The organism is Algoriphagus aurantiacus, assembly GCF_035156405.1.
Taxonomy (GTDB): domain Bacteria; phylum Bacteroidota; class Bacteroidia; order Cytophagales; family Cyclobacteriaceae; genus Algoriphagus; species Algoriphagus aurantiacus.
This window is the reverse complement of the sequence record NZ_JAXRUT010000017.1, coordinates 1-115,343: the sequence shown is the minus strand read 5'-3', so window position 1 is coordinate 115,343 and position 115,343 is coordinate 1. Positions and strand designations below refer to the sequence as shown.

Sequence of the window (115,343 nt, the reverse complement as noted above, 5' to 3'; positions counted from 1 at the left end):
ACAATATTGAAATCCCTTTCCCAAAAAGAGATCTCTATTTGAAATCTGTTCCCTCAAGCTGGCAAGAAAATGTATCAAAGCCTGGAGAAGATATTAGTCCTGCAAAGCAGGATGCAGAATCAGAGGATAATTCAACGGATGAAAACAAAAAATCCTCTGAAGATTAAAACTTCAGAGGATTGGTTCTCGCTAACAAAAAAGATCTCTCTTAAGCTCTTTTTACATTGACAGCATTTGGCCCTTTATTGCCTTCTTTGATGTCATAAGTCACTTTGTCATTCTGTGCGATTTGATCCACCAAACCGGTTGCGTGTACGAATACTTCGCTTTGAGACTCATCGTCGACGATAAATCCAAACCCTTTGGCTTCATTGTAAAATTTTACTGTTCCGGTAGACATAATAATTTGTGATAAATTGGAATTGAAAGAGTATTAAAAGTAAATATTCAATTAAAAAAAACAAAATAATAGTTCTTATTTTCAGGAAATGAAGAAAATAATTTTGGTGAGGCACGGAAAATCAGCTTGGAACAATCCCAATCTGACTGATCACGATAGACCTTTGGCTGATCGTGGCTTAAATGATGTACCCGAAATGGGTTTTAGATTAAAGGAAAAAGGTATTATTCCCGACCTCATTATAAGCTCAACTGCTACTCGTGCATCGCAAACAGCCGAAATACTCGCTGAGGTGCTTCATGTTCCCAATTCTAAAATTGCATACACAAAAAATTTATATCATGCTTCCTCCGCAATGATTTTGAAATGTATCCAGAAACAAGATGATTCAAATCAACTGATCTTTCTCGTCGGCCACAATCCAGGAATGAATGACTTTATCGACTTTTTTGGTGGAAACATAGAGAACCTGCCTACTTCAGGGCAATATGGATTCTTGGTTGATTCAGATCATTGGGTACAGGTACGTCCTGAAAACGTCAGGACTTGGTTTGTAGACTACCCAAAGAAATAAATCTAAGGCAAATCAAAGTTCCGTACATCCTGAACTACTTCTAGGAATTTATATTCATTATCCAACATGTAACTAATCTTAGCTGCCACTGACTCCGGTGTGGAAAGATCACCATTATCTTTGTAGTTTTTGAATCGCTCAACTTGAGGAAAATCCAATCCATCAGCCTGTCTGATCTCATCCTGCATGTGAGTATCTATTATTCCAGGAGCTACACTAAAAAACCTAAATTGAGCATCTGTATTTTCCTTTGCGGCAACCTGGGTGAACATTGCTATTGCTGCCTTGGTGCTGCAATATTCTCCCCAGCCCTCTACCGGCTTGGATGCAGCTCCCGAGCTTATATTACAAATTATCTTTCTCGCTTTCGAATCCTTATACGCTGACACAAAAGCGTTCGTCATATACATAGGAGACAATAAATTGATATTGACTTGTGTTCTCATCTCCTTCACCTGAAGACTACCCACAGGTTTGATCTCACCAATCCATCCAGCATTATTGATAAGTAGAATTTGCTTATAATCACCAGTAGGAAACAAGTTTATAAGCTCATTTTCCAGTACATCCAAATCACCAAAATCAATACTTACCTCGGTTAATTTGGGGTTGCCCAATTCAAGTTTTGTTCTGGAAATTGCTATAATTTCAAACTCTTCCTTTTCCAAGTAAGTGTCCAAAATAGCTCTTCCAAGACCTTTGCTATGGCCTGTAAGTACGAGAAGTGATTTTTGCATGACAAGTTTATTTATACATCTTTGAATTTAAAGAATATACTGAGACAAGTCTCTATTTTGAACAAGGGAACTTAATCTCTCCTGCACCATTTCTTTGGTCACCATTATCTTGGAATTTGCAGTGATCGTATCAGGTACTTCAAACAAGAAATCATTTAGCAAATGACTCATTACAGTATGAAGCCTTCTTGCTCCAATATTTTCCACTTCTTGATTGATCAGAAATGCCAATCTAGCAATCTCCTCGATGGATTCATCATTAAACTCCAGATAAACTTCCTCTGATTCAAATAGTGCTTGATACTGTTTGGTAAGTGCATTCTTTGGCTCACGCAAAATTCTTGAAAAATCTTCCTGCGTCAAACTTTGAAGTTCTACCCGGATCGGGAATCGACCTTGCAGTTCAGGGATTAAATCAGATGGTTTGGCCACGTGAAAGGCACCTGCTGCTATAAATAGCACGTGATCGGTGTTAATGACTCCATATTTTGTGTTCACCGCAGATCCTTCTACAATCGGAAGCAAATCACGCTGTACACCTTCACGACTTACATCTGGTCCTCCCCCATTTTTTCCTGATTTGGAAGCTATCTTATCTATCTCATCAATGAAAATGATCCCGTTATTTTCGGCTAGCTTGATCGCTTCTTCCTTCACTTCTTCAAAGTCAACCAACTTGGACATTTCCTCTTCAAGCAAAATCTTCCTTGCCTCAGAAATACTCACTTTACGTTTTTTGACTTTTTTAGGCATCATGTTGGAAATCATGTCCTGAAGACCTGCCATACTGGCGTCATCCATCATTCCGTTTCCAATCATACCTACGCCCATTGGCGAGCCCGCCTTCACGCTGATCTCAATTTTGCGATCATCCAATTCTCCATCACGAAGCTTCTCTCTGAATCGCTCACGTGTTCTTTCATTCAATTCGGCATCATTACTTGGCTCAGAATTCTCATTGGAATCAACAGGAATAGCACGCGTAAAACCAGCGCTTTTCACCGGAGGAATTAATACATCCAAGATTATCTCCTCTACCGATTCGGCAGCTTTTACCTTTACAGCTTCATTTTTTTGCTCTCTTACCAAAGCAACTGACTGCTCCACTAAATCTCTTACCATACTCTCCACATCGCGTCCTACATAGCCCACTTCCGTGAACTTAGAAGCTTCCACTTTGGTAAATGGTGCATTGGCTACTTTTGCCAGTCTTCTGGCGATCTCAGTCTTACCTACACCGGTAGACCCGATCATCAAAATGTTATTAGGAACAATATCCTTTTGAATATCTGTCTTCACCATCAGGCGACGAATTCTGTTTCTCAACGCAATAGCGACGTTTCGCTTGGCATCATTTTGCCCAATTATATATTTATCCAACTCAGCGACAATCTGTCTCGGAGTAAGTGAAAGTATTTTTTCCATGATGTTAGGTTAAAATGCGCTCAGATCGTAGTGGTTAATGTTTCGATCTGAGCTAGTGTTGATATAATATTTAAAGGAAAATACCTCCTGATAAGGAGCATTGGTATTCCTTCTAGTTGTCTTTTCCGTTTTCCGACTGCAAGTTGAAATGAAGCGGGTAGTCCACCTTGGTTTTAAGCAAAGCAATAGCCAATACTTCCTCCACTCTGTTCACAAAGTGAAACTCAACTCCTTTTACGTATTGCTCATCGATTTCCTCGATATCACGTTTGTTCTTACTACAAAGGATAATTTCCTTGATTCCAGCTCTTTTGGCAGCAAGGATTTTCTCTTTGATTCCACCCACAGGCATCACTTTCCCAATTAAGCTGATCTCACCTGTCATGGCTACTTTTGCCTTCACTTTTCTCTGAGTAAATACGGAAGCCATTGCCGTAAGCATGGTAATACCCGCAGAAGGCCCATCTTTTGGAACAGCACCGGCAGGTACGTGAATATGAAGATCGTATTGATCAAATACTCTATGGTCTATTCCCAATGTTTCAGCTTTAGATTTAAGGTATGATAACGCCGTCATTGCTGATTCTTTCATCACATCTCCAAGCTGTCCCGAAAGCGTAAGCTTTCCTTTTCCTCTACTAAGGCTAGTTTCTATGAATAAAATCTCACCTCCCACACTTGTCCAAGCCAGGCCAGTGACTACCCCGGCGGTGCTGTTGTCAGTGTAAGATTCCTTGTCGAAAATCTCAGAACCCAAGATTTTTCTTACTGTCGCTGATGTGATCTTGGGATTATATTCCTCTTCCATTGCAATAGATTTGGCGATGTTTCTCACCACTTTACCTATTACTCTTTCCAAGCTTCTTACACCGGATTCTCTGGTATAATCTTCAATTAATTTAACCAATGCAGCCTTATCAAAGGTAATCTGCTTTGCTTTTAATCCATGCTCCTTTCTCTGCTTAGGAACTAAATGTCGCTTGGCTATTTCTACTTTCTCCTCTTGAGTGTAACCTGTCACCTCAATAATTTCCATTCTATCCCGCAATGCAGGCTGAATTGTATCAAGTGAGTTAGCTGTTGCAATGAAAAGCACTTTGCTTAAGTCATATTCTACTTCTAGGTAGTTATCCAAGAAGGCATTGTTCTGCTCTGGGTCAAGCACTTCCAAAAATGCTGAAGAAGGATCACCTCGGAAGTCAGAAGAAAGTTTATCAATCTCATCCAGAACATAGACTGGATTTGAGATTTTCACCTTTTTCATGTTTTGGATGATCTTGCCTGGCATTGCACCTACGTAGGTCTTTCTGTGACCTCTTATCTCCGCTTCGTCATGCATGCCTCCAAGAGACATTCTAATATATTTTCTACCAAGCGCCGCTGCAATGGATTTCCCAAGGGAAGTTTTACCAACACCTGGAGGGCCATAAAGACAAAGAATCGGACCTTTCAGATCATTTTTCAACTTCAAAACAGCAAGGTATTCTATGATTCTTTCTTTGACTTTTTCTAGCCCAAAGTGATCACCATCCAATACTTTCTTGGCATGATTCAGATCAAAATTATCCTGAGTATACTCATTCCACGGCAGTTCCACCATGGTTTCAGCATAATTCAGCGCAATTGGATATTCAGCTGCTGAAGGATTGATTCTAAGGATTTTATCCAGTTCTTTCTCAAAATGTTTTTTCACTTCTGCTGGCCAATTTTTCTTAGCGCCCCGCAGGCGTAATTCTTCTACTTCCTTTTCTGGTCCTTCATCACCAAGTTCAGTCTGTAGCACTTTCATCTGCTGGCGTAGAAAATAATCACGCTGCTGTTGATCAATATCAGTATGAACTTTCTTTTGGATTTCAGATTTCAGTTCCAGCATCTGGATATCCTTCATCATAAACTCAAGCAAAAGCGTCGCGCGCTCAACACCATCATTGATCTCGAGCAATCGTTGCTTGGCTTCCACCGGAGCATTGATATTAGAAGAAAGAAAATGAGTAAGAAAAGGTGTGTTATCAATGTTATCCAAAGCAACCTGCGCTTCGCGAGGAATCTCAGGGTTCAAGTGAAGAATCCGTGTAGCAGATTCCTTTAAAGACTCTTCAAGGGCTTGAATCTTTTTGGAGCTTTTCGGAAAATTCTCCTCCAGATACTCCGCTTTAGCGATGAAATATGGATCATCAGTGATTTGCTCACTGACCTGAAAACGCTTTTTACCCTGAATAATGATGGTGGTATTCCCGTCAGGAAGCACTATCATTTTGATGATTTTAGCGAGTGTACCTACTTGGTAGATATCTTCCCATCCTGGATCATCTATGTTAGGGTTAATCTGAGCACAAACTCCTATCAATTTATTTCCCTTTTGCGCTTTCTTCACCAGACGTATAGAGCGTTGCCTTCCCACTGTTATTGGGATGACCACACCTGGAAAAAGGACTGTATTTCTCACTGAAAGGATCGGAATCTCTTCTTCAAGAATTTCCTTTCCTGGTGCATCATCCTCTTCGTCAGTAATCAACTGGATCAGATCTCCCTCACCGGCAAATTCACCGACCATTAAGTTTTGAAACACAGAATTTTCGAATTGGCTCATATAGACATATTGACAGCCGGGCTGTCTGTTTTTTGCTAAAATAAAAGAAGAACCCTCAAAATACGAAGGTTCTTCCTAAAAGGTCAAGGTGCATGCCAAAGGCTGAAGTGGTCAGATTGGCAGTTATTGATCAAAGTATTCTGGATCAAATTCATAAAGTGACCTATCTGAGTAAGCATAAATCTTATTATCTGACTGGAATGAGTAATTCCAACTGAAGTAAGAGACATTGATTCCATGCTGCCAAATCTTGGTTGATTTAGTTGCCATATTGAAGGCAGAGACCTCCTCAGGGTAAAAACTGTATACCCAGTCCCCTATCACAAATATTTGATTGGCAACAGTTATCCCTCCATAATGACCTAACTCTGTAAAAGATTCCCAGTCTTCAGTAGTTTGATTAAAACGCCTGATTTCTGGATAAATAGATCCGGTATTATCCATAATAGTATAAATCTGCCCATCATATCTGAACGTTCTAAACAACTTTGTATACTGATCATTGACAAATTCCCGTGACAATTTTTCCCAGTTATTCATGGCAAAAGAGTATTTATATACTCCAGGATCCCACACATAGCCGCCTGATGTGTACTTGTAACCACCTTCAAAATATAAGTGAGTAGAACTAGAATAAACCAGCTTTGGTTTATTTGCCGCGGAAGGGTTATTAGCAAGTTGTTTCAATTGATTTGTTTTTGGGTCAAATTCCCAAAAAGAATTCTGAGAGGCAGAGTTGCTGATCGCCCCAAGGTATATTTTGCCATTAATGGAATAAAAGGAAAACCCGCCGGCAAGATTATAAACACCTTCAGGTGCTGTGGCTACGATTTCTATTTCGCGTGAAGCGGGATTAATCCTATATACGCTTCTTTCTAAAAAGAAATACCCAACACCTTCTACTGAAACGCCAGTCTCTTGGATATTTCTGTAGTCAACAAACCTCTCTGGCATGTCCATAAAACGCAAATTCGGGTCGGTAAATTGAAACTCAGCATAATTCGCCGACTTTTGTCCGAAATTGTCTGCATAGACCTTTATGGTCCTTTTAGTGATAGCCCTTCCAAAACTAACAACTACCACATCATTAGACGCATGCTCCGTATATACACCTACCCCCGGTATATCAGTTACAAATTCATTAGCCCCATACTCTTCAATAAAATGTTCGCCTTTAATCTCAAAATAATCATAGGAAGAACCACGGAACTGTTGATTGGGTAACAGCTCAGATCCTTTTATCCGAAATACATCCATGAGAGGATATTCTTTGCCTCGAACTTCTACAGACAAGCTTCCATTAGCAAGAATATAGTTATTCATTCTTGCTAAGAAGGTTATTTCCTTTTCTCCGTAATTAGTGACTGGCAAAGGCCAGCCTCCACCACTTTCAGTTTTCATCCTAACATGAACTTGATCAGAAGTAAGAAAATCCCCTTTTATCACCACTTCCTGTTGATAGTACACGTCCTGTAAAGGACTGGAAGAGAATTGAGGCTCTACGAAGTTGACATTTTCATTGATCTGCAGGTTTTTCCCAGCTATAGTAATATTGATATTTAACCTGATAAATTGATCATCTACTCTATCAATTGCAATCCAGTTCGGGATCACGATCTTAAAACTCTCCTTAGAAAAGCCTGTAACGAAGGCTGGAGATTCATTTACCCTCACTTCATAATTTTGATGATTAGCACTAAGATTTTTTCCGTACACAACTATGGTATCTCCATAATAAACCGGCTGACTCAGCTCTAATCTTTCAAATATAAAACCATCGCTGCCCTGGCTCAAAAACTCTGTAGGCTCGGAGTACACTATTCCAATGGTAGTTCTCAGAAAGGCAGCAACATAGTATGTTTTTCCTTCAATCAATCCATAAGTAGCTGACAGTGTAAAGTACTCTTCAGGTGTACCGGAATTGCTTACATAATCAGCAAATCCAAATTTAGGATTCTTTGATTCCGAATAAACAAAGCCATATTCTGTAATATCATCACTTCCAAAATCCTGCATTTTGGCTCTAAATTCTGCACCGCCCTCAGAAATATCCTGAACCAAAGTCACGGAAAACCTAGGATTAGTTCTTGGTACTACTTCATTCTCTTCACAGGACGTTAGGAAAGTGACCAAAATGGCAGCTATTATCAACCTTAATTTCATGTGTTTATAATTGTTTTCTAATGGTCACATAGCCTGTCCCGAACTCGATTCGGGAGAATCTCGAACGAGGAATAATCATCCCTCTGCGTGTCGCTTGCGTCATGCTCGATTTCATATGATTATAAATTGTCTTTTAAAGGGCATCCCGATAGTTATCGGGAGGAATCTCGCGGGTCTTATAATCATACCTCTATGTGTCTCTTGCGTCATGCTTGATTTCATGGCATTCAAAATTCAATTCCCATATTTAATGAAACATACAATGCATTGTAACCCACATTTGTCGAATTGGGCAAGTATGTCAAATAAGTGTTGCTCGTATAGTCTGCTTGGATCTCAGTATAAAATGTTCTCTTTTTCGCAAATGACCAATTGCTCCCTATTTTTAATCCCTGAACAAAAAGAGTCTTTTCTACATCCAAAATAGGCATATGACTGAGGAACGTTTCTCTATTATGTATGAAAGTAAAATCAACTGTTCCTTCCTCTGTTTTGAGGGAATTAAACATCAACCCAGCTTTCAGTCCCAGATAAACATCCATCTCATTCTTTTTCAAAATACTGTAATTGAAACTGAGAGGTATGGACACTACATTCTGTTTAAATTGCTGTGAAGCTGTAACCAATATGGCAGAATTGGTTTCGCTTATCTCCCAAATTCCCGATACGGAATTATAACCGATTCTTACATCAATACTAATTTTAGGAGATTTCCGAAAATCATGAAATCTAATCCCTGCCTGAGCTTGAAAAAAGTAGGGTTTATCAATTCTACTCGCTCTTCCTTGTTCGTTATTATATGAGCGAGTTAGTAAGGTGCCAATTCCAACACCGACTGTTGGAGAAATTTTCACAAAAGGAATTTTCTCTACATGCAACTTATACGGCAAATCTTCGCATTCGTGATACTGGGTGAGAATCCGAATAAAATCCTGCTCATCTATCCTTGATCTTTCTATTAGATCAGTCAACTCCATACCACAAGTACCGGCAGTATTGATCTTCAGTGTAGAAATATACAGTTTAATATGGCGTCTTCTAGAAGATCCGGGACCTTGAGTATCTTGATAGAATGATCGCAATTGCTGGATCTCAATACCATTATCCAAATAATAGTTACCTTTTTTATAATCCAATTGTAATCTGCCAGAAAGTAAAACCTGTACAAATTCCAGCTCAGACGACTCAGAAAGTTTTTTGCTCATAAAAAACCTACCATTAACCAGTCCAAAGGCTTTGAGATCTGCAGGTAAATAGGTATTTATTCCACCGTTAAATTCAAAATCCACTTTTTCATATTCGGTGTAATCATAGTTTCTGATTATTTCGCCAAATAGCTTAGTTCCATCTGATAAAATAATGAAGTCTGACACAAGACCTGAGGCCGGATTTATATTAGACCAGACAGCTTCCTCTATATACCCCCCTTGTGCTTGGGCATAAAAAAAAGGCATGCACATCAATAAGAAGACTGCCGCCCATCGTAAAATTTTAACCATATATGTCTAATTATCGCGCTAGATAAATAGATTAAAATTAAACAACAATAAATTAGTTAAAAATAGTTTTAGTAGAATCTGCGACTAGTTCAAAACAAAAAAAGCCGGGATTTCTCCCAGCTTTACGTTTTATCCTTCTCCGGTAAATAGCTTCAACACATCGTTCCCGATAGCAAAAACCATCAAGGCTAGTAATATAACCATTCCTACTTTCTGCGCATTTTCCAAAAATCTGTCAGAAGGAGCACGTCCGGAAATCATCTCATAAAGCAAGAAAATCACATGTCCCCCATCCAAAGCAGGAATAGGCAATAAATTCATAAATGCCAGTATCATTGAAATCAACCCTGTAATAGTCCAGAATTTAGTCCAGTTCCAGGTATCTCCGTATATTTTTGCCATGCCAATAGGACCACTTACATTTTTGGTAGACACCTCACCGGTAAACATTTTGCCCATTGCCTTCGCATTCACAATAACTACAGTAAAAGCCTTGGTGGTGCCTTTTTTAAGTGATTCAACAAATCCATATTTACGCTGAACCATGTCTATCATAGGAGTCACAACAATATCAATCGTTCCACGATCAGTGACTGCCACCATGGTATGGATGGTGTCATTTGCACTAGTCAATAACTCTATATCTGCTTCTTGGCTTTTAACATTTGCAAGCGCTGATTCAAGCTCATCAAAGTAAGAAATCTGCTGACCATTTACTGAAAGAATTTTATCCTCAGGAGTAATCCCAGCTTTATCTGCTGCCCCCCCTTTATCTATTACCCTTAATTCAAATGGAAATCGGATTTCGACAAAGCTATTCATAGCTTCCTGGCTATTAAATGAATTGATGAAGCCTCTCGGGATATCTACCTTTATGGTATCTCCTCCACGATCTACCGTGTAGTAGCCATTTTCACTTAGCAAAGCAGAGCCTGCTGTCAATTCATTAATCGATTGATAAGGCTCCCCACTGATATCCAAAATCTTATCCCCGGTTTTCAAACCGATGGATTCACCGATTTCCAATGCAACAATGCCGTTTTCGACGACTTGGTCTCTTGAATAATAAGTCTCCCCATTATTATAAACCAAAATCACGAAGATGATAATCCCGGTAACGACATTGACAATGATCCCACCCAACATAACTATGAGGCGCTGCCAAGCTGGTTTAGAGCGGAATTCCCAAGGTTGTGGTTCTCCGGCCATCTGGTCGGCATCCATGGACTCGTCCACCATTCCGGAGATTTTCACAAATCCTCCCAATGGTATCGCTCCTATGGAATACTCGGTTTCTCCATACTGGAAACCTGCGATTTTCGGAGGAAATCCAATTGAAAACTTCTCTACTCTCATGCCAAACATCTTGGCGGTAAGCAAGTGGCCCAACTCGTGTAAACCCACCAAGATTGACAATCCCAGGAGTAATTGGCCCACCATAATTAAGGTATCCATTATACTTTATTCGTTATTAGTTCTTTAGTAATTTCTCTTGCCCGCATATCTGTCTCCACATAGTCCTCCAAATTTGGATGTGCAATAAACTCAGCTTTTTCGAGAGTTTCGCCAATCAAATCAGACATTTCTAGAAAACCCACTTCTTTATTCAAGAAAGCAGCTACCGCTATTTCATTGGCAGCATTCAGCACACAAGGGGCATTGCCGCCCTTTGCAAGCGCATCATAAGCTAATTGAAGGTTTTGGAATGTCTTTAAATCCGGTTGCTCGAAGGTCAGTTGCGGGTAATTCATAAAGTCAAATCTTTCGAAATCACTTTTTAACCGATCTGGAAAGCTCAGAGCAAACTGAATTGGGATACGCATATCAGGCAATCCGAGTTGTGCTTTGATCGATCCATCTTCAAATTGCACCATCGAATGAATGATACTCTGCGGATGTATGACTACTTCTATCTGTTCGGTTTTCAGTCCAAAAAGCCATTTCGCCTCGATCACTTCCAAGCCCTTATTCATCAAAGAAGCCGAGTCAATTGTGATCTTTGCTCCCATTTCCCAATTGGGATGCTTGAGCGCTTGTTCACGGGTGACAGTTTCTAAAAATTTTCTATCCTTTCCTCTAAATGGTCCACCTGAGGCCGTAAGAATGATTTTCTCAATCGGATTATGAAACTCACCAATAAGACATTGAAAAATGGCTGAATGCTCCGAATCCACCGGGTAGATGTTGACACGATTTTCTTTGGCCAAGGCAGTAATTATTTCACCTGCTACGACTAGTGTCTCCTTATTTGCAAGTGCTATCTGCTTGCCCGCTTTGATAGCATTAACCGTAGGAATCAAGCCGGAATAACCAACCAATGCTGTCAATACCACATCGATAGTTTCCATCTCGACTACTTGAGCAATCGCCTTGAGGCTGGCATAAACCTTAATATCTTTAGGTTGCAAGACATCACGAACTTGCGCGTAGAGATTCTCATTACCAATGACTACGGCATTTGGAGTGAACTCCAAGGCTTGGGCTATCAGTAACTCCGCATTATTTTGTGCGGTAAGCACCTCAACAATGAAATCTTCAGGATGCTGACGAATCACCTCTAAGGTTTGAGTACCAATGCTTCCGGTACTTCCCAGGATGGCTACGCGTTTGGGTTCTGTCATTCAGTTTTTTAGGATTGTTGAGTAATTAAAACCTTCATTATATGGAGGGCTTTCTCAATTGCTGACAAAATTACAAGATGCGCCCACTTTTCCTCGTACAAATCGTCAGTTTTTGCCAAATGGCATAATATTAAAGGTCAAAAGACTGAGAAACCACTATTACCGAACATAAAAAATGTGAATTTATTCAACGGAATGTTTTCACATACGTCAAATTGATAAAATGATTCGCCTATGAACAGTCTATTCAAAACAACCGGAGTTTCCTTTCTGGCAGGCTTGGCCGGAGCTGCAGTTTGGACCACAATCGATATTAATGAACCAGAGCAATTCTCTGATTTCCCAAAGGGTAATCAAACGGAAGTAAGTTTTGCTTCTCAGTACCAGCCCGCAACTAATCACTCACCGTCCGAAGTACCTATTTCTTTTGTAGAGGCTTCTGAAAACAGCACAGAGTCAGTTGTATTTATCAAAAACTTTTCCGGAACGGATCCAAGAAGGTATAGCATGTTTGACTATTTCTTCGGAGGAGGCGGTGCGCCTTCTCAGCAAGTGAGTACTGGATCTGGAGTAATCATTTCAAAAGACGGCTACATCGTGACCAATAACCACGTGATTGACAGAGCAGAGACGATTGAGGTCGTGCATATGAAAAGGACTTACAAAGCAACATTAGTTGGCACTGATAAAAACACGGATATCGCAGTATTGAAAATTGAGGAGACTGATCTCCCAGCGATCAAACGCGGAAGCAGTCGGGATTTAAAAATCGGCGAGTGGGTTCTGGCAGTTGGAAACCCATTTAACCTTACTTCCACTGTCACGGCTGGGATAGTTTCTGCCAAAGAGCGACAAATCAATATCCTAGGTGGAGATTTCCCTTTGGAAAGTTTCATTCAAACAGATGCTCCCATTAATCCTGGCAATTCAGGAGGAGCTCTTGTGAATATCAATGGAGAGTTGGTTGGAATAAATACTGCCATTTTATCCAGAACAGGTTCCTATACGGGATACGGTTTTGCAGTACCTGTAGATATAGCGATGAAAGTATCCAATGATTTAATTCAATATGGAGAAGTCCAAAAAGCTATCCCTGGAATAGATGCTGTGGAAATCACCCCTGAACTAGCTGAAGAAATGAACATCAATACACTTGACGGGGTGATTGTGACTCATGTAATAAAAAATGGTGCGGCAGAAAGAGCTGGTTTGCAGCGTAACGATGTGATCACCAAGCTTGGTTCTCAGGCGATTACTGGTAAAGGAAGCTTTGAAGAAGCAATTTCCTACTATTATCCAGGAGAGCAACTTTCTGTAAGCTATCTCAGAAATGGGGATGCGAAAACTGCAAATTTATTGCTCCAAAACTTAGAAGGTGGCAATGGTGTCATCAAACGGGAATTTTACAGCTCAGGTATCTTGGGAGCAAGATTGGAAGCTGTCAATACTATCGAGAAAGACAAGTTTGGTGTGGATTATGGAATCAAAATCACTGGTTTGACAAGAGGCTATTTGAGAGAACTTGGATTAAGAGAAGGGTTCGTAATCACCCAGATCAACAGTGAACCTGCTAAGGATCCAACCAAAGTAGGAGCCTATCTGGAGAAATTTAGTGGCAGACTTCTTCTAGAGGGGGTAGCTTCCAATGGACAGCCATTTATGCAAAGTTATACGATCCGTTGATGGTCATTGAGCAAATTGTGTGGGGACAGGTTGAGACCATTGGATAGAAGCCCCATCATTCCGTATGAAATCTATCCACATCACATAGTTGGCTAGCACATCAGAGGCTTTCCAATCAAAAGTTAGAGTTTGATCCGGCTGAATAAACTGACTTGAGCCCCAAAGTAAAACAGGTCTCAGATCTGGATCAGTAGGATCAAACTCTTCTTTTACTTGTACCAGTTCGTTGACTCCATGGTAATAAGGATAGGCTTCCTTCTTTGCAATAAGAGGGTTATCAAATTCTTCTTTCATCTCAATACTCACTACCCCAAACCTCCCTAAAATACCAAACCTTTTTAGAGATTGAATAGAATTAAAAACAGAGATAGACTCAATGAGATGAAATGGAGTTTCAATTAATTCCCCCAACTCAAAAATCGGTGATCCATTAAATAGAATAAGCGGCCCATTTTCGAAGCGGAATCCAGCATTTGCGGGAGATAGTACAAGTTGATAGCCATCTTTACTTCGCTTCACAGATGCCTTAGACACTATGCCTGAAAATGCTTCTCTTAGTGTAGCAATACTTTCATAATCCTTGCTAAAATAGACTTGGTCCGCTTTCACAATTTCAGTTTCTTCCCAAATTGATTCGAAATTGTCAATATCCGTTCCGTATATCTGATCTATGTATTTCCGTTTTCTCTTGTGATCAAGGATATTCACCACACGATCATTGAACGGCACAATATTTTCAAATGAACTGAATTGGTTGCTATCCCACTCTTCAACCTCTACAAACACCTCTCCTATATTTTGGCCGAGATTATCAAACTGATAGGCCCAAATAGAAGAAGATCCTCGGTGCCTGATCAGCTTACTTTCCATCTCCAAACTATCTCTCATATTGAATTCTTCGACAATTCCCTGTTCCAGAAAAAATACAGAGATTCTTGAATTGGGATCATTTGAAAGGGGTGTCAATTCAAATTTTCCTGAATTATTAACATCAATTTCTGAGTTTTTAACTGTTCCTAAAACTGGAGCAGTTTCCAGAAACGAATCAAAAATTTTCATTGTCAAAAATCCTGATTCTGAAGACTTAGAATTTACAGTTAAGATAGCTTGCTGAACTTCCAGCTCAAGATCGGAAATCTCCTTCATCGGAGTGGGTGACGGTAGCCCTAAATCAGGGTTGGCATTTGCTGGTAGTGCAGTAGATGAAAATATAGTAGGACTATAAACATGGATTATGGCTTCAGTTTGGAATTTTGATCCGGGAATATGACCGACCAATTTATAATTTCCCGTTGAAAGTTCACTGGGTAATAAAAACGCACTTCCAGAATCATTTTGCGAGGAATCAAAACGCTTTATTTCAGCCGTTTGACCATTATGTGTCACGAGGTATAAATTGATTAAGGCACCATCGGAAATAGGTTTTCCCTCCTCATCTAAAGTCAGCAACTTCAACTTCACCAGATCACCGCTGACAAAAATACTGGAGGAAACCACCATCCTGACCTGAACTGCTGGATTTTGAGCCCATGAGATGGATGTTCCAAGCATTACCACGCAAAAGGTTAAGGATATAATTTTTAGAATTCGTTCCACCATGATGGTTTTTGATTGGTAATGTCAGTATGTGAACCTCTATACTCGAGGCAATTGTTACAGCCCGCTGGAGGAATAAAAGGTACACCAGGCATAGGCTCACAAGGATCAAGAAAAGTCAGCTGATAAGGCAAATCCTCTGGTGATAACATCCAGCGATAAGAGGACTCATGTGCTACAAAGAAATACCCTGAAACATGCTCCTCTTCATTTGCCACATTATGTATGTTAGTCACTAAAGCGAATGGCGGAGGATCAAAAATCCCTCCACCACTCTGCTGCTGAGTGGCAAGTTGATCCCAAAATTTATATCCTGAGGGAGATAGGCTGTACTGAGTGATAAAGGCTGAATACCCATATTTTAGCTGCTCATTATCATCGGTTTCTAAAAAGAACAAATCACGGTTGTACCCGCCTGTTTGATCTTCCCACACTTTAATCGCTTGATATTCATATAGATTTGTGGCATAGCACCTTTTGTTAGGATTTCCATCTTGTAACAGGGATGTTTCAAAGATCCAGCTTGGCACTATTTTCCAGCGATAGCGAAAAGGCTCAGAATTAGTATGGGATGCAAGTGGAACAGAAACTTGCAAACCACGCTGTTCGACGATTTCAGTTTGATTTCCTACAGTAATGCTTTTCAGGATCGTTTGATAATCTAACTTGATATTTTCTATGGATGGAGCTGGATAAAGTTTATCCGTATCGGATTCATAAATTTCACCTTCAGAAGTCTCGATATGTACTTTGTATGCGATATTCTCTTCTGCATGAAAGTTCTCGTCTTCTATCAAATACCGCTGCTCCAGGTCATCCCAAAAGTATTCATAACTCACTCCATCTGATGTTATTAATTTAACCTCAGCATCGGATATCACCTCATCCCGAACATTGTCAACATCACTGGTCCAGCGTAACGCCACATAAAATCTGAGCGGAGGCGCTGGTTTTTGAGATTGTTCTGCAAAGGAAATATTGGAAATATATCCATCCACTACCAATCGACGAGGTTCACTACCCGTATCAAAAGTGATGGGATCGATACAGGCCGTCAATAGCAACACTAGTGCAATTGCAAAACTCTGTCGCATCATTATAATTTAAAATTGTAAGTGATAGAAGGAAATGCACTTCCCAGCACAGATAGCTGAAACGCATTTCCCCGTTGTGTAAAATACACTGAAAATGGATTCTTCCTTCCGTAAACATTATAGATGGAAAATACCCACTCGCCGTCAATTCTTTTCTCCTTTTTCAAACCACTTTTGAGAGTGAAGGCTAAGTCCAGTCTATGATAGTCTGGCACGCGATACTGATTACGATCAGAGAAATTCAACACAGAAAGAATGTCTTCATATTCAAACTTGGAAACAGGAACCGTAATAGGTCTTCCCGTAGAATAGGCGAAATTCAAATTCATTGCAAAACGTCTACTCATCTGATAATTCATTACAACAGATAAATCGTGTGGCTTGTCGTAATTGGCTGGGTAAAAGCTCCCTCCATTTATTTTCTCCTCTAAAAAAGGGGACTCGTTGAATTTCAGGAGACTTCTCGAATAGGTGTACCCTACCCATCCTGTCAACTTACCTCGATTTTTCCTCAACAAAAATTCCACGCCATAAGCTTTTCCCACACCCTGGACTAAATCAGCATCCAGTGTTTCATTTAGCAAAATCGTCGCAGCATTCTTATAATCGACGACATTTTGGATGTTTTTGTAATATCCTTCTACAGATATTTCGAAGAGATTATCCTTCCAGTTTTTGAAAAATCCAAGGGTGTATTGATCTGCAACTGAAGGAGAAAGATTGTACCCCGAAGACTTCCAATAATTCACTGGTGAAATCGCCGCTGTGTTGGATATCAAATGGATATACTGCTTAGTCCTGTAATAGCTGAGTTTAAGAGAACTAGATGGAGTAAACAACAAGCGGAAAGATGCTCTTGGTTCAATCCCTATATATGACTTGGCAACTTCATTATTACTGAAACTCAAGGTATCCGTGATTGAACCCGCAGTCCGGGGTTGATTGGAATCAAACTCAAAATAGCTACCACCCACAGCCAGATAATTTGACACTCTGACACCATATACGAGAGAAGCACGAGGGGAAATGACGAATTCATCGTTGAGATAAATTGCACTTTCCAAGGCATTTTCTTTAGGAATATGAATTTGTTCAGAGGTAGTATTTTCGATACCAGGATTGAAATCCCCATTATTGAATTCATAATAAAGGGAACTGAACCCAAAATCTAATTTATGTGCAGTTCCTAATTCATAAGAAAAATCAACTTTCCCCTGATAGTTTAGGATACCAGAACTATAATCGAAATCGTAGTTTTCTTGGGTGTTTTGAATATTACTTTGAAAATCACTTACCACCACTTGCGACTGCATCAGAAACCTATTGCTGAACCTATGTGCCCATTTTAGAATTCCAAGTTTTGTTTTCCAGACATAGGCAGTATCCGATGCAAATTCGAAATTATCATCACTCATGTAACCTGAGAAAGTGAGGACGTTATTATCGTCGATGTTATGATTTACTTTAAAATTCACATCGTAGAAACCCGCTGCACTTTGGTACAAATCGGGATCTTTCATTTGCTTCAGCATCCAATTTGGATAGGCTGATCTTCCCGAAAGCAAGAAAGTTGTTTTATTCTTGATCAAAGGGCCTTCTACTAATAGTCTGGAAGATATTAAGCCTATCCCTCCTTGCACTTCTACACCTTGAGAATTCCCATTTCTTAGATTCACATTGAGAACAGAGGACACCCTACCACCATAATTTGCAGGGCCACCGCCTTTATATAATTCTACATCTCTGATCAAATCCGAATTAAATGCTCCAAAAAACCCAAATAAATGTGAGCTATTATAAACAATTGCCCCGTCCATCATCACTAAATTTTGACCTGGATCACCGCCACGTACATTAAATCCAGAACTACCTTCTCCTACGGAGCTGACTCCTGGTAGGGAAATTAAGCTTTTGACAGGATCCACCTCGCCCATAAAAGTTGGCAGGCTTTTGATTACGGCTATATCAAGTATTTCTCTACCTGCTATTTTCTCAGAAACTGACATCTCTTGGCTTCTAGCAGAAATGGTAACTTCCTCCAGCTTTAGCGTTTCGTTGAAAAGTTCTACGTCTAATTCTCCAGTATTAATGACTTGAACCTGAATCGACTGCGGTTCATAGCCAGCATACTGAATCAGTAATTTATATTTACCGGGAATAAGAGGCAATTCGTAATTACCGTCTACATCTGTCACCACACCTTCAGCACTATCCACTACTTGGATACTTGCACCTATCAGAACCCCGCCTTCACCTGCATCTTTAATTTGGCCTGATAGTGTAACAGGCAAATTGGAATTTTCAGGTTGCCCCATTCCTATGATCAGATATTCGCTGAGATTAGCATCTTCTTCCTCCCATCGCTCATAGCGATAAGCTTCCAAACCTTCTTGATTGACTATGACAAAAAGTTCTCTGTAAAGAATTACATCATAGCCGTAATTCCCCAACAATTTCTTAATATTTTCTAAGGCACCATCGCCCTTACTGGCATTGACAAGAAAGGCTTCAATTCCCCATTCTTTTTTGTAGAAACATCGGGTTCCAGTCCTAGTCTCAATATTATACAGTACTTCAGGAAGGGGGGTCTCTGAATAATCCTGATCAAAAATTATTGTTCTTTCAACTGATTGACTAAAGAGGTGACTGATTTGAAGGAATAGTAATAATAAAAATAGTGGTAGTATTCTTTTCATATAGAGCATGAAGCATAAAAATGCCATCCACAAATTGCAGATGGCATTTTATCTTTTTCAGTTTTTATTATTTATCCCACCAAACTGGCGTGTCCAAGTTATCTGCTCCTTGACGGGCAACTACTGCATTATAGTTCTCCGAGTTAAGGTTCAGTTCAAACAAAGGATAACCTTGACGAACTGGGATTTGCTTGCTGTCGTTAAGCGCATCTTCAGCCGGCATTAGAGTTGGATAACCTGTTCTTCTCCATTCAGCCCAAGATTCATAACCATTTAGGAAGTTAGCGATCCACTTCTGTGTAACTATTTGCTCCATAGCTTTGGAAGCGTCATACTTCACCCAAGAATTAGTGATGTACTGTGCATATCCACTGGCTACACCGTATTGGTCCAAAGAAGCTTCGATACCTTGATAGTAAAGTGCTTCTGCATCGCCAGAAATCCAACCTCTTTGCGCAGCTTCAGCCATGGATAGCAATACCTGAGCAGAAGTGAAGATATAGTTTGGAGCATCCTGAGATCTTAATTCAGCATTCAAGAAGGATACATCAGAGTTAGAGATAGCACCTGCTCTAGCCTCAGAAAGGCCATAAGGCATGCCTACATATTTCCCTCCTATGTCTGCTGGATCTGCATATTCAGGAAGACGAGGATCCATAGCTACATTCAGCACACCACCATTGGCAGATGTCTGCATTCTGTCTACCAAAGTATTGGCAACAGTATAGTCACGTCGAGTAAGGAATCTTGCAAACCAAGCATTCTGGAAAGCTGCCTCTGGAAGGTTTGCGTAGAAAACGTTTTCGCTGTTATCCAATGCAATCACTCCATCATTGATAGCAGAAGCAAATTCCGCTGCACCAGTGGTAGGGTCTACCTCAGATAGTCTCAATGCCATTTTCATTCTAAGTGTATTGGCAAACTTCTTCCACATATCCATATCGCCATCGAAAAGGATGTCACCTTGTACAGGCGCGGTTGGAGAAAGATTAGCCTGAGCTGTTTTTAGCGTTGCCAAAACCCCAGTATAAACTTCTGATTGAGGATCAAATGCAGGCTGGCGTATTCCTTCAGAAATTTTCAATGACTGAGAATAAGGAATATCTCCCCACCTATCTGTCATAAAGTTGTAGAAATAAGACTGAAGGATTTGTGCAACAGCTATCTGATTTTCGTTAGAGCCATATCTAGACGCTTCCACCCTAGTCTCCTCATCAGAGTTTATGAGAATGATTTGCTCCAAATCCATCAATACTCCACTGTAGAACCCACCATAATTAAATATGATCGTCTGGTAATTGTCAGCACTGGTGTACTGAGAGTTTGCCAGATATTGGGAATAAAGCGACCCCTGTGGATCGTCTATTGTACCCTTCAAGCTGTTGATTGAGTTGGTCAAAAGAGAAGAAGGAATTGCCTGAGTCGTCTGGTTAGGGTTGACGTTAGTATCCCCAAAATCTCCTAGATCACAAGATGTCACCCCTACGGCAATCATCCCTATTAGTATATATTTTGAAATTGATTTTTTCATGTTTCTTTTTTTTAGAATCCTAGACGAATGTCAAAACCTATAGAACGGGTAGCTGGCAACTGTCCAGAATCTACCCATGCACCATTGTTTCTTGAATTCCTTGTATCTCCACTGACTTGAGATGGATCCAGTCCTGGAACATTAGTCTTAATCAACCAAGGGTTATTTGCTACTACTGCTACAGCAGCAGTTCTGATGAAGTTGGTACGCTCAAGAAGTGACTGTGGAAGATTATAACCGAATCTAACTTCACGTAGCTTCACATAGCTCGCATCATAAACCCAAGCCTCATGAAGAGCAAATTGACTCTTCCAATATTCAGAAGTTTCTAAATAGATATCATTTTCACTACCATCAGCAAATACTCCGTCGAATCTCAATCCACCACCATCAGCAACTGGGTCACGCATAGGAACACCCCTATCGTTGTTTCCAACAGTCATTGTACCTAAGCCTGAGTACGCATTGAACATATTGGTGATAGAGTTTATTTTACCTCCCATTTGCCAATCTATTGTAAAACTCAACTCGAAGTTTTTGTAGGTTAGTCTGTTAAATATACCACCTGTGTAATCAGGAAGTACTGTTCCCAGAACTTGGTTTTGCTCAGTCATTGGGTAACCTGCTTCATCGATTAAGATATTTCCAGCTTCATCTCTTTGAAATTTCTCACCAATGATAGTACCCCATTCTTCACCTACTTTAGCTCTTGCAGAGATAGATCCCCAGCCTCCCGCTACACGGTCACCTAGAAAACCATTTACAAGTTGAATAGCATCAATTCCAGGATAGATCTCTTCAATTACATTTCTGCTTCGGGCGAAGTTAAAGTTTACATCCCAGTTAAAGTTGGCAGTTTGAATAGGTGTACCACCGATAGTAGCATCCCATCCTTTAGTAAAAGTCTTACCCGCATTAATGGTATAAGAAGAAATACCAGTTGTGCTAGGAACCTCAGTGCTTAGGATCTCATTAGTATTGTCATAGTAGTAATATGAGAAATCAGTTCTGATTCTGCCTTGAAGGAAAGTCAATTCTACACCAGCTTCCAACGCAGCAGTAGTAGATGCACGGAGATTAGGATCAATTAGCGAGTTTGGATACGTCATAGTAGGGTTACCATTATAAGGAGTACCCAAGGAATATGCAGGATCCAATTGATACGGGTCCAACTCTCCACCTACTTCAGCATAACCAGCTCTTAACTTACCAAATGATAAAATGTTAGTATTTGCTAACAATTCAGAGAATATAAAGGATGCGGAAACCGCAGGATAAGTAAAGGCATTACTTGAAGTAGGCAATACCGAGTCATAATCACGACGAATAGATCCATCAACGAACACAATTTCTTTCCAACCAAAGCTTGCTTGGGCGAAGATAGAATTAACTTGTCTTTTTTCAATTTTGTTTGTCGTATTTGGTCGATCTATAGATGCGCTTATGTTATATAGATCAGGTACTGACAAGCCTCCTGCTGTTGAAATAGTATTCTCGTTAAAATTATTATGTCTAATGTTACCACCAATCAACGCAGATACAGAGAAATTCTCAGTAACCTTGCTATACTGAGCTAAGAATTCATAGTTGTCTTCTGAACTCTGATATTTTCTTTGAGCATAAGAATCAAGGTTTAACGTACCTGAAGCAGTTCGCCCATCAGCAAAATAAGAAGTAAAATAGCGACTTAGGTTAGCTGATACAGAAAGACCATCGATCAACTCATAAGTCAACCCAAATTTACCACTATAGGTATCCTTTGTATTTTCAGAGAAGTTTGCATACTGCTCAGTGTAAGGGTTATTCCAGTACAATGGCCTTGAATTTCTTGCAGAGTTAATGTTCCAGCTGGTATATCTGCCATCAGGCATCCTGTAATACTTCTTCAACAAGTCCATATCTGCTTGCCTCTGGAACCACTGGTTGAAGTTCTGACTGATACTACCTTGGTAACCTTCAGTCAAACTACCAAATACATTTGTTCTGTTATAGTTAGCTAAAGTAGTCAAAGTCAAGCCCTTTGCAAGATCCACTGTTGCGTTTAAGTTCAAGAAAGTCTTTTCTTGACTAGTGTTTGGAAGTACGCCAGTACGATTTACATTAGTCATTGTAGCAGTAATATTGTACCCATCACCAGCCTTACTAATAGACAAACTATTTTGAAGAGACACACCTGTGTTGAAGAAGTTTTTTACATTGTCTTCATTAGGTGACCATGGTCTTGTCTGACCATAGGTATCAGTGCCTGGTGTGAAAGCATCCCACTGAGCTACTTGACGACCATCCATACGTGGACCCCAGCTCTCATCTGCATAGAATTCAGGAATAAGTGCTCCATTCAAGCCAGCCAAAGCAGGATCATCAGTAGCAGGGTTAAAAGTGAATGTTTGGAATTCCTGAGAATAACCTCCACCATACTCATTCTGATACTTAGGCATTACAGATACATTCTCAAATGTGGTAGTGTTATTGAAGTCAATGTTCATTCTACCAGCCTTTGCTCTCTTCATGGTGATCAAGATTACACCATCACGAGCACGAGAACCATATAGTGCAGAGGCATTCGCACCTTTCAATACGTTGATAGACTGCACGTTATCCATATTGATAGTAGCTGGATCAGCGGTAGGAATACCATCTACTACATAAAGTGGGGAGTTGGACCCGAATCCTCGTACACCACGGATACGAACAGCTGCTTCACCGAACTTAGCTCCTGAACCAGAAATTACTTGTACACCAGACACTTTACCTGCAAGTGCCTCGTTCAGGTTAGTCTCTCTTGCTACTCGAAGATTGTCAGCGACAACTTCCTGAGTAGCATAACCCAAGGTCTTTTTCTCACGCTCTACGTTCAAGGCTGTTACTACCACTTCGTTGAGTTGAGTAACATCTTCAGAAAGCTGCGTATCAATAACTGATTGGCTTCCTATAGTTACTTCTGCTGAGTTCATTCCCACGAAGGAGAAAACTAGAACCCCACCTGTGCCTGGCACATTCAACTGATACTTACCGTCAATATCGGTAATCGTTCCATTTTGTGTTCCTTTCAAGATGACACTTACGCCAGGTAAGGAGGTTCCGTCTTCTGAGGCTGTAACCGTACCGGTAATGGTTCGGTCTTGAGCCCAAACTAACCCTGTAATGACCATCAGGAAAGAAAATAGTAAAATTTTCTTCATACTAGATTTGGTTTGATTGATGTGAAAGATGATTTTATAATGTTAAATTTTCATAATTGAACATAACAAATATATATAAATTTCGAAATCGTACAAATTTCAAAATCAATTCATGACACCCTATCTATGCTATTTTGATAGAAATTTCTTTTAAAAACTTAAACTTTAAAACCATCGGCATACGATTGTTTAACAAAAAGTAAAATTCTCATTATTAAAACACCCTATTTTTTAAGAATTCAAATTATTCATCTCCATAAATCAGCGAACGTTTTTTTTTAGTAAAATCTAATTTATTTTTCGTGCCAAAAAATCCGTAAAACATTAAAAATTTTTATAATTGATAACTTTCTAATAACAATAAGACTTATTCATCATATTTTGTTATTTTAGTTTTCATAGATCATATGTTAATTCCATGAAAGCTGTCATCAAATCCTGCGAGAAATGTCTAGAAGAATTCAGTGATTCACTTGCTGATCTCACAGACTATGCAAGTCGTGCTAGAAATGGCAAATTGAGCGAATCTCAAGCAAGGGATCTCATGAAGCATTTTGAGGAAACTCATGAGTTAGCACTGAATGTAATTACGCTTTATTTTAAACAAATTGGGAAAGGACCATTTTCAGGTTCAAGGGATTTGACAGTTGAAGCATTTCACGCCGAATTAATCGATGATGGAAAAGCCTGGCTAGACATCGTGATAGATCGTATTCAGTACAATCCCGTTTATGAGATTGATACTCAGGAAAAATTTCTGGAAAATATCCAAAAACGATACATCAGACTTCTGCAACGATTTGAAGATACTATGGGCAAAAAGCTAAATGAGTAGAAATCAACTTTGTGAAAAGTAACTTTGGTAAGTGGTAAGTAGTAAAAAACCGGTGCAACAACAGATAAAAACCACCTTTTTACCGAGTGAGAAATTCGATCATTCTTAAAAAAGCTTATCTCTCAAATTTATTCCACTCCTGTCTTTGGTCTCCCGTCTTCTAACCATTCCCTATGAGAATAAAGCTACAGGGATAGTTACGGGTCACCGCGATTATCAATAAGATCTCATTTTGAATTTCTTTTTCAATTCCAATACGGAATTTCTGAATGAACTATCCGTTTCCATGATGTCATTCACCGTCTGCACAGCATGAATCACGGTAGAGTGATCTCTTCCTCCAAAGTGGTAACCAATTGACTTCAAAGAATGATTTGTAAATTCCTTGCAAAAATACATCGCAACTTGACGAGCTGTTACTATTTCTTTTTTACGGGTTTTTGCTTTGAGATCATCAAGCGCAATTCCATAATATTCCGAAACAGTCTTCTGGATAAAATCAACTCCAACTTCCGTTTCAATATCCTTGATGATGTTTTTCATCACCGTCTTGCCAAGCTCAAGGCTGATCTCTACACGATTCAAGGATGCATGTGCAATCAGCGAAATTAGAATCCCCTCCAGCTCACGCACGTTGGTATCCACCGTGTAAGCAAGGTACTCTACTACATCATCCGGAATAATAATTCCTTCTGACTGCATTTTTCTACGGATAATCGCTACTCTCGTCTCAAAATCAGGCATTTGCAAATCTGCAGTCAGGCCCCATTTGAATCGGGAAAGTAATCGCTCCTCCAGGCCCTTCAGATCCCTCGGTGGACAATCTGAAGTCATGATAATTTGCTTCTTGCTTTGATGAAGGTGATTGAAAATATGAAAGAACATCTCTTGCGTTCTGTCTTTTCCTGCTAGAAACTGTATATCATCAATAATCAATACATCTACCTGCATGTAAAAATTGGTAAAGCTTTTCACATTCCCATCCTTAATGGAATCCATGAACTGATTTACAAATTTCTCTGAAGAGACATAGAGAACAAACTTATTTTCTGGACCATTTTTGATCTCGTTTCCTATAGCTTGAACCAAGTGTGTTTTCCCAAGTCCAACTCCACCATAGACCATCAATGGATTAAAGGATGTTATACCTGGCTTGGTCGCTACAGCAAAACCTGCAGATCGCGCCAGTCTATTACAATCTCCCTCTATATAAGTAGTAAACGTATAGGTCGGATTTAGATTACTATTCGTCAATGCTTCAGCATTGAGGGATTTCATCTCAAAGGGAGTCTTATCTGGTTCTATTGGTGCTTGAGGTTTTTTAGTTCCTGCATTTCCCTGAGGAAATGAAACCACATAAGGCTGATTCGAAGAGTTTCCTCTATCTACCACGACGGCGTACTCCAATCTTCCGCTTTGCCCCAAAGTAGTTTTAATGGCAAGCTTTAGTTCCTGTACATAATTATCCTCCAGCCATTCGTAGAAGAATTGACTTGGAACCTGAATGGTAAGTGAAGTACCTTCCAGTTTGACGGGATTAATAGGCTTAAACCAAGTTGAAAAGCTCTGCTCATTGACGTGTTGTTCGATAACACGTAAACATTCATTCCAAACGGCGCTAGCTTCTGAACTCATTAGAGAAGATTTCTGAAAAACAAAGATCTTGCGGTAGGTGCAAGGGTGTCAAATTTGGAGAAAATTAACTTAAATAAAAAATTGATTTCTTCTTGAAAATTTAAGTTTTTAGACAACTCTCATTTTCTGACCAAATAAAATTTGGCCACCAAATCCTTTTCAGTTTTACCGAATCATGATAGCGTGAATAAGTGCTTTTTTTGATTAATAATAGCAAGTATTCTAGTTTTCAATAGCTAACCAGAATGATAAAACAAATCGGAATATTAAACTGATTCATGAAGAATCTTGATTTCCCCCTCATTTCCCTAATTTTGATAAAGGCCATTTTGCTACGCAACTACTAATCAAGAAATAGTTTTTCATCGCAGAAATTCGGATTCAGTAAAATTATAAACCCAGCTAATGACAAATCAAGACTTTTATACATTTCCTCCTTCCAGCAAAGAAGACTGGATAGATCAGGTAAAAAGAGAACTAAAAGGGAAAGATTTTGAAGACACACTTACTTCCAAGCTTTGGGAGAAAATCACAATTCAGCCTTTCTATACATCAGAAGATCTAAATGCCCCCACTTCCGGATATAAATTCCACCAAGACTCTAAAATCCCTGGAATGTCTCCTCGAATCTGGAATAACCTAGTCTCTATTTTTCCAGAAAATGAAAAGGTAACAAACGAGGAAATCCTATTTACACTTCAAAACGGTGCAGACGGGCTAATCCTGCATTTGGAAGGAACAGAAAATTTAAATCAGCTTCTGAAAGCTGTTCACACAGAATTTTTATCAACCTGCTTTTTACCTACTGGAGAAACTGTCCAATTTTTTCGTTTGATCCAAGAATGGATTGAATCTTCTAGCCTGAAACCAAGTATGTTGAGCGGAGCTATCTTGTGGAATCCATGCGATGAGTTATTTCACAATGGAAAAAATTTCGACTTGGGAATTGACCAAGCAGCTCAGGCTATAAATGAGTTCAAGGAGTTCAGAGATTTTTATCCTATGACTATCGACTTATCGCGTTACGCAAACTCTGGCGCTACTGGAATCCAAGAACTGACTTACGGATTAGGTGAAGTGATTGAGTTGATCGACAAGCTTTCAAAAAAAGCAATTTCGCCTACTCAGGTATTTGAAAATTTAGCTTTTCATACAGCAATAGGAGATTCTCACTTTGCGGAAATAGCAAAAACAAAAGCTTTGCGTAAGCTGATCCTCGAGCTAGCATCTAATTACGGGGTGCAAATCAAAATGGAGGACATATATATTATTACCTCCACCAGCACTTGGAGCAAATCACTTTTAGATAAAAACACCAACCTCATCCGCCAGACTTATGAGGCAATGGCAGGAATCCTTGGCGGAGCAAATTCACTTTGGGCAAATCCTGCCGAAGGGAAAAATGCTTCAGCTTTGGAAAAGAGAATAGCGAGAAATATTTCATCTATTTTAAAGGAAGAAAGTTACTTGGATAAGGTGATGGATCCGGCAGCAGGGTCATTTTACTTGGAAAAACTTCAACAGGAAATTGAAATTTCCGTGATCTCAAGCCTTCAGAAATTGGAAGAAAAAGGAGGCTGGCTGTATAGCTTTGAAGAACGCACGCTGCATGCAGAAATTCGAAATTCACGAGAAACTGCCCAGAAGAAAGTATTGTCAGAATCCAATATAAAAGTTGGCGCAAATAAATACCTCACAAATGGCGAGCTGGAAAACCATCAGCCTTTTGAACCATTAAACGAAAAAGAGTACGAGTTGCTTCCAAGCCGGTCGACATACTTTGTAGAACAAAATAAACTGAGCAACGCATGAGACCAGACTTGAAAAATTGGAAATCCTCGGAAATTCAGCCTGCGCAATCTGGGAACCAAACCAACTGGGAGGCTCCAGAACAGATTTCTATACCATCAACTTTCGATCCTAAGCAGATCGGAATGCTCTCTCATGTAAATTACGCGGCGGGGATCCCTCCCTATTTACGCGGCCCATACAGCACCATGTATCGCATGCGTCCTTGGACTATCCGTCAGTATGCAGGATTTTCTACAGCTGAAGAGTCTAATGCTTTTTATAGAAAAAATCTTGCAGGAGGGCAAAAAGGTCTTTCGGTGGCTTTTGATCTAGCTACTCATCGAGGGTATGATTCTGATCACCCTCGAGTAGTCGGTGATGTGGGGAAAGCCGGAGTGGCAATAGATTCTGTCGAAGATATGAAGTTGCTTTTTGACCAGATTCCTTTGGATCAAATGTCTGTATCCATGACAATGAACGGCGCCGTTATTCCAATTTTAGCTTTTTACATAGTCGCTGCCGAAGAGCAAGGTGTGAATCCGGAACAACTCAGCGGAACAATACAGAATGATATCCTGAAGGAATTCATGGTACGCAACACCTATATCTATCCGCCGCAGCCATCAATGAGAATTATCGCAGATATATTCAAATTCACTTCTGAGCGCATGCCACAGTTTAACTCCATTTCTATTTCTGGCTATCACATGCAAGAAGCCGGAGCCACAGCAGATATTGAATTGGCTTATACACTTGCTGATGGATTAGAATACTTGAAAACAGGGGTAAAAGCTGGCTTGGATATAGATAATTTCGCGCCGAGGCTATCATTCTTCTGGGGTATAGGGATGAATTACTTTATGGAAATCGCCAAAATGCGGGCCGCCCGCTTGCTGTGGGCAAAAATCGTCAAACAGTTCAATCCAAAATCTGATAAATCACTTGCACTTCGTACCCACTGCCAGACTTCTGGCTGGTCATTGACCGAGCAAGATCCATATAACAATGTGACTAGAACTGCCGTCGAAGCCTTTGCAGCAGCAATGGGCCATACCCAATCACTTCACACCAATTCCTTAGATGAAGCGATAGCTTTACCTACAGACTTTTCTGCAAGAATTGCCAGAAACACCCAATTGGTTATGCAGGAAGAAACAGGTATTACAGCGGTGGTTGACCCATGGGGAGGTTCACATTACCTGGAGTTTTTGACAGATCAGTTAGTACAGCGCGCTTGGGCATTGATAGAGGAAGTGGAAAAACTTGGCGGAATGGCAAAAGCGATAGAAGCAGGCTTGCCTAAACTCAGAATTGAAGAAGCAGCCGCCAAGAAGCAAGCTCGAATTGACAGTGGCCGGGACATTATCGTAGGTGTAAATCGCTATGAGGTGGATGAAGAATCTGAAATTGAAGTTCGGGACGTGGATAATCAAGCCGTCCGGGAATCACAAATTGTGAGACTGAAAAAAGTGAAAGAGTCCAGAAATCGGAATGAATTGGATACCAGTCTGGAAACTCTGACGAAAGCAGCGAAATCAGGTGAAGGAAATCTACTTGAACTAGCGATTGATGCAGCTAGAAAAAGAGCTACTTTGGGAGAAATCTCAGATGCTATGGAGGAGGCCTTTGGTCGCCATCAAGCACAAACCAAATCTATTACTGGAGTATATGCAGCAGAAGTGAAAAATCAAGACTCATTTAAAAAAGCAATTGCGCTTTCCGACGAGTTTGCCGAATTGGAAGGTCGCCGTCCGAGAATCATGGTAGCCAAAATGGGACAAGATGGTCACGACCGAGGCGCAAAAATCATCGCTACTGGCTTTGCCGATATGGGTTTTGATGTGGACATCGGCCCGCTTTTCCAGACACCGGAAGAAGTGGCTCAGCAAGCCATAGAGAATGATGTACATATTGTCGGCGCTTCCTCTTTGGCCGCAGGACACAAGACATTGGTTCCACAATTGATCTATGCATTGAAAGAATTGGGGAGACCGGATATCATGGTGGTAGCCGGTGGAGTAATTCCTTCTAAAGATTATCAGTTTCTTAAGGATACCGGGGTATTTGCGGTTTTCGGTCCAGGCACTGTTCTTTCAGAAGCAGCAATTGAAATCTTGGAAAAGTTGATTGAGGAATGATCTCCAAAGTTTTATTTCACAAACAGGCGGACATCAAATTCAAATGGATTAATTGAAGTGATTGCTACCTCTTTAAATCGTGGGTGAGCTGGGTTGATCAAAAAGTTGAACTCTCCCTGAACTACCACGGAAGGTACTTTGAATACCAAGAACTTATTCTCAGAGAGAAACTTATCTCCAATCTCTTGACTGGCATGTGAATGAGGAATTGATTTCCAATCATTAGGCAATTCGGTAATTTCAATTTCCTTCAAAGAAATAATTTCGTCCGGAATAGTAATCTCCACAATTTCATAATCTCTCGGAATATTACCCAAAGGTGTGTGGACTGCGATTTCAGCTGTACAAAGTGCTCTTGATTGGCTGGTGTACAGCACAGCCTTTCCTTTACTGTTCCATCTTCCGCCTGCTAATTCTGCTCCTTTGCCTGATAAATCTTGGGAGAACTTACTTTTACTAAGACGAAAAACTTTCATGCCAAGACTCCATATTCAATTCTAGTCAGCTCATCTTTCAAAAGAGTAATCCCAAAACTGCTGTCCAAATAGGATTTTGGCTCTAAGTCTCCCAAAGCCAAGCATGGTGTTTCAAGCCAATTCTGAAATTTTGACTTGTTACCGAATACTTCCACTCCTCTCTTTTGAAGTAATGCTATTTCGATTATCTTTTCTGATTGTAAAGAATCAAATGACTTTTTTTCTTTATGGTAGCGTTGCATAGTACGCTCAGAGATGTGTAAAAATTCTGACCATTCTGAAGAAGAAAATGCACTCTTTGAAGCAAATTTGTCAAATTCTTCAAATGAAACACCTTGCCTCACCAGTGAAATTATGTTGTTGATAAACAAGTCATCAGTAGTAATATAGGCTACTTCTGGATCGAAAATGGCATATTGAGTCATCGCGCATCAGTTAAATTAATACAACTGTCATAAATATAACGACAAATGTCCAATATAGTTCAATGTAATCCAATTTTTTTCAAAAAAATAAATTCTCAATGTCAATAAGATTCTCTTATATTTTATTGTTGCCGCTATTCTTTGGGTGTGCACCTTCAGAAAAAAAAGATAAAGCAATTCTAGCCGACCAGATGGAAAAGCATCTCAAAACTGAAGTATTGGGCAAATGGTATCCTAATTCAATGGATACCACAGATGGCGGCTTTCTGAGCAATTTCTCTTACGATTTCCAACCTGGAGAGAAGCAAGAAAAGATGATTGTAACTCAATCACGCCACGTATGGACGAATGCAAAAGCTTCACTAAAGTATCCTGAAATTGATTATTACAAAGAAGGAGCAAAACATGGTTATGCCTTTTTAAGGGATAAAATGTGGGATTCAGAGAATGGTGGTTTTTATTGGTTGGTGGACAAACAAGGAAATCAGATCGGAAATCCTATGAAAACAGCCTATGGGAATGCCTTTGGGATCTTTGCGCTAGCCGCATGTTATGATGCTTCACAAAACGAACCAGCCTTAGACCTAGCCAAAAAAGCATTTAACTGGCTCGATACCCATGCTCATGACTCCATAAATGGAGGATATTATCAGCACTTAAATCCTGATGGTTCCCCAATTTTCAGGACTGCCTCTACCCCATCCACCTCCGACTTGGGCTATAAAGATCAGAACAGTTCCATTCATTTGCTGGAAGCTTTCACAGAACTCTATCTGGTCTGGCCAGATCCTCTAGTTAAGGAGCGCTTGGAAGAAATGCTGCTACTCATCAGAGATCAAATCGTGACTGAAAAAGGCTACTTAACCCTATTTCTTCACCCGGATTGGACACCTGTGAGTTTCGTGGATTCGACTGAGGAAGTTATTCTAAATCATCATCAATTGGATCATGTGTCATTTGGTCATGATGTAGAAACCGGCTTTTTGATGATAGAAGCATCTGAGACTTTAGGTTTGGAAAATGACAGTATCACTCATACTATCGCCAAAAAAATGATCGATCATGCTTTGGAAAATGGCTGGGATCAAAGCGTTGGTGGTTTTTATGATGAGGGTTATTATTTCAAAGATGGTTTTCGGATTACCCACGATACTAAAAACTGGTGGGCGCAAGCTGAAGGAATGAATGCACTTCTACTAATGGCTGAGCTATATCCAAATGATCCACAGGATTATTATAAGAAGTTTCTAAAACTATGGGAGTATTGCAATGCTTATTTAATCGATCATGAAAATGGAGATTGGTACTCTGGAGGACTGGATAAACAACCAGAATTAAAAACTGTGGGTAAAGGAAATATCTGGAAAGGAATCTACCACCATTATAGATCTTTAGATCACTGCATAAAACGATTGAGAGAAATGAGCGCGCATACTGAATGAAACTCATAGCAGTTTTGAAAACCTAAAATGAAGAAAATCACTTTTGTCTATGATCCAGAAACGAAGCAGGAAAAGCTCGAGGAGCTGATCGAAAGGTTGGATCCCAAACCTGATAACCATATTTCATATTCTGAACTTAACATAAATGACTTTTCATCAAAAGATTGGCTCGCATGTTCCTTGCCGGATATTCTGCTAAAAGAACTTTTTGAACAACTAAAAGATAGCGAAGTCAACCTAGGGCTTCTCCCCCATCCGAAAATGGATCAGGGGAAGAAAGGCTTTGGTATAAATACCATTTTCGAGAAAGCATGGGAAGAAATTCAGGTGGCGAAAGAAGCCCCAAAAATTGACCTGATGCTAGTTAATGAGCAATTGGCTTTCAATTCCTTGGTCATTGGAACATCTCTAAGTATACTTTACTCCAACTCCGTAAGCAATTTTTTTGAGGGTGTAAAAGCGAGATTCAGCCAGCTAACCAAGCTTTTCCGTAAGGTAAAACTCAAGCCTTACACTATCACCTATAAAAATGGCAGCAACGAAGAAAAAAAATTAGAAACTGCTGCTATGGGAATTATAGCAGTTCCCCATTGTGAAAGCAACCTTATTTTCCGCAGGGTAATCCAGGAATCAGGGCTCGATGATGGACGAATTCACGTATTGATACTAGCGCCAAAAAGCCTGTTTTCTCTCATTCAGTTTGGACTTCAGAATTTATTTTTCCCGATAAAGGGCGGTACACTTCCAAGTTTCGTCGGGTATATATCTACCAGTGAAGTGTTTATTACCTCATCAGAAACTATCCAGTTTGCATTAGACGGGGAGGAAAATGAGGAAAAAGATTTAACCATCAATCTAGTAGAAGAAAGGATCAAACTGCTCCCAGGAGCCTCTTTAATAGATGCCGGAGAAAAAGGTGGTCCAACTGAAATAAATGCCAGTTTATTACCAACCGGAAGACTTAAGGAAGAACTTCTTCATTCCTATCTGCCTTGGGTACGTCATGCCACTTCAGACGAGTTCAAAGAGCTATTTTCCTTATTGAGAAAAAATTCGCAGACAACTTCCACTTATTTAGTCTTGATGGCCTTGTCCACCATGATAGCGACCTTTGGCCTCTTTGGGGATTCAGCTCCAGTGGTGATTGGTGCGATGATTTTGGCCCCTTTGATGGGCCCTATTATTTCTTTGGCTATGGGCGCACTTCGCCAGGATGCCTTATTAATAAAAAATAGCATGATCACGATTTTCTGGGGGATTATCTTAGGTCTGATTTTTTCAATCCTCATTACTTTGATCACGCCGTTAGAAATATTGAACAACCAGATAACCGCAAGAATACGCCCTAATTTGCTTGATCTGGGGATAGCCATAGCGTCCGGAATAGCAGGAGCTTATGCCTACTCCAAAGAAGAGATCTCCAAAACACTTGCTGGAGTTGCTATTTCAGTTGCGTTGGTACCACCATTGGCAGTAGCCGGTATCGGAATAGGATGGGTTGATTGGAATGTCTTTTGGGGAGCTATGCTTTTGCTGGGGACAAACCTGGCAGGAATCGTAATGGCTGCTTCGTTAACTTTCCTCCTACTTGGATTCACTCCATTCAGACTTGCCAAAAGAGGCTTGCTGATTAGCTTGGGGATTTCAATCATTATAGCATTGCCTCTAGGATTGAGTTTCAACGAAATGGTAAAAGAAAATAACATTATCCAAAACCTCAGCGGTAAAGAAATACCCCATGGCCTACTTCGGGAAGTTAAAGTAATTCAAATGCAACCTTTAAAATTATCCGTAACTATTCTCTCTGAAAAGGCTCTGGATGAGCAGGATTTCTTAGAAATCAGAAAAGAAATCGAAGCAGAAATTGATCAGGAAATTGCACTTGAATTAACCTTGGGTGTGAGAATGGGAGATATTGAAAAGTAATTTTCTACAAAGGAATTAAATCACAGTACCAAAATCCATAGTGCGTTGGATCTTCTTTTTCCTTAGAAAAACACTGATCAGCATCATCTTCAGTTTTGGGTGCTTCATACTTTCTGAGAACAACCTCACCCTTTTCAAAATTTATAGGTTTACTGAAAATTGGTCCATCATACACAAACGTATGGAACTCTCCATTTTCTCCACAGGGATCAACATTGGCAGGAAGATCTTTCAGAAAATCTTCGTCAATTACCCGTCCTACAAAACTTTTGTCCAAGTATTTCTCATTCACGCAGGTAGTGATGGTTTTAAATCCCAAGTCCAAAAACTCTTGGATCAGTAGATCTGTAGGTTGCTTCCAAAGAGGAAATACACCTGTTAAATCTAGCTCAGCCAATTTATTCTCGCGATAGGTTCTCAGGTCTTCCAGAAAAATGTCCCCAAAAACAGAGGCTGTTATTCCTTCTTTTTTCAATTCAGAAAGCATATTTCGCATAGTTTCTTCATAGACTGTCATTGACGGCATATCAGGAACCTCCATTTTCACTAAGGGAATCCCGATTTGTTCAGTCTGAGCTTCCAATAAATCTACCCGTACTCCATGCATAGAAATCCGCTGATATTTCTGACTGATACTAGTAAGCAGACAGGCAATTTCAACTTCTTGCGACTGCTGTAATTTGTATAAAGTAAGCGCAGAATCTTTGCCACCACTCCAATTGAAAAGTGCTTTTGGTTTTTTATTTGTCATTTAAAAATTCGAATACCAAGCCAAAAGTAGATAGAACTGACTAAGCCACCAATTCAAACTTACAAGCTTATACAAAGTCTTAGTTAAAACACCCTAATTTGGCATTTTAAATGCCAAATTAGGGTGAACAAGGGAAGAAAGCTCTTACTCTTTTACTCGGGTAAGTTTCATTTCTCCTCGCTGGGATTTTACTGTAATTTCATCCTTAGAAATAAGTTCACCCGTATGGGAAACAGTCATATCCTGAATGGCGAAGTCATAACTGAATTTATTCCCTTCTATCTTACCATTTTCTATTGGAATCTCGCCCATCTGGCTCGCAACTGTTCCGGTTAAAACTTCCTTATCAGCTTTATAGTTAAACGTTAGTTCCATTTCACCTTGTGGGCCGGATAAAGTAGCTTTCCACTTTCCTGTGATGTCGCTTTGTGCATAAGCAGTCATACTGGCCATCATTAGGACAAAGCAAAACATTGATAATTTCTTGAAATTCATGATTTTAAGGTTTAGGTTAGTGTTAATTAGTTATGAAATTAAATCAGCAAAATTTAAACGTAAATTCTCTGATTTAATTAATTGATTGAATAAAAAGGACACGGAATTCACCATGTCCCTTTTATTGAGTTTGTGAGTATTTACTCTACTTTTCTTAATTCCTTTCTAGGAAGCATTTCTTCTCTTTGTGCAGTATTATATACAAAGGAAGCGATGACAACTGCCATCTGTTTCAAGTCATCTAGTTCCAAACGCTCAAATGTATCCATGTTGGTATGGTGGGTACGCGTGCGGTATTCAATGGGATCTTGGATAAACTGGAATCCAGGGATACTCAAGGCATCAAAACTCTGATGATCCGTACCACCTGTGTTGCTGATTGTAATGGTGCGATCTTCTACGATATCATCCAGCGGTGCAAACCATTCATTAAAAATAGGTTGAACAGCGGCATTCCCCTGCAAGTAAATCCCACGAACTTTTCCTGTTCCATTGTCAATATTGTAATATGCGGAAATCTTTTCGTGTTCAGGCTTTAATTCCATCGTTTCTCTATCACCAAAATGGTTCTTTACATAGCCTCTAGAACCATGTAAGCCCTGCTCCTCTCCACCCCAAAGCGCAATACGAACTGTTCTCTTTGGCTGTAAACCAGTTGCTTTTAGAATCCTTACAGCTTCCATCATCACAATACAACCAGCCGCATTATCGGTCGCACCAGTTGCTCCATGCCAGGAATCCAGGTGTCCGCCCAGCATTACAACTTCAGATTTAAGCGTAGGGTCAGAGCCGGGAATCTCTGCAATCACATTGTAGCCTTGCAGATCTTCATTTCTATACCGAGTCTCAACTTCTGCTTCTACCTCCACTTCAACTCCATTTTCACTCAATCTTGCCATAAGGTTCACGTTTTCCGGAGCAGTTTCCAATTCTGGAATACCTTCTGGAGTATCTTTTAGATATCCCCTAGGACTGCTGGTAAAAAGAGTTCCATGACGACCATTTACTCCTTTGATGATCAGCGCAACCCCTTCCTCTGCCATGAATTCATTTACTTTCTGCCCTAAAGCTCTTGCTGCTCTGAACTGCTCAAGCATTTCCGGAGTATAGCTAGAATTCCCACCTCCTCGTGGTGCCGGATGCTCCATCCCATGCAATTGCTCAACGGTATATCTCACTGCGTCCTGCTCAAAAGTTGGTTCTTGGGTGCCTGTAGGCTTGATCGCAACAATAGCTCCTTTGAGTTTGCCTTCGTATTTGGCGAAGTCTTCTTCAGTTTTGATGTCTAAAAAAACAACTTTACCGCTTACCTCACCCTTGGTACTTTCTGTCCAAGCCTTTGGAATGGCAATGAATGGCATATAGTAAGGCTTTGTCATTGCTATGTAGCTTTTTTCCATTTCCCAGCCACGTCCAAACTCACCCCAAGGTTCTGCAGCAGCATTTTCCAAACCCCATTCTGACAACTGCTTGATAGCATATTCAGTAGCCCGTTCATAGCCTTCTGAATTGCTAAGTCTCGGGCCTGCTTTATCCACCAGTTGAAATGCAATTTCTTCTACTTTGGAATTTTCTAAGCCTTCTTTTTTGATTTTCTCAATTGCCTCAAGATCTACTTCTTGGGCAAAAGCCATCCCGGCTAAAAGCAACGCCGGCAGGATAAATAATTTTCTCTTCATAATATTGGGATTCTGTATCGCTCAAAATGAGATAAAAGTGTGTTTAAAATTAATCTTTCGGATGAATTTAAGCCAAAAAACAAAATCATTTTTGCTATTCATGTAAAAATACGTTTACTCGACACTCCACATTTTAAAAGACATTGAGGTTTTCTAAACAAATCAGGACAAACCGCCTAATTACTGTTAATTGCGCCGGTCAACCAGCCCAATTAACGTTTTCGTCATAAGTAGTTATATCTTTTGTTCTTAATTCCCCGCTGGCAGCATATTGCGAATGGCTGAAATTCTCCATTCCTCAGACTCAGCCACCACCACAAAAGTGCTCCACATTTTACGGACTGTCCCGCTCGTATTTTTGATTTCATATCGAGCATCCACAATAGCCGCATCGGGATTGATAAACCGAATTGACTCAACTTTAAGTGTTCTTTCGCCAGGATTTGAGTTAGAACTCTCCATCATCCCCTTAACTGCTGATGCAATTCCCTTGCGCCATTCCCCAGAAGAAACGAGCTGATCGATATCTTCAGTTAAGATCTTCTTCAGTAATACAGTATCTTTAGTATCCCGAGTTTTCGAATACGAATTGATCAGATTAATGATTTCTTGGGATTCCTCTTTTGTATCCAGAGGGTTCTGTCCAAAGGCTGTAGAACTGATTAGGAGAAAGAAAAGGAAGAGAAAGGTTTTCATAAAGTTTAGTCTTGGCGATCAGATCCTTTTAATTTGAAGTAATTTACACTTTTTCCCTAAAAACAATTACTGAGCTAGTCTCGCTTTCCAAGTAAATCGAACTAAGTCCAGCTTCTAGAGAAACAAGACAACTTCGACCTTCGCGGACTCCTTTGCGGTTAAAAACATCATGTACAAAAAAGCCACCCATTGCTGAGTGGCTTTAAGAATATTTAAGGTGGTAATTCCTTACTGATCTTCTCCTCGTAACTTAAGCACTGCACCCTCCAATACATCACCAATTCGGATTTGACATGCCAATCTGGAAGTTGGGAAGTATTCAGGCATGGTTTCCAGCTGATCCAATTCAGGATCGGTGGCTTCACCAAGTTCATCCTTGCCTTCCAGCACTTCTATGTGACAAGTGCCACAAAGTGCCATACCGCCACAGGTAGCCAAAATTGGATATTCGTACGCCTTGAGGATTTCCATCAGGTTAAAGCCCATATCATCCGGGGCTTCACATTCTTGACGATTTCCTTCTTGATCTTCTACAGTGAAATTAACCATGCCGCAAAAATAGAATTAAAATGAATTTACACCATTAACAGTCGTGTATTTGAAGCTTAATTTTTGATCAGGGTACACATATTTAAAGGCAGAGTGCATCATTATCGCAGCTTCATGGAATCCACAAAGAATCAGTTTCAATTTGCCCGGATAAGTATTGATATCTCCAATCGCATAGATCCGGTCAACTCCGGTTGAGTAATCGCGGGTATCTACTTCAATCGCATTTTTATCAATGCTTAATCCCCAATCCGCAATTGGACCTAATTTAGGGCTCAGCCCAAATAAAGGAATCAGATAATCTGCCTCTAGTTTTATTTCAATTTTGGATTTATCCACAAAAGTCACTGAATCGAGTTTCCCATTGCCTCCAAGTTCTTTCAGGTTAGCAGAAAGGATCAAGTCAATTTTTCCATTATTGGCCAGATCAAACACTTTGGCAGCTGAATCAGGGGCTCCACGGAATGTTTCATTTCGGTGAACCAATGTTACTCTTTTAGCCACTTTCGAAAGGAAAATAGTCCAATCCAGTGCAGAATCTCCTCCACCCGCAAGAATCACATTCTTATCACGGAAGGTTTCAGGATTCTTCACCATGTAGGTCACTCCCTTGCCTTCAAAAAGCTCCAGATTCTCCACGACAGGCTTTCTAGGTTCGAAACAACCCAAGCCCCCGGCAATAACAATCACCTTCGCGTGTACATGGGTTTTGTCGCTTGTAGTCACGATAAAGGATCCATCTTCTTGCTTGTCCAGGTGATCTACACGCTCACCCAATGTGAACGTAGGAGAAAACGGCTTGGCCTGCTCCATAAGATTGTCCACCAAATCCTGCGCATTTACTTCCGGGTAACCTGGAATATCATAAATGGGCTTCTGGGGATAAATCTCCGAAAGCTGACCACCCACCTGAGGCAGGGCATCGATGAGGTGACAGCGCATTTTCAGCAAACCAGCTTCGAACACTGCAAATAGGCCTACTGGGCCGGCTCCGATAATACAAAGGTCTGTATGGATCATGGTGTATGAAAATTTGGGGTGCTTCCCCGGTTAAAAATCTTCTTTTATTTTAAACTATTTATGATCAAGTGATTCTCCATCAAGATTTTGGTAAATCGTATTGAGAATCCGCTTAAATTCTTCGAAATCATGGGGACTCAAATTCTCCCATGCTTTCTCTCTGATATGATGTATTTCTGGTCTCAAAGAAGTGACTTTTGATACACCCGTCTCTGTCAAATGCAATTGGAAACTTCTCCTATCCTGAGGATGCGGTACCCGCTCCACGTATCCTTTTTTGCAGAGCAAATCAATGATACGGGTAAGCGTAGGATGGTCTTTAAAGACCAAGTTTGCCAATTCCGTCTGACTTAGTACATCGTTTTCTGACAGATTCTTCAGTACCAACCACTGATCCACAGTCACATCAAAATCACCTGATTTGAACTGTTGCTGAGCATATTGCTTCACTTTTCGGGCTGTGCGGTCCAATAGAAATGAATACTTAGAATATTGCTCTTGTGTCATACCAATAGTTAGTGTGACAAATATATAAAAAATCTAACTGGAGAAAACAATTCTCTATTATTTTTATGGGGTTTGTAGGTTTATGAGATCAATGTTAAATAAACCAGAGAGTTGAGAATTCTAAAAACTTCAACATTCATCATTTCGCCTTCATCATTCTCTATTCACCAATTTGAAAATTGACAATTGAAAAATTAGGCATTTGACAGCCTACCCTTTAATACCCGTACTTCCCTTGCCACTTAGAACTTAAATATTTTCTCAACTCATTTTCCCTTGCGTTTTCTCCAGGGTCGTACAGCTTCATTTCTTTGATTTCATCAGGCAAAAACTCCTGATTCACAAAATTACCCGGAAAATCATGGGAATATTTATAGGCTTTGCCATAGTTCAAATCCTTCATCAGTTTCGTCGGAGCATTGCGTAGATGAAGCGGAACGGACAAATCGCCCTTTTCCCGAACTAGGGCCTGAGCCTGATTAATTGCCATGTAGGCTGCATTACTTTTCGGTGAACTCGCCAAATAAGTCACGCACTGCGAAAGAATAATCCTGGATTCTGGATATCCTATGATTTTGACCGCCTCGAAGCAATTCGTAGCCAAAAGCAAAGCGTTGGGATTGGCATTCCCAATATCCTCAGAAGCCAAAATCACCAAGCGTCTCGCTATAAACTTCACATCCTCTCCCCCTTCGATCATCCGTGCGAGCCAGTACACTGCGGCATTCGGATCCGAACCACGGATGGATTTGATAAAAGCTGAAATGATATCGTAGTGCTGCTCTCCTGACTTGTCGTAGAGGGCCACTTTCTGCTGCGCGATCTGCATCACTTTTTCGTCGGTGATCACACAGGGATTTTCGTTGATCCCATCAATCACAATTTCCAGCAAATTCAGCAGCTTTCGTCCATCACCTCCAGAAATCCTCAAAAGCGCATCAGTCTCCTTAAGCTCTACTTTGACTTTTTTCAACTCAACATCCTTCTCCAAAGCCTGATGAACCATAGCCTCAAGCTCAGCTTTGCCCAGTGAATTCAACGTAAAGACCTGACATCTCGAAAGTAATGCAGCATTGACTTCAAAAGACGGATTCTCTGTAGTGGCTCCTATCAGTCGTATAACACCCTTTTCCACAGCACCCAGAAGTGCATCCTGTTGAGATTTGTTGAAGCGGTGAATCTCATCGATAAAAAGCACCACACCCTGCTGAAACTTAGCTTTCTCAATCACCTCCCTGATATCTTTTACTCCAGAACTGATCGCACTCAGGGTATAAAAGGGTGCTTTAATTTCATTTGCTATGATATTGGCAATGGTCGTTTTTCCCACTCCAGGAGGTCCCCAAAGAATAAGTGAAGGCACATTGCCGGATTTTATTGCTTTGAAAAGAAATGAGTTGGGTGAAGACAAATGTTCTTGTCCAATCAGATCTTCCAATCGCATTGGGCGCATTCGTTCAGCAAGAGGGGTATTGTTCATTCTTCGGAGTATAAATTCATCGAGCAAGATACAGAGAAAAGAAAAAAGGCCTCAATAGGCCTTTCATTAATGACAAAAAATGTCTGGAAACTATAGCTCTGAAATTCCCCTGCCAAACTCCTCCAATTGATCATCATCAAAGTCTAAATGAGTCACAAATCGGACAAGCTCCTCTCCAAATTTGACAGCTTTGATATCATTTTCCGCCAATTTTTTCAAAAATTCTTCTGGTAAAACACCCTCCAATCTAGCAATTACAATATTCGTGGCAACCGGAAAAACTTCAGAAACATACGGCAGTTTCAAGAGCATTTCTCTCAAAGCCTTAGCCCTAGCGTGATCTTCGGTCAGTCGCTGCACATGATTATCCAATGCATAAATCCCGGCTGCAGCCAAAAACCCAACCTGTCTCATTCCCCCGCCCCATACTTTTCTGACTTTCTTGGCTCGCTTGATATCCGATTTTGAACCTAAAAGCAAGGAACCCGCAGGACAGCCCAAGCCCTTACTCAAACAGATAGAAATTGTATCGAACTGGGCGCCCCAGTCCGACGGGCTTTCTCTTGTCTCCACCAACGCGTTGAAAAGTCTAGCTCCATCTAAGTGTAATTTCAAACCATTTGCGTTGCAAACTTCTCTTATCGGCTCGATTTCCTCCAGCCTGTAAATACTTCCTCCGCCTTTATTCATCGTATTTTCAAGAGAAACCAAGGTCGTTTCCGGAGCATGAATATCATCCGGATTGATTGCAGCTTTTACCTGATCAGCAGTGATTTTACCAGAATCCCCATCAAGGAGCTTCACAGATGCGAGGGAATTTGACATGATTCCACCACCTTCATAGAGGTAGATATGGGAATATTTATGGCAAATAACTTCCGTCTGAATCCGTGTATGAAGACGGATTGCAATCTGATTGGTCATGGTGCCTGAAGGACAAAAAATCGCTGCTTCCATACCAAAGAGGTTTGCAGCTTTCTCCTCTAGTGCATTCACTGTAGGATCTTCACCAAAAACATCATCTCCCACTGCGGCAGCAAACATTGCTTCCTTCATCCCCACAGTTGGTCGGGTGACAGTATCACTTCTTAGGTCAATAATCATTTTTAAAATACTTGGATTTAGAACTTTGTGATGGTACCAAAGTCTTGATAGCAGCAGCTGCTTCTATCGGTCTATCTGTTGCCAAAATGTCAGCTCCTTTCTGCACAAAACTCGCATACAATTGATCTCCGCGGGCAATGGCACTTTTGTCTAAGTTACCAAGTGTACCCAAAATGGCAAACACACCCTTTTTGTGTAAGGCTAGATTGAAATCCTGTGGACGCTCCGCTACTCCCGTAAAAGCAATCACACGGGTCCATGGAATCCCCGTTTCCTCCAAGCGCTGGATTTCTTCCATATTGCGAATAGTGACTGATAGCATCAGTTCAGGAGCCATGTTATGCAGCTTTTTGGCTGCGGGGAAAGAATAGGTAATCAACGCTGTATGTGCTTCGGATTCAGTTTCCCTAACTGCCTCTATGATTTTCTCATAAGGAACTGATTTCTTGATATCGACCGTCAAAAGCGCTTTCCCCTTTGACCAAATCAAAGCTTCTTCCAAAGTTGGGACTTTGAAATCTGTGAGCCCCCCTTCTTCATCCTTCAGAAATAGTCGTTGAATTTCTTCATAAGTCATTTCACTTACAAGGCCTTTTCCGGTAGTTGTTCGGTCAAGTTTATCATCATGCATCAGCACCAAAACACTGTCTTTGGTCATCGCAACATCCAGTTCGATGATCGTTGGAGTGTACTTTACTACATTGGCAAAAGTCTCGATAGCATTCTCAGGAAACCCGGGATAGGGACCTCCACGATGTGCCGACACCATTGGTATACGATCCGAACTCCAGGTATAAAAATCCCGCGCTTCTTCTACACTTTCAAGTTGGATATGATTTTCAGTCGCTTCAACCGTAGATTCAAAAGCAAGAACTTCCTGTTGTTCTACTGGTTTCTGACTACATGCACCAACTACTAAGAGCAGAAACGGAAACCACAAAATCTTACTCATCATCTTTCTTTGGGTCTTTTTTGAAAATGAAATCAAGGCCACTGCTTCGCTTTCTGAATATTTCCTCCATGTCAGCCAATTCCAGATTCAATGCCTTGGTAGATATCTGGATTTCTACCAATGACAAACCAAGTGAGATGAGCAGGGACAACATACTCCCCACAAACACCCAATTGGCTGCCTCAGTAATCCCACGAAACAGCAAATACATACAAATCACACATAATAAAAAACTAAAAACTCCAAACAGCTGCATGTTTTTGATAAGTGTGAGCCGTCTCCTGAGATTATGGATTTGCTCTACGATAATACCTTCATCCGGCGTTTCAATAAACTTCTTGTGTAGACCACGAATCAGATTGGCAATAGCCAAAAAGCGGTTTGTATAGGCTAACATCAATAAAGTGATCGCCGAAAAAAGCAAGGCTGGGGTTGAAAGTTGGAGTTCCATAGGTGAACATTGGTAGCTTAAAGATGCTTCTATTTCCTGGAAATGAAAAAGCCTGCTCCTTTCAGAACAGGCAATTTTAAATTATACAATTTACAATTTTAAATTTCTAAGCCACTTCTCCCAGGACAACCAACTTTTCCATTGTAGGTGCTTTGGATCCACCTTTGGGCTCGATGGTGATAGCAAAAGCTCCTGCCTGTGCCACGGCTTCCATTTGCTGCAAAGTCAGTTTCTCGGCTGAATTTACCAGACCGATTCCCACTGGCCCATCATCTCCAATCGCCCAAAGCTGGTAATCAAACTCCTCACTCAGGTCATTCAGATTATTCACAGCCACAAATACTTCCTGTGCATTTTGATCCCAGAAGACATCTACTTTAGCATCCTTCTGCATATCAAAACCCTCGCCTCTCATTTCTACACGCTTTAAGTTACCAGCAATGATCTTTTCAAGTTGAGAATCCTTCTGATCGTATTCTTGCTTCACCTGATTCAGATTATCAGCCATTACGCTTTGATCTTGAAGAAAGGCAGTGAATTGATCGTTTCTTTCCTGATATTTATCAGCATAATAGAATGCTGCTCCTGAAGCTACAATTGCGGTAATGGATGCTGCGATTGCAAAAGGTTTCCATGGGCTACTAATCGGTACCACTTTAGTATCAGCTGGTACTCCAGTTGATTTTGGTGCCTCATTAAGAATAAAATCATTTTCAAGGGTAGAGAAAATCTTATCCTTCACATCCTGAGGCGGAGATGCTCCAGTCATGTGATCAAAGGCGAACATAGTCTCCTCTAGTTCATCCAATTCTTGTTGGATCTCGGGATGCGTTTTAGCCAGGCTCAATACCTCCTCACGCTCTCGCTCCGTAAGCTCTCCCAAAAGGAAAAGCTCCAATTTACCTGACGATATGTAAGATTGAATATTCACTAGATTCTTGCTACATTTTTTTTCAACACTTGTATTGCCGCTCTCACCCTAGACTTGACAGTTCCGAGAGGTATTTCGAACTCCTCAGAAACCTCCGAATGCGTATATCCTTTAAAATAAATATACTCTACTATAAACTTTTGGTCATCATTTAGCTGAACCAAAAGCTCCTTCACTCCAATTCCATCAATTTCTTCCTGGGTGCCTGACTGGCTTTCCATACCATATACGAAGTCATCAATTGTATTGGTCTTGGTGGATTGTGATATTTCTTTGGAGCGTAGTTTATCTATAGCGGAATTACGACAAATATTAGCCATCCAGGTATATAAACGCCCTTTTGATTCATCGTAACTCTCGATTTTTCTAGTGATTTTGACAAAAGCATCATGAAAAACTTCCTCAGCAATGTCCTTGTCAAAGACTATTCGGGAGATCACTGCAAACAGTGCCTTCGAGTATTTGTCGTACAAATACTCTGTGGTCTTTCTGTCTTTTGCCCTAAGTCCGGCGATGAGTTGTTCTTCCTGCAAAAATCGGTGGTTTGAAAAATTCTTCCTTAAAAGTAAAACACAAGACCAATTGTTTTAGGTCTTGTGTGTTTTAATTTCAAAATTTTTATATCAAAGGTGAATTACCTCGTCATAAGCAGCGGCCGCGGCCTCCATAATTGCTTCTGACATAGTTGGGTGAGGATGCACCGTTTTGATCAGTTCGTGACCAGTGGTTTCCAGTTTACGGATAGCCACGATCTCAGCGATCATCTCAGTCACATTATTTCCTATCATGTGTGCACCGAGCAATTCACCGTATTTTTTATCAAATACAAGTTTGACAAACCCATCTTTTGCGCCAGATGCAGCGGCTTTTCCTGAAGCAGAGAAAGGGAATTTACCGATTCTCAACTCATATCCTGCTTCCTTGGCCTTCGCTTCAGTCATTCCTACAGAGGCTATCTCAGGAGAGCAATACGTACAGCCTGGAATATTTCCGTAATCCAAAGGATCTGGATTTTGTCCGGCAATTTTCTCTACACAGATAATTCCCTCAGCAGACGCTACGTGTGCCAAAGCCGGTCCAGGGATCACATCGCCGATGGCATAATAGCCTGGCATATTTGTCTTATAGTATTCGTCAACTTTGATTTTGCCTTTATCTACCAAAATTCCTACATCTTCCAACCCAACATTTTCGAGGTTTGAAACAACCCCTGCGGCAGAAAGTACAATATCACACTCTAAAGTCTCTTCGCCTTTGGCAGTTTTCACAGTCACTTTGCAGCCTTCTCCTTTGGTGTCTACAGCAGTAACTTCTGATGAAGTCATGATAGTCATGCCTGCTTTCTTGTATAGCTTTTCCAATGTCTTAGAAACTTCATCATCTTCCACCGGTACGATTCTATCTAAAAATTCAACGATAGTCACCTCTACTCCCATGGTAGCGTAAAAATAAGCGAACTCAATCCCGATAGCTCCGGAACCAACTACAACCATTTTCTTAGGCATCTTATCCAAAGTCATCGCTTCACGATATCCGATAATCTTTTTCTTATCGATCTTCATAGAAGGAAGCTCACGGGATCTAGCACCAGTTGCGATAATGATATTATCCGCAGAATAGATGGTTTTCTTATCCTCACTATCAGTGACCTCAACTTTTTTACCGGGCTGGATTTTTCCCCAACCTTTAACTACTTCGATCTTATTCTTCTTCATAAGGAAGGTAACTCCCTTACTCATTCCGTCTGCTACGCCACGGCTTCTTTTGACAATGCCTGTAAAATCTGCACTGGCATCCTTTACGGTGATGCCATAGTCGGCAGCATGATTGATGTATTCAAATACTTGAGCGCTTTTCAATAATGCTTTAGTGGGAATACAGCCCCAGTTGAGACAAATACCTCCCAATTCCGCAGCTTCTACTACGGCGGTTTTTAGGCCGAGTTGGGAAGCGCGGATTGCGGCTACATAGCCACCAGGCCCACTGCCCACTACGATCAAGTCAAATTTGGTCGAAGACATATCTAAATCTTGGTTTATTACGAATTGAAACTACGCAAAAATAGGCCTTTTGGCTTCAGAAAAAAATTTGGTTTCCATCCGTTTTTGAGGTTGAAAAACTGTTTTAGCTATTCAAACAAGCTTATTTGAAATATATATTCTGTCATTTTATCCAATCATCAAATTATATATCTAATAAACCGTATTTCTCAAATGAATACCTAATAAATCAAGCAAAAGACAAGGGTAATCGACTTTAGAATCGGAAGTTTTAGCTTTTTTTATAATTTTGGCCAAACAAAATTTTAGAACCTCATGGGATTACTATCAGGAAAAACGGCATTGATCACCGGCGCATCTAAAGGTATCGGAAGGGCTATTGCCATTAAATTTGCTCAAGAGGGCGCAAGAGTGGCCTTCACTTATCTCTCAAGTGTAGAAAAAGCCGATTCATTAGAACATGAATTGTTGGCATATAACAATGTAGAAAAAGGATTCGGGCATGGAACTGTCCCGAAAAATGCCATAGGATTTAAATCTGATGCTTCCGATTTTAATTCCGCTGAAGAACTTATCAATAAGGTAGTGGCCGAATTTGGTTCCTTGGATATTCTGGTAAATAACGCAGGTATAACCCGTGATAATCTGTTGATGAGGATGTCAGAAGAGAATTGGGATGAGGTCATCAATACCAATTTAAAATCCTGTTTCAACACCGTAAAAGCCGTTACCCGCACGATGATGAAACAAAAATCTGGTTCTATCATCAATATCACTTCTGTGGTAGGTGTGAAAGGAAATGCTGGTCAAGCAAACTACGCTGCATCAAAAGCCGGTATCATCGGGTTCACTAAGTCAGTGGCCTTGGAACTGGGATCTAGAAATATCAGATGCAATGCTGTAGCTCCTGGATTTATCGAGACTGAAATGACTGAAGTGCTGGACGAAAAAACGGTTCAAGGCTGGAGAGATGGAATTCCGATGAAACGAGGCGGCAAACCAGAAGAAGTGGCTGATGCATGTGTATTCTTAGGGTCTGACATGAGCAGCTATATCTCTGGACAAGTGCTTCAGGTGAATGGCGCGATGCATACTTAAAAATTTGAAATTTTTTATTTGAAATTTGAGATTGAACGGCTGGAGAAATTCAGCCGTTTTTTTTGTCCAAGGTGTCATTTCGAAGGAAGTATGACTGAGAAATCTCAATCTACAAACCCACTCAAATCAATCTTATAAAACTCATATGCATCTTCTGATTCTTGCTCGGGCTTATTGATAAAAAGACCTTCAGATGTCAAAAACCAGTTTTCAACATCTAGCTCTGTTTCAAAGTCAAAAAAGTATTCTCCCTTGGGCTTCCAATCGCCTGAATAGATACTCAAAACATAATGCTTGGTACGCTGAAATTTGGTTTCGCCCGTGCCTGATTCTTTGATCTTTGAGCAGCGGATGTTCAGATCTCGGTAAGAATCATACATAATAAAAATATGCTTTGAAGCATCTTTCGGCTGAACCATCGCTGTCGCGGGATAATCTCCTTGCACAGCTAATGGCTCACTAGGTAAGAAATTAAATTCCAAACTAGTTTTAGGAATGACTTTTTGTTCGAGACTTAATCCTTTCAACTCATATACTTCATTAGAATATGGCCAACCTAGCAGATAACGATCTCTTTTAGAATCATAATCTCCAAACAGAAAAGTGGATGTCATATCTCCCTGAAAAATCTCATAGCCAGTAGGGATTAAGAAATCGCTTGTTTCAATTTCACCGTTTGTTACATTGGTATGTGTCAACCAATTTCGAAAATCTAGAGGAAATTCATATCTAATTTCACCAGCACCCGGCTTATCTCTTCCGTTTACCATGTGAGATGGATTCTGACCAAATTGCAAGCTAGGGTAGTCGAAATTAGCCAATCCCCATCTATACTCAATCAAAATCCAATTGTCAATTGTAAGAGGGATATCTAGTTCAGAGTCCACATAAGACGTTTGGTTTCCCAGAGAATCATAAGTGGCAATATCCCCTTCACCACTAACTAAAAAAATTGTGTTTTTATCATGAACAAAAAATCCTGCAACACCTCCTTTCATAGAATTGGGACCTTCGAACGGAATTTCTACCACATGTTCTTCTTTCCCAGTTTGAGCATTCAAAAAAACAAATCCATATCCTTTAAATTTCCTAGCACTGCGGGAATAAATAAGATAATCTTTTCCTCCTTCGTGAATCACATTAAGATTACCAAATCCTCTCGTGAGAGAATCCTTCTCCAAGCTAAAATCATCCAAAAGCAATTCTTCTATCTTCCCTTGGTAGATTTCATCCTCACCTTTTTGAGAACAGGAAAAAATCAACCCAAACAATAACAATCGGAAATATAACTTTCTCATCAGTCTGCAAATTGTGACAAATCAATCTTATGAAACTCATATGCATCTTCTGATTCTTGCTCGGGTTTGTTGATGAAAAGTCCTTCTGAGGTGGAAAAAATATTTTCAAAACGTGTCCCCTGAGGATAAATCATTTCCAGTTCAGCCCTAAGATTCCACTCAGAATCATAGATTAAAAGTAGATAGGTATTTTCATCCAAATACAATCTTTGACGAGGATCGTTGGTATCTGGGTCAGGCTTCAGCTGCTTCACTAAAGTCATCCTTACATACATTCCTGAGGAAGAATCGTGAATCAGGTGAAGGTTAAGTGCGCCGCCTTGCGGTCTTTCCCAAGAACCTCCGCTCTTGTCACCTATCAATTGGTCAGGAAAATAAGTAACAGGAGTCAAAGAGGTCAGTTTAATTCTCTCAACCACCTGGCAATCCTTTATCCGATAAAGTGAATCTGAATAGGAAAACATCGCCCATGAGTTTCCACTTTCTACCATTCTTACCATTTCAGCGGCTTGGGAGGAATTGGCATAGGACTCATCATAAGGTGCTCTGAAATCAGTTTTGCAAATCCACTTTCCTAGCTCATCAAACTTCACAATCCAAGCAGAAAAATCTAAATCAATCGTATTTTCATCGTTATATAGAGCCACAAAATCAAATGGATTGAATGTAACTTCGTATTCATTATCAGCAACTTGATGCAATGCATTTCCACTCATAGGAAATGAAAAAGAAGTATTCGATTCCAAATCGCTCATGTCCAACTGAAAACTGCTAAAAACCGTGTCACCTTTATAAACATTCGTAAAACCAGTGTGATTAGTAGCTACTATAGTTAATTCATCAAAAGATTTTGAAATGTGAGTTCCTCCTTTCAGTGACATTGGCCCTTCAGTCGGTATCTCAAATGAACCTAATTTTCTGCCAGTTTTAGGATCATAATACATAAAGATCCCATTCCATTGGGTATATACTGCCTCCTTGGATTTATAATTCACCGTGCCTCGAAATCCCATAAACCCAGTCTCAGAATCTCGCTCGAAACTCATCTCTCCTGAGACGAAATCTTCCAGATTTCCCTGAATAGGCTCCTTTTCTTTGGAACATGCAAAAAATACAGGGATCAGGAAAAGCAAATACTGTTTTTTCATTTACGAGATTTTAGAAGGATAACTAAAAATAAAGAAATTTATGGATTCAGAAACAAATTCCTTCAAAGCACTTTATTAACGCTTAATAAAGAAATTATCCAGCTTTGATCAATAAATCGCTGATATGGAAAATAATAGGTGACTATAGCCTGACAATGTATTTGTTAGTATGAAGGTGTGGACACAATAGATTTGCGAAGCTGTAATAAAGAATTTAAAAAAAAACCACAAAATGGTACTATTCTGAGAATCATACTTAGGAGGGAAAATCATCTCTTAAAGAATTTTTTATTATCAAAATTGTGTTTTTAACGTTTTTATTGGTTTAAAATACATATTATTGTTCATGAGATCTGAAATCACCCGATTCTTAACTTATAAATTCTTAAAAAAAATATGTTTTTACCCACAACCAATCTGAAAAAAATATGAAAAAATCAATGTGGTCAACACTGAGCATGATGACTCTAGCTGGATCAGTTTTAATGGCTTCTTGCTCACCCTTTGCGGAGGAGCCGATACAAATTCAGCAAGTTACTGATTCAGAAGCACTTGTCGCACCGGAATCTTTTACAAATCAAAATGCTAGAAAAACTGTAGAAAAAAATTATTTCGAAAGGTTTACCAATCAGCTAACACAAGTAGATGAAAATGGAATTTACACTCCAAATATTCCAGCTTATTTCCCTGGTACTGGTGCAGGGAATGCAAGCCATATGGGCAAAGCTGTTACTTTCCTGAATCAGTATGCTTCGTTTGGGGTTAACGGTTTAGGATCTGTAGGTGCTCCGGTGACGCAGTTTTATTCATCAGAATTAGAAAAATTAGGCATAGTGGTAGATAATCCCGATGTTAGTTCAGTTACAACAGATGGAAAAGGAAATTCAGTTTGGTTTAAAAACAAACAGAATACTATAACTACATCATCTGAAGAAAGAAGTGATTTTGAAGCAGAAGTAGAAATCGTAGGCGGAACAGGAAAATTTGAAAACGCTTCTGGAACTGCAATTGTCACTGGATATTTCAATCCTAAAAATGGTTCAGGAAGCAGTACTATGCAAGGTACTATAGTGTTCTAATGCCTTTTTTATAAAGTTAAAGAACAGTGAAAATTAATGTGCCCCTTAAAAGTTTGATACTTATTAGGGGCATTTCTATGAATTGGAAAAGCAAGTATGATTTTTAAGCTCAAGAGTAAAATAGTTCAGTAGATGAAAGAGCCCGGTACAAAACCGAGCTCTTTTTCTAAATTTTAACTATTCCTAAACTTTCCTAATTCTGGAGCGATCCCCATAAGCTAGCTTTTATGATCATGGTGAACGGGAACTCAAGAATTTAGATCCTTTAGAAGATGTTTAAAAATCTATAGGAATTCATTAATTATCATTCTCCAAAAACGGATACCTGTAATCCACCGGAGAAACGAATGTTTCCTTTAGCGTACGGGGAGAAACCCAACGCAACAAGTTGATCATAGAACCGGCTTTGTCGTTCGTTCCTGAAGCTCTCGCTCCGCCAAACGGCTGCTGTCCTACCACTGCTCCTGTAGGCTTGTCATTGATGTAGAAGTTACCGGCCGCATTTCTAAGTTTGGTAGTTGCCAATTCAACTGCATAGCGATCCTGGGAGAATATAGCGCCCGTCAAGGCATATGGGGAAGTCTGATCGACTAATTCCAACGCTTCCTCAAATCGCTCTGAATCATACACATAGATAGTCAGCACTGGGCCAAAGATCTCTTCACACATCGTGGTGTACATAGGATCTTGAGTCACGATCACTGTTGGTTCGATGAAGTAACCTTTGGACTTGTCATAGCTGCCCCCAGCGATGATTTCCACCGCAGGATTTGCTTTTGCATTATCAATGTATTTCGCAATTTTATCAAAAGACTTCTCGTCAATCACTGCATTGATGAAGTTCGAAAAATCTTCCGTTCCGCCCATTTTCATATCAGACAGATCAGCGATTAGACTTTCTTTCACTTCATCCCAAATATTGGAAGGAATATAAGCACGTGAAGCAGCAGAGCATTTTTGACCTTGGTATTCAAAAGCACCACGGGCTAGGCCTACTGCCACAGCTTTTGGAATCGCAGATTTATGAGCGATCACAAAGTCCTTTCCTCCAGTCTCACCTACAATTCTTGGGTAAGATTTATATTGATGAATGTTGGTTCCTATAGTTTTCCAAATATGCTGGAATACGCCAGTAGAACCTGTAAAGTGAATTCCTGCGAAATCAGGATGCTTGAAAATAACATCGCCCGCAACTGGCCCATCTACATAGATTAAGTTGATTACACCAGCGGGAACACCGGCTTCTTTGAACACCTGCATCAACACGTTTGCCGAATAAACCTGCGTGTAAGCTGGTTTCCAAACGATGGTATTACCCATCATCGCAGCAGAAGCTGGAAGGTTACCTGCAATTGCGGTAAAGTTGAACGGAGTCAAAGCAAACACAAATCCTTCGAGTGGACGCTGCTCCAATCTATTCCAAACACCGTCTCCGGAAACCGGAGGCTGTTGTGCATAGATTTCAGTCATGTATTGCACATTGAAACGCAAGAAGTCGATAAACTCACAAGCTGCATCGATCTCTGCCTGCATAGCATTCTTGGACTGACCTAGCATGGTAGCAGCATTGATTTTTGCACGATATGGACCAGCCAAAAGATCCGCGGCTTTTAAGAAGATGGCTGCTCTTTGTTCCCAAGCTAAGTTCTCCCAAGCTTCTTTGGCACCGAGTGCAGCATCAATTGCTTGCTCTACGTGTGAGGCATCCCCTTCGTGGAAATGACCCAACACGTGCTGATGATCGTGGGGAGGAGACATTTTATGTGTATTGCCAGTTCTGACCTCATCCGAACCAATATACATTGGCACATCAACTTGCTGTGATCTAGCTTCTTTCAGGGCTGCTTGCAATTCTTTTCTCTCGGGACTTCCGGGAGCGTAAGCTTTTACCGGCTCATTCACCGGAATAGGCACATTAAAAAAACCTTTGAGCATGATATCTGGGGTTATGATTTTCTGTTTGGCCAAAGATAACCAGAAGGTTCTATTGGCTGATGCATTTGGAGTAAAAGAACCCTAAAGTAGGTCTTCTAGTTCTCTCAAATGTGAAATAGTATACGTCGGTGTCAAATCAATAGTCTTTCCAAGCGGATTGAAAAACACCTGATCAATACCCGCACTATGAGCTCCTTTGATATCTGAAATTGGATTGTCACCTATCATTAAGCTGTTGCCTTTGTGGGCACCAGCTTGCTCCATAGCATACTGAAAAATCCTTGGATCAGGTTTTTTATGACCCGTAGTCTCAGAAGTCACGACTAACTCAAAGTAATCATTCAGACCGGATGAATTCATTTTCTTAGCCTGACTTTCGTCAAAACCATTTGTGATCACATAAAGCTTGTACTTCGGTTTGAGGTAATCTAGGATCTCAATGGTATGGGGGAAAAGATGGGGCTTACTAGAAGTACGATGCATAAAGTCACCTTCAAATTCTTCAGGAATTACTGCATCTATTATGCCGGCATGAGCAAATATCCTTGGAAATCGTGTGGTTCGCAGCTCATCTTTATGCATTTCACCTTTATCATAGGCGGACCAAAGTTTGAAATTCACTGCATAAAATGAATCTACAAGAACCTTCGGAGATGATATTCCTAGATCTTCTAATTTATAGTGATGGAATAGTTCGGCGAGTGATTCTTGGACATTTCGATCATAGTCCCATAGTGTATGGTCTAAATCGAAGAAGAGGTGTTGGTAAGTTTTCAAGGGGAATTAACGTCGGTACTGATTATTTTGAATTTTATTGATAGCAAGCTCACGGTTGGATTTCAGAATATTAAAGGTTTCCTGATCCTTGATGAGACTTGGGTCTTTCTGTATAAACTTAAAAATCTGATTAATGATTTCGAGATATTCTTCGAGAATGTAATAAAACACCCATTGATCCACTCGCCTGCTCCCTAGAAGCCCTGCATTTTTTAGATATATAAGATGCCTGCTTGTTTTAGTTTGAGTAAAATCAAGAATTAACTCAAAGTCAGAAATCGAAAGTTCTTTATTCAGCATTAGGAGGTGAAAAATCCTGACGCGTGGCTCTTCAGAAAGTGCTTTAAATATTCTAAGCCCGTAGTTTAAACTGATGTTTTTTAGCCGCATTTGTAAGATTTAACGGAGTTTATGAGGGTAAAATAAAAATTCACCCGAAATTAGGGTAATATCGCATCAGAAATAACAGTATTTGCCGTTACATAAAGTCCTCTAATTTGTGAATAATTCATTACTCCTTAGCGCCACCTTTGTTTTCCTAATGGGAATATTTTCAATATCGCTTGATGTGAAAGCTCAAGATGTGCAAGAAAAAAAAGTAATCCAACTTTCTGGTATTATCCTTAATGCTGATAGTACAGATGCAGTGGCAGGTGTGAATATTTACGTACCAACGAAAGGTAGAGGTACTAGTTCGGGCCGCTTTGGTTACTTTTCAATGCCTGTATTAGAAGGTGACTCTGTAGTATTTAGTTTTATAGGATTAAAAAAACAAACCTTCAAAGTACCCGAAACAGTAGAAAGTGACAGAATCAGTTTGATCCTTACGATGCAAGTGGATGAAATAGCCCTGGCCGAAATCGAAGTGATGCCCTATCCTACGGAGGAGGAATTCAAACAAGCAGTGATTGCACTGAATGTAGTAGATCCTATGTCCATCTCTCGGGCAAATATGAGTCCTGAGATGTTACTTCGCTGGGCAGAATCCATGCCTGCCTCGGGCAACGAAAACTTCCGATATTTCCAACAAGGTCAAGCAATTCAAAATCAGGATCTCTACGGTCCAAGAACTCTTAGACTTCTCGATCCCTTCGCATGGGGGCAGTTTATACGATCTATCAAGCGGGGTGATCTAAAGAGAAAGGATTAGGCACTTTAAATCTCTCGCAACGGCGCGACGGCGCAACGACTTGTTTATTATAATCTGTTGACTACTCTCTTTATTCCATCTTTTAAAAGCTCTTCATTGAAATTCAGGAGTAAGCCAAGATTAAATTTTGTAAGCTTGAGATAGGTTAGTAATTGCTTGGGATGTACAGCAACAATCCTTTCTACAGATTTGACTTCAATAATTACCTTCCTTTCTATAATAATATCCGCCCGAAACCCATGGTCGAAAGTTATTTGATCCCATTTAAATGGAATATTGACTTGCGTCTGGACAGTAAGCCCCCTTTTTCTTAATTCATGAGCCAATACTGTTTCATAGACAGATTCAAGTAATCCAGGCCCCAACTCTCTGTGAATATGGAAAGATGCATCCAAAGTAAGTTTAGCTATTTCATCTTCATATAACATTTCAATAATTTCTTTGCGCCGTAGCGCCGTGGCGAGAATTTTCAACTCACATATTAATCGATCTCCGGCAGCACCCACTCCTCCAATACACTAGGAAGTCGCATCATCTCCTCTATCGCTGCGATTGTTCTTGGCGCATCACCTGAGAGATTTACATTGCCATCAGAAGTGATCAAAATATCATCTTCAATTCGTACCGCTATTCCCCACCACTTTGGGTCACAATCTGATCCTTCTGGAATATAGATCCCTGGCTCAATTGTAAAAACGACTCCTTCTTTAAGCGCATCCCTGGTCCCTCGATCATGTACATCCAATCCGATATGGTGACTTGTGCCATGAGGGAAATACATATGGCTTTCTCCCTTTTTAATAATCCCAAGTTTAGCTAGCCCATCATTGATAATTTCACGACCAGCCGCATCGATCTCCTGAAAGGTTGATCCGGGTTTAGAAAGTGCTATTCCAGCTTCTTGCGCTTGATAAACTAGCTCATAAATAGCTTTTTCTTCTTCATTGAATTTACCACTGATAGGAATTGTACGAGTCACATCAGCAGTGTAGCCTCTCCATTCTGCACCCAGGTCCATTAGTAATAATCTATCATTCAAGTCACGCTTATCATTCTCGATGTAATGAAGAATGCAACCGTTATTGCCTCCACCTACAATAGAAGGATAGCCCAATTCTTCCGCTCCATAGCGTTTGTAGATAAACTCATGAACACCTTGTATTTCTCGCTCTGTCATTCCGATTTTCGCAGCTTTCATTACTTCCACTTGTCCTATCGCAGAGATCTTCACTGCTTTCCTCAGCAACGCAATTTCCTCAGAAGTCTTGACCTCACGCAGTGCTCCCATCATATTCCCTAATGAAGTAATGTCTAGCTTTTGCTCAGGGATTTCTTCTTTCACTACCATTCGTTTTTCAGGAGACTCAGCGTTCATGAAAGAGCTAATCAATGGATCCTCCAGCATGCCGGGATATTGGCGTTCATATCGCTTCAGCATTTGAACTACTCGATCAGATGTCTCCAGATCGGAGTCTTTTATCAATTTATAAACCTGCGCACTAACTTCATTAAGCTTTTCGGGATAGGCTGTAGCTTTCTTAAATTCGTCCACCATCTGAATTAAAGGCTGATTGGTACTACTTTCTTCTATTCCTTCCGAAAGGCTAAAGGTTAAAATCTTATCAAAATCTTGAAGATTGATGCCAGATTTTGCGGCAAACTCTGAATTGAGCAATGCTTCTTCAAAGCCCAATTCATTCATCATTCCCTCTACCCCCAATCGCTTGCCATTCCACATTTCAGCCCGTGGATCTCTGTTTTGGACAAAAATCATTTCATCAGCTAGTCCGCCATTAACTTCCCGCTTTTCGCTAAAAATCACGAGCACAGCATTCGGCTCACGAAAACCTGTGAGGTAGAAAAAATCGGTATTAGGGTGATAGATATAATCGACATCATTGGTTCTATTCTTAACAGGATTATTGAAAAACACCGCCACAGAATTGGCTGGCATTAATTTCCTCAATTCGTTTCTTCTTCCCTGATGCCATTCCGAGGTAAGTCCATCTTCAAAATAGGATTGGGAGAAAGCAGTAACTGAGAATACAAGCAAGAACAAGGTCCAAATTGTCTTTTTCATAGTAGTCATATTAGATTAAGAATTCTAATGTCTGCGCTTTTGACCATTTAACAAAGTCTTAATCTACAGATTGAGTCATATCCTTATCTTTGAGCACTAAAAAAATCAAAACATGAGAAAATCCGGGATAGTATTTTTGCTTTTTATTCTGTGCGTAGGTCCTTTGCAAGCTCAGTCGCAAACGGAAAAACCTAAACTTGTCGTCGGCATTATCGTCGATCAGATGCGACAAGAATATTTGTATCGCTTTGCTGACAGGTATTCAGAAGGTGGATTTAAGCGATTGATGAAAGATGGCTTTATGATGAAAAATGGCCATTACAACTATATCCCGACTTATACAGGACCAGGCCATGCATCAGTTTACACAGGCACCACTCCTGCCACCAATGGGATCATCAGTAATAATTGGTACGCGAAGAGCATAGATAAAATGATCTATTGTGCAGAAGACACTACAGTTACTAACATTGGTGGTTCTGCCGAAAATGGCTTTATCAGCCCAAGAAACCTGCTGACTACTACCATTACCGACGAACTTAGAATGTCAACTCAGAAACGATCCAAAGTAGTAGGAATAGCGATCAAAGACCGCGGAGCTAGTCTCCCTGCTGGTCATTTAGGCGATGCTTATTGGTTTGATTCCAACACAGGTGAATTCATGACTTCTTCTTACTACCATGAGAAACTGCCTAACTGGGTTGATAAATTTAATGATAAGAAATTAGTAGACTCCTACCTTTCCCAGACTTGGAACACACTCTATCCAATCGACACGTATAAGGCAAGCATGGTGGATGATAACCCATTCGAGGGTGCATTCAACGGAAAAGAAACGCCAACATTCCCATATGACCTTAAAGAGCTAAGAAAGACTAATGATGAATTTGGCTTGATTTCCTCTACTCCTTTTGGCAATACAATAACGCTAGACTTTGCTCTGGCAGCACTAGAAGGCGAAAAGATGGGAATGGGAGAAGAAACAGATTTCTTGGCCTTGAGCTTTTCCTCTCCTGATTATATAGGCCACCGATTTGGCCCACAATCCAAAGAAATCGAGGACATGTACCTTCGTCTGGATCAGGATATCGAAAGATTGCTGAACTATCTAGACAATACGTACGGCAAAGACCAATATGTAATTTTTCTATCTGCAGATCATGGCGTGGCTGAAATAGCTACACATATGATAAGTGAGAATATCCCTGGTGGAAATATTCGCACAGGTGCTGCAATGACCGAGTTATTAAACTACATCTCTTCAAAGTATGGTGAAGGAAAATGGATTAACAACAGCTCTAATGGCCAGCTTTTCCTTAACCATGAATTGATTCAGGAGAAAGAATTAAACCAGGGAGATTTCGAAAATGAAATTGCTAAGTTCTTATTGAAATTTGATGGCATTAAAGAAGTATATACAGGAACTGCCATGCGAACCAGAGAATTCACCGCAGGTCGTCCAATGCTACTTCAAATGGGATATAACCACAAAGCTTCTGGTGATATTCTTATGATTCTAGAACCGGGATGGCTTGCAGGTGGTGCTACTGGCACTACTCATGGCACAGGTTATTCTTATGATACGAATGTCCCAATCCTTTTCTACGGCTGGAATGTACCTTCCGGAGAAAGCTCTCGCTATGCTACGATCACAGACATTGCGCCTACACTGTCTATGATGCTTGACATTAAGCTTCCCAACGGAACTACCGGACAGCCTATTCTAGAAATCACCGACAAAAAATAAAATCCACACTCCTAAAACAGAAAGCCTCGATTTGCTAAGATCGAGGCTTTCTGCTTTTGAAACTTCTTCACGAGATAAATACTTATTCCGTCCAGCTCATAGGGTAGTCTTCATCTACGAACTCCAGCGCATCTGTCGTAATCTGAAGTGATTTGAAGGTATCAAGCATCACGGCATATTCGTCCGTAGCTTTTGCCCCTATGGATTTTTCTACCGTGCCTGGATGCGGCCCATGCGGTAAACCTCCCATATGAAGTGTAAATGAACCTCTGTCAATTCCTTTCCTACTCATAAACTCACCCTCAGCATAATATAATACCTCATCCGAATCAATATTAGAATGATTGTAAGGAGCAGGAATAGATAGCGGATGGTAATCAAAAAGCCTTGGCACAAATGAGCAAATCACAAATCCCCAAGCTTGGAAAGTCTGATGAACTGGAGGTGGCTGATGAATTCTTCCCGTGATTGGTTCGAAATCATAAATTGAAAGTGCGTAAGGATACAAATACCCATCCCAACCTACGATATCTAATGGGCTGTACGCATAGGAATATTGATGAAGCATTCCTTGCTTTTTGATCTGTACGAGGTAATCTTCCTTTTCCTTTTCCAAATAAAGCTCATGAGGTGGACGAATGTCCCGCTCACAATACGGAGAGTGCTCCAAAAGTTGGCCCACTTCATTCCTATAGCGCTTTACCGTCTCTATAGCTCCTACAGCTTCTATAATTAGTAGTCTGAGTGGTCCTTTTTCCTCAAATTCAAATCTGTAGATTGTTGTACGAGGAATTACAATATAATCTCCCTTATGAACTTCAAGCTTCCCAAACTGAGAATACAACACACCTTCTCCATCATGGACATAGATCAATTCATCGCCGTCAGCATTTTTGAAGTAATAATCCATTTTCCGCTCGCGAGGAGAGCAAATCCCCATCATGACATCAGAGTTCATCATGAGATTTCTACGGGAAGATAAATAATCATCCCCGGTGAACTCCACATCGGAAGTTTTCAAATGGGTCTGATTCAATCCATGCTCTGTAGCTGGTGTCCAAGAATAAGGTTCTGGTTTACCAATGGACTTTACTTGGTTTGGATTATGGATATGGTAAATCGTAGAGTAAATTCCTGAAAAGCCTTTAGAGCTCACCACTTCTTCTTTGTATAGACTGCCGTCGGGCTGTCGGAATTGTGTGTGTCTTTTGGGCGGGATGGTCCCCAGTCTGTGATAGTATGCCATTATTTTTGGGTTTATTTCTTTGGTTAAATTTAAACAATCTATTAAAAGGACTCCGCCTATCAGTTAAAAATGATTCTGTAGGAGTCTTAGAAAAATGAGACATAAAAAAACGGCTTGCGCCACTTTCCTATATTCTGGTATTAGGATTTAATTTTCTTCAAAGAATTCTTTCTTGATCTTGTCTTCAGCTTCACCAGTTCGTTTTTGGATCCTACCTAGTAACTGATCTTCTTTACCTTCTACGTAAGTCAAATCATCGTCGGTTAATTCACCGTACTTTTCTTTTAGCTCTCCCTTTAACGTATTCCAATTTCCTTTTAATTTTAAGTTGGTTGACATAATAAAAGTGGTTTATATTAAACTTTGATTAACTAGTAAGTTGCAAAGGATATACCAAGGCAAGCCCAAAATGAAGACAACCTTTATCCTCCTATTCCTTTTCTATTTATTAAATTCCTGTTTATATGCCCAAAAAGCGCGATTAGTCTGGTCTGATGAGTTTTCTAATAAGGGTTTACCCAATCCTGAAAAATGGACCTACGATGTAGGGGATCATGGCTGGGGCAATGAAGAACTGGAATATTATTCACAAAGTGACCTAAAAAATGTCCGAATTGAAAAAGGGCTATTAACCATCGAAGCACATGCTGACACCTCGCATCCCAAGGGCTACACTTCTGCGCGATTACTCACAAGAGGAAAAGCCGCCTGGCAATATGCCTATATAGAAGTCAAAGCAAAATTACCGCAAGGTCGTGGCACTTGGCCTGCAATCTGGATGCTACCAGAGAAAAATCTTCATGGAGGCTGGCCCAAAAATGGGGAGATCGATATTATGGAGCACGTAGGATATGATCCAGGAAATGTACACGGCACTGTACATACCGAAGCTTTCAATCATACGATTGGTACTCAAAAAGGAGAATCACGACTGGTACCTGATTTCAATACGGAATTCCACACCTACGCCATTGACTGGACAGCGGAAAAAATAGATTTCCTAATTGATGGAGATATTTATTTTACATTTCAAAATACTGGGAATGATTACAAAGAGTGGCCATTTGACCAACCTTTTCATTTGATTTTAAATATAGCTGTTGGCGGTGGCTGGGGCGGTCAGCAAGGCATCGCAACCGACATTTGGCCTCAGCGAATGGAAATAGATTACGTGCGTGTTTACAACAAAAAACCTGAATTAAATTAAAAACAGATAACATTTCCACGGCAGAATTGCATTTGGCAATGAACTTTCCTCTTTAGTTTTAATATCCTTTGGGAAGTAGGTAAGTTATTGTTAACATGACAAAAATAGATAGACCCTAACTATAACTCTATGAAAGAAAATAATGGTAAGCGAAAGAAAATAACTGCACTTGCGATCATCGGTCTATTGATGCTATTGTTTTATGGCAAAAATTTAACGGAACGTCAAGCCTTCAAAAACATAAGCAACACTTTCGCAGAAGTCTATAATGACCGCCTTGTGGTAGAAGGTTATATCTTTAGAATTTCAGAGAATTTATTCAGGATTCAAAAGCTAGTTGATCACTGTAATATCAACTATGACTATTCCAAAGTAGTGGATGAAATTGCTACTCATGAAAAAAACATACTGGTTATAGTTACGGCTTTTGAGAAAACGAATCTTACGGTGAATGAAGAACAATATTTGGCTGATTTCAGAGGCATTATAGAAAATGACCTACAGATAAAAAACTATAGTATGCTTTATTCTGACTCATCAGGAGTGAATATGGATCAGGTGAAGCTATATGATCAAAAAATCAGTAAAGCTCAGCAAGATCTCGACAACTTAAGCAAAATACAGATGGAAGAAGGAGAAAAATTGATCAACAAAGCCAACATCATTATCAATCGTTCCCAGATTTGGTCTCAATTTGAAGTGGCCCTGTTGGTCATTTTAGCACTTGCCTTGTACTTTCTCCTCTTTAGGAAGAAAACATTTTAATAAATCAGATCTTCAATTTAGCTAGATAGGCTGCATTTTTCTCTGCAGCCTCAATAGGATTAGTTTCTACGAATCTCTCTTGTTCTATTATGAAATATTCCATACCGTATTTCTTGGATTTCTTGATGATCTCTCCATAAGGCATTTCACCTAACCCCAATAATACACCACGATCATGTGAATTTCCTCCTTCTGCTTCAGCGTCTTTGACATGGCATAGCTTAAATCTGCCCGGGAATTTGGCTATGTATTCCAATGGATCGTATCCTGCCACAAATGCCCAATACATATCTAACTCGAAATCCACTAAGTCTGGATCTGTATTTTCCATCAAAATATCTTGTGGCAATTGTCCATCAAGCATTTTGAATGTATAATCGTGATTATGGTAAGCAAATTTTAATCCGTGAGAATTAAGAGTTTCTCCGACATCATTGAATCTATCAGCAACTTTTTTCCATTCGTCAAGAGACTTTTGAGCTCCAATGTAAGGGCAGATCAGATATTTCATGCCTACTTCTGCCGCCTGCTCAGCCTGTGCATCCAGATCCTTGAATACATTGGCATGAGAAGAAATAAAATCCACTCCGATGTCACTTAACAAACTCTTGCATTCCGATGGCTGCATACCCCAAAGGATTCCCTTTCCTCCATCGAAACCTTCAAACTGCTTATATCCAAATCCAGCCAGTTTGCGCATTGTACCAGCGGCATCCTTTGCCATTTCCTCTTTCACAGAGTACAATTGAATTCCGAATTTAGAAAGTTTTGCTTTTGCTGGATCTAAAACTCCATTCTTTGCGGATGCAAATTCAAAAGGGAAAAGCACTGCTCCTGCTCCGAGCATTGCCCCCATCTGGAGAAATTTTCTTCTAGGTTTATTCATAAATAGGATGGCCTGCTCTTAATGGGAGCAGGCCTTTTATATAAGGATAGATTAACCAAGAGCGTAAGCTTTATCTCCTTGATTATATGGAATACATGGATCAAATCTTCCAGGAGTTTCCACAAAATTCAACGCTTGCGAAGAACCGATTTCGGAAGTGAAATAACCAAGCACAGTTAAGTCACGAAGCATATTGATTACCTGTGGACTTCTATCTTGTCCACTGGCTTTAAACTCGTCATACATTCCATTCAAATAAGCCAATCTTTCTTCTGCAGGCGCACCTACAAAATCTTTTCCATTAGCAGATTTGAAGTCTTTCCCCAATTTATTAACGCCATCGACAAATGCCTTTTGGCTATCCCCGTCATAGGTGTCCTTCACCATCATTACCATAAATGATCCTATCCCTACTGCTTTGGCTCCCGGTGTATCTGTCTCAGGAATAATGGTATCTCCTATCTCGTCCAAGAAAGCAACATCATCTGGATCAAACTCTAATCCCTCAATTTGGTTATCGGGAGTACAACCTGTCATGACAGCAGTAGCGCCAATCATCGTCCCTCCCATCATTACCATGACGCTTTTCAAAGCGTCTCTTCTATTCATAGTCATAGTCTTTTCGTTTACGATTAGAGATTTTGCTTTTTCAATTCATCTACTGCGAAAGCTGCCGCCCTTGCAGTCAATGCCATGTAAGTAAGTGAAGGGTTCACTGCAGCAGCTGATGTCATGCAAGCTCCATCCGTCACAAATACGTTTTTCGCTTCCCAAACTTGGTTATTCCCATTCAAAACAGAGGTTTTTGGATCACGACCCATTCTTGCTGTTCCCATTTCATGAATACCTTGTCCGAAGGTATATCCACCATCATACTCATTGATGTTTTTGAATCCTGCTACTTCTAGCATCTCAGCCGCATCAGCCATCATATCCTTACGCATTTTGATTTCATTGTCTTTGATCTCAGCATTCATCACCAATGCTTCCATTCCCCACTTATCCTTAACAGTATCGCTGAGCTTGATGGTATTTTCATGATAAGGAAGTATCTCTCCAAAGGCAGTAATCCCCATAGACCATGGTCCTGGCTGTGTGAGGGCTTCCTTCATAGGTGCACCGAAATTCAATTCGGCCACATCACGAGACCATCCACTACGGCTAGCTCCTCCCTGATAACCAAAACCTCGGAGGTAATCTCTTTTATCTCCGTTCACATTTTGGAATCTGGGAATATAAAGTCCTGTTGGTCTTCGTCCAAAATAATATTTATCCTCATAGCCATCCATCGTACCGCTAGCGCCCAATCGGAAATGGTGATCCATCACATTATTACCTAGTTCATCTGAGCTACTTCCCAATCCACCTGGCCAAATATCTGTAGCCGTACGCATAAGGATAGCTGTTGAATTGAAAGCAGAAGCACATAGAAATACAATTTTAGCATCGTATTCTATCGTTTGATTCGTCTCCGCATCCAGTACCTCTACACCTGTAGCTTTCTTGGTGTCTTTATCATAAATCAATTTTCTTACAATAGACCATGGCCTCAAAGTCAGATTTCCAGTCGCTTGAGCAGCAGGCAAAGTAGACGCCTGCGTGCTGAAATATCCGCCGAAAGGACATCCAAGGGAACACTTACTTCGGTATTGACAACCAGGTCTTCCTGGGAGCGGTTCGGTGATATTAGCAGGACGGCCTATTGTCCAAGTTCTAGCATCTTTATAATGTTCTTTGATTTTTGCAGCCGCATCACTCTCTACGCAGTTCATCGGCATTGGGGGCATAAACTCTCCATCCGGAAGAACATCTAATCCGTCCTTGGAACCAGATACCCCAATAAATTTCTCTACATAAGAATACCAAGGAGCAATTTCTTTGTAGCGTATAGGCCAATCTACAGCTACACCTTCCTTTGCATTTGCTTCAAAATCCAAATCAGACCATCGATAAGATTGTCTTCCCCAAAGAAGGGAACGCCCTCCTACCTGATAACCCCGAAACCATGTAAATGGCTTTTCTTCTACGTAAGGAGAGTCATCTTCGTGTGCCCACCAGTCAAGATTCAACTCATTGAGTACATAATCTCTTCTTAGATTTGGATGGTTTTCCAACTGCTCTTGAGTTCTTCTACCACGATGTGGTACTTCCCATGGTGGGAGTGTCGCCGTTTTATAATCTTTGACGTGCTCTACATTAGGCCCTCTTTCGAGAAGCAAAACTTTCAGCCCTTTTTCTGTTAATTCTTTGGCAGCCCAACCGCCGCTTATTCCAGACCCAACTACAATTGCGTCGTATGCTTCATTTGCCATAAATATGGTTTTTAGGTTATCGTTTTATTTAGACATCACAGATCTGAACTCCCTGAGCCAATGCTGCCATCTTATCTTCAGATTTAGGCAAGAATTCATGAGAAACATACCCTTTGAATCCAGTTGCCAGTATTGCCTTCATCACCGCAGGGTAATAAATTTCTTGTGTATCGTCCAATTCATTTCTGCCTGGATTTCCTGCTGTATGGTAATGCCCAAAATATTGGTGATTATCCTGAATGCTTCTGATAAGATCCCCTTCATCGATCTGCATGTGATAAATATCGTAAAGCAATTTGAAATTCTCACTTCCTAATCGCTTACATAACTCAACCCCAAAAGCAGATTTGTTACACAAGTAATCTTTGTGGTTCACTCTACTATTGAGAAGTTCCATCTGAAGAATTACTCCATGCTCTTCAGCCAAAGGGATGATTTTTTCTAGACCGATCTGACAGTTTTTTAAGCCAGTTTCATCGTCCATTCCTCTCCTATTTCCAGAGAAACAAATCAGGTTTTTATATCCTGCTTCTGCTACTTGAGGGATCACCTCTGTATAGTTTTTGATCAATTGCTCATGATACTGTGTTTCACCCCAACCTTCGGAAAGTCCAATTTCAGCTCCGTTACACATAGACGAATCCAGCCCATGCTTCTTCAGGATATGCCAATTACTTGGACCAATTAAGTCTATACCTTTAATACCGATTTTCTTCGCTTCTACACAAAAATCATCAAGGCTATAATCCCGAAAACACCAATGACAGACGCCATGGTTGATATTCCCCTTCAGTTCATAGGGTTTTTCTTCTTTCATTTCGAAAGATGAGAGGGTGCTAAATGCAGCACCGCCAAGCAAAACTTTTTTGAAAGATTCTCTTCTTCCATTGTCAACAGGTTTGGTCATAAGGGTTTTATTGATGTGAATTTATTTGTTCTTTTTTGAAAAGTGCCATGAAAAGTAGCAAAACCAATACAGAAATGCCAGCAGGAATCAACCAAATTGATTCCCAAAGATGTGTTCCTGCTTCATTTGTATAAAATTCTGAGATTAATCCGGCGGCCCAAAAGCCTACCAGCATCCCTACACCGTAGGTAGCCAAAGTGATCAACCCCTGTGCAGAAGACTTGTATTTAGCTCCTGCATGCGAATCGGTATAGATCTGACCACTTACAAAGAAGAAGTCATAACAAATACCATGAAGTGCTATGCCTACCAATAGCATCCAAACGCCTTCATTTGCGTCTCCATATGCAAATAAAGTATAGCGCACCGCCCATGCTAGCATGGCTACTAATAAGGTCTTTTTGATTCCAAATCTGGAAAAAAAGATAGGAAGAGCAAGCATAAACACTACTTCTGAAACCTGACCCATTGCCATTTTTCCAGTGGAATTTTCCAAGCCTATTTCCGTGAGAAAAGGGCTGGTATTTTGATAGTAAAATGCGAGAGGAATGCAGATCAGAATAGAAGAAATAAAGAAAATCGCATAATTCTTATGCTTTAGTAATCGCAATGCATCCAATCCAAGCACTTCGGAAAATTTGAAACTCCCCTCATTTCTTGCTTGAGGCGGAGTATGGGGAAGCATAAAACTAAACAGTCCCAAGGCCAAAGAGCTAATGGCCGCCATCAACCACGTATTTCTCAATAATCCCTCCTTCAATCCTTCTTGACTATCCCAAGACATATAACTAATCAATAAACCAGCGGCGATCCAGCCGATCGTTCCCCAAACACGAATACCGGAGAATTCTTTTGCAGGATCTTTCATCTGGTTAAAAGAGATAGAATTCACCAACGCAAGAGTTGGCATAAATAAGATCATGTAGATCAGCAGTATGGGGAAAAATCCTGAGAAGTCGGTGGAAGTATAGAGCAGATACATCAGCCCCGCTCCTATAGTATGGATCACTCCTAGTATTCTCTGTGCATGAAAATACCGGTCAGCAATCAACCCCACCACAAACGGAGCGATAATGGCTCCGAAGGATTGTGTAGAAAAGGCAAGTGAAATATCCTGATCTTTTGCCAAAAGATTTGACCCCAAAAAAGTCCCCATCGTCACAAACCAAGAGCTCCAGATAAAAAACTCCAAAAACATCATTACGGATAGTCGGAGCTTGGTGTTGATATTCATAGATTTAGAATCAGATTATAGTTGCGATAACTTTTAAGGGTCAGCCAAAGTTTAACTTTAGCCAATTTGAAGTATTTTAGGCATTTCAAACGACTTCCCGATATAAGGACTTCTAACTAACTGGCAAAGCCACTCATACTATGATGGAGCTATTGATCAATTATTCTATCAATTCACTTGAAGACCGACGGTTTTTCCATCCAGAATCAATTATTTCAAGCATTTAATNAAAGCCACTCATACTATGATGGAGCTATTGATCAATTATTCTATCAATTCACTTGAAGACCGACGGTTTTTCCATCCAGAATCAATTATTTCAAGCATTTAATCCTGAATATAAAGTCTTTTCCCATATGTCATCCTCACAAAAATTAAAAATCGGACTAATAGGCGGCGGTCCGGGATCATTTATTGGAGCCATTCATTTAAATGGAGCTTTGATGGACGGGATGTTCGAGTTAGTTGCTGGGGCATTCAGCTCTAATCCAGAAAAGTCAAAACAACGGGGTGAAGAGCTCCTGCTAGATCCATCAAGAGTCTATGCCAATTACGATGAAATGTTTGCCAGAGAGCTGGAACTTCCAGAATCAGATCGAATGGATGTAGTTGTGATCGTCACTCCAAACAATTTGCATTTTGACCCTACGGTAAAAGCACTTAAACGAGGATTCCACGTAGCGTTGGATAAACCCCTTACTCTAAATTATGCTGAGGCGAAAGAATTGCATCATGTCGTCAAGGCTTCGAACAAACGGTTTTTATTGACACACACCTATTCTGGCTATCCGATGATCAAGCAAGCCAAGCAAATGATCACCGAGGGGCAAATCGGAAAAGTGAGAAAAGTCTATGTGGAATACCCTCAGGGTTGGCTTTGGAAATTGTTGGAATCTGAAAACAATAAGCAAGCAAAATGGCGGACTGATCCGAAAAGAAACGGTTTGGCAGGATGTATGGGGGACATTGGCACACATGCATTCCACCTTGCCGAGTATGTGTCTGGAGAAAAAGTATCCCATATTTGTGCTGACCTCTATATTAAGATAGAGGGAAGACCGATTGATGACGATGGTGTGGTGTTGATGAGATTTGAAAATGGTGCTTCTGGAGTATTGACTGCTTCGCAAACAAATACTGGAGTAGAAAGCAATCTGAGAATTCGGGTGTATGGAGAGAAAGGCGGACTTGAATGGGAACAGGAATTAAACAACACCCTTATCGTACGCTGGCCTGACGCACCAGATCAGATTTTTAGAGCTGGTACTGGTTATTTGGGATCACTTGCCAATGAAAACACAAGGACTCCTGCTGGACATCCTGAAGGTTTTATAGAAGCATTTGCCAACTTGTATAGAAACTTTGCCAGATGCATTTATGCAGAGCGAGCAGGAGAAACCCCAAAGCCAGAATGGGAAGACTACCCAGGCATAGAAGACGGAATCCGTGGAATGGCTTTCATTGATCATGTATTGAAAAGTAATGAGTCCGACATCAAGTGGACTCCTTTTGAAGTAGAAAAATAAATTTTTGAACCTAATAATTAAACCTTAGTAAAATGAAGACAATTAAAGGACCCGCGATCTTTCTCGCACAATTTATTGACGACACAGCACCCTTCAATAACCTAAAGAACATTTGCAATTACATGGCCGACCTTGGCTATGCAGGTGTTCAGATCCCCTCTTGGGATCCTCGTATGATTGATTTGCAAAAGGCTGCAGAAAGCAAAACCTATGCAGACGAAATCATCGGCACAGTAAAGGAGGCAGGTTTGGAGATCACCGAACTTTCCACACACCTTCAAGGCCAATTAGTGGCAGTACATCCAGCTTACAATGAATTGTTTGACGGATTTGCGCCAGCTAATTTGAAAGGAAATCTACAAGGTAAAACCGATTGGGCAGTGCAGCAATTGAAATATGCGGCAAAAGCTTCCCAAAACATGGGACTTACAGCACATGCGACCTTCTCAGGAGCATTGATGTGGCACACTGTCTATCCTTGGCCTCAAAGACCAGCTGGACTGGTGGAAACCGGTTTCACGGAATTGGCAAAAAGATGGACTCCTATTCTAGACGAATTCGACAAATATGGCGTGGATGTTTGTTATGAACTTCACCCTGGAGAAGATTTGCACGATGGAGTGACATTTGAAATGTTTCTAGATAAAGTCAATAATCATAAGCGAGCAAACATTCTATATGACCCAAGTCATTTCGTATTGCAGTGCTTGGATTACTTGCAATTCATTGATTTCTACCATGAAAGAATCAAAATGTTCCATGTAAAAGATGCTGAGTTTAATCCTACTGGCAAGCAAGGTGTCTATGGTGGATATCAAGGCTGGGTAGAGCGTGCAGGTCGTTTCAGATCTTTGGGCGATGGACAGGTTGATTTTAGCGGAATTTTTAGCAAACTTTCGCAGTACGATTATGATGGCTGGGCTGTTTTAGAGTGGGAATGTGCCATCAAGCATCCAGAGCAAGGAGCTGCAGAAGGCGCCCCATTTATTGCCTCACACATCATTAACGTCACCGAAAAAGCATTTGATGACTTCGCTGGCAGAGGTGCAGACGAGGAATTCAACAAAAAAATCTTAGGAATTTAAATACTTAAATAATTTATAAAACCAATGAAAATCACAAAACCAATAAACCTTGTCTTAGTAGCTCTGGCAGGATTTACTTTCGCATGTGGCGGTGGAGAAAAAACTGCTGAAACTACAGAAACAGTGGTTGCTCCAGCAGCTCCAGAAAAAGAAATGAGTCTAGAAGAAAAATACCAAGATGATCCGATTTACATCACAGGATTAGCTAAGCTCAAGACTTCAGACTGTACCTCTTGTCATATGGTGGAAAGAAAGATTGTAGGACCTTCCTATGCAGATGTAGCTGCTAAGTATGAAAATACTGAGGAAAATGTCGACTTGCTAGCCAAAAAGGTAATCGAAGGCGGTGTAGGAGTATGGGGTGAAATTCCAATGCCTCCACATCCTGCAGTTACCATAGAAGATGCAAAAGACATGGTACGCTACGTACTCCTATTGAAAAAATAAGATGAGAAAACACTATATCATCGTCGCGGCATTGGCAAGTATTCTTGCTTCATGTTCTGGCGAAAAAACAGTCGAAACAGAAACAGAAGTAACTGTGGAAGAAGCTCCGGAAGAAGAATGGGTAGATCTATTTGCCGACAACGATTTCTCTAACTGGCACAAATACGGCGGAGGAGAAGTAGGCAATGCCTGGAAAGTCGAGAATGGTGAAGTTTATCTTGATGCGAAAAACAAAGACGGCTGGCAAGCTGGTGATGGTGGCGACATCATTACGAATGAAGAATACGAAAATTTCCATTTGAAATACGAGTGGAAAATCTCACAAAATGGCAACAGCGGAGTAATATTCTATGTTCACGAAGCACCAGAATATCAGAACACATATAATACTGGCTTAGAAATGCAGGTACTGGACAATGACGGCCATCCTGACGCCAAAATCATCAGTCACAGAGCTGGAGATCTTTATGATTTGATAGTAAGTAGTGAAGAGACTGTGAAGCCTTATGATGAATGGAACTCAGCGGAGATTATCGCCAACAACGGTAAGCTCGACCTAATTCTCAATGGAACCACTGTGGTTAGTACTACCCTTTGGACTCCTGAGTGGGAGGCGTTGATTGCAGACAGCAAGTTCAAGGACATGCCTAATTTCGGTACGTTCAAAAAAGGAAGAATTGCCCTTCAAGATCATAGCGATCTCGTTTATTTCAAAAATGTGATGATTAAGAAGCTTTAATCTACTCGCCTCACAACCAAAAAAAGAGTCCTGCACTGATGCAGGACTCTTTTTTTGGTTAAACCGAACCTAAAATTAAGAATCCTTCTGTGGTATTGGGTTTTAGAACCTTAAAAGCAAATGGAACACTATTTTTTTGCCTCATTATCTAGGGTCTGCTTAGAAAATAAAAAAGGGGTGATTAGATACAAGTAAGGGCAAAAATTCAGAATTTAAGGGAAGCCAAGTGCAAGGAACTATGCAAAAGACTCCCAAAAGGCGTGCACCACGCAGCGAATACACGAGCCAAAATCAGCTGTCATTCACTGGATTTGAAACTCCCTTTTATAATGGTCTGGATCCCTCCAACCGCTGGGTTGTGCTCAGTTCACAGATCCCCTGGGACGTGCTGGTAAACCTGTTTAACAAACGCAACCCGCCCAAATCCACAGGAAGGCCTGCGCTGAACCCCAGGGTATTGATCGGGGCGGTGATCATCAAGCATATGCTCAACCTGGACGACCGGGAGACGGTCGCCCAAATCACCGAAAATATGTATCTGCAATACTTTCTTGGCTACAGTTCCTATATCAAACGACCTCCTTTCGATGCCTCGCTGTTTGTGGATATCAGAAAACGGCTCGGAGAAGAGCTGATCTCGGAGATGAACGATAAGATCCATGAATTTTCTAAGTCCGGCCCCGTAAAAAAAAAGATAAAGCCCCTTCCGATGGGGATGTGGTAGCCTGCCTTAACAAAGGTGAAGTAATCTATGATGCCACTGCCTGTCCCCAGGACATCGCCTATCCCACCGATATCGGATTGCTGAACAGGTCCCGGGAGATCACAGAATCCATCATCGATGAACTGCACGCGAAAAGCCCACAGGGAAAGAAGCCCCGGACTTACCGCAAAGTAGCCCGGAAACGCTATCTGAAGGTAGCCCAAAACAAGAACCCATCGAGGAAAACCATCCGTAAAGGCATCAAGTCCCAGCTTCAATACCTGAGAAGAAACTTCAGGACGATTGAAAAACAGCTTGATGGCTTTGCTGTTTTCCCTCTCGCTCATCGGTTGCAGCACAAGTATTGGATCATCCAGACGGTGTATGACCAGCAGCTGAAGATGTTTAAGGCCCGGAAGCCATCAGGTGGAAGATCGGATAGTCAGGATCGATCAGCCCCACATCCGTCCTATTGTCCGAGGGAAAGCCAGGGCAAAGACCGAGTTCGGGGCCAAGATCCACCTGAGTCTGGTGGACGGGTTTTCGTTTCTGAACACCATCTCCTGGGATGCCTTCAACGAGGGGAGCCACCTGCAAGACTACGTAGAAAACTACAGAAAGCGCTTCGGCTTTTATCCTGAAAAAGTACTGGCAGACCAGATCTACTGTACCAGAGCAAACAGGAAATGGCTGAAGGACAACAAGATCAAACTGGCGGCCAAACCTTTAGGCCGCCCATCGGCAAAGGCAGTGGCAAACCACGTAAGACCCGGAGAGAGGAACCCGGTTGAGGGGAAGTTTGGTCAGGCAAAAAACGGATACGGGATGAACCGGATCAGGGCAAGACTGAAAAACACCAGCCAGTCGTGGATCGCCTCCATCATCCTAGTGCTTAACCTGGTCAAACTGGCCGGGATAGCACTGGTATGCCTGGGTTTTTCAGCATGGATCTGGCTAAATTACAACCTAAATACCGGCAAAAGAACAATCCCTGTCTCTCTGAAATCAAAAACCCAGTCCAACTGCGATTCTGGACTGGGTTTTATGGCTTGGGCTGCTTGAGTTTTTCAGCAGGCCCTATCTATATGCTGGAAAAACTTTCGCCTAAGCACATTTTATATTTCAGTCCTATCTTTTAACTCGGTCTTTTGAGTTATGATCCTGATCTGATCATCTAATTCGTTGGCTGAGGTCAATAAATAGTCCAGCAGTTCGCTTTGTGGCAATTCTTCGACAGGTGTATTTTTGATCAGATCGATAAGTCCCATGATCCGAGCTAGTGGTGCCCGGATTATGTGCGACTGTAACCATGCGATTTCCCGAAATTGCTGGTTTTGTTCTTCGATAGCCAAAATCCTACTGACTTTCTCAGTATTATCCAGACAAGCACCAATCATTCCAAGTATTTCTCCGTTCGGATCAGATTTGCGCTTGGCCCAAGACCTTAAATAACGTACTTCACCATCTGGACGGACAATTCTTTCTTCGAAATCTGTATCCTCTCCGGTACTCAACACATTTTCAATTACCTCTTTTACCCTAGTCCGATCATCTGGGTGCAGCAATTCAAGATATCCTTCAAAGGTCGCTTTGAATTCATTTGGATTCAATCCGTAGATTGCATATAAGGCAGGCGACCAAGTGACAATATTATGCTCGATATCCCAGTTCCAGTTACCAAAATGTGCGAGTTCCTGACTCTGTAGCATCAGCAAATTCTTCTCGCTGATGATCTCTGTGTTTTGTCTGTTTTCTAGGATGACTTGTAGCAATGCTGCCGCACGTTCCATCACTCTTAGTTCGTCTTCAGTTGGTGATTTGGGTTGACGGTAATACATTGCCAGCGTAGCTATCACCTCTCCATCAGTACCGATTACAGGATTTGACCAGCATGCCATCAATCCATGCATAAGAGCAAGCTCGCGGTAACCTATCCACTTAAGATCAGTGGAAATATCAGTAACAATGATCTGTCGTTTTAAAGCTGCAGCAGTGCCACAGGATCCCACATTCTCACCGATCTGTACGTTCTCAAGGGAAGCCATATAGACACCAGGCAAGGAGGGAGATATACCATCATGCAAGCGACCATTTTTGATTTTCAGAATTGAACATTGCATCATAGGAAACAATTCTTCGAGTCCTGCGAGATAGTATAAAAGCAATTCATTAAGGGAATTATTCATATTCAGCCGAAACACATTTTCTTCCAGCTGCTCCAGAGCGATTAGCCTTCTAAAGGCTGTGGTTTCAGTCATAATTCCACAAAGAAAAGGTTGAACATCCCTTTCAGTGATGAAAGAAACTGTGTCCTTAACCCATTTGATATTGTCATCCGCACTAATCATCCTATATTCGAAAGAATGGATTTTCCCAGAGCTGTCATTCAAATTTCGGTATTCCGACACCACCCCAATATCATCTGGATGAATGCGACTCTCCCAAAAACCAGGTGTGTCTGTCCACGTTTCCTGCGGAAAACCTAAAATATGCTGACTAGGATCTCCGATGAAATTAAATAGTCGCATCATTGAATCAGCTTCCCATACAATTCCTCCCATAGATTTCAGAAAAGAAAGCAATTGTTCGGAGTTATTTTTCATGATGATTAGAATACGTGTCGTTAATAGCTAGGGAGTAAGATACTAAAATGAATTAATTTACAACCAGACCTTTAATTTGTCTTAATCTTTATTGAAAGAGATCTTGATGACCAAGCCGGAAGCAAGGATTAGGACTCAAATTGAGCTTTATCTAGACTAGTAAAAGTGGGCTTGTTTATGAAAAAAACCGACAATCCTCTTGGAAAAACCTGACGGATTGATGAGTTATTTATGCTGTGTACAAAGCAGTTGAGATCATTGGTGAGATTGCAAAAAAAGGTTAACCATTGAAAGGCATATTAATACTTCTATTTCCGGATTTCATCTTCTTGATTTACGCTTGGCTGATTGTAAATCCTCGAACGTCTCTTTATAAATTAGCTTCCAGGGAATTCCCGCTGAAGTAAATTTTAACTGCCCGATGTTATGCTCATACATACTCCTTTCTAGATTGGAACATGCGCCTACATAGAACTTGTTCAGCTCTTCAGAAAAGAGAATGTAAAGAGTTGCTATGTTAAGTACCAGTTGGCTAAAAATAAGAAAAGCAGCCCGTTTTGGACTGCTTTTTTGTGATCCCGCTGGGGCTTCCCGATATCGACTTGCTTCGCTTCGTCTCATCGGGACAGGCTTCTCGCCCTTTCCCTTTTGTAATCAATCTGTGATCCCGCTGGGGCTCGAACCCAGGACCCTCCCGATCAAAATCGGGATGCTCTACCGAGCTGAATTGATCATAGACTCAATATATTTTTTGCTTTTCATCTTTTTAATCTGAAGTTCTCTACGTTTGGCTGTAAGCAGACCATCAAAATCCTCGCGGTAAACCAGTTCCCAGGGAATTCCTGTGGAGGTGAATTTTGAGTGGCTAATGTTATGTTCATATAATCTGCGGTCAAGATTACTGCATGCGCCTACATAATACTTGGCAAGTTTTTCAGAATACAAAATATACATTGTCGCCATCTGAGTAAGGATTGGCATAAAAATAAGAAAAGCAGCCCATTTGGACTGCTTTCTTGTGATCCCGCTGGGGCTCGAACCCAGGACCCATACATTAAAAGTGTATTGCTCTACCAGCTGAGCTACGGAATCATATTGTTTCAAGTGAATCTTTTTCCACTTAGGTATTTCTATTTCTTGGCTCGAACCCAGGACCCATACATTAAAAGTGTATTGCTCTACCAGCTGAGCTACGGAATCATATTGTTTCAAGTGAATCTTTTTCCACTTAGGTATTTCTATTTCTTGGCTCGAACCCAGGACCCTCCCGATCAAAATCGGGATGCTCTACCAGCTGAGCTAAGGAATCAAGTTTGTTATATATATATCAATCTTATATTGATTTTTGCTCTACCTCCCGATAGCTATAGGGATGAGCTAAGGAATCGGTAAACGATAATAAAATAAAAAGCGGAACGTAATTCCGCTTTTAATAAGTGATCCTGTCAGGACTCGAACCTGAAACCTACTGCTTAGAAGGCAGTTGCTCTATCCGGTTGAGCTACAGGACCGGATAAGTAATGTCAATAAATCTTTAGACAAATGACAAAACAGAAATAAATAAAGTCGGGGTGGCAGGATTCGAACCTACGACCTCCACATCCCAAATGTGGCGCGATACCGGGCTACGCTACACCCCGAAACTTTCTTTTTAACTCCTTGTAAGTTAATTCTAATATGATCCCGCTGGGGCTTCTCGCCCTTTCCCTTTTGTAATCATTTTGTGATCCCGCTGGGGCTCGAACCCAGGACCCATACATTAAAAGTGTATTGCTCTACCAGCTGAGCTACGGAATCATATTGTTTCAAGTGAATCTTTTTCCACTTAGGTATTTCTATTTCTTGACTCGAACACTGAACCCTCCCGATAAAAATCGGGGTGAGCTACGAAATCATAATACTCTGAAAATTTTCAGAAAATTTAACCACTTAATTGCGGCTTAAACCCTTTCAAATTGACTCCCTAGCCTTGCTTTTTGCCAGATCATTGCCGTAATTGGACTGCAAAAATAAGGGGACAAATTTTAAATGCCAAACGTGAAATCAATCTTTCTCACAAAACTTTTGATATTCTTATCGATATCATTACAAAGTATTCATTGTCAAGCAGATGTAATTGATCTAAAAAAAGCAGATTCTTTGTTTAATGTTAGAAGCTACAAGGAAGCAATGGAAATCTATGATTCTAGCTATCAATCCGGGATATATTCCCCGGCAATGTTGCTCAAAATGGCCTTCATCACTGAAGGTATTGGAGACAAAGAACTGGCTACACTTTATCTGAGTAAATACTACGACCTAGAACCCAATCAACAGGCTATAACCAAGATCAAAAGTCTTACTGGCCAAAGTTCGTTAATAGGATATGAAGTGAGTGATACGCAGCGATTTCTAATATTTTTGACTGAATACCAGGAATACATTGTGGCGGCATTGGCTCTTTTCCTTGTAGTTTCTATTATACTAAGTTGGATCACCAGCAGGAAATCTGAAAAGACCCAAACTTTCTGGCCAACCATTCTACTTATGCTTTTAATCTTTTTAGCCAACAATTTTCTGACCGGCCCTCGGACCGGTCTTATAACAAGCAGTCCTACTTTTGTTGTAAGCAAACCATCTGCTGGTGGTGAGCTGATAGACAGGGTAGGACCTGGACACCGAGTGCATATCAAGTCCAGCAAGGATATCTGGTATGAAGTAGACTGGAAGGACAAAAGTGCCTACATAAAAAAATCAGATGTTACACGAATGTAAGTCCATTTGAAAAACACTAAAGGAAATCTCTTTACAATTCCTTCAAAATATAATGATTGTTGGAGCATGAAAAACCTACTCCAGCTTGCAGGGCTGATCCTCATATTCACTTCCTGCAAAACTCCTGTTTCCGACGAGCATTTCTATAACTCTGGTATATCTATTGAATTAGCGAAATTTAGAAAAAGTCAGGTAGCAGATATTCACTATCGTTTATCTTTTGATATCCCTGCGAAGAAGTCAGACCCAATTCCTGCACACCTGACTCTAGAAGCAAAAATCAGTGACTTATCCCATCCCCTGATTTTGGATTTCCATGAGGAATCATCCCATCTAGTATCCCTGAGCGTGAATGGACAAAGCACTGAAATCAACCACCGAGACCAGCACTTGATCATTCCTACGAAAGCACTAAAAAAAGGCTCAAATTCCATTGAGATCGATTTCTTGGCAGGAGAGCTTTCGCTCAATCGTAATGATGACTTTCTTTATACCCTACTGGTTCCTGATCGGGCAAATACACTTTTCCCCTGCTTTGATCAGCCTAATTTGAAAGCTAACTATACACTGACCATCACTCCCCAAAAGACTGGAAAGTCTTGGCAGGGGCAGTAGAACTAGCTTCTGAGGAAAATGGAGAATTCACCACTCACAGATTTGCCAAGTCAGATTTGATGAGTACCTATTTGTTTTCTTTTGTAGCTGGCAAGTTTGAAGAAGCGAAATCCGAAACGGACTTTGCACAAACAATGCTCTACAGAGAAACCAATCCTGAGAAAATAGCAGCAAGCATCCCGGAAATTTTTACGCTACACCAAAAAGCAACAAAATTCCTTGAAACCTACACCAAATATCCCTTCCCATTTCAGAAGCTTGATTTCGCTACTATTCCCATCTTCCAATATGGCGGAATGGAGCATGTCGGAGTTATCCAATACCGCGAATCTTCGCTTTTCTTGGACGAAAATGCTACCGACTCAGAATTACTAAGCCGTGCTAAGCTTATCGGTCACGAGACGGCTCATATGTGGTTTGGAGATTTGGTGACTATGGATTGGTTTGAGGATGTGTGGATGAAGGAGGTTTTTGCAAATTTCATGGCTGGCAAACTTGTCAACCAACCTATCCCGACATCAATCACGAGCTGTTATTTCTAACCAATCATTATCCGTCGGCATATGGGGAAGATAGAACGCAAGGAACAAACCCCATCCGTCAAAAGCTTTCTAATTTAAAAGATGCTGGCTCACTCTATGGGAGCATAATCCATGATAAAGCACCGATCATGATGCGGCAGTTGGAAACAGTGATGGGAGAAGCAGCATTTCAAAAAGGTATTCAGACATACATAAAAACTTATGCAAATGATAATGCAACTTGGAATGAACTGGTCGAGATACTAGATGAAAATACAGCAATAGATCTCAAAAATTGGAGTGAAATATGGGTAAATCAATCAGGAAGACCAATTCTTACCGACAAAATTGAACTGGCAAAAGACGGAACCATCAGCTCCTTCGAAATATTCCAAAAAGCAGAAGATGGTTCTGATAAAATCTGGCCACAGCTATTCGATATTACTCTATTTTATCCTGACACTAGCAAGACCTTTTCAGTTTCCATAACTGAAAAATCCTTTGATTTGAAAGAAGCTATCGGGGAGCAACAACCCACCGCAATTCTCTACAATAGCAATGGCCTAGGATATGGGGTTTTTCCAATTGATAAAGAATCATTGACAACTATCTCAACACTTTCGGATGAGGTAATGAGAGGACAATCATACATCAACTTATTTGAAAATACCCTTTCTGGGAATATAGAACCAATCCTGGCTTTTGAAACTTTTCAAAGTGGTATCTCGACGGAGAAAAACGAGATTTTATCGCGCTTGATTTCATCCGAACTCAGCACTATTTTCTGGAAATACCTTACTGAAGATCAACGGGAAAAAGTCCTTCCTGACTTAGAATCCAAGCTATGGAGTCAATTGCAAAATAATCTTCCCACCAATCTTAAGAAAACTATCTTTTCTCTTTACAGCGGGATTGCTTATTCCAAAACTGGCTTAAGTCGACTTTACCAAGTATGGAAAAAGGATATTGAGATCAAAGACCTGAAACTCAATCCTGACAACTTCACCAATCTGGCAATGACTTTGGCTGTGTATGCACATCCTAAATCAGACGAGATATTAATTGAAGAACGAACCAGAATAAGTAACCCGGACAAACTTGATCGCTTTGACTTTCTTCAACCAGCTTTATCCCAAAATAAGACAATGCGAGATGCCCTTTTTGAAACTTTCAGAAAAGCTTCTAACCGTGAAAAGGAATCATGGGTTTTAGCAGCTTGTGGTTACATACATCACCCATTGCGACAGCAATCAGCTATTAAGCATCTCCCACTAGCATTGGGGCTACTAGAGGATATTCAGAAGACTGGAGACATCTTCTTTCCCAAAAGATGGGCGTCGGTTACAGCGGGACAACACAATTCTCCTGAGGCGACTAAAATCGTTTCCGGCTTTCTAGATGCAAATCCAGATTACAATCCAATTTTGAAAAATAAAATCCTACAAGCCACTGATGATTTGATGCGGGTGCAAGGAATCCATGAGGTCAATTAGAAATCTAATGGATCAAGATGCTTAAATTGTCCATTTTGTTTGATTTTTTCTTTGGCATGCTCCCCTGCTTTAAGTGCAGGAATGATTCGCTTGAGGTGATTGAGTAGAAATTCAGTTCGCTTCGCCTCAGAAGGAATTTTGATTAGCTCTAATTCCTCCTCCAGTTTGAGCCCAATTTTATGAGAAAAAGAAAATGAATCAATTTCAGCAGAATCGAAATCCGTTTCATATCCTATTAAATGAAGTATTTCTCTGAGATAAAGAAGGTACTCATGATGCAAAAAATCAGCAACTCTGAGGTCATCCTCTAACCACTCGACAGCACCTGCAGCATATGATTTTCCAGCTGCCGGATTTTCAAAGCTTTCTATTTTGAAAACTCTCTTACCTGTGGTCTTAATGTCCATTCGGCCATCCTCATACCTAGTATATATAGTATCCAACTTTACTTCAGTGCCATATCCCGAAAGCTGATCCAAATAAGTACAAACTCCAAAAGTCAAATCCCCTTGCTCTACATCTTTGAGCAACTCTTTGTACCGAGGTTCAAATATGTGAAGGTTGAGTTCTTCTCCTGGAAAAACCACTAATTTCAAAGGAAAAAAAGGAAGATTCATAGACTTGTTTTTTTTAGTATAACGTACTAAAACCTAATTTTTGTTTTCAGCAGAAACAAAAAAAGCCGATCCAAGGACCGGCTAATTTTTAGTAAATGAAATTTACTTCTTATTATTTGCTAGCGATAAAGCTAACCAAGTCGATCACTTTATTAGAGTAGCCCCACTCGTTATCATACCAAGAAACTACTTTCAAGAAAGTGTCAGAAAGCTGGATACCAGCACCTGCATCGAATATAGAAGTTCTAGGATCTCCAAGGAAATCAGTAGAAACCACGTCATCTTCAGTATAACCAAGAACACCTTTCATGGTAGTCTCAGAAACTTCTTTCATTTTAGCACAAACTTCAGCGTAAGTAGCTGGCTTTTTCAATCTAACTGTCAAATCGACAACAGAAACATCTGGAGTAGGCACTCTAAATGCCATACCAGTCAATTTACCGTTAAGCTCAGGAATTACTTTACCTACAGCCTTAGCGGCTCCAGTTGATGAAGGAATGATGTTCTGAGCAGCACCACGTCCACCTCTCCAGTCCTTCGCAGACGGTCCGTCCACAGTTTTCTGAGTTGCAGTAGTCGCATGAACTGTAGTCATCAAGCCTTCCTCGATTCCCCAGTTGTCATTCAACACTTTGGCGATTGGAGCCAGACAGTTTGTAGTACAAGAAGCGTTAGAAACGAAAACCATGTCAGAAGTATATGAATCTTCATTCACACCCATTACGAACATCGGCGTATCATCCTTAGATGGTGCAGACATTACAACTTTCTTTGCACCTGCATCAATATGACCTTGTGCAGTTTCTTTAGTCAAGAAAATACCGGTTGACTCGATTACATAGTCAGCTCCTACTTCACCCCATTTAAGGTTTGATGGGCTTTTCTCAGAAGTAACACGGATACTGTTTCCGTTCACTACTAATGCACCGTCCTTTACTTCTACAGTACCTTTGAAGTTACCGTGAGTAGAGTCATACTTCAGCATATATGCCATGTAGTCTACGTCGATCAAGTCATTGATCGCTACTACCTGGATATCTTCTCTTTCTTGTGCGACTCTGAACGCCAAACGTCCGATTCTACCGAATCCGTTGATTCCAACTTTAATTTTGCTCATTATTATTTTGATTTTACGTATAGGTTTGATTCCTAAAACTCCCCTTGGAGGTATGCCACTTTTGACCAAAAATCCCTGTGGGATGGCTAAGTTATTACATTTATTTGGCTAGCACAAACTATCTCTTAGGCCACTTCCATTCTTACCCCGCTCAACCGATTCCGAAGAAAAATAATTTCATTAAATATCTGAAAAACAATTTTGCAGCTTAGTTTTTCTTTGTGGAAAAAAAATATATGCGAAACCCTATTCAAAAGCAATAGTGGTACACTCTTCCCAAAAAAAAGCCAGACCTTCGCCTGGCTTTTATTTGTGGAATTGACAGTTACACCAAATGTGTAAGTATTTCATTAAGCGTAGCACTTGGCCTCATAGCCTGAGAAGCCAATGCTGCATCCGGTCTGAAATAGCCACCGATATTTACCGGCACACCTTGCGAACCATTCAATTCATTTACTATTGTCATTTCTTGAGCTTCTAATGCCGCAGCAAGCGGAGTGAATTTAGCTTTCAATTCAGCATCTTTATTCTGCGCAGCAAGTGCCTCTGCCCAATAAAGTGCAATGTAGAAATGGCTACCTCTGTTATCAAGCTTACCGACCACGCGAGCCGGAGACTTATCATTTTCTAGCCATTTGCCAGTCGCCTGATCAAGTGTCTCTGCCAATAGCAAAGCTTTGTCATTATGGAAAGTCTGTCCCAAATGCTCCAAAGAGACTGCAAGTGCAAGGAATTCACCCAATGAATCCCAACGTAGGTGTCCTTCGGTAACGAATTGCTCCACATGCTTAGGTGCAGATCCACCAGCCCCAGTTTCAAACAAACCTCCACCATTCATTAGAGGAACGATAGAGAGCATTTTGGCCGAAGTGCCCAATTCCAAAATCGGAAACAAATCTGTCAAGTAATCTCTCAATACGTTTCCTGTAACAGAGATCGTATCCATACCTTCTTTGATTCGAGCCAAAGAAAGGTTTGTCGCCTCCACAGGTGAAAGAATAGAAATCTCCAATCCAGTTTGGTCATGATCCAATAAATATTTATTTACTTTTTTGATCAACTCTGCATCATGTGCTCGCTGAGGATCTAACCAGAAGATAGCCGGTGTATTCGAAAGTCTTGCTCTCGTTACAGCCAACTTTACCCAATCCTGAATAGCAGCATCCTTTGTTTGACACATTCTCCAGATATCTCCGGCTTCTACATCGTGCGAGAAGATTTCATGTCCGTTTTGATCCAGCACTTTTACTTTGCCTGCAAAAGGAATCTCAAAAGTTTTATCGTGAGAACCATATTCTTCAGCTTTCTGAGCCATCAGCCCCACGTTAGGCACAGAACCCATCGTGGACGGATCGAAAGCACCATGACTTCGACAAAAATCAATAGTTGCCTGATAAACGCCGGCATAAGATCTATCAGGAATGATTGCTTTGGTATCCTGAAGTTTACCAGCCTTGTTCCACATCTGACCGGAAGTTCTGATCATCGCAGGCATAGACGCATCAATAATCACATCACTTGGCACATGCAGATTGGTGATTCCCTTATCCGAGTTTACCATCGCCAATTCTGGGCTATCTGCAAGACAAGCTGCAATATCTGCCTCTACTTCAGTTCTTTTCGGGATAGAAAGTTTATCTAGATTGGAGATCAAATCTCCAAATCCATTATTCACATCGATTCCCACCTCGTGGAAAGAGGCAATGTGCTTGGCAAAAACAGGTTCAAAAAACACTTTCACTGCATGACCGAAGATGATAGGGTCAGATACCTTCATCATTGTAGCTTTCATGTGAAGGGAGAAAAGAACGCCTTGGGACTTTGCTTCGGCTTTTGCTTTTCTTAGAAATGCTGTCAAAGCAGCAATGCTCATAGTGGAAGCATCGATCACTTCACCAGCCTGAATTTTCAAACCAGATTTAAGAATTTCTTTTTGGCCGTCCGCGCCCTGCAATTCAATGGAAATAACGGCCTCATTAGCCATCACATGGGATTTCTCACTACCGTAAAAATCACCTTCTGTCATACTGTCCACATGAGTCTTGGAGTCTGCCGACCATTTGCCCATGGAATGCGGATGCTTCCGTGCGTAAGCTTTCACCGCCTGTGGCGCTCTCCGGTCAGAATTCCCTTCCCGAAGCACAGGGTTCACTGCCGAACCTTTGATTTTGTCGTATTTGCTTTTAATGTTCTTTTCCTCGTCAGTTTTTGGCTCCTCCGGATAATCGGGAAGTGCATATCCCTGCGACTGAAGTTCCCTGATAGCAGCTTTAAGCTGTGGGACAGATGCAGAGATGTTTGGAAGCTTTACGATGTTGGCTTCGGGAGTTTTTGCGATATCACCCAACTCTGCCAAGGTGTCCGGCAGCTGTTGCTCAGGAGTCAGAAACGCTGAGAAATTAGCGATAATTCTAGCTGATAGCGAAATATCACGAGTCTCTACCGATACACCAGCAGATTTAGTGAATGCTTCTACAATAGGTAAAAGGGAATACGTGGCCAAAGCCGGAGCTTCGTCAGTCAGCGTATAAAGGATTTTTGGAGTTTGGTTACTCATGGTTTTAAGAGTTCTAAAAAGACATGTTATACCCTGAGGCTTCAATTGACCCAATTAGGTCAGATCCATTTCAAACTGTAGTTGGTTGGAAAAAAGAGGAAACAGGGTCTTAAAATATTGGGGCTAAAATACGCAAAATATCCTTGTTTCAAATTCCACTTACATAAAGTAAGAATCCTTAACAGGTTAGCTCAAAGAATAGAAAAATTATCAGAATCCATCCAAGCAGGAAACTTCTCACGATAGGAATCCAAAGCCAGTTTATCCAGCGTTACTATGCAGAATTTTTCCTCCTCGCCCAAAAATCCCAGGGAATTACCTTTGTAGTCATATGCAGCAGAATGTCCATTATACTTTATTCCATTCCCATCTTCAGCCACTCTATTCACTCCAATGGAATAAGCCAGATTCTCTATGGCCCTAGCGGGCAAAAGTGCATCCCAAGCCGAAACTCTCGCTGCCGGCCATGACGCGATATAAAAAATCAGATCGTAAGCTAACTGCCCATCGATCATTCTATTTCTACACCAAATTGGAAATCTCAGGTCATAACAAACTTGTGGACAGATCTTCCAGCCCTTCAGCTCAAAAATTGGCAATCTGTCTCCTGCGGAAAAAGAATGATCTTCATCCGCCATCCGAAATAGATGCCGCTTATCGTAATGCTGGATCATGCCATCAGGACTCACCCAAAGCAAGCGATTGAAATAGTTACCATCAACTTGAATAATTGCGCTACCAGTGATAGTCGCATTTTTTTGCTCCGCCATCTGCTGCATCCACTTGCAGATAGTAAGATTCATGGGCTCTGCCAATTCAGCTGCATCCATGCTAAATCCCGTCGGAAACATCTCTGGCAAGATGATCAAGTCCACTTCTTTTTCTATCTCCCAAAGTTTCTCTTCCAGCATCGCCAGATTGGCAACCTTATCTTTCCAATAAAGTTGAGTTTGTATAAGTGCTATGGAGAGTTGGGGAGCTTTAATCATTTCAGAGGGTAGATCATTCTGTAATCAGTAGATATTTTGCCTTTACTTACATCGATCAGTTTGGATTTTACCAATCTCTTTTTGAGACCTTTTAAGTAATCCACAAATAGAATACCTTCCAAGTGATCATACTCGTGCTGAATTACGCGAGCTGTCATTCCAGAGAATTCCTCCTCTTTTAGATTCCAGTTTTCATCGTAATACTCGATAGTAAGGGTGTCAGGACGGGTTATATCTGCTCTTACTTCAGGTATACTAAGGCATCCCTCTTCGAAGCTGTAGTCATCGCCATATTCATCCAAAATAATGGGATTGATGAATGCCCGTCTAATACCGACTTCTTTATCTTCCTCATCGAGCATCAAGCTACTATCAATCACAAAAAGGCTAATACCTTGATTGATTTGGGGTGCAGCAAGACCTACGCCGCTGGCGTTGTCCATGGTGGCAAACATATTTTTTATCAGCTCGTCGAGCTCGGTTCCTTCGGTAATTTCCTCCGCTTCTCTTTTCAGGATTGGGCTACCGTAAGCAACTATTGGGTAAATCATTGTTTTTCTAAATAGGATTGTAGAATAATTGCCGCACTCACCTTGTCTAGGTTTCCGGCTTTTTCTTTTCGGTCTTTCTTTTTACTTCCCATGGAAATCATGCTTTGCATGGCCATCTTAGAAGTGAACCGTTCATCGACGAGTTCAATTTTTTTATCAGGAAAAGCTTTGGAAAGCCTATCCTTCATGGTGATCACTTTTGGAGTCATCTCATTGTCCTGCCCGTTCAGTCTAGTAGGATATCCAAGAACTAAGGTATCGACCTCTTCCCGCCCGCAATAACTTTTCAGATATTCAATAAGTGTGGAAGTCTCGATGGTCTCCAATGGATTCGCCAACATTTTCAATGGGTCGGTAACAGCCAGTCCGGTTCTTTTGGTTCCCAGGTCAATCGCAAGTATTCTGGGCATCAGTTTTTTCTGGTTTTTTTCCGGATTTGCCGCAAAGCTTCTCTTTCTAGCTCTACTGCTTTTGGAAATAAAAGTTCATCTTCGATTTTCGCATGAATTCTTAGTTCCTGCTCGAAGTTCTGTAATTCGTGATAAAGCACTTTCATGGTAAGAGGTGCATCTGCATCCAAAGAATAATCCGCTGTTAACTTTCTGATTCCTTCCATTTCGTCGTCATGAATCTCGTGCTGGTCTGCCAGCATATGTACAGGGTCTCTTTCCAAGATCGTGGTGGCATCTTTCAGCGAAAACCTATTTTCCTCAATGTCCTGAAGCAATTCTATACGTTTGAAAAGCCTGCTTTCTTCTTCATGGATGTGATGAATAAAATCCTCTACAAAAAGCGGAAACATAATCCTTAGATCTGCCATCAAGGAAGCAAATTGAGGCTCTGGAACTATTCCAGAGATGATATTAGATAGAAAAGGTAATTCCTGACGAACAAAATAGTAGTGCTTTTTCTTCAGATATGCCACCAGAATTTCGATGGGATTCAGGTAAAGTTCTTCTGTAGAGGGCTCCTTGCGGTGAGCCCAAGACTCAAGTTCTGTAATCAACTGACTGGAATGCACTTTGTGCTTTTTACAAACCACTTCCAGCGACTCCGTTGGGTACTGATAAAAGCTGATTCCGAAATAATGCAGCACAGAGGCAAAGACATAGTTTTCAGAAACTAAGTCTCCTACAAGGGCCTTTTCAAAATCACCTTCGTTTCGCATCTTGCAAAAATAATTTTTTTTAACAGAAAAAAGGGGAATAAATTGAGCCATTATACCTTCCCCTCGTATAAACATTTGTTAGCTTTATCAAAAGACTATTCAAAAAGAAGGCAATTTTGGGTAATTTACGTTAACAATAAAGAAATATAACCAACTGAAAGAGAAAGACGTGAGCGAGACAAAAAACACTAAATCCCAAATCAGACTGCCCATAATATTGGCACTAGCCATATCGGCGGGTATCTGGATAGGGGCAACTTTTGCTGAGCCAAAAGGAAACCAAAATGATCTGAGAGCTGCACTGTATAAGTTACAGGAAATAATGACCTATGTCAACCGAGACTATGTGGACAGTGTCAACACCAACGATCTGGTAGAATACGGCATCAATAAAATGCTTGAACATTTAGACCCCCATTCTAGCTATATCCCCGCTAAGGATGCCTCTCTGGTACAATCCCAATTGGATGGGGAATTTGACGGCATAGGAGTAGAATTCGGAATCATACGTGATACCATCTATGTGGTAGCCCCATTAACAGGCGGGCCTTCTGAAGCACTGGGAATCCAGTCTGGTGATCAGATCATACGAGTAGATGGAGAAAATATGGCAGGCGTTGGGGTAACCAACCGGGATGTCTTCGAAAAACTGCGGGGTCCAAAAGGCTCTGAAGTAATAGTGGACATGAAGCGTAAAAACCAAAAAGATCTCATTGAATACAAAATAACCCGTGATAAAATCCCTCAGTACAGTATCAATGCATCTTACATGGTAGATGATGAAATCGGCTACATCAAAGTAACCCGATTTGCAGCTACCACTTATGATGAGTTTAAAGCGTCCATTACTGATTTGAAAAGTAAAGGGATGAAAAAACTGGTAATTGATCTTCAGGGAAATCCAGGCGGATACATGGGTGCGGCTATCAATATGGCAGATGAACTGCTTGGTGAAAAAGCTCTAATCGTATCTCAAGAAGGTAAAGTGGAGCAGTACAATCAAAAAGCGTACGCTTTCAAACCAGGTATATTTGAGGAAGGTTCTGTAATCGTCTTGGTAAATGAAGGTTCTGCATCGGCTTCCGAGATTCTAGCCGGAGCTATTCAAGATAATGACAGAGGATTGATCGTAGGTAGAAGATCCTTCGGAAAAGGCTTGGTTCAAATGCCAATTGACCTTTCTGATGGAGCTGAGTTGCGATTGACCATCGCGAGATATTACACGCCTTCTGGAAGATCTATCCAAAAACCTTATGGTGCAAACTACGAAGCTTACGAAAGGGACTGGATCGAGCGATACGAGCATGGAGAGTTTTTCTCTGCAGATAGCATCACATTCAACGATAGCTTGAAATATGAAACTATAAAAGGCAGAACAGTGTATGGCGGCGGAGGTATTATGCCGGATTACTTTGTTCCTTTGGACACTACCATGTCTTCGCCTTATGTGAGTAAGCTTTTCAATTCTGATTCGTCCAGAGAATTTATCCTTGACTTTGTGAATGAAAATAAATCCAAATTCGAAGATATGACTTTGGAGCAATACTACACGGACTACACTGTGAGTGATGCTATGCTTAATAATTTAGTAGAATACGGTACTAAGAACAAGGTAAAATTTGATGCAGACGACTTCAACAAGTCTAAAGAATACCTTAAAACTCTGGTAAAAGCACATTTGGGTAGACAGATTTATGATGACAGCGCTTTCTATAAGGTGGTCAATGACATCAATGAAGTTTATCTTCAAGCCATCAAATTGTTTGATGAAGCAGAGAGGATAGCATTGGCTACAGACCTCCAAGAGGAAGAATAATGAGATAAATTCTTTAATTTATAACAAGAAAGCACTCGCCGCGGCGAGTGCTTTCTTGTTTATTATCTAAATTTATTTTCAATCCACCTTCAAAAATGCTAACATTAAGCTATCTAAAATCCATAAGCCCATGAAAGCCTTATTCACCTTTTTATTGTTAGGAATCACTATGAGCACTTTTGCCCAAATCAAAGTAAACCACATTGCGGTACATGTAAGCAACTTGAATTCCAGCAAGGAATTTTATCAGAAAATAGTAGGTTTGAAAGAGATTGAAGAACCTTTCAAAGATGGTGTGCATGCATGGTATGATATCGGAGGAGGTGCTGCACTTCATATCATTGAGGCACCTAACATTCCTACTCAAATCTCAAAGGTGAATCATCTTTGCTTCAGCATGGAAGACATGAATGCCTTTATTAAGACATTAGAAAACACTAATTATCCATTTGAAAGCTGGCCTGGAGAAAAAGGAAAAGTAACTGTCCGAGTGGATGGAATTCGCCAAATTTACATTCAGGATCCGGATGGTCTTTGGCTAGAAATCAATGATGATTATTGATTCTAAAAACCAAGTTATTTAAAGGTGAATTTTCACGCTTAACGACGAGAGTCCACTTTTTTTCTGCCAACTCTATCTGGGGTTTCATCTAGGGCACTGCTAGCGCGAGTCTCATGACTTGTGCTCTAATCACTGCAGTCTCCTAACTGCCACATCACATATTCAAGTTTATTTTTGGAGATGGACTATATCAAACAAACAATCAACACCCTTGGATGTAACCCTGAGTTATAGAGATTAATCACTTCCACCATTTTATGATGAGTATTTGTACATTCTAAACAATCGTTTCTATTTGGGGATTAATAATCGTGAAGTTTTCCACGGTGACTTTTAAAAAATTAATTGTGCCATCCTTGTCAAAACTTCGGGACTCTGACTCGAAAAAAATTTTATATAAAAACCCAGACTTACATCCGGGCTTTTTATTCTTATTTTTCGTAAACATTTTGTGGCCAGCTGTCATTTCCAAGATTCACATCCGGAAGGAGCTTATCAGGATCGATTACTACTGATTTCACAGTTTTATCTGTTTTCAACAAGTAGTTCCACGTGTCACCTCGCTGCCAGATTTCTACCGGAAGCATCTTAAGCTCACTTGTCCCATCTTCAAAAGTCACTTCCAATTGCACAGGCATTGGCATATCACCTTTACTGGCAAGTACAATCACGTAATTTCCAGCATAAGGAATTACAGCATTTACACCCAAGTCAATATTACCGGTTCCATAGAACCATCCCTGCCAGAACCAAGAAAGATTCTCTCCAGCTACATTTTCCATATGATTGAAGAAATCTGTTGGCTGAGGATGCTTGTAGGCCCAAGTCTTGATATAAGACTTGAATGCATTGTCAAAACGTTCATGGCCCAAGATATATTCACGAAGCATCAATAAACCCATTGCAGGCTTATTGTACGCTAACATTCCCAAATTACTAACATTAACTACATCTGGATATGTATCAATACCTTCTCTAGTCTCGCTAGTAAAGAAGTTTAAATATCTACGGGTTTCATTCAAGGTGGATGGGTATTCTCCATCATTGAATGCCTTCGTACTATAATGGTTTATAAAAGTATTGAATCCTTCATCCATCCATGCATATCGACGCTCATTGGTACCTACGATCATTGGGAACCAGTTGTGACCAAATTCGTGGTCAGTCACTCCCCAAAGTCCTTCACCCTTGGAATTGTAGCTGCAGAAGTTCAACCCTGGATATTCCATTCCCCCTATGTCTGCCGCTACGTTAGTCGCAGTCGCATATGGAAATTCAAACCATTTTTCAGAATAATGCTCGATGGAAGCTTTGCTATATTCTGTTGATCTTGCCCAAGCTTCCTGACCATCCGATTCTTTAGGATAAACAGACTGTGCCAAAATTCTCTTTCCACTAGGCAAGTCAATTTTCGCAGCATCCCAGATAAATGCTTTTGATGAAGCAAAAGCCACATCTCGGCTATTTTCGATGGCAAAGTGCCAAGTGACAGTTCCATCCTGCTTAGGTCTGGTCAATTCAGTGTTTGCTATCTCGTCAGCAGTGATCAGCATTGTCGTAGTATCGCTGTCTTTTGCTTTTGAGTAGCGATTCTGAAGCTCTTTACTCATCACTTCTTTTGGATTCAATAGCTCGCCAGAACCTACCACGATGTGATCATAAGGCACAGTAACTTTGTAATCGAAATCACCATACTCTAGATAGAACTCTCCAGCGCCCAAGTAAGGCTCTATATTCCATCCTTCCACGTCGTCAAATACCGCTACTTTAGGGTACCATTGTGCAAATGCGTAAATCCAGCCATCTTCCACTTCAAGTCTCCCCATTCTGTCCATTCCTTTTACCGGAACTTTGAAAGAGAAATCCATGGAAACAGTCGCTGTTCCACCTTTGGCAGGAATAGGCTCGTTAAACCAAACTTGCATTCTGGTATCAGAAACAATGTGCTTGGTAGAAACAGACCCTTTAGAACCCACTTTTGCCTGCAAATTAGTGACATCATAGCCCCCATCTATATCACCATTGTATCTGTTTCCTTGAATTGGTGTAGTCAGAGTACCACGAGAATCTTCCGTAAACCTATTTTGCTCCATCTGCATCCAGATGAAATCCAGCGTCTCAGGGCTGTTATTGGTATAAGTAAGGGTGATCTTACCTGAAAGCGTGTGTGTCGAATCATCCAACGTAACTGCGATCTGATAATCGGCTTTATTTTGCCAGTAACCCACATTCGGTTTGCCCGAAGCAGACCGAGTATAGGTCCCCTTTCGGTTGATAAATTCACCAAATTCTTTCTGGTTGTTTTCCTTTACTTCTTGAGCAAAAGAACTGCTGATTCCTCCGAGCATAGCCCCGGTAACAAGCAGACCAACTATAATTTTCCTGCGCATACTATTTTTTTGATTTAGTTTCAAAAGTAAGAATTGCTCCTTTAAGCACCTGTATGTTTTACATGAGATTCTTCCCTTTAACGAATTTTTAGAAATTTAGCATTATTGGAAAAGGCATATTTTAAGGCCAATTTTGAGCTACTATTTACAAATTTTACCCAACCCATGAAAAAATCAGTACTCTTTGTGACTTGCTTGGCATTAAACTTTACAGTATATGCTCAAACAGATACCACCACTCAGGACTTAAGTGAAGTAATGATCCAGGAAAACAGAATTCAACTTCCTTTTTCTAAGCAAAGCAGAAATATATCTCTGATAAGTAAGCTTCAGATAGAAACTGCACCAGCGCGAAGTCTTGCAGAAGTGCTTTCTTTTGTGCCTGGTCTGGATATACGCCAGCGGGGAGTAACTGGTGTCCAGGCAGATGTAAGTATCCGTGGTGGATCTTTTGAGCAGACACTTATGCTTCTCAATGGAATTAAACTCAGCGACCCGCAAACTGGTCATCACATGATGAATATTCCGTTGCCATTGGTCAATATAGACAGAGTGGAAGTGCTAAAAGGGCCAGCTTCACGGGTTTTCGGCCAAAACGCCTACGCTGGTGCGATCAATGTAATAACTGAGCTCAGCGATAAAAGATATGCCAGAGTCCAAGGCTATGCCGGGGACTTTGGGATGAAAGGAATCAATTTTGCCGGTTCTCTGCCTTTGGGGAATTACAAGCAAAACTTGGCCGTCTCCTACGATGACTCGAATGGTCATTGGTACAATTCAGATTACCAAGTGAGCAACATCTTCTACGAAGGAGGTCTGGATATCAATGAAAAAAATGGACTGAAGGGAATGATAGCCTATACCGACCGCAGCTTCGGTGCGAATGGATTCTACTCCAGTTCGTTTCCAGATCAGTGGGAAAGTGTGCAGACTACTCTTGCTTCCTTGAGCCATACCTTAACTCTCGAAAATTTCTATCTCAACACGAGAGGGTATTTCCGGAGAAATCAAGATGAATATGTACTCAGGAGAAATGAGCCGGAATTCTATAAAAACAATCACACAACAGATGTATTTGCATTAGAGGCAAATGGAAATTTTGAAACCAAAATTGGTAAAACTGGCTTTGGTGTAGAAACTAGAAAGGAAGCCATCGAAAGCACAAATCTTGGAAATCATGACCGTGTGCTTACGGGAATCTTTTTGGAGCAAATGGTCAATTTTGGGACCAGGGTAGATCTGCGTGCTGGAGTATATTCCAATTACTATTCAGAATACGGTTGGAAGCATTTCCCTGGAGCAGAACTTGGTTTTCAGGCAACATCAGACCTTAGACTTTATTCAGGCTATGGAATAAGCTACAGAATCCCGACTTACAATGACCTGTACTATCAAGGTCCTACCAATATTGGCAATGACAAACTCCTCCCAGAGCAGGCGCAGAATTTCGAGATCGGTGCCAAATGGTCTAAATCGGGGATTTTTGCAGAACTGGTATATTTCAACAGAAGCACAGACAACCTAATCGAATGGACAAGAACTGATGAGGACACGCCTTGGCAGCCACAGAATTTCAGTGAGGTGAAATTCAATGGAATAGAAGCTTCATTAAATTACCGGGTAAGTCCGAATGGTAGAACAATACAGATCAAGGAGCTAATGCTTTCTTATAATTACATCCATGCAAACCTGATCAATCAACCGGGAATAGAAACTCGCTACGCCTTTAGTGCGCTTAAAAATCAACTGATAGGAGGCGTAATGTTGGGAATAGGGAAAAAACTGGAATGGAACACTAAAATGAGGTGTATGGAGCGTATGAATCAAGATCCTTACTTCCTGCTGGATATTAGGGCTGATTACAATAGAAACGGGAAAATCAGATTCTTTGCAGAGGCATCCAATATTACGAATACGGATTATATAGAATCCGGCACCGTTCAAATGCCAGGACGTTGGTTTCGAGCTGGATTTCTGTTGAATTTGGAGTAAACAAGAATATGTCCACATAAAAAGAGACTGTCTTAATCATGAAGCAGTCTCTTTTTTTGAGCAAAAAAAATCCCGAATCTTCGGGATTGAATGTGGGAGTTGAGGGATTCGAACCCCCGACCCTTCCGATTTTATCGGAATGCTCTGAGCCAAATCTCAATTAAGGCAATAGTATTAAAAAACAAGGTTGCTTAAGTAGAAGTAACTCTTCAGCTTCTACTTTGGATTAACTCAATGATTTTCTTCTTGCTTTTCCATGACTTGACAATTATTTCCCTACGATAGGCTGCCTTTTTGTCAATATGTTCTTCGTAGTAAACTATTTTCCAGTCCTTTGATTTAGCAGTAAATCCACGGTGATTGGAAAGGTGTTTTCTTAACCGTTCCTCAAGTATCTCGCAGGTATGTCCTAGGTAGAAGTTGTCCAGTTGGGTAGAGTGCAATATGTAAAAATAGCAGGCCATGAAGCAAAAAAAATCCCGAATCTTCGGGATTGAATGTGGGAGTTGAGGGATTCGAACCCCCGACCCTCTGCTTGTAAGGCAGATGCTCTGAACCAACTGAGCTAAACTCCCAAAATGAGAATGCATGTTTTCCTCGTTTGGAAAATAATTTGCTACGTGGGAGTTGAGGGATTCGAACCCCCGACCCTCTGCTTGTAAGGCAGATGCTCTGAACCAACTGAGCTAAACTCCCATTGTGTCCCAAATGGAATGCAAAGGTAATTTCTATTTCCTTTTTACCAAATACAATTCAACACATAAAACCTAATACATTGAAAATGAGAACAAATATTTATAAAAATATTTTAAAGCGGAATTCCTAGGTAATTAAATATCAAACTTAATCCCCTGCGCAAGCGGCAGCTCTGCTGAGTAGTTAATAGTATTTGTCTGACGGCGCATATAGGCTTTCCAGGCATCCGACCCGGACTCTCTGCCTCCTCCTGTTTCTTTTTCCCCTCCGAAAGCACCGCCTATTTCTGCTCCTGAAGTCCCAATATTCACGTTTGCAATCCCGCAGTCAGATCCAGCCACCGATAAAAACGCTTCAGCTTCTCTCATATTCGTAGTCATAATAGCAGATGATAGTCCCTGCGGCACCCCATTTTGAATCGCTATTGCTTCAGACAGCGTATCGTATTTGATCAAATATAAAATCGGAGCAAAGGTCTCATGTTGAACAATCTCAAAATGATTTTCAGCTTCATAAATCGCCGGTTTTACATAGCAGCCAGATTCAAATCCAACTCCTTCGAGAACACCTCCTTCTACTACAACTTTTCCTCCTTCTTCTATTACTTTTTTTGTGGCTGCCAAATACATGCTTACAGCATCTTTATCGATTACTGGCCCAACATGGTTTTTCTCATCCAAAGGATTTCCTATCACCAATTTTGAATAAGCATTTGCCAATCGGTTTTTCACTTCTTCATACACACTTGAATGAATAATCAACCTTCGTGTGGAAGTACACCTTTGCCCAGCGGTGCCCACTGCTCCAAATAAGGCTCCTCTAATCGCCATGTCTATATCTGCTTCAGGAGTAATAATGATGGCATTGTTGCCCCCCAACTCCAATAAGGATCTGCCCAATCTTCGACCAACGGCCTCGCCTACACGTTTCCCCATTCGAGTAGACCCTGTTGCAGAAACTAATGGCACACGGGCATCCTGAGACATCATCTCTCCCACTTTATAATCTCCAATGATAAGTGAACAAATCCCTTCAGGCATTCCATGTTTTTGGAACACTTTTGCTGCGATCTTCTGGCAAGCAATACCTGATAGAGGAGCTTTTTCGGAAGGCTTCCAAAGACAAACATCTCCACAAACCCAGGCCAAAGCAGCATTCCAAGACCAAACAGCAACAGGGAAATTAAAAGCTGATATAATACCAACTATTCCTAGTGGATGCCACTGCTCATACATTCTATGACCTGGACGCTCAGAATGCATAGTAAGTCCGTATAATTGGCGAGAAAGACCAACTGCGAAATCGCAGATATCGATCATTTCCTGCACTTCTCCTAAACCTTCCTGATATGATTTTCCCATTTCATAGGAAACAAGCTTCCCTAAGTCAGCTTTTATTTCCCTTAAAGCATTCCCTATTTCCCTTACGATTTCTCCCCTTTGAGGAGCAGGAACGACTCTCCAAGTTTCAAATGTTTTTTGAGCTTGAGCAATAATTGAATCGTAATTTTGTTGATTTGCAACTTGTACATCGGCAATTACCTTTCCATCAGCTGGTGAAAAAGATGAGATATAAGATTCTCCCGAATCCTGCCATTCTACTCCAGAAGATACGCCAAGGTTTTTTGCTTCAATTCCCAATTTTCGAAGGGACTCTTGGATTCCAAATTGATCAGTCATTACTATTAAGGTGGATTTTAATTTTTGTGAAATTCAATTCTAAATGGAGATTTATGCCTCCTGATTCAATACGGATCTATGTTCTTATTAATGATACGCATTGGATTGATTCTATAAAACCATTCTGAAAACTTCCTGCTTATTTCGAATTTATAGATAATATTGAATCGATAGTTGCCTGTATTAACAGCTTGGTCAAAAGGATTATTAGATATAAGATTTAAATTTTTATACACGTAATTCACATTGGCAGAAAATATCTTATTGTTAAATCCAAAAAAGCCCCTCAGCAGGTAGGTAGGCACTCCTCCCCATTTCTTGAATGTATCATTTCCTCTATTCCACTCTGAATAGCCAATGCTATAATTAACAGAAGCTACTCCTGTCAAGAAAAAGCCCTTCCCAAAAACAAGTGTGCCTGCTAAACCTGCATTTGGTCCAAACTGCAAATAACTGGAATCATCAAAATTTAAGTCCGAAACAAACTCAGCGGTAGGAAGCAAAAGAGAATCTACTTTCACACCGCCCAGATAACCTTCAAACCCCACAAAAGGTGAAAAGGCAGATTTCTTCTGTACTCCAACCTGATTAAACGCCGCTGAGAGAGATAGCTTTTCCCCTCCAAACAAGTAATTGACATTTAGCCCAACTGAATTCATTTTCATATCTTCCCGAAGATATTTTTCATCTGAATTCTCCAAGTATTTCGCATCCAGAGTGTAACCTCTATAAAACTGCCCATAAAAATCAAAAATCCATTTTTGGGGATATGCATGTACTTGAAGATCCAGATAAAATGGCCAATCTTTTTGGCGGTCAGGATTCATAAACCCGAAAGGAACCGCAACATTAAGAGTGAAAGTCTGGTAAGTAACGCCCAATCCTAAGTTTAGGCCTGAGTTAGCTTCAAATAAGTATTCCCTGTTTTCGCCAGGCACGCGAATCAACAAATCCGTGTACTTATGTGATAAATACAGTCTCGCTGCAAAGAGATGGTCTGTCGTCTCAATGTATGCAGTGTCTAAATTGGGACTTTTATCTTGAGCTAGCACATTTGAGCAGACCAAACAAAAAACAAAAAACAAAAATCTTATTCTCTTTTCAAGAACCATAAGCTGGAAACCATAAAACATTGGCGCCGAAAGTTCATTAAAAATTGATCAAAAAAAAATCCGGATCGAAATCCGGATTTTCTCTGAAACAGGTTGAGTTAGAAAAATGGATTATTATAAGAATCCATTGTTTGAAAAAGTCAAGTATTGTTGAAAAGTTGTTTAATCACCGTAATAAAGTTATAAATTCACTTCTATTAAACAAATTATTGTTTGGATATTTTACCTTTTTTACTCATGGTTTTTTTATTATGTCAAAATATACATCAACAGGATTTATTCAATCTTTACCATTAGCATGATTTTAAATAAATATCACTTACGTATTCTGTAACTAAATCATTTTTTTCATGTAAAATGTAGTTATTCAAAATCTATACTTTAGTAAACTTGGAAATAATTTTAGATAACCAACTCTCTTGGTTATTCTTAAACTTTAATGAAATTCTATGACCGCGATTCATCTTTACATAATGAAATGTGATTGATCGCGGAATTGAGGAGATTTCTACTCCGGTAAGATGCAAAGCTATGGGTAATGTCAGCTGGTCACGGTGTGAATATTCTTCCAGTAATTCCGACCATTTTAGCTCCAACCTTTCTACATCTTTAGATTTGTCCCTGATCAGCACTCCTGTTTCGTAAAGCCCCAAATCATCCTTGAATCCGACGTGTTTAGCAAACTCCAATGTAGCAAGTACATTCTGCTCTAGATCCTTCCTTTTTCTAACAATCTCCATTCCTTCTGCTAATAACGTTGATCGTTTAGGATGACAGGTAGTCAAAAATCCACCTGAATAGTGCTTCTTCAATAAATCATTTGGATTCCTGATCAACTCCATATTCCCATCAATATAAATAGTCAAATCATAATCAGGGGTGTATTTGCAACTATTGATCTTGATTTGCCTTTGTTGCTTGATTGGATTATCAGATTTGGGTATCAGTTTTATTTTCCAGCCCTCTACTTCCAGATTCTCCTGATCTGTAAATAACCAAAAATCAAAGCCAGAATATTTTGGAGCAGGTTTTACATGATCATAATTATTGGTAACTATAGAATATATTAGGGTTTTGGGCATAACTGGTTTAGATCGTCAAAAATTAACAATAGTTATCGTTAATTTTTCATGAAGTTGAAGACAGGGAATTTTCAGGTAAAATATTAACTATTTTTGAATCTTTCCTCAAAAAATGAAATACGGCCACCCACACTACAAATAAAGCTACATGATAAAACACAAAGTGAAGTCGACCTTTAAGACATTCTGGAAGAATCTAAGGTTTAATTTGAGTGCAAACGACCATCCGGTCTTTACATTATATTACAAACATCTCTATAAGCCAAAAAAAGGAAGCCTATCAGAATTTCTCTCAGCGTATTCCCTCTCGAAACTGGGGAATTTCTACGTAATCCAAGTTGGTGCCAATGATGGAATCACCCATGACCCCATTCATAAATTCATCAAAAGAGATCATTGGAAAGGTGTTTTGCTTGAGCCTCAACCCAAAGTTTTCACAACTGAATTATCCAAAATCTATCAACATGATAAAGGAATACATCCTATCTGTGCAGCGATAGGATCAGAAGATGGGAGTCAAAAATTATACAAAGTCGCATTTAGCGAAAGTAGATGGGCTACTGGATTGGCATCTTTTTCTTTGGACAAAATAGAGTTGGCTTTTAAAAACGGAGTGGTAGAAAAAAACTGTATCAAAGAGGGCATCCAAATACCCGAAAATCCAAAAGACAGGATCAGTTACAACGAAGTATCGGTCATCTCTCCCGATACACTGATTAAAAAGTATCAAATATCAAAAATTGACTTATTACAAATCGATGCAGAAGGCTATGATTTAGAGGTAATAAAGATCTTTGACATTGCTAAAACCCAACCAGAAGCCATCATTTTTGAAAATGAAAACCTCAATCCCAAGGATCTTAAGTCTTGCTATAACATGCTTACAGAAAATGGATATCAACTAGCAAAATTTGGTAGGGACACGCTGGCTTTAAAGGAGGGGAAAAGTCAATTTCAGAAATTTTTCATTACTCCGAATTAAAATATGATCAGCCAAAGATCAAGTTTAGATTTTGTCCATCCCTTTCCAAAACTTCAAAAAATAATATTTCAGAGGATTGCTATACTTAAGTTGTTTCCATGGTCTGCTAGCATGCGGTCTATGCCAAACAGGAGCATTCATCAGTACATGGTTTTTGAATCCTAGTTCGATTGATTTCTTTGAGATAAATGTATCATACCAATCTTTAGCCACGTCCAATCCCATGAAATCATACGCTTTTAAAAATTCTGTGGAGAAAAGCGTACAGCAAAAACTCAAACTTCTTGAAGTATCCATCACAGACTCTTTCACTCCTTTGAATTTCAGATAAGGGAAATTCACAATACCATTTTCATCAACTGTTACAGATCCTACCAAACCAGATTTGGTGTTAGATTTTTGAAAATTCAGCAAATCAGCGATCGTTTCTGGCTTCACCACCACATCTGATTCAATTACCAAAAGTGGCAAATCTGCTTCCATTGCCATCTTCTGAGCCATTTGCAATACAAGTTTGTAATTAGGCGAAGGATGATCAGTATGGTCTTCGAGATGAATCAACTCATATCCTATTGCAGACTGATTTTGCTCCAATCCTGCTTTGGTCTCCTCTGTACTGAAGTCGTTAAAAATAATATGCCTCAATTCTATCGTGGAGCCAGCAATTGCTCGAGCCGTATCCAGGGTCGTTTCAAGAGAATTTTTAACTGGGGTGATTACGATTACTTCAGCCATAGGGTAATTTTTCCCAAAAATAAGTCTTTCTCGCTAGGCAAAAAATAACCCCGACATTTGCCGGGGTTCAGAGATATTTAATTAGGCTAGTTCGCCCAAGGCTTTTTTCATTCTGCCTAGTGCATCCACCAGTTCTTCATCAGATGCAGCATAGGAAAGTCTGATGCATGCTGGTGCTCCAAATGCAGCTCCAGTCACAAGTGAAACATGCGCTTCTGCTAAGAGATACAAACAAAGATCATCAGCATCTTTCACATCGTGTCCTTTGGCAGACTTGCCAAAGAAAGCAGTTACATCCGGAAAGAAATAGAATGCTCCTTCTGGCACGTGAGTTTTGATGCCTGGGATATCACGAAGCAGGTCCAACACCAAGCCTCTTCTTCTTAAATAGGCATTTGCCATTTCAGTGGTTGGAGTTTGATCTCCAGAAATTCCCGCCAAAGCAGCTCTTTGAGCTATACCTGTTCCTCCGGAAGTGAACTGACCTTGGATTTTCTCTACAGCTTTTGCCATCCAAACTGGTGCGCAGATATAACCTACTCTCCAGCCAGTCATCGCATATCCTTTAGAAAAACCATTGACAGTGATTGTTCTTTCGAACATTCCCGGGAAAGAAGCGATGCTGTAATTCCTGCCTGCAAAATTGATTTTCTCATAGATCTCATCTGCGATTACCATGATATTCTCATGCTTTTTCACTACTGCTGCAATTGCTTCCAGCTCTTCCTTGCTGAATACAGAGCCTGTAGGATTACATGGGGAAGAGTAAATGACTCCTTTGGTTTTTGGAGTGATGGCAGCTTCTAGTTGAGCCGCAGTCGCTTTGAAGTTATTTTCTAACGTACCTTCGATCAATACAGGAACTCCACCCGCCAATTTGATGATCTCGGCATAGCTAACCCAGTACGGCGAGAAGATTACCACTTCATCCCCTTCATTGATCATGCACATAAATACATTGGCAATGGAATGCTTAGCACCTGTAGATACTACGATATTTTCAGCTTTTGCTTCAGCGATTTCATTTTCTTCACGAAGCTTCTTTGCGATAGCTTCCCTCAGATCCTGATAACCTGCTACCGGAGGATATGAAAAGTACTTTCCTTCGTCGATTGCATCTTTTGCTGCCTCTTGGATATGCTTCGGAGTTTTGAAGTCAGGCTCACCTAAGCTAAGGCTGATGATGTCAACTCCTTGGGATTTCAGCTCTCTTGCTTTTTTTGCCATGGCAAGAGTGGCTGATTCCTCCATATTGATTATCCGGTCTGATAAAATAGAATTCATTGTTTGAGAGATTTTTTTACAAATTCCACAAAAATAGAGAGAAGATTATAAAATCTAAACAATCGGCAGCTTTTGATCTCGAAATGTTATTTTTGGATAAAATACACCGAAGTAAATTGCGTTTTTATATACAATGAGTAGATTTTATATCAGTTTTATTTTCCTACTGCTTTTGAGCAAAGTTTCATTTGCCCAAATAGAAGAATCAGAACCAAAATCTGATCCTGATTCTAGTGGTGTGGTAAATTCAAGAATACTTCCGACCACTATGCCTTTGTTGCTTTTTGATGACTCAAAGGAAAAGGAAGAAAAAAAGGAGAAAAAGAAGAAAGCCCGAAAGAATGAATGGTTTGGAATCAAAACCCGAAAGGGCTACACACGTCAGGAAATTCGTGACCAACAGATCCTTGAATATTTCAACTACACAGATGAGGCACGCAAGCCAGATCCATATATCCGCGACCTGTATTGGTTTGATCCGCAGGAAAGAAGTATCAAAAACCAAGCGTATGAAATAGGTAAAGGCTACTTACTTCACGGACCTTATGAACGTGTGATCAATGAGGAAGTGGTAGAAAACGGCATGTTTTACTACGGTACTAAGCATAAAACCTGGATGCTATTCGATTCAAAAAATGTTCTACAGGACAAAAATCACTTTGAGGCAGGCTGGCCTAGAGAATCTCGAACTCGCTATTTCGATCAGTCAACCCAAACCATCAAAGAGATCATTCCTGTACAATACGGGTTGGAGGAAGGAAACTACTTCCACTTCTATGAGGATAAACAAGTGGCTGTGACTGGAGAATATCAATTTGGAGAAAAAGTAGGGCTATGGACAGAATATTGGGATACTAACAATACCAAGGCCGTCCGCAAGAGGGAAATCCAATATCAGGAAACAGCTTATACAAAAAATTTCCGCCCTTACATTCGTGCTGAATGGGATAAGGACGGAAATCTGATCTATCGCAAAGATAATTGATTCTTAATTCTCTCTGAATTTAAATTGCTGCCCACCTACTGAGGCTTCATACATCAATCCTCCTTTTGTTCTTGTGAAAACGGCTACACCCTCCACGTATTTAGCATTCAAAGAAGCGCCGGAAGCTGCGGCTACTGCAGACACTTGAGCAGACATTTCTACCTTACTGTTCTTAAATCTGTCAAAAGCTTCTTTATTTTCAAAAAAGACCACTTCAGAATATGCCTGACCGCCAGCCTGAAAACCAATAGTGACTTGGGTCATTTTGGCAAACCCTACCTTGTTTCCTTCTTGGTAAGCTACGCCGTTTCCCGCTGCTCCACCTATACCAAATCCACCTTTACCCACATTTGGAAGGATGATGTATCCGTAGGATGAATTGAATAAACTTTCCATATCTGGATCATCTTCCAAAAACGCTGCTTTTGCATCTGCAGCATCTTCAATAATTCTCTGATCTTTATTTGAGTCCTGTGCAAAAGTTACAATTGCCAGCAAAGCAAAAAAGAAAGTCACTGTTGCTTTTTTCATGATTTTTCAAAATTAAAATTGGTGTGAATGTTTAGTAAAAAGCATCTTCAAAATGCCTGAAATTAATTTTTTGTATTCGATCTCTATAAACGCCAATGATATCAAAGCGGATATCGTTATGCCAATCTTTCTCATAAATGTAATGATCAGCTGCTTTGATGAGGAGTTTCCGCTTAGTAGCATCCACAAACTCCTCAGCAAAACCAAAGCCAGTACCTGATCTAAACTTAACTTCAACAAAAATTAACAGTCCGCGATGCTTCAGGATTAAATCAATCTCAGCATGCCCAAAACGATAATTTGTATCAAGTAATTCATACCCTTTGCTTACCAACCAGTCGGAGGCTAGTTGCTCTGCAAGTTTTCCGGAATCGTTGTGTTCAGCCATCTTGGATATTTGTTTAATTTTGAAAAATCAATGAACGAACCAGTTGCTGGCTCAGTTGAAAAGTAAATCCTTCGGGACTATCCGATGAATGAAATTATTAATAAAAAAGTAGAATTCCGAGACCTAGGCCAGCTAGATTATCAGCAAGCTTGGGACTATCAGGAAGAATTGTTTGCTGCTACCGTAGCTTTGAAAATCAAAAACCGTCCTTTGTTAGCAGAAGATCAGTTACCAAGTAATAACTACATCCTCTTCGTAGAGCATCCGCATGTTTATACTTTGGGTAAAAGTGGCAAGGAAGAAAATCTACTGCTGGATGAAGATGGCTTAAAAAACCACCACGCACAGTATTATAAAATAAATCGCGGAGGAGATATCACTTATCATGGCCCAGGACAGTTAGTGGGGTATCCGATATTGGATCTTGACAATTTCTTCACTGACATCCACAAATACCTGAGATTATTGGAAGAAGCTATCATTTTGACTTTAGCTGACTATGGTGTATTGGCTGGAAGAATTGATGGTCTTACAGGCGTTTGGATTGATCACATTGAGCAATCCAATCCTAGAAAAATCTGTGCAATGGGCGTGAAATCAAGCCGCTGGGTGACTATGCACGGTTTTGCTTTCAACGTCAATACGGATCTCAGCTATTTTGGACACATTATTCCCTGTGGTATCGATGACAAGGCTGTCACTTCTCTTCATCTTGAATTAGGCGGACCAGTAGATATGCAAGAAGTCAAAGCGAAGGTAAAACGGCATTTGATCCAATTATTTGAAATAGAGAATATAGAAGAATAATGAAGAAGGATATAGAATTTCAACCCGTGACCGGGGTAAAGCTTGCTATCGCAAAAGAAGAAACGACCACAGGAACAGAATGGGCTGTTTATATTATCAACTTGAATTTGATTGAGCTGAAAAATGTGATGATCACTTCCAAAGGATATGGCGAAGTAAACGGGGAAGAGAAAAAAACATCTACACTTCGACACCTACTTGATGAGCTTGGCGAGGAAGCTATAGCTAAAGTCGAATCAATTGATCCTTCCGTTTTTGTATTAAACAATGAGTTTTGGGTGAGTTATTATATAATGGATCAGATTTTTGATAAAAAGTTTATCTTTACTTCAGGCAGTTTCGATCCTAAATTCATAAAGATGATCCCAGAAATTGGCCTAGAAGGAGTTCTCCACGCATAATGTACACTTATGGCAGATTTTTTTGATCAACTGAATGACATACTATTTCTAGATATTGAGACAGCTTCATTAACTGAGAAATACGAGGAACTACCCGAGCGGATTCAAGAGGAATGGTTAAAGAAAGAACGGTTGATCCCGACTGAAAACAACAGTCAAGAACCAGGGTCGTTGTATTTTGACCGGGCTGGGATTCATGCCGAGTTTGGTCAGGTGGTCTGTGTGGGAGTTGGTTATTTTCAGTGGAAAAAGAAAGACAAAAAACTGGCCTTCAGATCGAAATGTTATGCAAATGAAGATGAGCGGGAACTTCTTTTGGAATTCAAGGCTTTGTTAGAAAAGAAAAAATGGATTCTTTGCGCTCACAATGGTAAAGAATTTGATTTTCCATACCTCTGCCGTAGAATGCTCATCCAAGGAGTATCTTTACCAGAGCCTTTACAGATCTCAGGGAAAAAGCCCTGGGAAGTTCGCCATCTAGACACGATGGAGCTTTGGAAGTTTGGAGACTATAAACATTACACCCGATTGGAGCTTTTAGCTTCAGTTTTTGGAATTCCATCTTCAAAAGATGATCTTGACGGAAGTCAGGTCAACACTACTTTTCATCTGGAAAAAGACGTAGAAAAAATCAAAAAATACTGCCTGAGAGATGTGGAAGTCACAGCTCGAGTATATATGGCTATGCATCCGCAATCGGATGACTTAGTAATAGAAATCATCCATTTAGAAGATTCAAAAAAAGATCACAAAGATTAATGGGCGCAGGGACATAAATCTTTTTACCTTAACCCTAATCAACAACCCAAAACATGGGAAGAAAAGCTAATAAAAAAAACACAAGTAAAAATAATGGAGGAAAACAAACAGATGCAGCCAGCTTGGCTCGTCGTATCCTTCAATTTTTAGATGCACATTACGGAGAAGAATTCAACTCCAAGCAGATTATCAAGAAACTGGAAATCCGGGACGCACTTACTAAAGGAGGCGTAGAACCGGTGCTTAGCAAACTGGTAGAAGCCGGTTCAGTTTCCCGAAATCCAAGAAATTATTATTCATCAACTCAAGATCCCGAATTCATTGAAGGTGTAGTGGACTTTGTAAATCCCCGCTTCGCATTCATTGTCCCCCTAGATCCAGAAAAAGTCGATGGAGATATTTTGGTCAAAGAAGCCGACCTCAAGCAAGCTCTTGATGGAGATAAAGTCCGCGTAATGGTCTATCCGCTTAAAGGAAAAACCGGACGCGAAGAAGGCAAGGTACTGGAAGTAGTGGAAAGAAATCGCGATGAATTCGTGGGCAGGGTAGAAATATCGCCACGATTTGCATTTGTAGTTCCTGACTTCAAGAAAATGCATAAAGACATCTTCGTCCACCGCGGCGGATTAAATGGCGCAGTGCATGGGGAAAAGGTGGTAGTCAAACTCACCGAATGGAGAGAGGGAGATAAAAATCCAACAGGAGAAGTGACGCGTGTATTAGGAAAAGCCGGCGAACATGAGGTGGAAATCCACTCCATCATGGCAGAATTCGGATTGCCTTTTGAGTATCCTGAGGAGCCCGAAAAAGAAGCTGAAGCTATTTCCGAGAACATAACAGCCAAAGAAATTAAGAAGAGAAAGGATTTTAGAGACATATTGACTTTCACGATTGATCCTGCGGATGCGAAGGATTTTGATGATGCCATTTCTTATAGAAAACTAGAAAACGGGAATCATGAAATCGGAGTACACATTGCTGACGTGACTCACTATGTACAGCCAAAAACTGCTTTAGAAAAAGAGGCTTACAATCGTGCAACTTCAGTTTACCTGGTAGATCGCACGATCCCTATGCTTCCAGAGCGACTGAGTAACGGACTTTGCTCTCTTCGCCCAAATGAAGATAAGCTGACTTTTGCCTGTGTATTCGAAGTGGATGATGAGGCTAATGTGAAGAAACACTGGATAGGCAGAACTGTGATCCATTCTGATCGAAGATATGCCTATGAAGAAGCACAGGAGAATATTGATAATCAGTCTGGCGATTACTTCGAGGAATTGACTTTGCTAAATGTGATGGCCAAGAAAGTCCGTCAACGTAGATTCAATCATGGTGCAGTTAACTTTGAAACTGTAGAAGTGAAATTCAAGCTTGACGAAAAAGGCACACCGCTTGGCTTGATGATCAAAGAGCGAAAAGACATTCATAAACTCATCGAAGAATTTATGCTTCTCGCCAATAAATATGTGGCAGAGTTTATTTTCAATAAGAATAAAGGAAAAGACACCTTCGTGTATCGTACACACGATTCTCCAGATATGGATCGCTTGGATACTTTCTCGGGCTTTGCGAAACGATTTGGTCATGCATTTGACATCGAAAACGAGAAGAACATTTCCACTGCGCTGAATAAGCTCATGGAGGACATCCAAGGCCAGCCAGAGCAGAATGTACTGGAGCAGCTGGCGATCCGAAGTATGGCGAAAGCAAAATATACAACCGAACCAAAAGGACACTTTGGACTTGCATTCGCTCATTATTCACACTTCACCTCTCCTATCCGTAGATATCCAGATATGATGGTACACAGATTACTTGAGCTATATCTTGAAGGGGGAAAATCTCCTGATGCTGAAGCTTGGGAACAAAAAAGTGTACACTCCTCAGAGCGTGAAAAACGGGCTGCAGATGCCGAAAGAGCTTCAATCAAATACAAGCAAGTGGAATTCATGTCTCTTGCCGAAGACAAAGATTATGAAGGAATTGTAGCTGGAGTGACCGAGTGGGGTGTCTTTGTAGAGATCACAGAAACTAAGTGTGAAGGCATGATCCGTGTTCAAGACATGGACGACGATTACTATGATTTTGACCAGAAAAACATGCGATTAGTTGGTTCGAAAACAAAAAAAATGATCACTTTGGGCGACAAAGTGAAGGTCAGAGTAGTTAATACTGATATTGACCGCAGAACGATAGATTTGGAATTTGCTGATAATGACAAGAAAAAACCACGCGCACGAGTTATTAGGTAAACTGGAAACATTCATCCAGAACCTCCCGAGTGCAATCGAATTAGGAAAATCACCCCGAGAACTTTATGACCCTATTACCTATATTTTAAGCCTGGACGGAAAAAGAATCCGTCCTTTGCTTAGTTTACTGGCATACGGAATTTACAAGCCAAATCCAGAAGAAATCTTAAGTCAAGCAGCAGCTGTAGAGGTATTTCACAATTTCACCCTAATGCATGACGATATCATGGACGATGCCCCACTCAGAAGGGGGAAAAAATCTGTCCATGTGAAATGGAATAAGAACGTAGCTATACTTTCTGGTGATGTAATGCTAGTAAAAGCCTATGATTTGCTTTTACCAACTGAAGCTGAAAAACTTGGGAACATCATTCGCTTGTTCAACAAAACAGCCTCTGAGGTCTGCGAAGGGCAGCAATTTGATATGAATTTTGAGTCTTTGGAGTCTGTTCATGAAGAGGAATACCTCACCATGATCCGCTTGAAGACTGCCGTATTGTTAGGATTTGCTTTACAACTTGGAGCATTGCTTGCCGGAGCCGAAAAGGACGATGCACAGAAACTATATGATTTTGGCATGAATATCGGTGTTGGCTTTCAATTGAAGGATGACCTGCTCGATGTCTTTGCTGATCAGGCAAAATTTGGTAAGCAGGTTGGCGGTGATATCATTTCAAATAAAAAGACTTTTCTCTTGATAAAGGCATTAGAACTGGCCGAAGATGAAGATGCCGCAGAGCTTAATTATTGGCTTTCCCAAAATGAATTCGACAAAGAAGAAAAAGTGAAAGCTGTTCGTGGGATTTATGATAAGCTAGGCATTAAATCGATTACGGAAGCAAAAATGAACTCCTATTTCGAAGTGGGATTTGCTCAATACGATGCGATCCATTATAAGAACGAAGATTATTTCCTTGAACTTAAGAAAATAACTCAGGACCTAATACACAGAGAGAAATAATAAATGACCTTATCTATTACAGTAGTCCTGATAATCATCACTGCTATTAGCAGTTTCTACGGAATCAACAATGCCGCTTTTATGGATCGCTGCATGTTTATCCCATATAAAATTAAGCGGAATGGACAGTGGGATAGATTCATTACGTCCGGATTTATCCACAAAGATTACATCCACCTTCTCTTCAATATGTTCACCTTCTACTTCTTTGGAGGTGTGGTAGAGCAAGTGCTTGCTTACAAGTTCGGGGTAATATTCGGAGGGGCAGTATACGTGCTATTCTATCTTTTAGGAATCATTATCTCTGATATTCCGACTTATCTGAAAAATAAGGATAATAGTTATTACAGAGCATTAGGAGCTTCAGGAGGAACTGCGGCCACAGTCTTTGCCAGTATTATTATTCTGCCTCTTTCGGATATTTGTCCATTTGGGATTCTTTGTTTGCCTGGATTTATTTTGGGTGTACTGTTTCTTCTTTACTCTTATTTCAAAGGGAAAAATCAAGATGATGCAATCAATCACGATGCACATCTATATGGAGCAATCTTTGGTATAGTCTTTATTCTTATTATTGCACCAGAAAGTGCCACCACATTTGTAGATCAAGTATTGAGCTATAAACCCTTTTAAAAAACTGACATTGCAAAAATTGCCCGTCTGATATTTTATTAGTCGGGCTTTTTTGTGGAAGCCAACTCTTAGTATAAACCCGGTAATGTTAGTCTAATGGCAAGAGCAGTGTTTAGCAGAACCTGGACAGTTTAGGTGAAAAACACCATTTGTGATATCGAGGATTTTCAGACATCTGGGTAAATGATAAACCTAAGTTCTGCACTCGGTGAAAACCTCTGTGACTACAGCAGTTAATCCTATTTAGAAAATGAGGGCAATAAAAAAGCTCCTTCGCATGGAAGGAGCTTTCAAAATTATTTGTTTGCTTACATTAAGCTTCTGCTGGCAATACGCTTACGTATGATCTGCCATCAAATTTCTTTCTGAAGGTAACAACACCGTCAGATGTTGCGAACAACGTATGATCTTTACCAAGTCCTACATTTTCACCTGGGTGATGCTTAGTACCTCTTTGTCTTACGATGATATTACCAGCGATTACTACTTCGCCACCAAATTTCTTCACGCCCAATCTCTTGGATTGAGAGTCTCTACCGTTTCTGGAACTACCGACGCCTTTCTTATGTGCCATGGTTTTATTCTTTTATCGTTTTCGAAGAGAAAACTTAGATTGTAATACTTTCTATCAAAACTTTGGTGAAATCCTGTCTGTGACCGTTCTTCTTTTTGTAGCCCTTACGGCGCTTCTTCTTGAAGACGATGACTTTATCACCTTTTACATGATCTAGGACCTTCCCAGACACCTTCGCTCCTGCTAAAAGGGGAGCACCTACGGACACAGATCCATCAGCTTCTGCTAATAGTACCTGGTCGAATTCGATGGAAGCGCCAGTTTCTAAGTCTAGCTTTGGAGCATAGACGAACTGATCTTGCGTTACTTTGAACTGCTTTCCTGCGATGTTTACAATTGCGTACATAGTTCTTGATTCTTTTGAAATCGGAGTGCAAATATAGGAAAGTTGAATGGAAGAAAAAAACAGGCCTCTAAAATATTATTTCTGTATTTAAAGTCAAACTTTGCAATTGGTATTTCTGGTCTGAAAATTCCCTTAATAATTCCCAAACAAAACACAATTTAATTCAGAAATCATTTGAAAAATTTGAAATGGTTTTAGCTCAACATATTGACGGTCAAATTATTGAAAAGCAAAATTATTTATGTGAAATACTTGACCTTTATTCAAGTTTAGTCTTGAATTTTGGTTGAAAATCTTTTTTAAAATTATTTGATTTTTTTTCAAACCCCTAATAATAGCTCATTCAATTAATCAAAAGATATAGTTACATAATACTAACTTATTGGTATTATGACTTTTATATAGCTTTTGACTTTCGTTCAGAAAAGGCGTTAAACAGGGACTTTACAGGTTTTATTTCCCAATTTTGATTTACATATTTGTTCAAAGGCTGTTCTAAAAAGGCAGCCTTTCTTATCCCCAGACCAAAAGATTTATTTATTAAGAGCAAAATCACTACGCTTAAAAAAATAACCAAGTAACAATGCAGAACGAACCAATATTAGAAGAGAATAAGAATCGCTTTGTTTTATTCCCCATTCAGCACAATGACATTTGGCAGTACTATAAGAAAGCAGAAGCAAGCTTTTGGACTGCCGAAGAGATTGATTTAGGTCAGGATATGGTGGATTGGAAAGCACTGAATGATGGGGAGCGCCATTTTATTTCTCATGTTCTGGCGTTTTTTGCGGCAAGTGATGGAATCGTAAATGAAAATTTGGCTGAGCACTTCGTTTCTGAGGTTCAGTATACTGAAGCAAAATTCTTCTATGGCTTCCAGATTGCCATGGAAAATATTCACTCAGAAACGTATAGCCTTTTAATTGATACGTACATTAAGGATCCCGTAGAGCGTGATAAGCTACTACACGCCATCGAGCATATTGATTGTGTAAAGAAAAAGGCCGATTGGGCTTTGAGATGGATTGATAATGGAAACTTCCAAGAGCGATTAATTGCTTTTGCCGCTGTGGAAGGAATCTTCTTCTCTGGTTCATTCTGTTCAATTTTCTGGCTTAAGAAAAGAGGCTTGATGCCAGGTCTTACCTTCTCCAATGAGTTAATTTCTCGTGACGAAGGATTGCACTGTGACTTTGCATGTCACCTTTATACCCAGCATCTAAATAATCAATTACCAAAAGAAACGGTTAGAGAAATTATTCGTGATGCAGTAGAAATCGAAAAAGAATTTGTAACTGATGCACTTCCGGTTAGACTTATTGGAATGAATTCCGACCTGATGTGCCAATACATTGAATTCGTAGCAGATAGACTGCTAGACGAATTAGAGTGCGATAAAATATGGAATAGCACGAATCCATTTGATTTCATGGATATGATTTCGCTTCAGGGGAAAACCAATTTCTTCGAGAAAAGAGTTGGTGATTATCAAAAAGCGGGAGTTATGAAAACTACTGATGGCGCTGACGATTCTCCTAGATTCTCCATTGGTGAAGACTTTTAATTAACCCAAACTTTTCCATCAACCTAAAAACCCCAAATAAATGCTAGTATTAAAAAGAGACGGAAGGCGAGAGTCAGTACGATTCGACAAAATCACGACAAGAATAGAGAATCTCTGCTACGAGTTGGATCCGAAATTCATTCAACCTATTGATGTTGCCAAAAAAGTAATTGATGGATTATATGATGGTGTATCCACTACAGAGCTCGACAACTTAGCAGCTGAAGTCTGCGCATCTCTAACTGTGAAGCACCCAGATTATGCAATCTTGGCTGCGAGGATAGCTATCTCTAACCTTCATAAAACAACTAGCCAGTCTTTTTCAAATACCATGAAAAGACTATATACGCACGTGAATCCAAAGACTGATGAAAACGCAGCCTTGCTGGATCCAGAGGTATATGGAATTATAAAAAACCATGCAGCAAAACTTGACGCTGCGATCGATTACAAAAGGGATTTTGGATATGATTATTTTGGATTCAAGACTTTGGAAAGAAGTTACTTGATCCGGTTAAATGGAAAAGTAGTAGAACGTCCTCAGCACATGTTGATGAGAGTGGCTGTTGGGATCCACAAGGAGGACATGGAATCAGTTATTGAAACCTATAACTTACTTTCTGAGAAGTGGTTTACACACGCTACTCCTACCCTTTTCAATGCGGGCACACCTAAGCCCCAGCTTTCTTCCTGCTTCTTGCTTACCATGAAGGATGATAGTATTGACGGAATCTATGACACGCTGAAGCAATGCGCCAAGATCTCCCAGTCTGCTGGAGGCATAGGTTTGTCTATTCACCATGTAAGAGCTAAAGGCTCCTATATAAAGGGTACGAACGGAGTTTCCAATGGTATTGTACCAATGCTTAGAAACTTTGACATGACGGCCCGTTATGTTGATCAAGGCGGTGGAAAAAGAAAAGGTAGTTTCGCTATCTACTTAGAACCTTGGCATGCGGATATCAAGGATTTCTTGGAACTAAAGAGAAATCATGGTAAGGAAGAAATGAGAGCTAGAGATTTGTTCTATGCACTTTGGATTCCAGATCTATTCATGAAGCGTGTGGAGCAAAACTTGGATTGGTCGCTATTCTGTCCACATGAAGCTCCAGGGCTTTCTGAGTGCCATGGAGAAGAGTTTGAAAGACTTTATGAAAAATACGAGCGCGAGGGAAAAGCCCGTGAGACGATCAAAGCTCAAGAGCTTTGGTTTGAAGTACTAGAATCTCAAATCGAGACGGGTACACCTTACATGCTATATAAAGATGCTGCAAATGGCAAGTCTAACCAGAAGAATTTGGGAACGATCAAATCTTCCAATCTGTGTACTGAGATCATAGAGTACACAGCTCCGGATGAAGTGGCAGTTTGTAACTTGGCTTCTATCGCCCTTCCAAAATTTGTAACGAAAGGCCCTGATGGAAAACTGTTCTTTGACCATCAAAAACTATATGAGATCACCAAAGTAGCGACCAAGAACCTGAACAAGGTAATTGATGTAAACTACTATCCTGTAGAAGAAGCAAGAAGATCAAACTTCCGTCACCGTCCGATTGGTCTGGGTATTCAGGGACTTGCAGATGCATTTATATTGCTTCGCATGCCTTTTGATTCACCAGAAGCTAAAGGTTTGAATGAGGACATATTCGAAACCATGTACTTTGCAGCTGTGGAGACTTCCATGGAACTTGCCAAAGTTCAAGGCACCTACGAAACCTACGAAGGTTCCCCAGCCTCCAAGGGAGAATTACAGTTTGATCTTTGGGGGGTAACTCCAAAGTCTGGCAGATGGAATTGGTCTGATGTGAAAGAAAAGATCAAGAAGTACGGTATGAGAAACTCACTATTGATGGCTCCTATGCCTACTGCTTCTACTTCTCAAATCTTAGGCAACAATGAGTGCTTTGAACCATACACTTCGAATATTTATACCAGAAGAACTTTGTCAGGTGAGTTCATCATTGTAAATAAGCATTTGATGAAAGACTTGATTGCTCTTGGCCTTTGGGATGACACCATGAGAAATAGATTGATCTCAACCAATGGTTCAGTGCAAGATGTACCTGGAATCCCTCAGCACATCAAGGACATCTACAAGACTGTTTGGGAGATTTCTCAGAAGATAATCATCGATATGTCTGCCGATCGTGGCGCATACATTTGTCAGTCTCAAAGCATGAATATATTTATGCAGGACCCTAACTTCGGAAAATTAACCTCAATGCATTTCTATGCTTGGAAAAAAGGACTGAAGACTGGAATGTACTACTTGAGATCTCAAGCAGCCACAGCGGCTATTAAATTCACTTTGGATAAAACTGGATTTGAACCAAAAGTAGAAAAAGCACAGCAGGAAATAGTTGAAGTAAAATCACAAAAACAAGATGCCATTGCATGCTCATTGGATGATCCAGAAGGATGCGAAATGTGCGGAAGCTAAGTTTTAAAGTTCAATAATCACCAAAAAGCGTTTGAGAAATCAAACGCTTTTTTTTTACCTTAACCTTATCCTAAAAGAACTCAGCAATGGACGCTAAAGTGATTGAAGCAAGACTGAATAAACTACAAGCTGATACTCCAGCCCAATTTGGAATTATGACTTCACAACACATGGTAGAACATTTAACTGTGACCGTCAAAATATCCTATAACAGAATTAAAATACCCGAGTTTGAGCTTACTGAAAAACAAAAATTCCAGAAAACAGCGCTCCTAGATTCATCTATGGAATTCCCCAAAGGCATTAAGGCCCCTGAAATGAATGCTGGAGAATTGATGCCTCTAAGAAATTTAAACTTGAATGAAGCTAAAGAACAACTCTTGTCAAGTTTAAACTCTTATAATATGTTCTTTGATAAAGACCCCACAGCTACAACTGTTCACCCTAGATTTAGCAATCTAACCTTTGCAGAGTGGGAAAGATTTCATCCCAAGCATTTTAAGCATCATTTCGAACAGTTTGGGATTTGGGAATAAGCCAACATCTACTCCACCACTGGATATAATTATAATTCTCTCCAGCAAATTGTAAAGAATCACCATCACAAAATTCTAATTAACTCAATTTTAAGGTTCAGGAAAATATGAGGATAGGCAGTATAGTTTGCTACACTTAAAAGTTGTCCATCTCAGCAAATCAGAATCTCCAACTAAAAACAGCATTGTTGCTGCCCAAATTAGTCGAGTGGCTTAAGATTAAATGAAGCAAATCCCCTATAGTAAGCTTTAGAGAAAAGAATTTTTGGTATAAAACGAAAAAAGCCCGATGGAATTAACCAAAGGGCTTTAGAATAAATGAGGCGGCGACCTACTCTCCCGGGTGTAACCCCAGTACCATCGGCGCTGCAGGGCTTAACTTCTCTGTTCGGGATGGGAAGAGGT

102 protein-coding genes, 7 tRNA genes, 1 rRNA gene and 1 pseudogene (1 of these 111 running past the window's edge) are annotated in these 115,343 nt (G+C 40.4%); 38 read left to right on the top strand and 73 right to left on the bottom strand.

The annotated features are described in order from the left end of the window. Nucleotides 1–167: the 3' portion of a mechanosensitive ion channel domain-containing protein gene (locus SYJ56_RS16810; RefSeq protein WP_323836077.1), read on the top strand. It extends 2,398 nt beyond the left edge of the window; 167 of the gene's 2,565 nt are visible here — the last part of the coding sequence; the start codon falls outside the window, past its left edge; the stop codon is at nucleotides 165–167. Nucleotides 168–208: 41 nt separating this feature from the next. On the opposite strand, the gene SYJ56_RS16805 is transcribed toward SYJ56_RS16810, so the two are convergent. Continuing rightward, nucleotides 209–400: a cold-shock protein gene (locus SYJ56_RS16805; RefSeq protein ID WP_086501062.1), complete on the bottom strand. Its 192-nt coding sequence runs from the start codon at nucleotides 398–400 to the stop codon at nucleotides 209–211. A gap of 88 nt (nucleotides 401–488) precedes the next feature. Between SYJ56_RS16805 and SYJ56_RS16800 the strand changes: the two genes are divergently transcribed. Next, entirely contained in the window at nucleotides 489–974 is a 486-nt protein-coding gene (locus SYJ56_RS16800; RefSeq protein WP_323836076.1) for a SixA phosphatase family protein, read from the top strand. A gap of 2 nt (nucleotides 975–976) precedes the next feature. On the opposite strand, the gene SYJ56_RS16795 is transcribed toward SYJ56_RS16800, so the two are convergent. The 7 genes from SYJ56_RS16795 to SYJ56_RS16765 form a co-directional block, all read right to left on the bottom strand. Then, nucleotides 977–1,711, bottom strand: coding sequence for an SDR family NAD(P)-dependent oxidoreductase (locus tag SYJ56_RS16795; RefSeq protein WP_323836074.1), 735 nt, complete (start codon nucleotides 1,709–1,711; stop codon nucleotides 977–979). Between the two features lie 27 nt (nucleotides 1,712–1,738). Further along, the gene (hslU, locus tag SYJ56_RS16790) at nucleotides 1,739–3,136 is read right to left on the bottom strand and encodes an ATP-dependent protease ATPase subunit HslU (protein ID WP_323836072.1); all 1,398 of its coding nucleotides are present in this window, start codon (nucleotides 3,134–3,136) and stop codon (nucleotides 1,739–1,741) included. 112 nt (nucleotides 3,137–3,248) lie between these two features. After that, nucleotides 3,249–5,726 (bottom strand): endopeptidase La, encoded by a 2,478-nt coding sequence (gene lon / locus SYJ56_RS16785; protein ID WP_323836071.1) that lies wholly within the window; start codon nucleotides 5,724–5,726, stop codon nucleotides 3,249–3,251. A gap of 123 nt (nucleotides 5,727–5,849) precedes the next feature. Continuing rightward, nucleotides 5,850–7,889: a Kelch repeat-containing protein gene (locus SYJ56_RS16780; protein ID WP_323836069.1), complete on the bottom strand. Its 2,040-nt coding sequence runs from the start codon at nucleotides 7,887–7,889 to the stop codon at nucleotides 5,850–5,852. Between the two features lie 227 nt (nucleotides 7,890–8,116). Then, complete coding sequence (locus SYJ56_RS16775) at nucleotides 8,117–9,388, bottom strand: outer membrane beta-barrel protein (RefSeq protein ID WP_323836067.1); 1,272 nt, start codon at nucleotides 9,386–9,388, stop codon at nucleotides 8,117–8,119. Nucleotides 9,389–9,517: 129 nt separating this feature from the next. Continuing rightward, nucleotides 9,518–10,843: an RIP metalloprotease RseP gene (gene rseP, locus SYJ56_RS16770; RefSeq protein ID WP_323836065.1), complete on the bottom strand. Its 1,326-nt coding sequence runs from the start codon at nucleotides 10,841–10,843 to the stop codon at nucleotides 9,518–9,520. After that, nucleotides 10,843–12,009: a 1-deoxy-D-xylulose-5-phosphate reductoisomerase gene (locus SYJ56_RS16765; protein WP_323836064.1), complete on the bottom strand. Its 1,167-nt coding sequence runs from the start codon at nucleotides 12,007–12,009 to the stop codon at nucleotides 10,843–10,845. The genes rseP and SYJ56_RS16765 overlap by 1 nt, the downstream gene beginning before the upstream one ends. Before the next feature lie 234 nt (nucleotides 12,010–12,243). Between SYJ56_RS16765 and SYJ56_RS16760 the strand changes: the two genes are divergently transcribed. Then, nucleotides 12,244–13,692: a S1C family serine protease gene (locus SYJ56_RS16760; RefSeq protein ID WP_323836063.1), complete on the top strand. Its 1,449-nt coding sequence runs from the start codon at nucleotides 12,244–12,246 to the stop codon at nucleotides 13,690–13,692. A 3-nt stretch (nucleotides 13,693–13,695) separates the two neighbouring features. Here SYJ56_RS16760 and SYJ56_RS16755 read toward each other — a convergent pair whose 3' ends face one another. The 5 genes from SYJ56_RS16755 to SYJ56_RS16735 form a co-directional block, all read right to left on the bottom strand. Then, a complete protein-coding gene (locus SYJ56_RS16755) occupies nucleotides 13,696–15,243 on the bottom strand; it encodes a hypothetical protein (RefSeq protein ID WP_323836061.1) in 1,548 nt (515 codons plus the stop codon). Between the two features lie 29 nt (nucleotides 15,244–15,272). After that, nucleotides 15,273–16,382, bottom strand: coding sequence for a DUF4249 domain-containing protein (locus SYJ56_RS16750; protein WP_323836059.1), 1,110 nt, complete (start codon nucleotides 16,380–16,382; stop codon nucleotides 15,273–15,275). A gap of 2 nt (nucleotides 16,383–16,384) precedes the next feature. Continuing rightward, nucleotides 16,385–19,078 carry a TonB-dependent receptor gene (locus SYJ56_RS16745; protein ID WP_323836057.1) on the bottom strand — a complete coding sequence of 898 codons (2,694 nt, stop codon included), beginning with the start codon at nucleotides 19,076–19,078 and terminating at the stop codon, nucleotides 16,385–16,387. A gap of 67 nt (nucleotides 19,079–19,145) precedes the next feature. After that, nucleotides 19,146–20,609 carry a SusD/RagB family nutrient-binding outer membrane lipoprotein gene (locus SYJ56_RS16740; RefSeq protein ID WP_323836055.1) on the bottom strand — a complete coding sequence of 488 codons (1,464 nt, stop codon included), beginning with the start codon at nucleotides 20,607–20,609 and terminating at the stop codon, nucleotides 19,146–19,148. 11 nt (nucleotides 20,610–20,620) lie between these two features. Continuing rightward, nucleotides 20,621–23,791, bottom strand: a complete 3,171-nt coding sequence (locus SYJ56_RS16735; protein WP_323836053.1) for a SusC/RagA family TonB-linked outer membrane protein — start codon at nucleotides 23,789–23,791, stop codon at nucleotides 20,621–20,623. 418 nt (nucleotides 23,792–24,209) lie between these two features. Here SYJ56_RS16735 and SYJ56_RS16730 point away from each other — a divergent pair, with 418 nt between their 5' ends. Further along, entirely contained in the window at nucleotides 24,210–24,626 is a 417-nt protein-coding gene (locus SYJ56_RS16730; RefSeq protein WP_323836052.1) for a nucleotidyltransferase substrate binding protein, read from the top strand. Nucleotides 24,627–24,842: 216 nt separating this feature from the next. Here SYJ56_RS16730 and dnaA read toward each other — a convergent pair whose 3' ends face one another. After that, nucleotides 24,843–26,261, bottom strand: coding sequence for a chromosomal replication initiator protein DnaA (gene dnaA / locus SYJ56_RS16725; protein WP_323836051.1), 1,419 nt, complete (start codon nucleotides 26,259–26,261; stop codon nucleotides 24,843–24,845). A 405-nt stretch (nucleotides 26,262–26,666) separates the two neighbouring features. Here dnaA and SYJ56_RS16720 point away from each other — a divergent pair, with 405 nt between their 5' ends. Further along, complete coding sequence (locus SYJ56_RS16720; RefSeq protein ID WP_323836049.1) at nucleotides 26,667–28,073, top strand: methylmalonyl-CoA mutase family protein; 1,407 nt, start codon at nucleotides 26,667–26,669, stop codon at nucleotides 28,071–28,073. Next, nucleotides 28,070–30,190, top strand: a complete 2,121-nt coding sequence (gene scpA, locus SYJ56_RS16715; RefSeq protein WP_323836047.1) for a methylmalonyl-CoA mutase — start codon at nucleotides 28,070–28,072, stop codon at nucleotides 30,188–30,190. The genes SYJ56_RS16720 and scpA overlap by 4 nt, the downstream gene beginning before the upstream one ends. An 11-nt stretch (nucleotides 30,191–30,201) precedes the next feature. Here scpA and SYJ56_RS16710 read toward each other — a convergent pair whose 3' ends face one another. Then, nucleotides 30,202–30,666: an RES family NAD+ phosphorylase gene (locus SYJ56_RS16710; protein WP_323836045.1), complete on the bottom strand. Its 465-nt coding sequence runs from the start codon at nucleotides 30,664–30,666 to the stop codon at nucleotides 30,202–30,204. Further along, the gene (parS, locus tag SYJ56_RS16705) at nucleotides 30,663–31,091 is read right to left on the bottom strand and encodes a type II RES/Xre toxin-antitoxin system antitoxin (RefSeq protein WP_323836043.1); all 429 of its coding nucleotides are present in this window, start codon (nucleotides 31,089–31,091) and stop codon (nucleotides 30,663–30,665) included. The genes SYJ56_RS16710 and parS overlap by 4 nt, the downstream gene beginning before the upstream one ends. A gap of 98 nt (nucleotides 31,092–31,189) precedes the next feature. On the opposite strand from parS, the gene SYJ56_RS16700 reads away from it, so the two are divergent. Both SYJ56_RS16700 and SYJ56_RS16695 read left to right on the top strand, forming a co-directional pair. Continuing rightward, nucleotides 31,190–32,533 carry an AGE family epimerase/isomerase gene (locus tag SYJ56_RS16700; RefSeq protein ID WP_323836041.1) on the top strand — a complete coding sequence of 448 codons (1,344 nt, stop codon included), beginning with the start codon at nucleotides 31,190–31,192 and terminating at the stop codon, nucleotides 32,531–32,533. A gap of 27 nt (nucleotides 32,534–32,560) precedes the next feature. Continuing rightward, entirely contained in the window at nucleotides 32,561–34,459 is a 1,899-nt protein-coding gene (locus SYJ56_RS16695; RefSeq protein WP_323836039.1) for a TIGR00341 family protein, read from the top strand. A gap of 4 nt (nucleotides 34,460–34,463) precedes the next feature. On the opposite strand, the gene SYJ56_RS16690 is transcribed toward SYJ56_RS16695, so the two are convergent. The 14 genes from SYJ56_RS16690 to lpdA all read right to left on the bottom strand — a co-directional run bounded on the left by SYJ56_RS16690 (nucleotide 34,464) and on the right by lpdA (nucleotide 47,095). Then, the gene (locus SYJ56_RS16690; RefSeq protein WP_323836037.1) at nucleotides 34,464–35,210 is read right to left on the bottom strand and encodes a Dph6-related ATP pyrophosphatase; all 747 of its coding nucleotides are present in this window, start codon (nucleotides 35,208–35,210) and stop codon (nucleotides 34,464–34,466) included. 144 nt (nucleotides 35,211–35,354) lie between these two features. Next, on the bottom strand, nucleotides 35,355–35,705 hold the full coding sequence (locus SYJ56_RS16685) for a hypothetical protein (RefSeq protein WP_323836035.1): 351 nt from the start codon (nucleotides 35,703–35,705) through the stop codon (nucleotides 35,355–35,357). Between the two features lie 140 nt (nucleotides 35,706–35,845). Further along, nucleotides 35,846–37,384 carry a M20/M25/M40 family metallo-hydrolase gene (locus tag SYJ56_RS16680; protein WP_323836033.1) on the bottom strand — a complete coding sequence of 513 codons (1,539 nt, stop codon included), beginning with the start codon at nucleotides 37,382–37,384 and terminating at the stop codon, nucleotides 35,846–35,848. Nucleotides 37,385–37,633: 249 nt separating this feature from the next. Beyond that, nucleotides 37,634–38,080, bottom strand: coding sequence for an SgcJ/EcaC family oxidoreductase (locus SYJ56_RS16675; RefSeq protein ID WP_323836031.1), 447 nt, complete (start codon nucleotides 38,078–38,080; stop codon nucleotides 37,634–37,636). 228 nt (nucleotides 38,081–38,308) lie between these two features. Beyond that, nucleotides 38,309–38,629 (bottom strand): 2Fe-2S iron-sulfur cluster-binding protein, encoded by a 321-nt coding sequence (locus SYJ56_RS16670; protein ID WP_323829861.1) that lies wholly within the window; start codon nucleotides 38,627–38,629, stop codon nucleotides 38,309–38,311. Between the two features lie 15 nt (nucleotides 38,630–38,644). Further along, nucleotides 38,645–39,649, bottom strand: a complete 1,005-nt coding sequence (locus tag SYJ56_RS16665; RefSeq protein ID WP_323836029.1) for an NAD(P)/FAD-dependent oxidoreductase — start codon at nucleotides 39,647–39,649, stop codon at nucleotides 38,645–38,647. 54 nt (nucleotides 39,650–39,703) lie between these two features. Next, nucleotides 39,704–40,156, bottom strand: coding sequence for a MarR family winged helix-turn-helix transcriptional regulator (locus tag SYJ56_RS16660; RefSeq protein WP_323836027.1), 453 nt, complete (start codon nucleotides 40,154–40,156; stop codon nucleotides 39,704–39,706). A gap of 217 nt (nucleotides 40,157–40,373) precedes the next feature. Next, entirely contained in the window at nucleotides 40,374–41,636 is a 1,263-nt protein-coding gene (locus SYJ56_RS16655) for a replication-associated recombination protein A (protein WP_323836025.1), read from the bottom strand. Nucleotides 41,637–41,726: 90 nt separating this feature from the next. Next, on the bottom strand, nucleotides 41,727–42,740 hold the full coding sequence (locus SYJ56_RS16650; RefSeq protein WP_323836023.1) for a threonine aldolase family protein: 1,014 nt from the start codon (nucleotides 42,738–42,740) through the stop codon (nucleotides 41,727–41,729). Further along, the gene (locus tag SYJ56_RS16645) at nucleotides 42,730–43,692 is read right to left on the bottom strand and encodes a glycerophosphodiester phosphodiesterase family protein (protein WP_323836021.1); all 963 of its coding nucleotides are present in this window, start codon (nucleotides 43,690–43,692) and stop codon (nucleotides 42,730–42,732) included. The genes SYJ56_RS16650 and SYJ56_RS16645 overlap by 11 nt, the downstream gene beginning before the upstream one ends. Then, on the bottom strand, nucleotides 43,685–44,143 hold the full coding sequence (locus SYJ56_RS16640) for a DUF2721 domain-containing protein (protein WP_323836019.1): 459 nt from the start codon (nucleotides 44,141–44,143) through the stop codon (nucleotides 43,685–43,687). The genes SYJ56_RS16645 and SYJ56_RS16640 overlap by 8 nt, the downstream gene beginning before the upstream one ends. A gap of 106 nt (nucleotides 44,144–44,249) precedes the next feature. Next, nucleotides 44,250–45,074: an anti-sigma factor gene (locus SYJ56_RS16635; RefSeq protein ID WP_323836017.1), complete on the bottom strand. Its 825-nt coding sequence runs from the start codon at nucleotides 45,072–45,074 to the stop codon at nucleotides 44,250–44,252. Then, a complete protein-coding gene (locus tag SYJ56_RS16630; protein ID WP_323836015.1) occupies nucleotides 45,074–45,607 on the bottom strand; it encodes an RNA polymerase sigma factor in 534 nt (177 codons plus the stop codon). Before SYJ56_RS16630 ends, SYJ56_RS16635 begins: the two co-directional genes overlap by 1 nt. A 90-nt stretch (nucleotides 45,608–45,697) precedes the next feature. Further along, on the bottom strand, nucleotides 45,698–47,095 hold the full coding sequence (lpdA, locus tag SYJ56_RS16625; protein WP_323836013.1) for a dihydrolipoyl dehydrogenase: 1,398 nt from the start codon (nucleotides 47,093–47,095) through the stop codon (nucleotides 45,698–45,700). 294 nt (nucleotides 47,096–47,389) lie between these two features. Here lpdA and fabG point away from each other — a divergent pair, with 294 nt between their 5' ends. Further along, entirely contained in the window at nucleotides 47,390–48,172 is a 783-nt protein-coding gene (gene fabG / locus SYJ56_RS16620) for a 3-oxoacyl-[acyl-carrier-protein] reductase (RefSeq protein WP_323836011.1), read from the top strand. Nucleotides 48,173–48,276: 104 nt separating this feature from the next. On the opposite strand, the gene SYJ56_RS16615 is transcribed toward fabG, so the two are convergent. Next, nucleotides 48,277–49,470: a hypothetical protein gene (locus SYJ56_RS16615; protein WP_323836009.1), complete on the bottom strand. Its 1,194-nt coding sequence runs from the start codon at nucleotides 49,468–49,470 to the stop codon at nucleotides 48,277–48,279. Continuing rightward, entirely contained in the window at nucleotides 49,470–50,618 is a 1,149-nt protein-coding gene (locus tag SYJ56_RS16610; RefSeq protein ID WP_323836007.1) for a hypothetical protein, read from the bottom strand. Before SYJ56_RS16610 ends, SYJ56_RS16615 begins: the two co-directional genes overlap by 1 nt. A 428-nt stretch (nucleotides 50,619–51,046) precedes the next feature. Here SYJ56_RS16610 and SYJ56_RS16605 point away from each other — a divergent pair, with 428 nt between their 5' ends. Further along, the gene (locus SYJ56_RS16605) at nucleotides 51,047–51,697 is read left to right on the top strand and encodes a hypothetical protein (RefSeq protein WP_323836005.1); all 651 of its coding nucleotides are present in this window, start codon (nucleotides 51,047–51,049) and stop codon (nucleotides 51,695–51,697) included. Nucleotides 51,698–51,994: 297 nt separating this feature from the next. Here SYJ56_RS16605 and pruA read toward each other — a convergent pair whose 3' ends face one another. From pruA to SYJ56_RS16590, 3 genes are all read right to left on the bottom strand, one after another. Continuing rightward, nucleotides 51,995–53,632 (bottom strand): L-glutamate gamma-semialdehyde dehydrogenase, encoded by a 1,638-nt coding sequence (gene pruA / locus SYJ56_RS16600; RefSeq protein ID WP_323836003.1) that lies wholly within the window; start codon nucleotides 53,630–53,632, stop codon nucleotides 51,995–51,997. A gap of 81 nt (nucleotides 53,633–53,713) precedes the next feature. Further along, nucleotides 53,714–54,409 (bottom strand): YjjG family noncanonical pyrimidine nucleotidase, encoded by a 696-nt coding sequence (locus SYJ56_RS16595; RefSeq protein ID WP_323836001.1) that lies wholly within the window; start codon nucleotides 54,407–54,409, stop codon nucleotides 53,714–53,716. A gap of 6 nt (nucleotides 54,410–54,415) precedes the next feature. Further along, the gene (locus SYJ56_RS16590) at nucleotides 54,416–54,799 is read right to left on the bottom strand and encodes an ArsR/SmtB family transcription factor (RefSeq protein ID WP_323835999.1); all 384 of its coding nucleotides are present in this window, start codon (nucleotides 54,797–54,799) and stop codon (nucleotides 54,416–54,418) included. A gap of 151 nt (nucleotides 54,800–54,950) precedes the next feature. On the opposite strand from SYJ56_RS16590, the gene SYJ56_RS16585 reads away from it, so the two are divergent. Further along, nucleotides 54,951–55,559 (top strand): carboxypeptidase-like regulatory domain-containing protein, encoded by a 609-nt coding sequence (locus SYJ56_RS16585; protein ID WP_323836100.1) that lies wholly within the window; start codon nucleotides 54,951–54,953, stop codon nucleotides 55,557–55,559. 47 nt (nucleotides 55,560–55,606) lie between these two features. Here the strand turns inward: SYJ56_RS16585 and SYJ56_RS16580 are convergent, their stop codons facing one another. Beyond that, the gene (locus SYJ56_RS16580) at nucleotides 55,607–55,987 is read right to left on the bottom strand and encodes a GxxExxY protein (protein WP_323835997.1); all 381 of its coding nucleotides are present in this window, start codon (nucleotides 55,985–55,987) and stop codon (nucleotides 55,607–55,609) included. A gap of 53 nt (nucleotides 55,988–56,040) precedes the next feature. Beyond that, complete coding sequence (locus tag SYJ56_RS16575) at nucleotides 56,041–57,639, bottom strand: aminopeptidase P family protein (protein WP_323835995.1); 1,599 nt, start codon at nucleotides 57,637–57,639, stop codon at nucleotides 56,041–56,043. Nucleotides 57,640–57,751: 112 nt separating this feature from the next. Between SYJ56_RS16575 and pafA the strand changes: the two genes are divergently transcribed. Continuing rightward, the gene (pafA, locus tag SYJ56_RS16570; RefSeq protein WP_323835993.1) at nucleotides 57,752–59,386 is read left to right on the top strand and encodes an alkaline phosphatase PafA; all 1,635 of its coding nucleotides are present in this window, start codon (nucleotides 57,752–57,754) and stop codon (nucleotides 59,384–59,386) included. An 82-nt stretch (nucleotides 59,387–59,468) separates the two neighbouring features. Here the strand turns inward: pafA and SYJ56_RS16565 are convergent, their stop codons facing one another. Both SYJ56_RS16565 and SYJ56_RS16560 read right to left on the bottom strand, forming a co-directional pair. Beyond that, on the bottom strand, nucleotides 59,469–60,632 hold the full coding sequence (locus SYJ56_RS16565; RefSeq protein WP_323835991.1) for a homogentisate 1,2-dioxygenase: 1,164 nt from the start codon (nucleotides 60,630–60,632) through the stop codon (nucleotides 59,469–59,471). 147 nt (nucleotides 60,633–60,779) lie between these two features. Beyond that, nucleotides 60,780–60,971 (bottom strand): CsbD family protein, encoded by a 192-nt coding sequence (locus SYJ56_RS16560; protein WP_323835989.1) that lies wholly within the window; start codon nucleotides 60,969–60,971, stop codon nucleotides 60,780–60,782. Between the two features lie 70 nt (nucleotides 60,972–61,041). Between SYJ56_RS16560 and SYJ56_RS16555 the strand changes: the two genes are divergently transcribed. Further along, entirely contained in the window at nucleotides 61,042–61,839 is a 798-nt protein-coding gene (locus SYJ56_RS16555; RefSeq protein ID WP_323835987.1) for a glycoside hydrolase family 16 protein, read from the top strand. A gap of 129 nt (nucleotides 61,840–61,968) precedes the next feature. Further along, nucleotides 61,969–62,604: a hypothetical protein gene (locus tag SYJ56_RS16550; protein WP_323835985.1), complete on the top strand. Its 636-nt coding sequence runs from the start codon at nucleotides 61,969–61,971 to the stop codon at nucleotides 62,602–62,604. A gap of 4 nt (nucleotides 62,605–62,608) precedes the next feature. On the opposite strand, the gene SYJ56_RS16545 is transcribed toward SYJ56_RS16550, so the two are convergent. From SYJ56_RS16545 to SYJ56_RS16525, 5 genes are read right to left on the bottom strand one after another with little or no spacing between them, the layout of a single operon-like run. Beyond that, nucleotides 62,609–63,490 (bottom strand): sugar phosphate isomerase/epimerase family protein, encoded by an 882-nt coding sequence (locus tag SYJ56_RS16545; protein ID WP_323835983.1) that lies wholly within the window; start codon nucleotides 63,488–63,490, stop codon nucleotides 62,609–62,611. A 51-nt stretch (nucleotides 63,491–63,541) separates the two neighbouring features. Continuing rightward, the gene (locus tag SYJ56_RS16540) at nucleotides 63,542–64,105 is read right to left on the bottom strand and encodes a gluconate 2-dehydrogenase subunit 3 family protein (protein WP_323835981.1); all 564 of its coding nucleotides are present in this window, start codon (nucleotides 64,103–64,105) and stop codon (nucleotides 63,542–63,544) included. Nucleotides 64,106–64,122: 17 nt separating this feature from the next. Continuing rightward, a complete protein-coding gene (locus SYJ56_RS16535) occupies nucleotides 64,123–65,802 on the bottom strand; it encodes a GMC family oxidoreductase (protein WP_323835979.1) in 1,680 nt (559 codons plus the stop codon). A gap of 28 nt (nucleotides 65,803–65,830) precedes the next feature. Next, complete coding sequence (locus SYJ56_RS16530; protein WP_416377809.1) at nucleotides 65,831–66,709, bottom strand: hydroxypyruvate isomerase family protein; 879 nt, start codon at nucleotides 66,707–66,709, stop codon at nucleotides 65,831–65,833. Nucleotides 66,710–66,716: 7 nt separating this feature from the next. Further along, a complete protein-coding gene (locus tag SYJ56_RS16525) occupies nucleotides 66,717–67,943 on the bottom strand; it encodes a nucleoside permease (RefSeq protein ID WP_323835977.1) in 1,227 nt (408 codons plus the stop codon). 356 nt (nucleotides 67,944–68,299) lie between these two features. Here SYJ56_RS16525 and SYJ56_RS16520 point away from each other — a divergent pair, with 356 nt between their 5' ends. From SYJ56_RS16520 to SYJ56_RS16490, 7 genes are all read left to right on the top strand, one after another. Then, nucleotides 68,300–69,469, top strand: coding sequence for a Gfo/Idh/MocA family protein (locus SYJ56_RS16520; RefSeq protein ID WP_323835975.1), 1,170 nt, complete (start codon nucleotides 68,300–68,302; stop codon nucleotides 69,467–69,469). Nucleotides 69,470–69,501: 32 nt separating this feature from the next. Beyond that, nucleotides 69,502–70,554, top strand: coding sequence for a sugar phosphate isomerase/epimerase family protein (locus tag SYJ56_RS16515; RefSeq protein WP_323835973.1), 1,053 nt, complete (start codon nucleotides 69,502–69,504; stop codon nucleotides 70,552–70,554). A gap of 24 nt (nucleotides 70,555–70,578) precedes the next feature. Then, nucleotides 70,579–71,001: a c-type cytochrome gene (locus tag SYJ56_RS16510; RefSeq protein ID WP_323835972.1), complete on the top strand. Its 423-nt coding sequence runs from the start codon at nucleotides 70,579–70,581 to the stop codon at nucleotides 70,999–71,001. Nucleotide 71,002: 1 nt separating this feature from the next. Continuing rightward, on the top strand, nucleotides 71,003–71,740 hold the full coding sequence (locus SYJ56_RS16505) for a 3-keto-disaccharide hydrolase (RefSeq protein ID WP_323835971.1): 738 nt from the start codon (nucleotides 71,003–71,005) through the stop codon (nucleotides 71,738–71,740). 238 nt (nucleotides 71,741–71,978) lie between these two features. Next, nucleotides 71,979–72,464, top strand: coding sequence for a transposase (locus tag SYJ56_RS16500; RefSeq protein WP_323835970.1), 486 nt, complete (start codon nucleotides 71,979–71,981; stop codon nucleotides 72,462–72,464). Further along, nucleotides 72,458–73,084 carry a hypothetical protein gene (locus SYJ56_RS16495; protein WP_323836102.1) on the top strand — a complete coding sequence of 209 codons (627 nt, stop codon included), beginning with the start codon at nucleotides 72,458–72,460 and terminating at the stop codon, nucleotides 73,082–73,084. Before SYJ56_RS16500 ends, SYJ56_RS16495 begins: the two co-directional genes overlap by 7 nt. Continuing rightward, on the top strand, nucleotides 72,975–73,505 hold the full coding sequence (locus tag SYJ56_RS16490) for a transposase (protein ID WP_323836097.1): 531 nt from the start codon (nucleotides 72,975–72,977) through the stop codon (nucleotides 73,503–73,505). The genes SYJ56_RS16495 and SYJ56_RS16490 overlap by 110 nt, the downstream gene beginning before the upstream one ends. A gap of 53 nt (nucleotides 73,506–73,558) precedes the next feature. On the opposite strand, the gene SYJ56_RS16485 is transcribed toward SYJ56_RS16490, so the two are convergent. The 7 genes from SYJ56_RS16485 to SYJ56_RS16455 all read right to left on the bottom strand — a co-directional run bounded on the left by SYJ56_RS16485 (nucleotide 73,559) and on the right by SYJ56_RS16455 (nucleotide 76,843). Continuing rightward, complete coding sequence (locus tag SYJ56_RS16485; protein WP_323835969.1) at nucleotides 73,559–75,046, bottom strand: PAS domain-containing protein; 1,488 nt, start codon at nucleotides 75,044–75,046, stop codon at nucleotides 73,559–73,561. A 321-nt stretch (nucleotides 75,047–75,367) separates the two neighbouring features. Further along, nucleotides 75,368–75,667: a GIY-YIG nuclease family protein gene (locus SYJ56_RS16480; protein WP_323835967.1), complete on the bottom strand. Its 300-nt coding sequence runs from the start codon at nucleotides 75,665–75,667 to the stop codon at nucleotides 75,368–75,370. Between the two features lie 93 nt (nucleotides 75,668–75,760). Beyond that, on the bottom strand, nucleotides 75,761–76,009 hold the full coding sequence (locus tag SYJ56_RS16475; protein WP_323835965.1) for a GIY-YIG nuclease family protein: 249 nt from the start codon (nucleotides 76,007–76,009) through the stop codon (nucleotides 75,761–75,763). A gap of 56 nt (nucleotides 76,010–76,065) precedes the next feature. Then, nucleotides 76,066–76,138: transfer RNA gene (locus SYJ56_RS16470), tRNA-Lys, on the bottom strand. A gap of 345 nt (nucleotides 76,139–76,483) precedes the next feature. Beyond that, nucleotides 76,484–76,557, bottom strand: a tRNA-Arg gene (locus tag SYJ56_RS16465). A gap of 55 nt (nucleotides 76,558–76,612) precedes the next feature. Further along, nucleotides 76,613–76,686: transfer RNA gene (locus SYJ56_RS16460), tRNA-Pro, on the bottom strand. 84 nt (nucleotides 76,687–76,770) lie between these two features. After that, nucleotides 76,771–76,843, bottom strand: a tRNA-Lys gene (locus tag SYJ56_RS16455). Nucleotides 76,844–77,074: 231 nt separating this feature from the next. Between SYJ56_RS16455 and SYJ56_RS16450 the strand changes: the two genes are divergently transcribed. The 3 genes and pseudogenes from SYJ56_RS16450 to SYJ56_RS16435 all read left to right on the top strand — a co-directional run bounded on the left by SYJ56_RS16450 (nucleotide 77,075) and on the right by SYJ56_RS16435 (nucleotide 80,429). Further along, nucleotides 77,075–77,800, top strand: a complete 726-nt coding sequence (locus SYJ56_RS16450; RefSeq protein WP_323835963.1) for an SH3 domain-containing protein — start codon at nucleotides 77,075–77,077, stop codon at nucleotides 77,798–77,800. Nucleotides 77,801–77,866: 66 nt separating this feature from the next. Further along, entirely contained in the window at nucleotides 77,867–78,415 is a 549-nt protein-coding gene (locus SYJ56_RS16445; protein ID WP_323835962.1) for a gluzincin family metallopeptidase, read from the top strand. Between the two features lie 59 nt (nucleotides 78,416–78,474). After that, nucleotides 78,475–80,429 (top strand): annotated as a pseudogene (locus SYJ56_RS16435) (M1 family aminopeptidase). On the opposite strand, the gene SYJ56_RS16430 reads toward SYJ56_RS16435, so the two are convergent. The 7 genes from SYJ56_RS16430 to SYJ56_RS16400 all read right to left on the bottom strand — a co-directional run bounded on the left by SYJ56_RS16430 (nucleotide 80,426) and on the right by SYJ56_RS16400 (nucleotide 87,428). Continuing rightward, on the bottom strand, nucleotides 80,426–81,046 hold the full coding sequence (locus SYJ56_RS16430; RefSeq protein ID WP_323835956.1) for an LON peptidase substrate-binding domain-containing protein: 621 nt from the start codon (nucleotides 81,044–81,046) through the stop codon (nucleotides 80,426–80,428). The pseudogene SYJ56_RS16435 and the gene SYJ56_RS16430 sit on opposite strands and share 4 nt — an antisense overlap. Before the next feature lie 112 nt (nucleotides 81,047–81,158). Next, nucleotides 81,159–82,163, bottom strand: coding sequence for a type I glyceraldehyde-3-phosphate dehydrogenase (gene gap / locus SYJ56_RS16425; RefSeq protein WP_323835954.1), 1,005 nt, complete (start codon nucleotides 82,161–82,163; stop codon nucleotides 81,159–81,161). A 325-nt stretch (nucleotides 82,164–82,488) separates the two neighbouring features. Next, on the bottom strand, nucleotides 82,489–84,720 hold the full coding sequence (locus tag SYJ56_RS16420) for an NADP-dependent isocitrate dehydrogenase (protein WP_323835952.1): 2,232 nt from the start codon (nucleotides 84,718–84,720) through the stop codon (nucleotides 82,489–82,491). A gap of 191 nt (nucleotides 84,721–84,911) precedes the next feature. After that, nucleotides 84,912–85,709, bottom strand: a complete 798-nt coding sequence (locus SYJ56_RS16415) for an amidohydrolase (RefSeq protein ID WP_323835950.1) — start codon at nucleotides 85,707–85,709, stop codon at nucleotides 84,912–84,914. Then, nucleotides 85,706–86,260: a peptide deformylase gene (gene def, locus SYJ56_RS16410; RefSeq protein ID WP_323835948.1), complete on the bottom strand. Its 555-nt coding sequence runs from the start codon at nucleotides 86,258–86,260 to the stop codon at nucleotides 85,706–85,708. The genes SYJ56_RS16415 and def overlap by 4 nt, the downstream gene beginning before the upstream one ends. Further along, on the bottom strand, nucleotides 86,257–86,670 hold the full coding sequence (gene ruvX / locus SYJ56_RS16405) for a Holliday junction resolvase RuvX (RefSeq protein ID WP_323835946.1): 414 nt from the start codon (nucleotides 86,668–86,670) through the stop codon (nucleotides 86,257–86,259). Before ruvX ends, def begins: the two co-directional genes overlap by 4 nt. Beyond that, the gene (locus SYJ56_RS16400; RefSeq protein ID WP_323835944.1) at nucleotides 86,670–87,428 is read right to left on the bottom strand and encodes a hemerythrin HHE cation-binding protein; all 759 of its coding nucleotides are present in this window, start codon (nucleotides 87,426–87,428) and stop codon (nucleotides 86,670–86,672) included. Before SYJ56_RS16400 ends, ruvX begins: the two co-directional genes overlap by 1 nt. 169 nt (nucleotides 87,429–87,597) lie before the next feature. Here SYJ56_RS16400 and SYJ56_RS16395 point away from each other — a divergent pair, with 169 nt between their 5' ends. Then, a complete protein-coding gene (locus SYJ56_RS16395; protein ID WP_323835942.1) occupies nucleotides 87,598–89,244 on the top strand; it encodes a S41 family peptidase in 1,647 nt (548 codons plus the stop codon). 130 nt (nucleotides 89,245–89,374) lie between these two features. Continuing rightward, nucleotides 89,375–89,806, top strand: coding sequence for a VOC family protein (locus SYJ56_RS16390; protein WP_323835940.1), 432 nt, complete (start codon nucleotides 89,375–89,377; stop codon nucleotides 89,804–89,806). A 431-nt stretch (nucleotides 89,807–90,237) separates the two neighbouring features. Here SYJ56_RS16390 and SYJ56_RS16385 read toward each other — a convergent pair whose 3' ends face one another. Continuing rightward, nucleotides 90,238–92,196 (bottom strand): M1 family metallopeptidase, encoded by a 1,959-nt coding sequence (locus SYJ56_RS16385; protein ID WP_323835938.1) that lies wholly within the window; start codon nucleotides 92,194–92,196, stop codon nucleotides 90,238–90,240. A gap of 165 nt (nucleotides 92,197–92,361) precedes the next feature. Between SYJ56_RS16385 and SYJ56_RS16380 the strand changes: the two genes are divergently transcribed. Beyond that, nucleotides 92,362–94,188, top strand: a complete 1,827-nt coding sequence (locus SYJ56_RS16380; protein ID WP_323835936.1) for a TonB-dependent receptor plug domain-containing protein — start codon at nucleotides 92,362–92,364, stop codon at nucleotides 94,186–94,188. Between the two features lie 93 nt (nucleotides 94,189–94,281). On the opposite strand, the gene SYJ56_RS16375 is transcribed toward SYJ56_RS16380, so the two are convergent. The 7 genes from SYJ56_RS16375 to SYJ56_RS16345 all read right to left on the bottom strand — a co-directional run bounded on the left by SYJ56_RS16375 (nucleotide 94,282) and on the right by SYJ56_RS16345 (nucleotide 98,757). Further along, nucleotides 94,282–94,346: transfer RNA gene (locus tag SYJ56_RS16375), tRNA-Phe, on the bottom strand. A 51-nt stretch (nucleotides 94,347–94,397) separates the two neighbouring features. Next, nucleotides 94,398–94,652, bottom strand: coding sequence for a GIY-YIG nuclease family protein (locus SYJ56_RS16370; protein ID WP_323835934.1), 255 nt, complete (start codon nucleotides 94,650–94,652; stop codon nucleotides 94,398–94,400). 36 nt (nucleotides 94,653–94,688) lie between these two features. After that, nucleotides 94,689–94,763, bottom strand: a tRNA-Val gene (locus tag SYJ56_RS16365). Between the two features lie 46 nt (nucleotides 94,764–94,809). After that, nucleotides 94,810–94,884, bottom strand: a tRNA-Val gene (locus SYJ56_RS16360). Nucleotides 94,885–95,018: 134 nt separating this feature from the next. After that, on the bottom strand, nucleotides 95,019–96,563 hold the full coding sequence (amaB, locus tag SYJ56_RS16355) for an L-piperidine-6-carboxylate dehydrogenase (protein ID WP_323835932.1): 1,545 nt from the start codon (nucleotides 96,561–96,563) through the stop codon (nucleotides 95,019–95,021). Between the two features lie 65 nt (nucleotides 96,564–96,628). Then, nucleotides 96,629–97,615 (bottom strand): DUF4421 domain-containing protein, encoded by a 987-nt coding sequence (locus SYJ56_RS16350; protein ID WP_323835930.1) that lies wholly within the window; start codon nucleotides 97,613–97,615, stop codon nucleotides 96,629–96,631. A gap of 434 nt (nucleotides 97,616–98,049) precedes the next feature. Continuing rightward, entirely contained in the window at nucleotides 98,050–98,757 is a 708-nt protein-coding gene (locus SYJ56_RS16345) for a hypothetical protein (RefSeq protein ID WP_323835928.1), read from the bottom strand. A 148-nt stretch (nucleotides 98,758–98,905) separates the two neighbouring features. Here SYJ56_RS16345 and SYJ56_RS16340 point away from each other — a divergent pair, with 148 nt between their 5' ends. Next, complete coding sequence (locus SYJ56_RS16340) at nucleotides 98,906–99,739, top strand: FkbM family methyltransferase (protein WP_323835926.1); 834 nt, start codon at nucleotides 98,906–98,908, stop codon at nucleotides 99,737–99,739. Nucleotides 99,740–99,763: 24 nt separating this feature from the next. Here SYJ56_RS16340 and SYJ56_RS16335 read toward each other — a convergent pair whose 3' ends face one another. After that, nucleotides 99,764–100,474: a glycosyltransferase family 2 protein gene (locus tag SYJ56_RS16335; protein WP_323835924.1), complete on the bottom strand. Its 711-nt coding sequence runs from the start codon at nucleotides 100,472–100,474 to the stop codon at nucleotides 99,764–99,766. Between the two features lie 81 nt (nucleotides 100,475–100,555). Then, nucleotides 100,556–101,758 (bottom strand): pyridoxal phosphate-dependent aminotransferase, encoded by a 1,203-nt coding sequence (locus SYJ56_RS16330; protein WP_323835922.1) that lies wholly within the window; start codon nucleotides 101,756–101,758, stop codon nucleotides 100,556–100,558. 133 nt (nucleotides 101,759–101,891) lie between these two features. Between SYJ56_RS16330 and SYJ56_RS16325 the strand changes: the two genes are divergently transcribed. Further along, entirely contained in the window at nucleotides 101,892–102,743 is an 852-nt protein-coding gene (locus SYJ56_RS16325; protein WP_323835920.1) for a toxin-antitoxin system YwqK family antitoxin, read from the top strand. Between the two features lie 3 nt (nucleotides 102,744–102,746). On the opposite strand, the gene SYJ56_RS16320 is transcribed toward SYJ56_RS16325, so the two are convergent. Both SYJ56_RS16320 and SYJ56_RS16315 read right to left on the bottom strand, forming a co-directional pair. Continuing rightward, entirely contained in the window at nucleotides 102,747–103,274 is a 528-nt protein-coding gene (locus tag SYJ56_RS16320; protein WP_323835918.1) for a YSC84-related protein, read from the bottom strand. Nucleotides 103,275–103,305: 31 nt separating this feature from the next. Further along, a complete protein-coding gene (locus SYJ56_RS16315; protein ID WP_323835915.1) occupies nucleotides 103,306–103,662 on the bottom strand; it encodes a YraN family protein in 357 nt (118 codons plus the stop codon). 84 nt (nucleotides 103,663–103,746) lie between these two features. Between SYJ56_RS16315 and lipB the strand changes: the two genes are divergently transcribed. From lipB to SYJ56_RS16285, 6 genes are read left to right on the top strand one after another with little or no spacing between them, the layout of a single operon-like run. After that, nucleotides 103,747–104,469, top strand: a complete 723-nt coding sequence (lipB, locus tag SYJ56_RS16310; RefSeq protein WP_323835913.1) for a lipoyl(octanoyl) transferase LipB — start codon at nucleotides 103,747–103,749, stop codon at nucleotides 104,467–104,469. After that, complete coding sequence (locus SYJ56_RS16305; RefSeq protein ID WP_323835911.1) at nucleotides 104,469–104,870, top strand: hypothetical protein; 402 nt, start codon at nucleotides 104,469–104,471, stop codon at nucleotides 104,868–104,870. Before lipB ends, SYJ56_RS16305 begins: the two co-directional genes overlap by 1 nt. Nucleotides 104,871–104,879: 9 nt before the next feature. Beyond that, complete coding sequence (locus tag SYJ56_RS16300; protein ID WP_323835910.1) at nucleotides 104,880–105,629, top strand: 3'-5' exonuclease; 750 nt, start codon at nucleotides 104,880–104,882, stop codon at nucleotides 105,627–105,629. 53 nt (nucleotides 105,630–105,682) lie between these two features. Continuing rightward, nucleotides 105,683–107,884 carry a ribonuclease R gene (gene rnr, locus SYJ56_RS16295; protein WP_323835908.1) on the top strand — a complete coding sequence of 734 codons (2,202 nt, stop codon included), beginning with the start codon at nucleotides 105,683–105,685 and terminating at the stop codon, nucleotides 107,882–107,884. Further along, on the top strand, nucleotides 107,847–108,845 hold the full coding sequence (locus SYJ56_RS16290) for a polyprenyl synthetase family protein (RefSeq protein ID WP_323835906.1): 999 nt from the start codon (nucleotides 107,847–107,849) through the stop codon (nucleotides 108,843–108,845). The genes rnr and SYJ56_RS16290 overlap by 38 nt, the downstream gene beginning before the upstream one ends. A gap of 3 nt (nucleotides 108,846–108,848) precedes the next feature. Then, complete coding sequence (locus SYJ56_RS16285; RefSeq protein WP_323835904.1) at nucleotides 108,849–109,478, top strand: rhomboid family intramembrane serine protease; 630 nt, start codon at nucleotides 108,849–108,851, stop codon at nucleotides 109,476–109,478. A 313-nt stretch (nucleotides 109,479–109,791) separates the two neighbouring features. Here the strand turns inward: SYJ56_RS16285 and rpmA are convergent, their stop codons facing one another. After that, complete coding sequence (gene rpmA, locus SYJ56_RS16280) at nucleotides 109,792–110,052, bottom strand: 50S ribosomal protein L27 (RefSeq protein ID WP_111613356.1); 261 nt, start codon at nucleotides 110,050–110,052, stop codon at nucleotides 109,792–109,794. A gap of 34 nt (nucleotides 110,053–110,086) precedes the next feature. Continuing rightward, complete coding sequence (gene rplU, locus SYJ56_RS16275) at nucleotides 110,087–110,398, bottom strand: 50S ribosomal protein L21 (protein WP_323835901.1); 312 nt, start codon at nucleotides 110,396–110,398, stop codon at nucleotides 110,087–110,089. A 583-nt stretch (nucleotides 110,399–110,981) separates the two neighbouring features. On the opposite strand from rplU, the gene SYJ56_RS16270 reads away from it, so the two are divergent. From SYJ56_RS16270 to SYJ56_RS16260, 3 genes are all read left to right on the top strand, one after another. Beyond that, complete coding sequence (locus SYJ56_RS16270; RefSeq protein WP_323826253.1) at nucleotides 110,982–111,962, top strand: ribonucleoside-diphosphate reductase small subunit; 981 nt, start codon at nucleotides 110,982–110,984, stop codon at nucleotides 111,960–111,962. 40 nt (nucleotides 111,963–112,002) lie between these two features. Beyond that, nucleotides 112,003–114,402, top strand: a complete 2,400-nt coding sequence (locus SYJ56_RS16265; protein ID WP_323835899.1) for a ribonucleoside-diphosphate reductase subunit alpha — start codon at nucleotides 112,003–112,005, stop codon at nucleotides 114,400–114,402. An 86-nt stretch (nucleotides 114,403–114,488) separates the two neighbouring features. Then, nucleotides 114,489–114,938 carry a DUF1569 domain-containing protein gene (locus SYJ56_RS16260; protein WP_323835897.1) on the top strand — a complete coding sequence of 150 codons (450 nt, stop codon included), beginning with the start codon at nucleotides 114,489–114,491 and terminating at the stop codon, nucleotides 114,936–114,938. Between the two features lie 318 nt (nucleotides 114,939–115,256). Here SYJ56_RS16260 and rrf read toward each other — a convergent pair. After that, nucleotides 115,257–115,343 (bottom strand): 5S ribosomal RNA (gene rrf, locus SYJ56_RS16255); the annotation flags it as partial.

What these genes read in the sequence shown, in the direction of transcription:
- SYJ56_RS16805 (WP_086501062.1), bottom strand. Translation starts at nt 400, where the DNA reads ATGTCTACCGGAACAGTAAAATTTTACAATGAAGCCAAAGGGTTTGGA.
- SYJ56_RS16800 (WP_323836076.1), top strand. Translation starts at nt 489, where the DNA reads ATGAAGAAAATAATTTTGGTGAGGCACGGAAAATCAGCTTGGAACAAT.
- SYJ56_RS16795 (WP_323836074.1), bottom strand. Translation starts at nt 1,711, where the DNA reads ATGCAAAAATCACTTCTCGTACTTACAGGCCATAGCAAAGGTCTTGGA.
- hslU (WP_323836072.1), bottom strand. Translation starts at nt 3,136, where the DNA reads ATGGAAAAAATACTTTCACTTACTCCGAGACAGATTGTCGCTGAGTTG.
- lon (WP_323836071.1), bottom strand. Translation starts at nt 5,726, where the DNA reads ATGAGCCAATTCGAAAATTCTGTGTTTCAAAACTTAATGGTCGGTGAA.
- SYJ56_RS16780 (WP_323836069.1), bottom strand. Translation starts at nt 7,889, where the DNA reads ATGAAATTAAGGTTGATAATAGCTGCCATTTTGGTCACTTTCCTAACG.
- SYJ56_RS16775 (WP_323836067.1), bottom strand. Translation starts at nt 9,388, where the DNA reads ATGGTTAAAATTTTACGATGGGCGGCAGTCTTCTTATTGATGTGCATG.
- rseP (WP_323836065.1), bottom strand. Translation starts at nt 10,843, where the DNA reads ATGGATACCTTAATTATGGTGGGCCAATTACTCCTGGGATTGTCAATC.
- SYJ56_RS16765 (WP_323836064.1), bottom strand. Translation starts at nt 12,009, where the DNA reads ATGACAGAACCCAAACGCGTAGCCATCCTGGGAAGTACCGGAAGCATT.
- SYJ56_RS16760 (WP_323836063.1), top strand. Translation starts at nt 12,244, where the DNA reads ATGAACAGTCTATTCAAAACAACCGGAGTTTCCTTTCTGGCAGGCTTG.
- SYJ56_RS16755 (WP_323836061.1), bottom strand. Translation starts at nt 15,243, where the DNA reads ATGCTTGGAACATCCATCTCATGGGCTCAAAATCCAGCAGTTCAGGTC.
- SYJ56_RS16750 (WP_323836059.1), bottom strand. Translation starts at nt 16,382, where the DNA reads ATGCGACAGAGTTTTGCAATTGCACTAGTGTTGCTATTGACGGCCTGT.
- SYJ56_RS16745 (WP_323836057.1), bottom strand. Translation starts at nt 19,078, where the DNA reads ATGAAAAGAATACTACCACTATTTTTATTATTACTATTCCTTCAAATC.
- SYJ56_RS16740 (WP_323836055.1), bottom strand. Translation starts at nt 20,609, where the DNA reads ATGAAAAAATCAATTTCAAAATATATACTAATAGGGATGATTGCCGTA.
- SYJ56_RS16735 (WP_323836053.1), bottom strand. Translation starts at nt 23,791, where the DNA reads ATGAAGAAAATTTTACTATTTTCTTTCCTGATGGTCATTACAGGGTTA.
- SYJ56_RS16730 (WP_323836052.1), top strand. Translation starts at nt 24,210, where the DNA reads ATGAAAGCTGTCATCAAATCCTGCGAGAAATGTCTAGAAGAATTCAGT.
- dnaA (WP_323836051.1), bottom strand. Translation starts at nt 26,261, where the DNA reads ATGAGTTCAGAAGCTAGCGCCGTTTGGAATGAATGTTTACGTGTTATC.
- SYJ56_RS16720 (WP_323836049.1), top strand. Translation starts at nt 26,667, where the DNA reads ATGACAAATCAAGACTTTTATACATTTCCTCCTTCCAGCAAAGAAGAC.
- scpA (WP_323836047.1), top strand. Translation starts at nt 28,070, where the DNA reads ATGAGACCAGACTTGAAAAATTGGAAATCCTCGGAAATTCAGCCTGCG.
- SYJ56_RS16710 (WP_323836045.1), bottom strand. Translation starts at nt 30,666, where the DNA reads ATGAAAGTTTTTCGTCTTAGTAAAAGTAAGTTCTCCCAAGATTTATCA.
- parS (WP_323836043.1), bottom strand. Translation starts at nt 31,091, where the DNA reads ATGACTCAATATGCCATTTTCGATCCAGAAGTAGCCTATATTACTACT.
- SYJ56_RS16700 (WP_323836041.1), top strand. Translation starts at nt 31,190, where the DNA reads ATGTCAATAAGATTCTCTTATATTTTATTGTTGCCGCTATTCTTTGGG.
- SYJ56_RS16695 (WP_323836039.1), top strand. Translation starts at nt 32,561, where the DNA reads ATGAAGAAAATCACTTTTGTCTATGATCCAGAAACGAAGCAGGAAAAG.
- SYJ56_RS16690 (WP_323836037.1), bottom strand. Translation starts at nt 35,210, where the DNA reads ATGACAAATAAAAAACCAAAAGCACTTTTCAATTGGAGTGGTGGCAAA.
- SYJ56_RS16685 (WP_323836035.1), bottom strand. Translation starts at nt 35,705, where the DNA reads ATGAATTTCAAGAAATTATCAATGTTTTGCTTTGTCCTAATGATGGCC.
- SYJ56_RS16680 (WP_323836033.1), bottom strand. Translation starts at nt 37,384, where the DNA reads ATGAAGAGAAAATTATTTATCCTGCCGGCGTTGCTTTTAGCCGGGATG.
- SYJ56_RS16675 (WP_323836031.1), bottom strand. Translation starts at nt 38,080, where the DNA reads ATGAAAACCTTTCTCTTCCTTTTCTTTCTCCTAATCAGTTCTACAGCC.
- SYJ56_RS16670 (WP_323829861.1), bottom strand. Translation starts at nt 38,629, where the DNA reads ATGGTTAATTTCACTGTAGAAGATCAAGAAGGAAATCGTCAAGAATGT.
- SYJ56_RS16665 (WP_323836029.1), bottom strand. Translation starts at nt 39,649, where the DNA reads ATGATCCATACAGACCTTTGTATTATCGGAGCCGGCCCAGTAGGCCTA.
- SYJ56_RS16660 (WP_323836027.1), bottom strand. Translation starts at nt 40,156, where the DNA reads ATGACACAAGAGCAATATTCTAAGTATTCATTTCTATTGGACCGCACA.
- SYJ56_RS16655 (WP_323836025.1), bottom strand. Translation starts at nt 41,636, where the DNA reads ATGAACAATACCCCTCTTGCTGAACGAATGCGCCCAATGCGATTGGAA.
- SYJ56_RS16650 (WP_323836023.1), bottom strand. Translation starts at nt 42,740, where the DNA reads ATGATTATTGACCTAAGAAGTGATACTGTCACCCGACCAACTGTGGGG.
- SYJ56_RS16645 (WP_323836021.1), bottom strand. Translation starts at nt 43,692, where the DNA reads ATGAGTAAGATTTTGTGGTTTCCGTTTCTGCTCTTAGTAGTTGGTGCA.
- SYJ56_RS16640 (WP_323836019.1), bottom strand. Translation starts at nt 44,143, where the DNA reads ATGGAACTCCAACTTTCAACCCCAGCCTTGCTTTTTTCGGCGATCACT.
- lpdA (WP_323836013.1), bottom strand. Translation starts at nt 47,095, where the DNA reads ATGTCTTCGACCAAATTTGACTTGATCGTAGTGGGCAGTGGGCCTGGT.
- fabG (WP_323836011.1), top strand. Translation starts at nt 47,390, where the DNA reads ATGGGATTACTATCAGGAAAAACGGCATTGATCACCGGCGCATCTAAA.
- SYJ56_RS16615 (WP_323836009.1), bottom strand. Translation starts at nt 49,470, where the DNA reads ATGAGAAAGTTATATTTCCGATTGTTATTGTTTGGGTTGATTTTTTCC.
- SYJ56_RS16610 (WP_323836007.1), bottom strand. Translation starts at nt 50,618, where the DNA reads ATGAAAAAACAGTATTTGCTTTTCCTGATCCCTGTATTTTTTGCATGT.
- SYJ56_RS16605 (WP_323836005.1), top strand. Translation starts at nt 51,047, where the DNA reads ATGAAAAAATCAATGTGGTCAACACTGAGCATGATGACTCTAGCTGGA.
- pruA (WP_323836003.1), bottom strand. Translation starts at nt 53,632, where the DNA reads ATGCTCAAAGGTTTTTTTAATGTGCCTATTCCGGTGAATGAGCCGGTA.
- SYJ56_RS16590 (WP_323835999.1), bottom strand. Translation starts at nt 54,799, where the DNA reads ATGCGGCTAAAAAACATCAGTTTAAACTACGGGCTTAGAATATTTAAA.
- SYJ56_RS16585 (WP_323836100.1), top strand. Translation starts at nt 54,951, where the DNA reads ATGGGAATATTTTCAATATCGCTTGATGTGAAAGCTCAAGATGTGCAA.
- SYJ56_RS16580 (WP_323835997.1), bottom strand. Translation starts at nt 55,987, where the DNA reads ATGTTATATGAAGATGAAATAGCTAAACTTACTTTGGATGCATCTTTC.
- SYJ56_RS16575 (WP_323835995.1), bottom strand. Translation starts at nt 57,639, where the DNA reads ATGAAAAAGACAATTTGGACCTTGTTCTTGCTTGTATTCTCAGTTACT.
- pafA (WP_323835993.1), top strand. Translation starts at nt 57,752, where the DNA reads ATGAGAAAATCCGGGATAGTATTTTTGCTTTTTATTCTGTGCGTAGGT.
- SYJ56_RS16565 (WP_323835991.1), bottom strand. Translation starts at nt 60,632, where the DNA reads ATGGCATACTATCACAGACTGGGGACCATCCCGCCCAAAAGACACACA.
- SYJ56_RS16560 (WP_323835989.1), bottom strand. Translation starts at nt 60,971, where the DNA reads ATGTCAACCAACTTAAAATTAAAAGGAAATTGGAATACGTTAAAGGGA.
- SYJ56_RS16555 (WP_323835987.1), top strand. Translation starts at nt 61,042, where the DNA reads ATGAAGACAACCTTTATCCTCCTATTCCTTTTCTATTTATTAAATTCC.
- SYJ56_RS16550 (WP_323835985.1), top strand. Translation starts at nt 61,969, where the DNA reads ATGAAAGAAAATAATGGTAAGCGAAAGAAAATAACTGCACTTGCGATC.
- SYJ56_RS16545 (WP_323835983.1), bottom strand. Translation starts at nt 63,490, where the DNA reads ATGAATAAACCTAGAAGAAAATTTCTCCAGATGGGGGCAATGCTCGGA.
- SYJ56_RS16540 (WP_323835981.1), bottom strand. Translation starts at nt 64,105, where the DNA reads ATGACTATGAATAGAAGAGACGCTTTGAAAAGCGTCATGGTAATGATG.
- SYJ56_RS16535 (WP_323835979.1), bottom strand. Translation starts at nt 65,802, where the DNA reads ATGGCAAATGAAGCATACGACGCAATTGTAGTTGGGTCTGGAATAAGC.
- SYJ56_RS16530 (WP_416377809.1), bottom strand. Translation starts at nt 66,709, where the DNA reads ATGACCAAACCTGTTGACAATGGAAGAAGAGAATCTTTCAAAAAAGTT.
- SYJ56_RS16525 (WP_323835977.1), bottom strand. Translation starts at nt 67,943, where the DNA reads ATGAATATCAACACCAAGCTCCGACTATCCGTAATGATGTTTTTGGAG.
- SYJ56_RS16520 (WP_323835975.1), top strand. Translation starts at nt 68,300, where the DNA reads ATGTCATCCTCACAAAAATTAAAAATCGGACTAATAGGCGGCGGTCCG.
- SYJ56_RS16515 (WP_323835973.1), top strand. Translation starts at nt 69,502, where the DNA reads ATGAAGACAATTAAAGGACCCGCGATCTTTCTCGCACAATTTATTGAC.
- SYJ56_RS16510 (WP_323835972.1), top strand. Translation starts at nt 70,579, where the DNA reads ATGAAAATCACAAAACCAATAAACCTTGTCTTAGTAGCTCTGGCAGGA.
- SYJ56_RS16505 (WP_323835971.1), top strand. Translation starts at nt 71,003, where the DNA reads ATGAGAAAACACTATATCATCGTCGCGGCATTGGCAAGTATTCTTGCT.
- SYJ56_RS16500 (WP_323835970.1), top strand. Translation starts at nt 71,979, where the DNA reads ATGCAAAAGACTCCCAAAAGGCGTGCACCACGCAGCGAATACACGAGC.
- SYJ56_RS16485 (WP_323835969.1), bottom strand. Translation starts at nt 75,046, where the DNA reads ATGAAAAATAACTCCGAACAATTGCTTTCTTTTCTGAAATCTATGGGA.
- SYJ56_RS16480 (WP_323835967.1), bottom strand. Translation starts at nt 75,667, where the DNA reads ATGAGACGAAGCGAAGCAAGTCGATATCGGGAAGCCCCAGCGGGATCA.
- SYJ56_RS16475 (WP_323835965.1), bottom strand. Translation starts at nt 76,009, where the DNA reads ATGGCGACAATGTATATTTTGTATTCTGAAAAACTTGCCAAGTATTAT.
- SYJ56_RS16450 (WP_323835963.1), top strand. Translation starts at nt 77,075, where the DNA reads ATGCCAAACGTGAAATCAATCTTTCTCACAAAACTTTTGATATTCTTA.
- SYJ56_RS16445 (WP_323835962.1), top strand. Translation starts at nt 77,867, where the DNA reads ATGAAAAACCTACTCCAGCTTGCAGGGCTGATCCTCATATTCACTTCC.
- SYJ56_RS16430 (WP_323835956.1), bottom strand. Translation starts at nt 81,046, where the DNA reads ATGAATCTTCCTTTTTTTCCTTTGAAATTAGTGGTTTTTCCAGGAGAA.
- gap (WP_323835954.1), bottom strand. Translation starts at nt 82,163, where the DNA reads ATGAGCAAAATTAAAGTTGGAATCAACGGATTCGGTAGAATCGGACGT.
- SYJ56_RS16420 (WP_323835952.1), bottom strand. Translation starts at nt 84,720, where the DNA reads ATGAGTAACCAAACTCCAAAAATCCTTTATACGCTGACTGACGAAGCT.
- SYJ56_RS16415 (WP_323835950.1), bottom strand. Translation starts at nt 85,709, where the DNA reads ATGATTAAAGCTCCCCAACTCTCCATAGCACTTATACAAACTCAACTT.
- def (WP_323835948.1), bottom strand. Translation starts at nt 86,260, where the DNA reads ATGATTTACCCAATAGTTGCTTACGGTAGCCCAATCCTGAAAAGAGAA.
- ruvX (WP_323835946.1), bottom strand. Translation starts at nt 86,670, where the DNA reads ATGCCCAGAATACTTGCGATTGACCTGGGAACCAAAAGAACCGGACTG.
- SYJ56_RS16400 (WP_323835944.1), bottom strand. Translation starts at nt 87,428, where the DNA reads ATGCGAAACGAAGGTGATTTTGAAAAGGCCCTTGTAGGAGACTTAGTT.
- SYJ56_RS16390 (WP_323835940.1), top strand. Translation starts at nt 89,375, where the DNA reads ATGAAAGCCTTATTCACCTTTTTATTGTTAGGAATCACTATGAGCACT.
- SYJ56_RS16385 (WP_323835938.1), bottom strand. Translation starts at nt 92,196, where the DNA reads ATGCGCAGGAAAATTATAGTTGGTCTGCTTGTTACCGGGGCTATGCTC.
- SYJ56_RS16380 (WP_323835936.1), top strand. Translation starts at nt 92,362, where the DNA reads ATGAAAAAATCAGTACTCTTTGTGACTTGCTTGGCATTAAACTTTACA.
- SYJ56_RS16370 (WP_323835934.1), bottom strand. Translation starts at nt 94,652, where the DNA reads ATGGCCTGCTATTTTTACATATTGCACTCTACCCAACTGGACAACTTC.
- amaB (WP_323835932.1), bottom strand. Translation starts at nt 96,563, where the DNA reads ATGACTGATCAATTTGGAATCCAAGAGTCCCTTCGAAAATTGGGAATT.
- SYJ56_RS16345 (WP_323835928.1), bottom strand. Translation starts at nt 98,757, where the DNA reads ATGCCCAAAACCCTAATATATTCTATAGTTACCAATAATTATGATCAT.
- SYJ56_RS16340 (WP_323835926.1), top strand. Translation starts at nt 98,906, where the DNA reads ATGATAAAACACAAAGTGAAGTCGACCTTTAAGACATTCTGGAAGAAT.
- SYJ56_RS16335 (WP_323835924.1), bottom strand. Translation starts at nt 100,474, where the DNA reads ATGGCTGAAGTAATCGTAATCACCCCAGTTAAAAATTCTCTTGAAACG.
- SYJ56_RS16330 (WP_323835922.1), bottom strand. Translation starts at nt 101,758, where the DNA reads ATGAATTCTATTTTATCAGACCGGATAATCAATATGGAGGAATCAGCC.
- SYJ56_RS16325 (WP_323835920.1), top strand. Translation starts at nt 101,892, where the DNA reads ATGAGTAGATTTTATATCAGTTTTATTTTCCTACTGCTTTTGAGCAAA.
- SYJ56_RS16320 (WP_323835918.1), bottom strand. Translation starts at nt 103,274, where the DNA reads ATGAAAAAAGCAACAGTGACTTTCTTTTTTGCTTTGCTGGCAATTGTA.
- SYJ56_RS16315 (WP_323835915.1), bottom strand. Translation starts at nt 103,662, where the DNA reads ATGGCTGAACACAACGATTCCGGAAAACTTGCAGAGCAACTAGCCTCC.
- lipB (WP_323835913.1), top strand. Translation starts at nt 103,747, where the DNA reads ATGAATGAAATTATTAATAAAAAAGTAGAATTCCGAGACCTAGGCCAG.
- SYJ56_RS16305 (WP_323835911.1), top strand. Translation starts at nt 104,469, where the DNA reads ATGAAGAAGGATATAGAATTTCAACCCGTGACCGGGGTAAAGCTTGCT.
- SYJ56_RS16300 (WP_323835910.1), top strand. Translation starts at nt 104,880, where the DNA reads ATGGCAGATTTTTTTGATCAACTGAATGACATACTATTTCTAGATATT.
- rnr (WP_323835908.1), top strand. Translation starts at nt 105,683, where the DNA reads ATGGGAAGAAAAGCTAATAAAAAAAACACAAGTAAAAATAATGGAGGA.
- SYJ56_RS16290 (WP_323835906.1), top strand. Translation starts at nt 107,847, where the DNA reads ATGACAAGAAAAAACCACGCGCACGAGTTATTAGGTAAACTGGAAACA.
- SYJ56_RS16285 (WP_323835904.1), top strand. Translation starts at nt 108,849, where the DNA reads ATGACCTTATCTATTACAGTAGTCCTGATAATCATCACTGCTATTAGC.
- rpmA (WP_111613356.1), bottom strand. Translation starts at nt 110,052, where the DNA reads ATGGCACATAAGAAAGGCGTCGGTAGTTCCAGAAACGGTAGAGACTCT.
- rplU (WP_323835901.1), bottom strand. Translation starts at nt 110,398, where the DNA reads ATGTACGCAATTGTAAACATCGCAGGAAAGCAGTTCAAAGTAACGCAA.
- SYJ56_RS16270 (WP_323826253.1), top strand. Translation starts at nt 110,982, where the DNA reads ATGCAGAACGAACCAATATTAGAAGAGAATAAGAATCGCTTTGTTTTA.
- SYJ56_RS16265 (WP_323835899.1), top strand. Translation starts at nt 112,003, where the DNA reads ATGCTAGTATTAAAAAGAGACGGAAGGCGAGAGTCAGTACGATTCGAC.
- SYJ56_RS16260 (WP_323835897.1), top strand. Translation starts at nt 114,489, where the DNA reads ATGGACGCTAAAGTGATTGAAGCAAGACTGAATAAACTACAAGCTGAT.